We start from the raw sequence: 115343 nt of genomic DNA, 5'->3' as shown, positions 1-115343 counted from the left end.
TTTTTAACATCGATGGTCAGACGTCATTCGTTGGACGACCAATAACTCATGGAAAGTGGAGGATTCACATATGAAACTAGTGATGTTTCTAGTCGGTTTACTTGTTGTATTTGTACTAGGTTTCCTTGTAAGTTCAGATCGTAAGAAAATTAAGTATAAACCAATTGCAATTATGCTTGTTATTCAATTAGCATTGGCTTACTTCTTATTAAATACAAAGATTGGATTTGTATTAGTAAAAGGAATTTCAGATGGCTTTGGCGCCATTTTAAAATACGCAGAAGCTGGGGTTAACTTCGTATTTGGTGGTTTAGCGAATGATGGACAAGCACCGTTTTTCTTAACAGTATTACTACCAATTATTTTCTTAGCGGTATTGATTGGTATTCTGCAACATCTTAAAATTTTACCGATTATTATTCGTGCAGTCGGTTTCGTATTAAGTAAAATAAATGGTCTAGGAAAATTAGAATCATATAATGCAGTAGCAGCGGCAATCGTTGGTCAAGGTGAAGTATTTATCACAGTAAAAGATCAATTAAGTAAATTACCAAAAAATCGTTTATATACACTTTGTGCATCTTCTATGTCAACGGTATCGATGTCAATTGTCGGTTCTTATATGAAAATGATTGATCCAAAATATGTAGTAACAGCACTTGTATTAAACTTATTCAGTGGATTCATTATCGTTCATATCATTAATCCGTATGACATTAGTGAAGAAGAAGATATTTTAGAATTACAAGAAGATAAGAAGCAAACGTTCTTCGAAATGTTAGGCGAATACATTATGCTTGGATTCTCTATTGCAGTAACAGTAGCAGCAATGTTAATTGGATTCGTAGCATTAATTACAGCAATTAACGGTGTATTTGATTCTATTTTCGGCATTACGTTCCAAAGCATTTTAGGATATGTGTTCTCACCATTAGCATTTGTTATGGGTATCCCAACATCAGAGATGCTACAAGCAGGACAAATCATGGCAACCAAATTAGTAACAAACGAATTTGTTGCGATGCTTGATTTAGGAAAAGTAGCTGGCGATTTATCAGCTCGTACAGTAGGTATTTTATCAATCTTCCTTGTATCATTTGCAAACTTCTCATCTATTGGGATTATCGCAGGTGCAACGAAGAGTATCGATGGAAAACAAGCAAACGTTGTATCTTCTTTCGGATTAAAGCTTGTGTATGGTGCAACGTTAGTAAGTATATTATCAGCGGTTATCGTTGGGGTTATGCTATAAAAATAAGGAAAGCAACGGGCGCGTGAGCTCATTGCTTTTTTTATTTAACTTACTTTGTTTAACTTACGTTTAAAAGCAGGCCTTTTTAAATATGTGCCAAGACGCCATACGTATTCAACTGGCCCTATGCGATACCTTTTTAACCAACAGGTGCTAGCATATAATTGGATGACATAAATTACAATTGTTAATACAATGCCAAAGAAGTAGCCGATTTTCCCATATAAACCAAGTCCATACGCATAAAAAATGGTGGTAGCAATGATGGATTGCGCTAAATAGTTACTAACTGACATTTTTCCCATGTTAGCCATATATTCTAATAAGCGTGATGCTTTTTTGTAATGAAATAATAAAATGATAGAGCTTCCGTAAAAAATGGCCATGCTAAGCGGTGTAACACTGTCTTTTAACATAATGAGAAGAGGTTGTTTTGTTAATAGTTCTAAGATTTTTACTGTGAAAGAAAAAATACCGCTGATAAGCCAGATTTTTTTGAGGGAAGGTAAATGTTTATCTATTTCAAAAAGCCAGCCTTTTTTTCCAACATACATTCCTAGTAGGAATAGTGGAGTCATGAAAATCAGTGCGAAAAGTGTTATGAAAAATGTTCCGAAAAAGCCAGTGATCCCAATATACTTAAAAGGATCTTCATTAAGGCGGAAGCTTACATGTTCTATATAGCTACCAGTTTCATGAACCTGTTGTTCTTTTGCGATATAAGGTGCAAAGTCATCGGACATATTGGTGCTTGGTTCAAAGGGATAAGACATCAGCATAGTTAGTACTAGTATGATGGATGCCCAAATGATCAATGTTTTGGGCTTTCGATTGATAAACATCATTAATAAGATTCCTATAATTCCATAACCGAATAAAATATCTCCATCCCAAATAAAAGTACCATGGAGATATCCGAGGATGAGTAAAATACTAAGGCGGCGGATATAAACCGGAAAGAAACGTTTTTCTTTTTTATGATACTGTTTTGCAGCAAAGTAATACTAATCCCAAATAGAAAAGAAAATAGGGAAATGAAATTGTGGGTGCCAAAAAATTGAATAAACCAATTGGCACCTTCATCAACTTTTCCGAATACATAAGTAGGCTGTTCACCGCTAAACATTCCAAATTGAATTAATGTCATGTTAACAAGTAAAATACCGAATAAAGCAAAACCACGAACGGTATCGATTGCTTCTACACGTTGTTTCATAGAGATGTTCTCCTTCCCGTTTGTACTCTATATTGAAAATAATACCATTTATAATAGTAGTCCTATGTAGAATGAGCGAAGATTTAAGCTGATTTTAATCCGATGTTAAGGTGAAAAGTGATTTAAAGGAGAAAAAAATCACCTTAACGAATTCATTAAGGTGATAAGGATATTACTCAGAAGGAGGAGTAAACGTACGTTTTTCCAATTCCGCATCTAACATAAATAGAGCGTTAGAGTCGCTTGTAATACGTTTTAGTTTTTGGATGATGCTGTCGAAAGAAGCTTCTTCTTCAACCTGTTCGTCAACGAACCATTTTAAGAATGTAATTGTCGCGTGCTCACGCTCATCCCAAGCGATATCGGATAAGTTGTAAATACGCTTTGTTACTTCACGCTCATGCTCAAGTGCGATCTCAAATGCGCTTAAAACAGATTCATATTCATTGTTAGGGTTTTCGAATCCAGTAATAATGGCGCGCTCTCCGCGATCATTAATGTAATTGTAAAGTTTCATTGCGTGGAAACGCTCTTCTTCTGCTTGTACAAGGAAAAAGTTTGCAAATCCATCATAGCTTTCTGCTGTGCAGTAAGCAGCCATTGCCATGTAAACATGGGCAGAGTAAAATTCAAAATTCATTTGGTCGTTAAGCGCATCGTGTAATTTAGTAGATAACATAAATTCTCTCCTTTGTATGTTGTCGGAACCATTATATCATAATTGATAAATATTCTCATTTGTTTTCGAAACGATTAGAAAGCTTCTCGACATGTGCCTCCATAATATCTTGTAAGTCTAAATCATATTTTTGAGAAAGGATAATGAGGTTTGCAAGTACATCTCCAAGTTCTTCTTTTAATTCAATTTTCAATTCTTCCACTTGTTTTACTTGTTCATCTGGGCGATCGCGTCCAATTTCAATGGCGCGTACAACTCGTGAAACTTCTCCTACTTCTTCTGTTAAGAAATTCAAGCGAATAAAAGAGTTATATTGTGACCAGCTTCGTTTTTCGTAAAATTCCTCAACCCATCTCTGAAATTCGGCAATATTCAATTCTTTCCCATCCCCTCAATATGTTGTACAATATTCATTGTATCATAACAATATATAGTTTTGGGGTGTAGGTATGAGAAAGATTTGTGTGTTTGCAGGTTCTAATTTAGGAGAAAGACCTGAATTTAAAGAGCAAGCAATTAAGCTTGGAGAAGTGCTTGTCCAAAATAATTGTGAACTAGTATACGGCGGTTCATGTGTTGGTTTAATGGGGGAAGTAGCCAATGAAGTGTTGCGCTTAGGCGGACGTGTCACTGGTGTTATGCCTCGTGGTTTATTTCGCGGAGAGATTGTTCATAAAGGATTAACAGAACTAATTGAAGTAGAAACAATGCATGAGCGCAAAGCAAAAATGGGAGAGCTTGCGGATGCATTTATTGCGTTACCAGGTGGCTACGGAACATTTGAAGAGTTATTTGAGGTTGTATGTTGGTCACAAATTGGAATTCATGACAAGCCAGTTGGATTATTAAATATTAAAAATTTTTATAGTCCAATTTTACAAATGATCGATCGCGCGGCAGAAGAAGGGTTTATGAATCCATCGAATAAAGAGTTAATTGTTTCGGCGGATAATGCAGAAGAATTATTGCTCCACATGAAAAACTATAAGAGACCTGTTATGGGGAATAAGTGGAAGCAGTTGTCATAATAAGATGAATAAAAAGAGGCATTCCGTTCATTTCGGAATGCCTTTAGATTTGTCTTTCATAGATTTCTTATATAAATGCCAGCCACCCCAACCACCAAGTATCGCGATACAGATAAGGAAAGGATAGCTTCCTACATCTACGTTTATGCCTAAAATATTGGCTATCATGAAAGTAATTCCAACAGCTAATGAAGCGAAAAATACTCGAATCAAATAGTCTTTCAACTGAACCACTCCCGTCATTTGATAGTGATAGTACCTAAATGATGAATTTGGAAAAGTATTGTCTAGACGTAACTATTAGAAGGCCATTTTCTATATTTTAACATAAAAACGTTTGAGATATATCGATATAATAATAAATCCCCTCAAGTGAATTGAGGGGATTTATTGACCGAGTGGCTTCCGCTTTTAATAGTATCCAGCTCCAGCGGCTAGAACAGTCGGTCGTTTCACTCCTTTATCTGAGGCAAAAAGCGCCTCTGAATCAGGAGTTCCAACGCCCTCCTGTTCTAAGCGAGCTGCTTCCGCTTTTAATATGATTATTGATTCAAGAACGCACGTAGCATCCAAGCGTGTTTTTCTAGTTCTGTGTAGATGCCAAGTAGTAAGTCAGATGTCGTTTCGTCGTCAGCACCCTGCGCGATTTCCATACCTTTTTTCAGTTCGCCTAGCATCATTTGGTAGTCTTTCATAATTGCTTCGACCATCCCTTCTGCAGTCTCTCCGTAAGCCGCTTCTTGAACAGAAGATCGTTCTAAGTATTCTTTCATTGTCGCTACTGGTTTGCCACCAATTGCTAAAATGCGTTCTGCAATTTCATCGATGTGTCCAGCTGCTTCTGTGTAAAATTGTTCGAATTTCTCATGTAATGTAAAGAATTGAGGTCCTTTTACATACCAATGGAAATTGTGTAGTTTTGTAAATAATACGTTCCAGTCTGCTACCTGTTTGTTTAATACTTCGATTACTTGTGTGTTCATATGATCAATCTCCTTTTGAGTTATTTATATTATATCGGTTACTAACTTATAATTATTATAATCTAGTAATTGATATAAATCAACCATTTACAAACATTATTTTTGAACTATATAAATACAAATTGAAAAACGAGATAAAACCCTTCTTTTTAGGTGGGAGAGAGCATCTAGCCATGCATAGAAGCGGTCAGATCCTCTTCCTGCCCCATGCCAAGTAAAAACAAAGAGAGAAAACAAGTAGGGGTCACCTTTTGTTCTTCAAAGCAGCGACTTATATGTTGAAAAATCAAAATGGATTTATATAGATGTAATGTTGTATTGCAATATGTGTTTATTTTTTCTATATGGTGGCATACATATAGAAAAAGGGAATATAGAAAGGAGAATGGAGGGCAATGGAACTCCAGTTTCAAAACGTATATCAGCAAGCTGGAAATTGGTATGTGCTGGACTCAGAGTTTCCGTGGGATATTCAGCGGGTGAAAAATGATATATTTTCACTTATTGAGAAACGCGAAATTCCAGTTATTTTTTGCGATACGTGTGATACAAATAATGTGCTTGTAAACTTTGGAGAAGAGGAAGAAGAATTTTTATTTCCTTTAAGCGGTTTTTATCATAAAGAAAGAAAAATGATTTTTGTTTGTATGTGGGAACAGTATGAGCAAGTGCTCAAAACATTACTACATGAATTCAGGCATTCAATGCAACATGAGAAAAATGTATTATACATTGGAAAAGAAGCGTATGAAGCACGTTGGATTGAAAAGGATGCCCGAGCATTTGCAGAACGTAAAATGAATGAATATATAAGAAGAAACTTAAACTAAGGCATAGTGAGAGAAAGTGACTATGCTTTTGTTTGTCGCTTACTAAAATAAAGTAATTGACATTTTTAAAGTTTAGTTCTAAACTAAAGATATCAAGTAAGCGAGGTGATGGAATGAAAACAGAAGAAAGATTAGGATTATTGTTATGGTTTCGTTTATCACGCTTTTATAACAAAAGCATTCGTGAGACAAATCAACATTTGAAAGAATGGAGTTTATCTGCTGCCCAGTTTGATGTTCTAGCCCAAATTGGTGGGCACGATCGATTAACACAGCAAGAACTCGGGCGAAAGCTATTTGTTACAAAAGGGAACATCACGCAGCTTTTAAATAAGATGGAGCAGCTTGATTGGATTAAGCGAGAACAGGAAGGTACTACGAAATACCTTTCGTTAACTGAAAAGGGCAGAGTTTTGTATGAAGAGGTTGTTCCACCGCAAGAGACGTTTCAAGCAGAACAATTTGATAAGTTAAATCGTAATGAACAAAAACAACTACTAGAATTACTTCGAAAGTTACAATAAAAAATTTTAAATAAATATCTCGAATTCGAGATAATATGAGGTGAAGGATATGTTTAAAAAAGTTGATCATAAAAATATGGGAAGAGCAAATCACGGTTGGTTAAATACACATTTTCATTTTTCATTCGCAGATTATTATAATCCAGATAATATGAGATTTGGGGCGCTTCGCGTTATTAATGATGATTTAGTAGCAACGCAAACAGGATTTGATATGCATCCGCACCGTGATATGGAGATTATTTCTTACGTTGTAGATGGTGCATTAACACATCAAGATAGCATGGGGAACCGCGGTACAATTGAGCGTGGACATGTACAATATATGAGCGCTGGTACAGGTGTTTTTCATAGTGAACATAATTTAGGGAATGAGACATTACGTCTATTACAAATTTGGATTTTACCAGACCGCGCAGGGCACACACCCAACTACGGCGAGTTCAAGTTTGATTGGAATAAACGTGAAAACAATTGGTTCCATATGGTATCTCCAATTGATGGTGGTGCACCAATTGAAATTCATCAAGACGCAAATTTATATTCACTATCTTTAGAAGCAGGAAAAGAAATCACTTTCCCTGTTAGCGAAGATCGTCAAGTTTATCTTGTGCAAATTGAAGGAAGCGGTGTTGTAAATGGTGAGACACTTGTAATGCGCGATGCAGCAGAAGTAGTTGAAGAAGATATTCGTATTCAAGCAACAGAACAATCGCATTATTTAGCGATTGAGATGAAAAAGCAATAAGAGACACTATGAATAAAAAAGAAATAGCGCAGTGAAAATAATGCGCTATTTCTTTTTGTGCTTTTCTTAATTCCTCATACGAAACATCTTGAATACTTTTAAGATTAGAATGAAAAATAGATTTGTTAATGCTGTAACTATAAAGAAAGTGGCGAGAACAAATTCATTTAACCCGTTAGTGAATAAAAACTGAGCATAGCAGAGAACGCCTAATATTGCTGAAACGATAATAGGTAGAAAATATAAGATTGCTTTTTGCTGTAGTTTTATGAAAAGGAGGAAAGTCGCTACTAATGTTATCGGACAGAAGGAATACATAATAATTTGTGGTAACATTATATCATCACCTTTCAAAGATAAAGTATGATTCTAGTTAAGAAGGCTATGCAATTTTATCTTTATTTTTTATATGTAGATATTTTTAAGTGTAATATAATGGGAATGTTTTGTGAATTTAAAATAGGGATTTTTGGATGGAATTGTAAAAAAGTTTCTCAATATTTTTTGGTAGGATATATTTTCCTTTTCTCGAAATGTATAAGAGTGTCAAAAAATTTTTGGGGAATGGGGAGTGTTAGATTGAAAAAGCAAGTCGTTTCATCAGCATTAGCTTTATCCGTTATCGTTGGGGGTTTTGGGGCATTCGGAGCAACAAAAACACAAGCGGCAGAGCAGCAAATTCAGTATCACCAAGAATTTAAAACACCGGCTTACATAGGTGAGGAATGGAAAGCACCGCAAGGATTAGATAAAAAGGAAACAGTATTTCAGTATTTAGAGAGCAAGAAGGATATGTTTAAATTAGCAGGAAATATTGACAAACATTTTAATATTGTAGGGGAAGAAAAGGACGCTGAATCGGGTACAACACATGTGAAGTTAGTTGAGAAGCATAATAATATTCCTGTGTATGGATCAGATCAAACAGTTACACTTGATAAAGACAATAATGTAAAGGCGTTCTTCGGGCAAGTTATCCCGAATTTAGAAGATAAAAATATCCCAGCTGCAGCTAGCATTACTGATGAGAAGGCGGTAGAAGTTGCAAAGGCTGATATTGAGAAAGAAATTGGCAAAGTAGATAAATATGATGGTGTGAAAAAAGATTTATATGTGTATGAAAAAGATGGACAATACTATCTTGCATACCTTGTTAAAGCGTCTATTTCAAAACCAGCACCAGGATACTGGCATTACTTTGTTGATGCAACAAATGGAAATGTGATTGAGAAATATAATGCAATCGACCATATTACTGGTTTTGGCTATGGCGTTCTAGGAAACAAGCAATCATTTGAAATTGCTCAAGATGAAAAAACAGGAGCATTTAACTTGTTTGATGGAAAACGTGGAAATGGTGTTCATACGTTTGATGCACAAAATATGGATGAGAACTGGTTTAATCTCTTCTCACAATGGCTTGGATATACAGGTGAAGAAGTAGAAAGTAAATCAAAATTCTTTGAAGATAAAGCGGCTGTTGACGCACATGTAAATGCAGGAAAAGTATACGATTATTATAAAAAGACATTTAACCGTAATTCTTTCGATAATAAAGGTGCGAGGCTGATTTCTACTGTTCACGTAGGTGAAGGGTGGAATAACGCAGCTTGGAACGGTGTACAAATGATGTATGGAGATGGGGATGGAAAAACATTCATTCCATTATCTGCAGGTTTAGACGTTATTGGACATGAGCTAACACATGCTGTAACAGAGCATACGGCGAATCTTGTTTACAAAGATGAGTCAGGAGCATTAAATGAATCATTATCTGATATTATGGGTGTAATGGTTGAGAAGAAAAGCTGGGATTTAGGTGCTGATATTTATACACCTGGTGTTGAAGGGGATGCGCTTCGTTCTCTGAAAGATCCAGCATCTATTCCGAACCCATTAAAACCTGGTGAAGGTTACCCAGATCATTACAGTAAACGCTACACTGGAAAAGCTGATAATGGCGGCGTGCATATTAACAGTAGTATTAATAATAAAGCCGCATATTTAGTGTCTGAAGGTGGCACGCATTATGGTGTGAAAGTAAATGGCGTAGGCCGTGAAGCAACAGAAAAAATTTACTACCGCGCTCTTACAAAATATTTAACTGCAAACTCTAACTTTAAAATGATGCGCCAAGCGGCACTTCAAGCTGCGACAGACTTATATGGTCAAAACTCTAAAGAAGTACAAGCTGTAACGAAAGCTTATGACGCAGTTGGTGTGAAATAAGGTGAAAAAAGACCTGACTTGGTTGTCAGGTCTTTCTTTGTTATTTAATCGCGAATACCGAGAGCGATTTTTGCCATACGTGACATACGCTCTTTTGACCAAGGTGGATTCCAAACCACATTGACCTCTATTTCATTTACTTCCGGTACATTTGTCGATAATACTTTTTTGACATCTGATACGATCTGCCCAGCCATTGGACAACCGATCGAAGTCATCGTCATTGTTACAACAGCATTATTATTTTCATCTGCTGTTACGTCATATACTAATCCAAGATTGATAATATCAACGCCTAATTCAGGATCGATAACAGCCTCTAAATTGGCATATAATTTCTCTTCGAATTCTTGCGACATGCACAACACCCCTAATATTAATGATATCCATTCTCATTATAAAGGAAATAAGATAAAGATGCAGTGAAATAGCTCACAGTGTTTTTTTAGAATCTTTCCTATACTGATTATAAGTATGTAGGAAGGAGCAAGATTGAAAATGAACTATGATGAAAATCCTTTTATCGTGATATGGGAAGTTACACGAGCTTGTGAATTAAAATGTCTGCATTGCCGGGCTGAAGCGCAGTATAGGAGAGATCCGAGAGAATTAACTTTTCTTGAGGGGAAGAGATTAATTGATGAAATATATGAAATGAATCAGCCGATGCTAGTTTTTTCAGGCGGGGACCCGCTTATGAGAGAAGATATTTATGAGCTAGCAAATTATGCAGTGCAAAAAGGACTACGCGTTTCGATGACGCCTAGTGCGACTCCAAATGTGACGAAAGAGGCAATACAAAAAGCAAAAGGGGTTGGACTTGCACGCTGGGCCTTTAGTATCGATGGTGCTACAGCTGAGACACATGATCGTTTTCGCGGCGTGGCGGGGTCTTTTCAGCTTACGATGGATGCGATTCAGTATTTAAATGAGTTACAGATTCCTGTCCAAATCAATACAACTATTTCTGAGTACAATGTTCATGAAGTAGAGGAGATGGCGGCGCTTGTTGAAAAGTTAGGTGGGGTACTATGGAGCGTGTTTTTCCTTGTTCCAACTGGAAGGGGAAGTGTAGAGGATATGATTTCACCAGTAGAACATGAACTTGTATTTCGTAAATTATATGAAATAGGAAAAAGGGCTTCATTTGATATAAAGACGACAGCTGCTCAGCATTATCGCCGCGTTGTGATGCAGCAAAAGAATAAGGAAGGTAAAAGCAAGCAAAGAATGTGTTATGAAGATGCGCTGCAAAATGGGTTAACTGGAAAAATTGATGGTTTAGGACGAGCGCCAAAAGGAGTCAATGACGGTAACGGCTTTGTTTTCATTTCGCATATTGGTGATGTATATCCAAGCGGGCTACTACCGATTCAAGCTGGGAATGTGAGAGAAAAGCGTTTACGAGATATTTATCGTGATTCTCCAATTTTTCAAGCATTACGTAATCCAGATAGCTATAAAGGAAAATGTGGGAAGTGTGAATACCGTTATGTGTGTGGTGGTTCTCGCTCAAGAGCATATGCGATAACCGGTGATTATTTAGAGAGCGAGCCATATTGTGTATATGTACCGAAAGCTTTAAGAAGCTAGCTAATAAAAAATGTGAGATTTCTATTGTCTTTTTAGGATACATCATGTATACTTCTAATCAGTTGATAACGATTATCAGTATCAACTGAACATTGCTCTTCGTTATGTTGGTCATACCCCTTTTGACTGCGTAAGTCAGAGACAAAATGTTGAAATACCTTGTGTCCTATTCTACAGAATTATGGTAATCTCCAACCTCAACTTATATGCGTTAAGCATGCAAAAAGGATCCTATCCGTGAAGGGATCCTTTTTTGTGTTATGTTGTAGCAATTAATGTGTAAAGTCCAGGGACTCTATTTTCAATACCTTCTGGAGCAGAGGAAGGGAAGACCCAGCGCTGGTGTGGACCACGTTCCTCAATAAGTTCTTCAATTCGTAAGTTTGCTTTAGCAATCTCTGTAATAATTTCTCCTAACGTCCAGCGACGAATCTTCGTTTTTGGTAGTAGGTCTCGCTGCGTTTTATCCAGTAGACTGCTATAAGCAACGTTATCTTCAATAATCTCTTCATAAAAATAATTCCCGTTTGCCTGGAACATTTCATGATCTATCGCTACTAACTTTGTATAGAGAGGATGATAATCCCGAAGTATGAAAGTGCCACCGTCTTTTAGCAGCCCAGCGATTAATTTAAAGAGTGGCTTAAGATCTAAAAAATAGTGGAGTACACCTAGCTCCAATAAAACAACATCGAATGTTTTGGAAGGAGAAATGTCTAGTACATCAGAAACAATATATGTAATGGAGGTTCCTGCAGCATCCGCTAGCTCATTTGCATATTTGGCATTGCTTTCAGAAATATCTACAACTGTTACGTCAGCACCTAATAATGCGAATGCCACAGCTTTATTTCCTTTCGAACCAAGTAAATTTATGATGCGTTTTTCCTGTATATTCTCTATGTAAGGTAAGTAATAGGATACTTCATGGGCTGGATCTTGTAATAATTTCTTTGCATATTCCTTGGGTGTACCGTGCCGATTGGCCCACGCCTCATAGGCAGCAGCGTTCCAACTTTGCTTATTAATTGTGCTTAATTGTTTTTGATTCAATGAGATCGCTCCTTTCTTTAAATATGTATATATTCGGAAGGGATTATTTATTTCCTGTTTTCTTTTATAAAAAGTTTAATTTTTCTGTACTTTATCCATAAAATACGTGTTATATATGAAAAGCATTGAAAAGGAAAAGTAGAATGAAACCATTCTTTCCAGAGAGCTTCGGGAGCTGAGAAGAAGCAAGAATGTTCATTTGAACAATGGCCTTTGAGCTGCGTCCTGAACTTATCAGATGATAATAGTAGGCGGCGACGAGAGTTGGTTCTCGTTATCAAAACCACAGTATAAGAGCGTAATATTGCTCCGTACTTGACGAGGTCAGTTGTGTGAATAGCTGACGAAATAAGGTGGTACCGCGACTGTTTATACAGCCCCGCCCTTATCTTTTTAGAAGATAGGGGTGGGGCTTTTTATATTTAAAAGGAGGAATAGATGATGAGTACTTTTATTGGAGGAGCTTGGCCATATGCGAATGGCTCTTTACATCTTGGGCATGTTACGGGTTTATTACCTGGGGATATTTTAGCTCGCTATTATAGAACGAAAGGTGAAAATGTTCTTTACGTATCAGGAAGCGATTGTAATGGAACTCCGATTGCTATTCGGGCAAAACAAGAAGGGGTTACTGCAAAAGAAATTGCAGACTATTATCATGAGGAATTTGAGCGATGTTTTAAGGAGCTTGGTTTTACGTATGATTGTTATACACGTACAGATGCACAGCATCATCATGAAACGGTACAGAAAATTTTCTTACGTTTGTTAGAAGAAGGATTTATTTATAAAAAGACAGTTGAGCAAGCATATTGTGAAACGTGTACACAATTTTTACCGGATCGCTATGTGGAGGGGGTTTGTCCACATTGCCATGAACCAGCACGTGGGGATCAATGTGATGCATGCTCAGCTATTTTAGATCCACTCGATTTATTAGAAAAGAAATGTAAGCTGTGTGGAAATACGCCAGCAGTTAAGGAAACGGAGCATTTCTATTTTGCCTTGCATAAATTTCAGCCGCAGATTAAAGATGCCGTAGCAGTTGCAAAACGAGAAGGAGCATGGCGTGATAATGCAATCCAATTAACAGAGCGTTACTTAGAAGAAGGATTACAGGACCGGGCTGTATCACGTGATTTACCAATTGGAGTGCCAATTCCAGTTAAGGGATATGAGGATAAGAAAATTTATGTGTGGATTGAAGCTGTTGCTGGTTATTATTCAGCGAGTAAACGATGGGCTGAAGAAACAAGGCAAGATGATGGGGAGTTCTGGAGTAGCAGCGCGAGGACATACTATGTTCATGGGAAGGATAATATTCCGTTCCATTCTATTATTTGGCCAGCTGTATTACTTGGGATAGGAGAAAAGGCAATTCCGCGTCATATCGTTTCCAATGAATATTTAACTGTTGAGAAACGAAAGTTATCGACAAGCAAAAACTGGGCAGTATGGGTACCGGATATATTAGAGCGGTATGATCCAGATTCGATTCGTTATTTCTTAACGATTAATGCACCAGAAAATCGCGATACCGATTTTTCTTGGCGCGAATTTATTTATAGCCATAACAGTGAGTTACTAGGCGCATATGGGAACTTTGTAAATCGTACATTAAAGTTTATTGAGAAATATTATGACGGTGCGGTACCAAAAGGGCATATAAATCTAGAGCTAAAAGAAAGAATAGAGGAATTATATCGCAGTGTAGGAAATGCAATTGAGCAGGCTCATTTTAAAGTAGCAGTAGAAACAATCTTTGAAACGGTACGCTTTGCGAATAAATATTTTGATGAGCAGGCGCCCTGGAAGCAAAGGGAGGAAGAGCCTGTTGCTTGCGAAGAGACGATTTACACCTGTGTATATTTTATTGTGAATTTTGCGCAGTTACTGGAGCCGTTTTTACCGTTTTCAAGTGAAAGGGTGCGGAATATGCTAGCGATTACGAATACGGGCTGGAAATGTGAAAATATATTGCCAGAGCGGATAAGTCATGTACAGCCTTTATTTGAAAGAATTGATATAAAACAAATTGAAAAAGAGGTAGAAAGGTTATATGGAGCATGGAAGTAAAAAGAGCACATGATGTGCTCTTTTTTTAGGCGCTATGCTCTATGCTCTTTTTCTTCTCCTTCCGTGCAGTCAAAATTTGTGGTGTGAAAATACCAAGCAATATGCAAACAATGCCGAGCCATTGCATCGGTGATACGACTTCATGAACAAGAGTGATAGAAGCAATGATTGCTGTTGGTAGTTCTGCAGCACCTAAAATGGTTCCCAATCCTATACCGACCTTTGGTACACCGATGGAGAAGCAAATTACCGGTACAACAACACCGAAGAATCCAAGGAAGAAAGCGTACTTCCATAATCCAGCTTGCAAGGCACCATCCATTAAAAAGGTTGGTGGAAAGAATAAACACACAATAAGTGTAGCACTTGTTGTCATAAGGAAGCTTTTTGTATAGGGTGGTACATTTGTAGCAATGCGGCCACTTGCAAAGACATAAAAGGAAAAAGAGACAGCGGCTAATAGTCCAAAGATAATACCCTTTGTAGAGAAGTTTTGACCAAGCCCTTCAAACACACCGCCTGCAAATAATGTTCCGGCAAATAAAATAATAATAGATACTACCTTTTCGCGGCTTGGTAATGTCTTGTTAGCGACTGCTTCAATGACTACTCCAATCCAGGTAAATTGAAAGAGTAGAACAACAGCGATGGAAGCAGGTAATTCTTCTACAGAAATCGCGTAGAAAATCCCGGTCATGCTCATTGTTGTTCCGACAGCTAATAAGATCAATGCTTGTTTTTTCGAGACTTTATGACGCGAGAAGAAAAGAACGAGCAATAAAAGTCCCACCCAACCAAATACATATTGTCCACCTAGTAACTCATGTGCAGAAAACCCGTTCATAAAGCCAAGTTTGAAAATTGTAGAAAGTACGCCGTAGCTGCAGGCGCCAAATAAAACTAATAATGAAAACTTAAATTTCTCCATAAAAAATCCTCCTTCGACAAATAAAAAACGCCCGCTGTCCAATTCAGGACAGCGGGCGAACGAAACAGAGTGAAAACTCTACAAAATTCCGCCACTCACAATCGTGTGTGAGTTTGGATATAAAACATTTGATAATGACTATGACTCTAGTTTATAGCAATCTCTTTTACATTTTCAATATAAAGTAGATGTAATTCTTTTCGCAAGTTTTGTGTGTTTTTTTAGAAATCACATGTGAGAAGAGTTGCGCGTATCTTCTAAAATAAGGATAAGTGAATTTCTAAAAGTTAACTATACGAAAATGAGAGAAAAACGCAATTTTTTTGTATATAATAAAGGAGAAATGAAAAAATTTGAAAATATATAATAGATATTAGGAGAATTTGCATGAATATGGGGTATTTTAGTATTTCCCTTACAAAAATGTAATCTAAATGTAAGCTATTGTGATAGTTATTTCGACAATTTTTTTATACAATAATAGTAACAGTTTGAACGTGATAGATGCTGTAGATAAGAGAGAAAAGGAGAGATCGACATGGAATGGATTCATGAATTATTTCAGCAATACGGTTACTATGTAGTACTTGTAGGGTTGCTGTTAGAGTATATTGCGCTTCCGTTTCCGGGAGAGCCAACACTAGCATACGCGGGTTTTTTGGCGCATCAAGGGGATTTACAATTACCACTTTTAATTATCTTATCATGTATTGGAACGAGTGTTGGGATGACAATTCAGTACTTTTTAGGTAATAAACTTGGTATGCCGTTCGTACAGAAGTATGGGAAGTATGTGTTTTTAACGCAAAGAAAAATTGATTTAACGAGAATGTGGTTTGATAAATATGGATACTTCCTTATTTTTATCGGATTCTTTATTCCAGGTGTACGCCATTTTACTGGATACTTTGCAGGCATTATTAATTTACCATTCCGTCGCTTTGCTATAACGATTTACTCTGGTGCTCTATTCTGGGTATCTTTCTTCTTAATCGGTGGCTATTGGTTAGGTGGAAACTTACATGATATATTTGGAGTACTTGGACAACACATTGGGAAAATTATCTTTGGAGTGATTGTTATTGTAGCAATTACGTTAGGAGTTCGTTTCCGCAAACAATTAAAACGCGTATTTGTACAAAGTGCAAATTAATATGGAATCCATTCTATGTCGGAAATTGGAAGAGGTAGTGCTGATAGGCACTGCCTTTTTTATTTTCCTTTTAAGTTTCATGTAAAAGTTTGTTTTATAGAGTCATTTTGACATACATTAATGTCAAAATGACAATGATAATTGACAACTATGAGGATATTATTTACAATTTTAATTAAATAAACGAAAAAGAGGTCGAATATGAAGCTTCAAAATCGAGTGAGAGAATTTCGAGCAAAGCATCGAATGTCACAGGATGATTTAGGGAAAGTAATTGATTCATCGCGGCAGACGATTAGCTTAATTGAGCGCGGAGATTATGCGCCTTCAATTGTTTTGTCGCTGAAGATTGCGCATGTTTTTGGAGTACCGGTGGAGGAGATATTTACATTAGTAGAGGGGGAAAAGGACGATGAGAAGTAAAAAGAAAGGGAATTTGTTTACGATTTTGAAGATTTTAATGGCTATGATGGGTGGTTTTGGTGTTGGTTTTATATTAGCGGATGCTTTTGTACCAGGACGAAGAATAGTACCTGCGCCTAGTTATTTAGTAATCATTGCGCTTATTTTATTTGCCGTAGGGATTATGTATCGAATTTGGAAAACGACACGTTTCTTAAATAAATTACGTGATGAAGAGGAAAGCATTCTAGGTAGACGGTTAGGAGCACAATTAATTTATTTACGTGCAAGTGAAATCATTATACCGTCTTGGGGAGTTTATGCATACATATCTTGCTATCACTCTTATATAACAAATACAATGTCATTATTTGAAGTTGGAAATGTAATTGCATCTTCAGTAGGAATCATTGTCGTTATCTTATTAGGCGTTATTATGAAAAATCGATACAACGCACTGTATCCAGAACAGAGCGTAACATATTCACAATCACTTGAGATGTGGGCAAAAAATGCAGATGAAGGACAAACTCACATCGTTCATGAAGCAGGGTATCGAGCTTATCAATCTACAAATATTGTTCTTGTATGCGTATGGTTGGCTGCGATTATTTATACACTTTGGACGGGAGAAGGTTTCTTCTTTATTGGTATGATTTCATTTGTATGGGTATTGCATATTGGGAAATACATGTATGAAATGCATAAGAAAATGATTTATTAATGTTAAAGATTACTGAGGGGAGAAACAAGGTGGATATTTTGAAAAGGCCAGTTTTTTCTATAGTTATTGCTTTTGTTTGTTCAGTTATATATGGATGGATCAGACCAGAAAAAATGCAAGGATTTATGGAAATATGGGGAGTACTGCTTATTGGAGTACTTGTTCTTGCAATTCATGAACTTGGGCATGTTATTTTTGGTTTGCTAAATGGTTTGAAGTTTAAATTTATGGTAGCAGGCCCTATTACTATCCAAAAAGAGGGAGAGAAAATACGGATAAGAGAAAATAAATTGTGGTTGTATTTTGGAGGCGTAGCTATGTTGTTACCTCCGTCTATACATACACCAAATCTTTCAAAGAAATGGGCATGGATGACGCTAGGTGGACCGATAACAAGTTTGGTGTGCGGTTTGTTAGCTGGTTATGTATACATGGTGAGCTACTACCAATTTCTTTTATATTTTTCTGTATTACATTTAGCAATCTTTTTAGCTACAGTGATTCCAATGAAGGGAATTATGCTTAGTGATGGCAAACAATTTTTAATCTTAATTAAAGGTGATGAAAAGGCGCAGCAGCATTTACATAGTATTCAAGTATCTAGCGAGTTGTGGAGCTTCAAGCGGCCAAAAGATTGGGACGAAAAGTTAGTAGAAATAAGTGAAGAAAAAATAAAGGGCGATGAAGAGGTAAGAGAAGTACTGAGTGATCTTATGCTCACGTTTTATTCGCGATGTGATAGAGAAGGAATGGAAACAGGGATCGTTTGCCTAGAACAAGTTTTACAAATACCTGTTACAAAAGAAAATAAATATTTTGTTGGTGGTTTTCATAGCTGGTATTTGTTATATAAAGTGCTATATGATATGGACGATGTTTCTTTACAAGATATGAAGCAGCACGCGAAGGCTATAACAAAATTGGACCCGCATGGGTATTACCGTACACATGCAATCTTAAAATATTTAGAGAAGGATGCGGAATCCTTTCATACATATATGAAGAAGGCAGAAAGTGAGTTAAAGAATGCTGAAAAGAGTGGAGTCGGTTATTTACAATTAGAACGAGAATGGTTCCAGCTTTTGCAAAAGAAACTCGTAATCTAGAGGATATCTTACGCTGAGTAAGATATCCTCTTTTCTATATATAATTTTATATAGCTTGATATAGTGAATGGTGAGGATCAAGGCGTGTCGTATTTTGTGGAACGGTCGATATATTGCAAAAAGAGGCTGGAAGATTCATCTTCCAGCCTCTTTTGTATTAAGAGTTGCTCTCGATCCCTCGACCATTTTCTTCTTCAGGGTCTTGTAATAGGTTAAACACATCTGCTAAGCAAAATGCGATAAACCAAGTCCAAAGACCGTGGAAGAAAGCTGAGCTTAATTGTAATGGTAATGTGTAATTCGTCATTGAGAAGGAAATACATCCTCCAACGATTCCGATCATTGTTAATAACATTGTTTTTTGAGCATTTTCTTCTGGATTAAAGAGGAAGAAAATGTATCCGCCTAATATTGAAGCGCTTACAAGTGATTCGATTCCATTAAAAATGATATGTTCTCCAAGCTGAATGTTTGTCCAGAAGCAAATCATGCCACCGATAAGAGCAAACAGGACAGCTACCATGTACCGTATATGTTGATTCATATGTTCATCTCCTTATGTAATAAGATGATTTGGAAGTCAAAAAGGTAGGTATAGTAATAGAAGTAAATTTTAGTTGTACGTATCTTTTTTAGAGTAATGAAGAATAATTAAGATAATTGGTCACTTTGAACCGTTTCTTGTATGATGCGAAAATGATTCGTTATTACGTAAACTTGCACTTGAGATATACCCGACTTCTCGTTTCTTTTTGCTTATACAAGTAAGAGAAACTCCCAAGTCTATACATTCTTTTTTGTGAGTCTTATTGTATTATAACATATTTAGCTTAATAATAATAATAGAATTATCTGATTTTACAATGAGTGTAAAAATAAAAGCGCAAGGAATTCGAATTCCTTGCGCTTTCTTATATACGTTTGAAACGTCCAACGATTTCAACGGTTTCTGTAATATTCATAAACGCATGATTGTCTACATGACGAATGATACGCTTTATTTCTCCTAATTCGTAACGGGTTACGACAGTGTAAATCATTTTTTTCTTATGGTTGGTATAGCCGCCGACAGCGTCTACCATCGTTACACCACGTATGCCGTGATGCAGTAGTGCGCTTTTAATTTCCTCGCCTTTTTCTGTAATTGTCATTATCGTTAATTTAATGTGTTTTGTATGTACAGCATCAATTACTTTGCTGACAACAAAACGACTAATTAATGTGTACAGTGTAATATCCCATCCGAAAATAAAGCCAGCGACAACAAGTAAGATTAAGTTGAAGCCAAAAATAATAGCACCAATCGAAATGTCTTTATATTTCGCTACAATCAATCCAACAACATCAAAACCACCTGTTGAAGAAGCAAATCGGAATATAATCCCTGAGGCTGCACCACAGATGACACCACCAAATACAGAAGAAAGTAAAATATCATCTGATACTTGATGTACTGGGATAATGTTCATGGCAAGTGATGATACAGCCACGAAATACGCTGTTAAAAAGGTTGTCTTCTTTCCTAAGTAAAAGTGACTTAAAATGAGAAGAGGGATATTTAGTAAAAAGATAAGTGCACCGATATTATAATGCATTAAATAACCGATAATCATCCCAACTCCAGCGAAACCACCGCTAATCATATTATGCGGGATAAAAAACATATTCATTGAAATAGCATACAAAATGGAAGCTATAAAAATAACAATCAACTGTATTACAAATTCTAAATGAAATGTTCTAGCTGCTGGGAAGGATAAAAAGGCGGTGTCGGGAACGTAATCGGCGTCTCCTAATTGACCCATAGTATGTTTCATCTCCATATTCATTTTTGATTACAAGAAGAGAATAATGCTTTTTTCAAAAACTGGCAACCGTTTTATTATAATACAAAAATTTTATAAATTTCTAAAAAATCAAACCTATTCAGTTATATGTGTGAATATACTAAAGAAAACGAATACAATGGTTTTCTGTATCATTTTTGTGAGAAAATATGCAAAACATTTATTTGAAAATAAAAGGAAATAGAGAACGTTTGGAGAATGTGCTACAATGAGCTCATTAAGGATGTGAAGCAATGGAATTTTTATTGCAAGATGCAATTCTATATATAACTTTTGTAACGACAGCATTCTGTTTATTAGAAGTCTTTTTTCTCGCTAATGTTTCTCGCTTTGTACGCCAACAAACATCAAGCGGTAGACAAAAAGCTTTCGCGATAGTTGATACGTGTGAAGAGCGTATAGGGAATATCCCGCTTTTCTCTATCTTCTATAAATATGGAATGGTTCGTTCGGTTCGCAGACAAGAATCGAGCGGAGAGAGTGACGAGGTCGGTCCGTATACACCAATGTTTCGCTAACTAATTACGAAACATTGGAGGAATAAGCATGTTAAAATCATACCGAGCTGTGCTCGTTAGTTTATCATTATTACTTGTTTTTGTTTTATCTGGTTGTAGCAGTACGGCACCAATTGATGCACATAGTACGGGGGTTTGGGATCACTATTTTGTTTATCCAATTTCGCTTATGCTTCAATTTGTTGCTCATCATGTACCTGGTGGAAGCTTTGGGATTGCGATTATTATTATTACGCTTTTGGTTCGCTCAGCAATGATCCCATTAGCTGTTTCGCAATATCGTAGTCAAATGAAAATGAAAAAAATGCAGCCACAGATGCAAAAGTTGAAAGAAAAACATGGTGATGTAAGCAAAGATATTGAAAAACAAAAAAAATATCAAAAAGAAATGTCAGAACTAATGAAAACAGGCGGGTGGAATCCTTTGGCTGGTTGCTTGCCACTTCTAATACAAATGCCGATTTTTTCAGCATTGTATTATGCGATTAGCAGGACTGAAGAGATTCGTACATCTTCATTTTTATGGGTAAACTTAGGACATGCAGATCCGTATCATATTTTACCGATTCTTGCAGCGCTAGCAACATTTATTCAAATGAAGGTTATGCAGTCAAATGTGACACCTGGAGAGCAAGTTCAAATGCTGAAAGTGCAACAGTTCATGATGCCAGCAATGATTTTATTTATGGGATTTGCGGCGCCATCAGGACTTGTATTGTACTGGATTACAGGTAACATATTTACAATGCTACAAACAATTGTGCTTAGAAAAGTAATGGATCGTGAAGAAGGACAATTACAAAATGCATAAATAGAAGGAAGCCACTCTAATTTAGGAGTGGCTTTTTGGATTTATTGGGGTCCAAAGATATTAGGTCGATAGGTATGGGGCATCTACCATTCATTTTTAGTCAATTTGTAATGATTGTATAACTCACCATCGATATTCACATTACCTATAAAGCTAAATCCGCACTTTTCAATAACCTTATTTGAACTTTGATTTTCAGTAAGTGCAACTGTATTAAGGACCTCAACATTTGTTTTATTAAATAAATAACTGATAAGACCTTTCGCTGCTTTTGTTGCATAACCTTTATTTTGAAAGTGCTTTGATACAGCATACATAATTTCTCGGTTAGGAGAAGGTAATTCATCTTTTATACCAGTGCAGCACCAGCCAATAAATTCATCTGTATCCTTTAAGATAATGCCCAGTTTTAAAAAATGCTCTTCGATTTTCGGCGTACCAGAGGCAGCTTCTAAGAATTTTTTATTATCTGGTATTTCATAATTCGTTACCCAGTCTAACCTGTTCTCTCTCGTTGACTTCCAATCAGGCAAATACTTTGAAACTTCGGGTTGATTGGAAATGGAATAAATATCATCTACATCACCAATAGTAAATTCCCTTAAGTAAATATCATCACAATCTATCGTAAATACGTAGTTTAATTCATTTTGAAGTGCACTATCTCCATTTTTTGTCAATACAATTCCCTCCTAATCTAAAAATCTCTTTTTAATTTTATGTATCAGACTACCAGTATATAGTAAAATAATTTCTTGTTCAATGATGATTTTAAAAATTCAAAAATATCAACTTTTTATTTAGAGAGAAATTTACTTTCAAAATAATAGACGAGACTAGATATTTCGTAATTAATAGGTTTTTAGTAAAAGAAATATAGAATTACTTACTAAAAAACATTGAATAGCGCTCTTGGAATGGTAATTTTTAAAATTTGAACTAGGGGTTTATAGGAAGTGCATTCGATTATATACGTGTCTAATTATGTAAATATATCGGCCCATTTTGTTTTATGGTAGGTATTAAAAATCTTTGAATTATAATTAGCACCCAAAAAGGTCCAAATTTCCTGCAACTAGATTAACTAACCTGTTTTAATAGAAATAGATATTCTATGTTGGAGGTTAGATCATGCTAAGGCAAGGAAATAAAGACACTCAAAAAACAATCCTTGATCCAGACCAAACATTTCCAGATCATATTATGGATACGCTGAAAAAGTTGGGCAGATGATTTCTATCGCTTAATATTTACACAGATTAGTTAAGAGCGGTTTTCAGTTTTGTATAGTGATAAGGGAAGTTGTCCAAACAAGCCAGTCAACGTATTGGTTAGTTTACTTCTCTCAAACAAGAGAATTTACTCTTTGGTGAGGAATTGATTGGATCGCTTTACTTTGATCATCGATTTCAGTATGTTTTAAATCTGGAAGCAAACTCTACTAAAGGTCGTCTATGTATCAATACCCTATCTAACTTCAGATGTTACCTTGTTGAACATGAACTCCAAACTGGTGAAGATCTTCTCTAACAAGAAATGGAATCGATTGTGGAGTTTCTCTCTTTAAATAAGTCCATGGCACGAATGGATTCCAATATGACTGATAGTTCCTGCGAAAATATGACGCGTATCGAACTCGTATATACCATGATTCGCAATATGGTAAGAGAACTAAGTAAAATGATGGATTTGGAAATTCCCGAATCCTATTTGGGTACCTTGAAAAAGGACATCGACACAAAACCAAATCAAAAGAAGAAAGCTCTAAACTGGAATCCCTTATCCAGCAGGATCATGAATTATACCAGTTAGTAAAAACTATTTCGGTAGCTATAGATTCTATTAGTCTTGAACATCTTTCACGTCTTCACCAAGAACAATCTATTGAAATAGAAGATGTCGTCGTTGTTCCTATTGAAGGTGCAAAGTTATCTCCTCAAATTCCTCAAAACCCATCTAGCCTAGACGCAATCCTTCGAAGTAAGGCTGGCGAAAAGCACATAGGAAACAGCTTGAACTTTGTAGAAGTATAAACCCCTGAAAAAGAAATGGGCCTTATTATATATACATGCCGACTTGAAAGAAAACACACATAGTGGCGCCCTTGGGTGAGAATTTCGTCAAGAATCATCCTCTCGGAAACGAAGTAGACACATTAGCTGTTGATGGTGCTTACTACCGACAAGAGATCGTAAAATAGGTGGAAGAAAAAGTCCTTGAAATAAACTTTTCTCAAATAACAGGTCGAACGGTTTCGGATGATTATATTGGTATGGATCAATTTAAAATTGATCCTGAAACACGTAAGATAATAGAATGTTCACAAGGTTACAAGTCATCTTTGTCTATCTATGATTCAGAAAAAGAGATTTACTCAGCCAAGTTTTATAAAGAACATTTTCAGCAGTGCCCATTATTAAAACAATGCCAAGTGAAAGAACAGAAAAAGGCTTACCACATTTCCTTTAGTAAAAACAAACGACGAACAAACCAAATACTTGCCAAATTCGGTACAGAAAGACATCAAGAATTATCCAACTATCTTGCAGGTGTTGACGGCGTTCCATCTGTATTAAAATGGGTATATCAACTAGAGCATTTACTTGTCAGGGGACGAGTGCGCTCAAAAATTTGTATATTTGCCTAATTAATCGCTCAAAAATTAAAAAGATGTAGGAAATACATCAAAAAGACGGCCCCAGTTATCGTATAAGACGGAGGGGGGCAAAATTTCTTTGTGAAACAAAAATACACACTAAATTAATTTTAAAATGGTTTTTTCAAATTATTAAAACCCTAATTTTTGGGTGCTAATCTGAGTTGTGACTTTAGTTAAATATTATAAAGGTTACAAAAAAATTAATTTCATAGAAATTTTTGTTATTTTATGTCATTTTGTGTTATTATTTGTTATATAATCATAAAATGCTAATAAAAAAATTAATTGATGTTTCGGCTCATTAATTTTTTTTAGGCTAGATATTCAAATTTGTAGTGCAGGCTTTAATTAGCTGCATGAAAGGGCGGAGCTATGTCTAAATATGGAACTTTTCGCAGTCAGCCTTGTTGAAGATATTGTGTATTCAAAAAAACTAGAGGAACTTACAAAGAATGTATCTCAAGAAAGAAAAAACAAAATTTTCAGATATAAGAATGATAATGATAAGAGAAGAAGTTTAGTCTCTGAATTGCTAATTAGAAATATCTTGATTCAAAAAGGTATTCCTAATGAGGATATTTCTTTTAAATATAATCAGTATGGAAAACCATTTATTAACCACTATAATGATATTCATTTTAATATTTCTCACTCTGGTAAATGGATAGTGTGTGCTTTTGATTATCAACCGATTGGCATAGATGTAGAAAAGATTACACCTATCGACTTGACCATAGCAGAGCGTTTCTTTCATAAAAAAGAGGTAGATAAGTTGATGAAGCTTGATAAAGCAAGGAGGTTAAGGTATTTCTATAATATATGGACAGCTAAAGAAAGCTATGTAAAAGCGATAGGCAGGGGCCTCTCTATTCCTTTAGATTCCTTTTGTATAGAATTTGATGAATGTTATGAGAATTCTCGTGTGCTTTTTAAAGATGAAAAGTTCTTTTTAAAACTATATAATATTCATCCTTTATATAGTTTAACAGTATGTAGGAGAACTAAGGAGTTTCCTGAGAAATTTAATTTTTATACAGAAACAAGTGTAGTTAATAGATTTATACACAAAATCCAATGAGCAAATAGTCATTTTTGAGTCGTAAAAATATTTGATTTAAGAGGAGAAGATAATGAAACTGTTTTGTTTACCTCATGCAGGTGCTTCAGCTAATAGATATTATAGTTGGACAAAATATTTAACCATGAAAGATATAGATATTATTCCATTAGAACTTGCTGGTCGAGGAAAGCGGAATAACATAGAGCATTATGCAAGTTTAGAAGATGCTATTGAGGATATTTACATCAATATTCTTAACTTGCTAAACGATGAGCCATATATCATTGTGGGACACAGCTTTGGTAGTTTATTGGCTTTTAAATTAGCGGAAAGATTAACTAGTAATAATGATCGGCTACCAAGGGCTCTGATTCTTTCAGGGGGGTTACCTCCTCAAATTCCAAGAAAAGAAATCATTCATTCATTACCAGATTTTGAATTTATAATGAAGGTAAACGAATTTGGAGAAGTGCCTGAAGAACTGATTGAGGATAAACATTTAAGAGAAATATTCCTACCTATTTTAAGAAATGATATTCGATTACTTGAAACTTATCCGAGGGATAATATTAAACCTTTAAACATTGATTTATTTATTTTAAATGGATCATCAGATAACGAAATAAAGAAAGAGTACAATAACCTATTACTGTGGGAACAATTGACTTTAAAAAAGTGTAAGTTTCACTTTGTTTCCGGGGGGCACTTTTTCATTTTTGATAATACAAATGATGTAATTAGTTTTGTACAAAAAATTATACAAGAATATCGTGATGAAACTTCCAAAAATGTGTAAGGAGGATTTACATATTGGCTAAATTAATTACAAAAGAGAATGTTGAAGATATTTTAGCATTAACTCCCTTACAAAAAGGAATATTATTTCACCATCTTAGTTCTGGAGAAAACGGTTTATATCAAAATCTATTTACACTTAAATTATCAGGAGTATTTGATTTAGTAATTTTTAAGAAGGCTTGGGAGGAAGTAATTAGTACGAATGAAGTTTTACGAACAGTATATATGTGGGAGAATGTTAATACTCCCATACAAATCGTTTTGAAAAGTAAAGAACTAATTTTTGACTACTATGATTTCTCCGATAAGAACAAAGAAGAAGCTCTATTTTCTGTGGAAAAAACAAAAGAAACAAATAAAAACAGACAAATAGATTTAACGAAAGATCCATTTAAAGTGATTTTATGTAAAATTTCAAGCAATATATATGAAATGATTATTTCCAATCATCACATTCTATACGATGGTTGGAGTAACAGTTTGATTTTCAAAGAGTTTTTTGAAGCATATAATCATTTAATAAATGGAAAATCTTCTCCAAACTATAGAAATAGTAAAACGGATTACAAGGAATACATTAAGTGGGTTCAAGAACAAAATAAAGAGAGTAATTTAAATTACTGGGAAACATATTTAAAAGGGTTTCATGAGACTACAACTCTTGCAATTTCAGAAAAAAATGCTAATAGATATTCTGTAAATCAGCAGCTTACTCATACGCTATTATTACAGGAAGAATTTAAAAAAAAGTTAAATAACTTCTCAAAGTTAAATGATCTTACAATGGCTTCTCCCCTTTATCTAGCATGGGGGATACTACTACAGCGGTATAGTCAAAAAAATGATATAGTATTCGGCACAACAATCTCAGGACGTCCCCCTAGTATTAGAGGAATAGAAAATATGGTTGGTTTATTTATAAATACTGTTCCATTAAGAATCGACTTTGATTCATCTACTACTCTGTTAAGTAGCCTCAAATCAGTTAATAACATGATTATAGAAAGAAAAGATTATGAATGGGTTTCATTACTAGATATCAAAGAAGTTAGTGAGATTAATCATAAAGATTCTTTATTTAATTCGATTGTTGTAATTGAAAATTACCCTTTTGAAAGGAAGGGCATAGAAACTAACCTTTTATTGGATAGTAAAATCTTGTCTTACTCTAGTTATGAAACTACTAACTATGATTTAACCCTCAGAATCTCTTTATTAGAGGACGATATAGAATTAAATTTACTTTATAATAGTCATTTCTTTAATGATTATATGGCTAAACAACTGTTGAATCATTTTATGAATATATTAAATGAAATACTTTTGGATACGAACAAAAGTATAAATGATATTGAAATGCTTTCAACTAATGAAAGGAAATTAATTTTTCAAGATTTCAATCAGACAGATGAACAATACCCTGATATAACAATACATGATTGGTTCGAAGATCAAGTTTTAAACAGGCCAAATGAAATAGCGGTTACTTATCAAAATAAAAAAGTAACCTATAAAGAATTAAATAACATGGCGAATAGACTAGCTAGGGTAATCCTAGAAAAAAGTCAATCAAAGAATCCGGTAATTGGTATTATGGCTGAGAGATCAGTAGAATTAATAGTTGGAATCTTCGCGATATTGAAAACAGGGTCCGCTTATCTCCCTTTAAATGATTTAGATCCTATAGAAAGAAAGAAAGCTATACTTCATGATAGTAATATGGAATTACTTCTTGTTAGTGAAACCGTAAAACAGAACCTGCATGCTGACTTAAAAGCCATAAGTTTGCCAATAAAAGATGAGAGGTATTTAAACTATAGTAGTGAAAATTTAGGCTTATTGGTTGAGTCAACCAATTTAGCGTATATTTTATATACTTCTGGTTCCACGGGTAATCCTAAAGGTGTAATGATTGAACATAGATCTGTAATAAACAGAATTAATTGGATGCAAAAAGCATATCAACTAAATTCAGAGGATGTTATTCTACAGAAGACCCCAACTACTTTTGATGTGTCTGTATGGGAACTATTTTGGTGGTATTTTAATGGAGCAAGTGTTTGTATGTTACCTTCAGGAGAGGAAAGAAATCCTGAAAAAATTATAAATGCAATAGAAACGAATAAGGTTAGTCACATACATTTTGTACCTTCTATGTTTAATGAATTTTTAACTTTTGTTGAAAAAAATAAACAAATTAACCGACTAAAGTCTTTAAAGTATATTTATCTAAGTGGAGAGGCCATAAAGGTAAACCATGTGGAGAAATTTAATCGAGTTTTTAATACGTTAAATGAGGTTAATCTAGTTAATTTATATGGACCTACTGAAGCGACTATAGATGTTACATATTATAACTATTCGAGAAAAGATACGTTAGCTAGTATTCCAATCGGTAAACCCATTGATAATACAAAGCTATACATTTTGGATGATAGCATGAACGTTGTTCCGATCGGGGTTGTTGGAGAATTATATATTTCTGGGGCAGGAGTTTCAATAGGTTACATTAATCAACCTGAATTAACAAATGCTCAGTTTGTACCTAATCCATTTAGAGAAGAGGTAATGTATAAGACAGGAGATCTTGTCGAATGGATGCCAGATGGAAATATAAAGTATATAGGTAGGAAAGATTTCCAAGTCAAATTAAGAGGATACAGAATAGAACTTGGTGAAATTGAAAGTAAATTACTTTTAAATAAAGACATTCACGAAGCGGTGGTAGTATCGAAGCGGGATAAATCTGGCGATCTATTCTTATCTGCTTATGTAACCGGTGACATTCTCCTCAACCAAGCGGACATTAAATCAAAACTTAATCAGACACTTCCTAGCTATATGGTTCCAAGTAGTATCAATATTGTAGATCGTCTACCACTAAATTCTAATGGGAAAATAAATAGAGCTTTACTAAGAGATTTGCCTGAAAAAACTGACGGTTCCCACAATAAAGTATCTCCAGTAACTAAACTACAAAAGAGATTATTAGAAGTATGGGAAGAATTATTAGGGAAGAAAATAGGTATACATGATCATTTCTTTGATGTAGGTGGTAATTCACTGAAAATCATCAAATTACAAGCTATGATTGAGGAGAAACTACCTTATAAAGTATCCATAACAGATTTGTTCTCATATCCGACTATTGAAAGTTTGACAACCTATTTTGAAGCGAAGGAGAAAGAAAAGGGAATACCAACCATTACTCCAATAAAAGTCGAAAATGAATTCTTGGTAACGACACAGGAAAATAATGATAAGGTTTATTTTGAATATTATTTATCTGAAGATGTTACAAGAGTTCTCTTTGAATTAGCAAAGAGAGAAAGTATAGTTTGGGAGAAAATATTAGTATCCATATTTGGTTATAGTATCGACCAAATTTCTCCTTCTAACAACGTAAGTGTACAAGTACTTATGAACGATAATTTAATAGAAACTGTGGAAATAAATCTTACTAGATTAAGTGACTTTATTGAATTATTTAATATGGCGGACAAACAACTAAATGGAGACCCCAATAGTGCAACCTCTAATCAGTTAGAAAGGTTGAATAAACTTCAGGTTTCTAAAGAGTTTAATGAAATTTTACCTTTCATTTATAGAAAAAAATCGCGGGAATACATTCATCGGAATTTATTGGGGTTTTTTGACATAATTGTATCAATGGAACATAGTGGAGATGCCATAAAACTATTATGTGAATATAATGAAAACAAACTATTAACGGATAAAGTAGAAAGCTTCTTTAATGATTATGTTCAATTAATAGAAATTATATGCGAAAAGTTAATAATGGAAAGTTTAGGTGGACGATAATGAGTAATATTGGAGTAATTGGTGCAGGAATTATGGGTTCTGGAGTGGCTCATGCTCTAGCAAAAGCAGGATACAAGGTTATTTTAATCGATATATCTGAAGATATTTTAAACTTATCGAAAGAAAGAATTAGCAATACAGAACGTTTTCAAGGATTTATGAAAAATAGCAATAGTGATATTGATAGAATAATCGATAATATACAATTTGCTACTAATTATGAAGTAATAGAAAATGCAGAATATATTATTGAAAATGCTTCTGAAGTTTGGGACATTAAGAAAGAAATCTATCAAAAGCTTGATTCTATTTGTCAAGACGCAACTTTTTTAGCAAATACCTCATGTATATCAGTAACTCAGTTAGCTTCCTTAATGTCTGATCCTTCAAAAGTTATCGGTGTCCATTTTATGAACCCCGTTTCATTCAAACGAGCGGTGGAGGTAATAAAAGGATATCATACATCTGAAGAAACTATATTAAAAACAAAAAAGTTATTAGATAGATTAGATAAGGAAGCTATTTTAGTAAATGACTATCCTGGTTTTGTATCAAATAGAGTTTCTCATTTATTTATGAATGAGGCAGCTTTTATAGTCCAAGATCAAGTGGCATCTCCGAAAGAAGTAGATGATATCTTTAAGAAATGCTATGGTCACAAAATGGGTCCTCTTGAGACTGCCGACTTAATTGGTTTAGATACTGTAGTCAATTCATTAGATATTCTTGTAGAGTCTTACCAAGATCCTAAATTTAGATGTTGCCCTTTACTAAGAAAGATGGTATATGCAGGGCAATTAGGAAGAAAATCAGGGAAAGGTTTTTACGACTACTATACTGATACATTAATTACTGTGTAAAGAAAAGGGGATAATTTAATGGAAAGTAATAAAGATAAGATCAGATCGTTTTTAAGCCGCTTTTTTAGAGAATATGAACTTTCAGATGATGAAGATATCTTTGAAGCAGGCTTTATCAATTCCTTATTCGCTATGCAATTAGTGTTATTTTTAGAAAAAGAGTTTTCTATTCAAGTTGATAATACTGAATTGGACTTAAACAATTTCCGAACTATTAATAAAATCGCTTCACTAGTTGATAGAAAAAAAGTAAATAATCTCTAAAAAAGAGAAACGGCTTGTTAATCATGCCGTTTCTCTTTTAATTTGTAGGAAACAGAGTTTCCTACTATCATTTTCTATTTTTAATCAATGTGTATTACTTTAACAGAATACATAAAGGTTTATCCATAGGTATTCGTGAAAAATAACTGTAGAGGTGTAGATATGATTCTTGAATTAAGTGAGGAGCACAAGGAATATCAAAGAACAGTAAGAGATGAAATGAACCAAATAATTACAGAAAACATGGCTAAATCAATAGACGATGAACAAAGAGTACCACTAGAAATTTTTAGTAAGCTAGCAGAAAAGAACTTCTTAAATTCAATCATTCCATTAGAATATGGAGGTTTGGATCATGACTACATAAAAATTGGAATCTTAAATGAAGAAGTAGGTAAAACTTGCTCATCCATTCGAAGCCTATTAACAGTACATGGAATGGTTTCACAAGCTATACATAATTGGGGGAATTCGAAACAAAAAAACAAATGGCTCCCAGAGTTAGCAAATGGTGAGAAAATTGCTGCGTTTGCCTTAACAGAACCAAAAGCTGGTAGCAATGTAAATGAAATTGAAACAGAAGCTATTATTTTAGAAAATAAATCTGAACTCATGTTAACGGGTGTAAAAAATTGGATTACTTTCGGTCAAATCGCGGATGTGTTTTTAGTATTTGTAATGTTAAATGGAGAACCCACAGCACTGTTAGTTGAAAGAGAAACAGAAGGACTTGAAATTGAACCTATTAAAAATATGATTGGAACTAGAGGTTCTATGCTTGCTAAATTAATGTTTAATCAATGTAAAGTTAGTAAAGAGAATATTTTGGGTCCAATTGGCGCAGGGCTACGTTATATCGTACCTAATTGTTTAGATTTTGGTAGATACACAGTAGCTTGGGGTTGTATAGGTATTGGAGAATCATGTTTGAGTGATTCATTATTATATTCAAAAAAAAGAATGCAATTTAAAAAGCCAATATATGAGCATCAGTTAATTAAGAAAATGTTAACCGAGATGGCAGTTGAGATAAATGCTGCAAAACTACTTTGTTACCAAGCTGGATATTTACTAGATATGAAAGATCCGTCATCAATAATGGCGACTTGGCACGCAAAGTATGCTTCCTCTAAAATGGCAAGAAAAGCATCGGACTATGGTGTACAAATTCACGGTGCTAATGGATGTAATGGAGAAAATAGAGTTGAACGGTTTTTTAGAGACGCAAAAATAATGGAAATAATTGAAGGCTCTAATCAAATTCATGAAATTATCATTGCTGACTCTTTGTATTAAGAGAAAATTGAGCAAGGAATGCGAAAGGGTGGAATTTTAATGACACAAGAAAAGCTTTCTTCAAAAAAAATAAAATGTCTTGTATGGGATTTAGATAATACGCTCTGGAATGGAACACTTATAGAAGACTCACATGTTGAAATAAATCCTAAAGTGATTAGTATTATAAAAAAGTTAGATGAGAGAGGAATTCTGCAATCTATTGCGAGTAAAAATGATTATACAATGGCGATGGAAAAAATTGAGGAGTTAGGAATCAGTGAATACTTTTTATATCCTCAAATTCATTGGAATTCAAAATCTGAGTCGATAAACAAAATTGCAGAAGAATTAAATATTAATATTGATACAATAGCCTTCATTGATGATCAACAATTCGAATTAGATGAAGTTAAGTACAATATATCAGAAGTGACCTGCTTGAATGCTACGGAAATAGACAATATCCTTGAAAATCAGAAATTTATTCCTAGGTTTATAACAGAAGACTCTAAAAAAAGGCGTTTAATGTATAAGCAAGATAAGATTAGAAAGGAAGAAGAACGTAATTTTAAGGGCACAGAAGAAGAATTTTTAGCTGGACTTCAGATGAAATTAGCTATCGGTACAGTGGAAGAGGGAGATCTTCAAAGAGCAGAGGAATTAACGGTGAGGACTAATCAGTTAAACTCTACAGGCTATACCTATTCATATGAAGAACTTGATTATCTTAGAAAGTCGGATAATCACAAGTTATTTATAGTGGATTTAAGAGATAAATATGGTGATTATGGGAAAACTGGACTTGCTTTAATAAAGTGTAGTGAAACAAAATGGACAATTAAACTCCTATTAATGTCTTGTCGAGTAATGTCGAGAGGAATTGGTACGGTATTAATGACTTATATTATGAAGTTAGCAAAAGAAAATTCGGTCACTGTAGAAGCTGAGTTTGTAGAGAACAAGGTCAATAGAATGATGTTTATTACCTATAAATTCTCGGGTTTTAAAGAAGTAGCAAAAGAAGATAATAAAATAATACTCCATAATGATTTATCTTTTATTCAGCCTTTTCCTCAGTATATCGATATAAAGATAAGTGAAAAAGATACCGAAGAGGTGATGTAAATGAAAGTAGCAATACTATTTCCAGGTCAGGGTTCACAGTATATTGAAATGGGTAAAAGTCTGTATGAATCACACAAAATTGCCCAAGAAACGTTTGAAGAAGCTAACGATACATTAGGGTATGATTTGAATAGAATTTGTTTTGAAGGTCGTCTAAGTGAATTAAATAGTTTAGAAAATATGCTTCCAGGTATTCTTACTACAAGTGTTGCAGCGTTTAGAGTCTTCATGGAAAACTTTGAAGTTGAACCGTCATTACTCGCTGGTCATAGTTTAGGCGAATTTTCAGCACTTACATGTAGCGGAGCCATTGATTTCTCTGACACCTTAACCATTATAAAGAATAGGAGTAGATTAGCAGAAAAGATAGCGTTAAATGAAAAGGCAGGAATGACAATAGTTGATAATACTAATATTGACCTGGTGCAATCAGAGTGTGAAAAAATTTCTGGTGAGGGTCAAATAGTTCAAATAGCTTGTGTTAATTCAGCAAATCAAGTTGCAATATCGGGCCATCAAGAAGCTATTTTAAAGGTAGAGGATAATCTGTTAAAGGCAGGAGCATCAATTACCCCTATTTTAACAGGGGCTCCTTTTCATGGCCATATCATGAAAGAGGCAGCTGTAGAATTTAAATCACAATTAAAACAATATACATTTCACAATTTTAAATACCCAGTCCTCTCGAATGTGAATGTAGAATTATATGAGGGTCCTTCCCAAATAATCGATAACTTAACGAAACAATTAGTATTTCCTGTTCAGTGGAAACAAACAATGGACTATATTGAAACGGAAGATATAGATGCAGTAATTGAAATGGCGCCTCAAAGTATATTAACAAATCTTTACAAAAATGAGCAAAGAACTAAAAAAGTTCGAGCATTTTCCTTTAATCAAAATAAGGACAAACGGTTACTTAAAGAAGTGTTACTGGGTGATTTAAATAATGTGGAACATGTAGATGGAAAAAATAAAGTTTCTCTAGTCACAAGATGCTTAAGAGTTGCGATTACTACTCGTAATTCCAACTTTGATGAAGAAGCGTATTTTAAAGGTGTTATCACTCCTTACAATAGAATAAAAGAAATACAGTTCCAATTAGATGAAAGTGGTACTATGCCAACAATAGATGAAATGAATGAATGTTTAGAACTACTAGACACCATACTCACTACAAAAAAACTATCAGTTGAAAAAAGGTATGGGAAAGTTAGAAGTGTTATAGAACAATCAAATGTAAGTGATATTTTCCCAGAGTATTTAGAAAGAAGTGAAGTAAATGTCATTTTTAAAATTTGAGGATATTAAAACAACAAAAAAACATTCTCGTTTAAATTCTAAAAGGATAAATGTTTCTTCAAAAGACATTGCGATCATTGGGATAGGTTTAAATTTGCCCCAATCAAAAGACAGTACAGAATTTTGGTTGAACTTGCGAAAAGGAATGGATTTCGTTAGATCTATTCCACCAAACAGAAAAAAAGACATTATCAACTACTATAAAAAAATAGGGAAAGATTATCAAAATATAGATTTTGAAGAAGGAGCCTACTTAGAAAATATAGATTATTTTGATTATAATTTCTTTGGGATCTCTCCAAAAGAGGCAAGTTTAATGGATCCAAACCAAAGGTTATTTCTCCAAGTAGCCTGGGAAGCAATTGAAAGTGCAGGTTATGCCGATGGTAGAATTAAAGGGACTAGAACAGGTGTATATGTTGGCTATGGTAATGATGCAGATTACAAGAAGATGATAGAAGAAGTAGAACCTGAGTCATTATCTATTTCGGTACCAGGGAATCTTACTTCCATAATCGGTAGTAGGATATCCTATTTATTGGATTTGATAGGGCCAAGTATGCTAGTAAACACTGCTTGTTCTTCTTCTCTAGTAAGTGTGCATTTGGCTTGTCAAGCATTAAGAAATAATGAATGTGAGATGGCAATTGCCGGTGGAGTTCAAACCCATTTATTACCGATTAGAAAGATTAAACTTGGAATTGAATCGCTAGATAATAGGACAAAAACGTTTGATGATTCTTCAGATGGTACTGGTGGGGGTGAAGGAGTAGCAGCAATACTACTAAAACCTCTTAGCGAAGCGCTCAAATCAAATGATAATATATTTGCCGTTATTAAAGGTACTTCCATAAATCAGGATGGTGGTTCAGTGGGAATTACTGCACCTAGCCCATCATCTCAAGAAGATGTCATTTCTAAGGCATGGCAAGATGCTGATATAGATCCTTCTACAATAGGATATATAGAAGCACATGGAACTGGTACTAAACTTGGTGATCCTATAGAAGTAGAAGGATTATCTAATGCTTTTAAAAGATATACAAATAAAAATCAGTTTTGTGCAATTGGTTCAGTGAAGTCAAATATTGGACACTTAGATAGTGCAGCTGGAATTGCAGGATTAATCAAGACAATACTTTCAACTAAGTATAAAGAGATACCACCTAGTTTGCACTTCACTAGACCCAATCGGGAAATTAACTTTGAAAATACTGCGTTATATGTAAACGATGAGTTGAATTATTGGGAAAGTGATGATGTAAGAAGAGCAGGGGTCAGTTCGTTTGGGTTAAGTGGAACTAATTGTCATGTATTAATAGAGGAACATAAAGAAGAAATGAATATAAATCCAATTAACAAAGAAAAAGATTTGAGAGTTTTTACCATCTCGGCCAAAAATCAGGAGGACATAAAGGCGTATATCCAAAAGTATATTCAGTTTTTTGAAAATGTGGAAGTAAACGATTTAGACAGTCTTTGTTTTACCGCAAACGTAAGAAGAACCCATTATAGCAATCGGTTAGCAATAATCTTCTCTACGATGGGGGAACTTCTTTCCCAGCTAAAAGATCTTGAAAATAATGGCTTGCTTCAAGAAGGAACGAATGTTTTTTATGGTGAACATAACGTTAAACAGAAAGAAAATAACTTTAATAGAATTAATTCAACACAGGCAACAGAGAAGCTATCTATAGAAGAAATGGATCGTTCAATAACGAAAGAAAAACGGTTTGAAATATTAGGTGAGTTATGTAGTGATTATGTAAAGGGAAAGGAAGTAGATTGGAACCACTTATTATTTCATGCAAATGTTAAAACAGTACGACTACCTACCTATCCCTTCAAGAATAGTAGGTGTTGGTTAGCGTTGGAAGATAAAACAGACACTATTAATACGCAAGAGTTAACTAACAAATACTATAGTACTAAATGGGAGAATAAACCACTATCTAGCAAAAAATCTGAAAAACAAAATGTTATCGTTTTCAGACGTTCTACAAGTCATGATGTTATACAAAGCTTGAAGGAAAATGGTCATAATGTATATGAAATTGTGGTAGGGGATTACTTTGAAAAAGGGTCTAAAGGTAAGTATTTTATTAGAAATCTAGAAGAGGATTACAGGAGGTTATTTCTAGAATTATCTGATATAAATATCAATCGCATTGTTCATCTTTTAACAATATCAGCTGAGGAAATCAACGATTTAGATGACTTAAACTTTTCTCAAGAATATGGGGTTTACAGTTTGTTCTACTTATACAGAGCACTACAAACAAGTAGTGCTCTAGATGATGTATCTATTAGTCTTGTTGCTAAAAATGTGAATGAAGTAACAGGAAAAGAAGAACAGATTTGTCCTATTAATGCTACGATGTTTGGTTTAAGCAAATCACTATTATGGGAAGAACCTAAATTGAAAATTAAGTGCATTGATATTGAAGATAAAACACCAACTAATCTCATAGTTAAGGAAATGATGAGTTTTAATAAAGATACAGTTGTGGCTTACAGAAATAATCAAAGATTTATCGAGGAATTAGTTAATCAAGAAATTCAGGAAAAGGATTGTAAAGAAATCGAAATTAAAAAGACAGGGGCATACGTCATTACTGGTGGTTTAGGAAGGATCGGTAGAGAAATGGCGAAGTACCTAGTATCTAAAAACAAGGCAAATATTATATTACTTGGTCGTACAGTGATAAATCCTCAATTAACTTGGGAGAAAATACTTGAAGAAAAGTTAGAAAGTGAACATTTACAATCTATTGCTAAAGAGATTGTTGAAATAGAAAAAATGGGTATAAATATTAAATATATTAGTGTCGACATCACTAATCCAAGAGAGTTAAATTACACATTGAAAAATATAAGAAACGAATATGGAAAAATAAATGGTTTAATTCACAGTGCTGGTATCGGTGTAGGAATGGAAGGAAAAAGAGTAAAGGATGATTATAAAGATATTTTTAAACAGGTTATGAATCCTAAGGTACAAGGTACTTGGTTACTAGATAGATTAACTAGAGAAGATAATTTAGACTTTTTCGTAACATTCTCTTCGGTTATTACACTTGTTGGGGGAATTGGTAGTGGTAGTTATATTGCAGCCAATTCTTATTTAGATTCTTTTGGCCAATATAGAAGTAAGCGCGGACAACGAACTTTAACTATAAATTGGCCAGCATGGGACAAGGACGGTTTAGTAGAAAAAGCTAATATTGTCATGGATAAACAATTGTTTAATATTATCTCACCGTCTGCTGCTATAGCAGCTTTTGATGAGACATTAAATAGTACATTCTCCAAGGTAGTAATTGGGGAATTAAACTATAAGAGTTCAATTTTTAGGTTAAGCAATTATTTACCAATTAAATTATCGGATTCAATAAAGAAAAGGGTACAGGAAGTTATTTCTAATGGTGGGTTAAACGAACAGGCTGTTAACAACAGTTACTCCGTAAAACTGACTGGGAACAATGAAAATTGCTACACGGAAGTAGAAAAAGAAATTGCAGAGATATGGAGATCTGTCCTAGGTTTTGAGAAATTTGATATTTATGATAATTTTTTTGAAATCGGGGGAGACTCCATTTTATTAACAAAAGTTTTTGGAAAAATAGATGGGAAATACCCAGGCCAGTTAGAAATAGCCGATCTTTTTGCGCTTTCCAATATAGCGAGAATAGCTAAATATTTGACTGAAAAAAATTCTCCCTCTACCAATGAAAGTAACAATCAAACTGGGGCGAATATATCAGACTTAGTTACAAACCTTGAAAATGGGTCATTATCATTAAATGAGGCACTGGAAATTTTCCAAACAAAGAGGTGAGCGAATGAAAGAAAGTAAATTTACAGAGATGATCTTTAAAAATATTGTTTCTGGAAAGATTGAAAAAGAAGTTGGAATAAAATTACTTGAGGAATTAAGGGATTCTAATTTTTCTCACTCGGTTGATGATGATATTGCAATTATTGGAGTATCCATCAGAGTTCCGTTTGCTCATAATAAAGAAGAGTTTTGGGATAACTTAGTAAATGGTGTTGATGCAATTACCGATTTTCCGGAAAGTAGAAAGGTTGACACGGATCAATATACTGCCTTTATGAACATCAAGAATCCAAAATATATGAAAGGTGGATATTTACAAGAGATAGATAAATTTGACTATAACGTCTTTAAAATTTCACCCAAAGAGGCAAAGCTAATGAGTCCATCACAAAGGATTTTTCTTGAAACTGCTTGGGAGGCAATACAAGATGCAGGCTATGAAGGGGATCGGATCTACGGCTCCAATACAGGTTTATTCGTTGGTTATAGTGCAGATGAAATCTATGATTATAAGAAACTGATATTTGATACAAACCCTAATGCTTTATCGGAAGGAATGGTTGGTAATCTTACATCTATTATACCAAGTAGAATCTCGTATTTATTAAATCTTAAAGGCCCCTCACTATCTATTGATACAGCTTGTTCGTCATCTCTTGTTGCAGTACACTCGGCATGCCAGTCAATTAAAAATAATGAGTGTTCAATGGCTTTAGTCGGTGGGGTCAGAATAAATTTAATTCGATTGGAAGGCATGTTGGATTTAGGTATGAAGTCAAGTGATGGCAGAACTAGAACTTTTTGTGATTTTGCAGATGGAACAGGGGCAGGTGAAGGTGCTGCTGCGATTTTGTTAAAGCCTCTGAAGGAAGCTAAAAAAGATAAAGACCAAATTTATGGTGTAATAAAAGGAAGTGCGGTTAATCAAGATGGCGCTTCTGCTGGAATAACTGCTCCCAATGTACAGTCACAGGCACAAGTAATTAAAGATGCATTAACAAAGGCAAATGTATCACCTGAAACGATTTCTTATATTGAAGCTCATGGAACGGGTACCAATCTAGGAGATCCGATTGAAGTTGAAGGTATCCATAGAGCATTCAAAGAGAAAACAAGCAAAAAGCAATTTTGTGCAATCGGATCCATTAAATCTAACATAGGTCATTTAGATCATACATCAGGTATTGTTGGATTAATAAAAACTCTAATGATGTTGAAATATAAAATGATACCGCCTACATTACATTTTGAAAAACCAAATAAAAAAATTAACTTTATAAACAGTCCAGTATATGTTAATGATGAACTTTTAAAATGGGAAAAAGAAAGTAATCCCAGCAGAAGATGTGGGGTTAGTTCGTTTGGTATAAGTGGTACAAATTGTCATCTTGTACTTGAAGAAGCACCAGCTTTAGAGAATGAGCCCGTTAGGGAAAATGAAAGAGTAGAAGTGCTTACGATCACTGCAAAAAGTAAGAAATCATTAAAAGATTTAGTCGAAAGATACCAGCGGATGTTAGAAAATGATAGAAACTACAATTTAGAAGAAATCTGTTATACAGCAAATACAGGTCGGGAGCATCACCTATATCGAGTTGCAATTATTGCAAAGAGTATTGATGACTTAAAGCGTAAACTTAAGAAAATAGATTTTAATAAATTAAATAACTCAAGTGATGATATATACAGTGGATATCATAAAATCGTTTCTCCTAAGAAAAATGAGAGGGGGAAAAATGATTTTACATTTTTAGAAGTTAGACAATTTACCAACCTTGTTATTAAAAAAGTTAGAGGGTTAGCAAATCAAGATGTTAAAGATATAAATAAATTAAGGGAAATCCTTCAATTATATGTAATTGGTGGAGAGATTAATTGGAATGATTACTACAAAGATCAAGAATATCAAAAGGTAAATTTACCAACGTATCCTTTTGAAAAAAATAGATGTTGGGTCGATATTCCAACTGTACAAAAGAGTAATGCTGATCAGGAAAGCTATTTACATGAAAGGTTTTGGCAGGCGAAAGAACTGATTAGTAAAAAAGAGGGTATTCATGGAAATATATTAATAGTAGATAATTCCGATTACTTATCAGACTTGACGAAGTACTTGGAAAGTAAGGATTATAATATTATCGAGGTTAAGGTTGGAGAAACATACAGAAAAATAAATAGCCAACAATATTTAGTCGGGTTGGATTCTAGTAGTTTCAACAATTTAGCACAGGAACTTAGAGATAAAAATATATCTAAGATTATTTTCCCAGGAAACCTTAGTGAAGAACCGACAAAAAATATGGAAGACTTTGAAACATCGTTAACAACGGGAATTTACTCTTTCTTTGATTTCATAAGTTCTATTCTAAATAATTGGACAGAACAAGAGCTAGACCTTACTTTGTTAACGATGAACACAAGTAAAGTAAATTCAACTGAAACATTTATTCGACCTGAAAATGCACTATTACAAGGGTTTGGAAAGGTATTAAGTTTAGAGAACCCGAACATTCATTGTAAATTTATAGATGTTGACCCTATAACATTAAAGCAACCTAAAAAAATAGTTGATGAGATCGAATCAAATGATGGGTTTGCTAAGATATCATATAGATATGGTAACCGTTTTGTAGAAAGGGTTAAAGACATTAAGGAAGATGAAAATTCTCTTAATAAGTTTGATGTGGAGCAAAATGGAGTATATTTAATAACTGGAGGTATGGGGGCTATAGGTTTAAAAATAGCTAAAATGATTGCCTCTAAGAACAATGTCAATTTTATATTTATCAATCGTACTCCTGTTCCCGCCCGAGAAGAATGGGATTCAATAATACATGGAACTTCAAACCCTGGGTTAGGAAAGAAGTTAAGCAAGGTTGTAGAGATAGAAGAAATGGGCTCAAAAGTGTTCCTACACAGTGGAGATGTATCATCATTACATGATATGGAAAGAGTGTTCAATAAAATCAAAAAGGAGTTTAATCATATAAATGGGTTAATACATGCCGCTGGAACAGGTGGAGGAACATTAATAGGTATTGAAAACAAACAAAATATCACCAAAGTAATGAACCCTAAGGTTAAAGGTACATGGGTAATGGATCAGCTTACCAAATCGGAAAATCTAGACTTCTTTATCTCCTTTTCCTCGGTTATAACTCTTACAGGAGGATTAGGAGGCGGTAGCTATACAGCAGCTAACGCTTACTTAGATTCATACGCTTCTTTCATGATAAATGAAGGTAGAAATGCTAAAACGATACTTTGGCCGGTTTGGGAAAATACAGGCTTATCTGAAGGTGTGGGGAGTTTAGGAGATAAGCAATTGTTTGAAACGATAACTGCTCAGCAAGCATTAAAGTATTTTGAGAAAGCAGTTAAACTAAACAGAGATGCAGTAATGATAGGGGCACTAAACTTTAACACGACGTTAGATATAGAAAATGATCATGCTGTTCATTTTATTGAAGACATTCAACAGAGATTTATTAATTATGGAAAAAATAATGACAAATCAACAGAGGTAGCTATTTCTTCTATTGATAAGCAGAATGTCAAGTTAACTGGTCGAGAGAATAATGAATATACAATGCTGGAAAGAAAAATATCCACTATTTGGTGCACTGTTTTAGGATTTGAAGAAATTAATATATTCGATAACTTTTATGAACTTGGTGGAGACTCATTATCTGCAACTAGAATTATCAATTTAATAAATAAAAAAGTAGACATTAAAGTCGAAATATCAGACTTCTTTAGTAATTTAAGTATCATGGAGTTGTCTGAGTGTTTATCAGAAAAGTATATTGGTACTAAAGGTTCAAACAATAAGTCAATTTATCCAACTATTAAACAGGTTGAAAAAAGGGATAGTTACCCTTTATCTTCTTCCCAACAGAGGTTGTTAATACTAAATGAACTAAACAAAGAAGATGTACAATATAACGAACCGTCTGTAATGAAAATTGAAGGAACATTTGATAAGAAAAGACTTGAGGATACTATTCAACAGTTAATATCTAGACATGAACCTTTAAGAACTAAATTTGTTTTTAAAGATGGTGTTCCTTTCCAAATTATCGAGGATATGACGAATTTTAAAGTCGATTATATTAGTACAAAGGGAAATGATATTGATGAAGTAATAAAAAACTATATCAGACCTTTTGATTTAAGTATTGCTCCATTATTTCGAGTCGGTTTATTGACCTTACCGAACAAAGATAATTATCTTGTTTTTGATATGCATCATATTATCAGTGACGCAATTTCTATGCACATCTTAGTTGAAGATTTTGTAAAACTTTATAAAGGAGAAATACTCGAAGAACTTGAGATTCAATATAAAGACTTCACCGTTTGGCACAATGATCTAATTACATCAGAATTTACGGAATCACAGAAACAGTACTGGTTAGATGTATTCTCTGATGAAGTTCCTAAACTCACACTTCCTATAGATTATAGTAGAGGCATACAGGGACATTATAATGGAGAAATAGTAAGTACTCTGATTGATACGGAAATAACAAATAAAATAAGTCTATTAAACAAAAGTTTGGGTTTAACGTTGTTTATGTTTTTATTTGGGGCGTACAATCTCCTTCTCGTAAAATATCTAAAAGAAAAGGATATTGTTGTAGGAACGCCAATTGCAGGAAGGCCTGATGAAAAATTAGAGAAATTACTAGGGGTTTTTATAAACACGTTAGCGATAAGAAATCAAGTTGATCGTTCAAAGAGCATTAAAGACTTTTTAGAAAGTATTAAAGAAACTTGTTTGAATGCTTATAAACATCAAGATTATCCATTTGATAAGCTAGTAGATGAATTATCTATATCTAGAGATATAAACAGTAACCCTATCTTTGACACAATGTTCTCTATGCATGAATACAATATTTCTTCTATTGACCTAGGATCTGTTAAATTAAAGCCATACGATTTTGATATTCAAAGTTCAAAATTAGATATTGAAGTAAGTGCGATTAAGTATAATGATGCAATCAAAATTAACTTTAAATATTCAACGTCTCTATTTAAAAGAGAAACTATTGAAAAGCTAGTAGATGGTTATAGAAAAATAATTATTGGAATGGTTGAAAATATAGATTCTTCTATAAAAGAACTTATAATCTATGATAATGATGAAATAGAAAAATACGAACAACATAAAATGTCAATACTAGATGATTTTTAATATTTATATTACCTGGTTGGAGGATTATATATGAGTTTTAATATAATTGGAATTTCCGCTTTATATCATGATTCGGCATGCTGTCTTATTCAAGATGGAAAACTCGTTTCAGCAGTGCAAGAGGAAAGGTTCACAAGAATTAAAAATGATTCATCAATACCAGTCAATGCATTTAAATATTGTTTGGATAGTGCAAACTTAACAATAGCAGACATAGACTGTATTGCCTATTATGAAATTCCAGAAAAAAAATTAGCCAGACAAATTTGGTCTGGCTATGATATTGAAAAGGAAGAGCTTACTGGAAGAATGGATCCATTTAGACCAGAGAAAGAAATTAGAAATAAATTGGGGTTTTCAGGGAAGATAGAATATGTGAAACATCATTTATCCCATGCTGCTAGTAGTTTTTATTTTTCTGGATTTAATGAAGCAGCAATTATGACTATTGATGGGGTTGGTGAGTGGGATACTACAACATATGGTTTTGGAAATGAAGGTGGAATAACTCTCTTGGATAATGTGTCTTTTCCAGATTCGTTAGGGCTCCTTTATAGCACTATAACTAGTTATTTAGGTTTTAGTGTAAATAGTGGAGAATTCAAAGTAATGGGATTATCTCCATATGGTGAATCTAAATATGTCGATAAAATTAGAAAATTAATTAGGAGAGAAAGTAAAGGACAGTACAGTCTAGATATGAAATACTTTGAATTTATTTCTGGACAGAGAATGTATTCACAAGAATTAATAGATTTATTCGGTTATCCTCCTAGAGTGAAAGAGTCAAATATTACTCAATTCCATAAAGATATAGCAAAAAGTTTGCAATTAGTATTGGAGGAAGTATTACTTGAAAAAGTAAATTATTTATATTCTATAACAGATACGGAAAATCTATGCTTGGCAGGTGGAGTAGCATTAAATTGTGTTGCCAACGGAAAAATACTACAAAATGGACCGTTTAAAAATTTATTTGTTCAGCCTGCAGCTAATGATGCTGGATGCTGCCTAGGGGCAGCTGTAATAGCTCATAATAGGTTGTCAAATAACCAAATAAAACCAAAAGAATTAAAACATGTCTACTTAGGTCCCAAGTATGAATATAATGAAATCAAAAAATTGCTCGAAGCTACTTCTCTTAAATATGACGATTACTATGGGGATACAGAGAGTTTATTGAAAGAAACCGCTAAACTTATTTTTCAAGGGAAAGTTATTGGATGGTTCCAAGGTAGAATGGAATTTGGACCAAGGGCTCTAGGGTCTAGATCGATTTTAGCCGACCCGAGAAGTGAAATAATGAGAGACTTAATTAATTCGATGGTAAAGAAAAGAGAAGGATTCCGGCCATTTGCACCAGCTGTCATAGAATCAAAAGCACAAGATCATTTTGATTTAGAAGGTAATTCTCCTTTTATGTTAAGAACTTGTCAAGTTCAATCACCTATCAGCCTCCCGGCTATTACTCACGTAGATGGGTCTGCAAGAGTTCAAACTGTTGATGAAGAATCAAATCCTAGATTCTTAAGTTTAATAGAAGAATTTGAGAGACAAACTGATTGTCCTATTTTATTAAATACATCTTTTAATGTAAGGGGAGAACCAATTGTTATGTCTCCTTATGATGCAATCTCTTGCTTTATTAATACTAAAATAGATTGTTTAATTTTAGATGACTTTATTATCGAAAGGTCTAAAAACTCAATGTCCTTAATGAAATTAGTAATTAATAATTTAAGGGAAATAGAGAAGAATGTGAATGTTTCAGATAATGTATACACATTTATTTGATACGTTTATTAGGAGGTAGTACATTATGAAAAGGCCGTCTGAACAACTTAAAGAAGTAGCAGAAGAATATACTAATTATATTGTTGATAAAATACAGAGTAAAGAAGACAAAATAAAATTAAGAATGCAATTAGGATTAGAAGAGAAGAAGAGGGATGAAAAAAGCATATCCCAAAAGCAAAAAAGTGTTACTAGTAAGGAAACAGTAGGAATATGGAAAAAAGTCGTTGAGGGTGAAACGGAGTTCTTTAAAAGAGATTCAACATATAGTAGTGATTTTGTAAATTGGGCTAAAGTTAAGACCATACCACCTAAAGGAAACAAATACAGAATTGCTTTCCTAGGAGAATCTGTTGCTAGAGGGTATTTATATGATCCTTTTATTACACCAGCTAAAGTACTTAAGAAAATATTAAATAATAGTAATGCTCAAGAATTTGAAGTCATAGATTTAGCTAAAACAAGTATAGGTGCACAAGAACTAGAAAACCTCTGTAAATGTAGCATTAATTTAAAACCTGATGCTATCGTAGTGTTTGCAGGTAATAATTGGAGGGAATCCATTTTACCACTTAGTGATAAAGACATCCAAGAAATAATTAAGGCTGGAGAAACTAAGGAACACTTTGAAGATTTAAGAAGAATATTTGAAAAAAAATATAAAAGGATTGTAGATTCATTTATCGATACATTAAAAGAATTATCTATTTCCAATGATATACCGGTTTATTTTATTATCCCAGAATTTAATTTAAAAGATTGGAAAAGAAGTAAATATGAAAAAAGTCTAAAGTGGCCGAGAAGTAACATGTCCATCTGGTTTGACTTGAATGAAAAGGCAAAAGAAGCATTAAGAGAAAAAGATTACCATGAGTTGAAAGACATTGGTAAAAAATTAATAAAAATAAATGAAATAAATCCATTGGGATATGATTATGTTGCAATAAGTTTAATCAACTTAGGGCAGAAAGAAGAGGCAAGGAAGTATTTAGAGAGTGCAAGGGACTGTATGACATATGGATTTGGCCTAACACCAGGTATAGTGACATCTATACAAGATAGATTGAAAGAAAAATGTAATGAAGAGAATATACCTGTTTTAGATTTAAGACAAGTATTTAAAGAATATTTAAATGGAGAAATTCCGGGCAATGATTTGTTTATTGATTATTGTCATCTAAATTTGAGTGGAATAAAAGTCGCTATGGAAAGAGCGGCTGAATTCTTTTTTAAGATAGAGAGGAAGGATACAACTTCATCTTTTTATGATCAAGTAGATAATCTAGACGACGTTCAATCTAAAGCCCACTTTTATGCAGCTATACATTGTGCGCATCGTGGTGACCAACCATATGAAGTGTTGTTATATCATTGCCAAAAATCCCTTGAACACTCTAGAAATATTATCCCATTAATGAAAAAATACATGGATTTCGCAATAAGAAAAGCCCCATGGTCGATAAATAAAAATTATCTTAGTTTTTTCTTAGAGGGTCAAAATGAGCAGTATCCTTTTCTTATTCAGTCAAACGATTTGAGGATACTAGATGTAGAGATTATGAAAGCAATGACCGAATCCCTAGCTGATATTGGAATAGACTTGAAAAATGAGATAGATAAACTTATGCTCTCAGAACATAGTATTCGTAATGGTAAAGTTGATTTACTCCATACATTTTATTCTGAGTCTTCTTATATTAGTCAATACAGTGCTGAAGTTAAAGGAAAGAAAAGTTTTAAGGTTATTGATGATAAGGTGACATCGTTTTATTTAATTACAGAAGGTGAAAAATCGGTTCTATTAAATCTATCCTTGAGGTCCCCTTATAAACAAGACAATCAACAGGATGTAAAATTTTTCTGTAACAGTAAACTCATAGGGGAAATAAATGTATCTCATGATTGGCAAAACGCAACGATTGTAATTTCCGAAAATATACTAAAACGTGGAATTAATGATGTATTGATTGATTGGCCATCAGGTGAGTACTTTGAAAAAACACAAGATACTTCTTATACAAAGGGTATTGAACTATTGAATGTTAAAAGTAAACCTCCATATGGAGAAATCTTTAAACTTACTGCAGAGGAAATAATATAAATAAACTTTAATCAGGAGAATGTTAAATGAATAGTATATCAAAAACTGTAGAAGATAAGTTTATTGAAATGTCTGAATATTGGGGTGTGAAATTAGAAGGATCAACAAACAATTTAGAGTTTCAGACAATTAACAATAATAGTAAAGACATAGGGAAAGCACAAATTAATATAGAAATCGAATTAGATAAATCACCTAAACTAGTAGAGTTATCAGAAGGAAAAGATACAAAACTCTATATTAATTTACTGTCTTTATTTAAGGTGATATTATATAAATACTTTACTTGTTCTGAAATTATTGTTGGTTCCCCCCATTATAAAAGTGAATCAGATTTAGGGTATAGCAGAAACAAGTTATTGCCTCTAAGAGATTTTTTACGAGATAATGATTTGCTTATCGATACAATTTCAAAAGTCCGGCAGACTGCCATTGATGGTTATATAAATCAACAAGTTCCGGTAGAGGACATTTTTGGTAAAGATCAAAAGAAAATGCCGGTTTTTTCTAAAGTAATCCTTTTGTTAGAAGGGATACACGCTAAAGAATCAATTAGTGAAGTCATTCAGTCCGATGAAAATGAGTTGACGTATGTTTTTAATAAAAAAGATGATAGTATCTTTTGTACGATATATTATCACAAAAATATACATTTAAATTTAATTGAAAATATTAACCGTTGTTATTTATGGTTAATTCAGAATTTACCACAATTATTAAATGAAAAACTAAGCCAGATTAGTCTTAGCCCATTGGAAGAGTTGAAAGAACTACCAAAAGGTTTTAATGAGACAGCTTTCCCAATTTCATCATGGACAGGAATACATGAGTTAGTCGAAAAAACAACCAAAGAATATCCTAATCATATTGCTTTAAGAATGGAAAATGAGTTTTTGACCTATAAAGAATTAAATGAGAAAGCAAACCAGTTAGCCAGGACTCTAAGAAAAAAAGGTGTGGAGAGAAATAGTTTCATCGGTCTAATGTTACCAAACTCAATGGAATTAATTATTGGAATATTAGGAATAATCAAGGCAGGAGGCGCATATGTCCCGATAGATCCTCAATTACCTAAAAATAGAATTAAATATATACTTAACAATTGTGCCGCAAAACTACTGTTAACTGGAGAGAATATTCCTAAAGGCATAGACTTTACAGGTGAAATCATCAATTTATATGATAGGACTAATTTTCAAGGTGAAACGTCAAATTTAGATCATATAAATAAACCTACAGACTTGGTATATATGTATTATACATCTGGTACGACAGGGAACCCTAAAGGAGTAATGATAAGGCACGAATCATTAGTGAACTACATTCTATGGAGTAAGGAGACCTATGTAAGGGGACAGGAAGAGGTTTTTGCTATGTACTCTTCCATTTCATTCGATTTATCCGTTACTACATATTTTACTTCGCTTATAACTGGAAATGAAATTGTTGTTTATCAAGAGGATTCCAATGAATATGTAATAGACCGTATAATTCGAGAGAATCGATTTACCATTCTAAAGTTAACTCCTGCACATTTGTCATTAATTAAAGAAAAACCAAAGGAATCTGAGATGGATAAAATATTCATTGTCGGTGGAGAAAGCTTAAAAACTCGGTTAGCTAGAAATGTGTATGAAAAATTTTATGGGAAAATAAGAATATTTAATGAGTATGGACCAACTGAAGCGACAGTTGGTTGTATGAGTTATGAATATAAATATAATCATGAGTCAAACACTACGGTTCCGATTGGTAAGCCAATTCAGAATACCAAAATTCTTCTCTTAGATCGCAACCTACATAAAGTGCCCGTTGGGGTAGCTGGAGAGATATTTATTATTGGAAAGGGGATTTTCCAAGGGTATTTAAATAATAGTCAACTAACGGAAGAAAAGCTTATTAAATTGCCAGATGGAGAAGTTGCTTACAAAAGTGGTGATATTGGACGATTATCCTTTGATGGAGAATTAGAATACATTGGTAGGCAGGATCGTCAGGTAAAAATAAAAGGTGTGAGAATAGAGCTAGAGGAAATAGAAAATACAATCTTAGAAGATAATAGAATAGAAGAATGTTCTGTTTTAAAGCACTCTAATAAAGAGAGAGAAGATTTTCTCTGTGCATTTATCGTTACTAAAAAGGAGTTAGCTATAAATCAATTGAAGAATTATTTACTCAGTCGTTTACCACATTATATGATTCCAGCTAGCTTTATCCTAGTAGATGAAATCCCATTAAATATCAATGGAAAAGTCGATAAGGATAAGTTAATTGAAACATATGATAATCTAAATCATTACGTTCCTCCATCAAGTGAGATGGAAGTATTAGTAGCTAGGTTATGGAAAGATATATTGGGTGTCGAAAATATAGGAATAAACGATAACTTCTTTCAAATAGGTGGAGATTCAATTAAGGGTATAACCTTTAAAGCTAAGCTTCAGGACTTAGGTTTTAAAATTGAGTTAAGAGATATATTTGAGAATCCTTCAATTTTAGAGTTAAGTTCACAAATCAAAAAGCACTCTAAAAGCATTGACCAAAAAGAGATTAGAGGAACAGCTAATTTACTCCCCATTCAAAATTGGTACTTACGTCAGACAAAATCATTAAATAGTAACTATAACCAATGGGTGTTACTAGAAATGGAGAGAAAGATAGATATCGATAAAGTACAACATGTATTTGATAAAATAATGGAACATCATGACGTATTAAGAATGAGATTTAAGTATTATCATAATGAGATTATACAGGAAGACCTTCCTTACAAGAAACAAATGTATTTAATAGAAGAGATTCAAGTCAATGAGAATTATTCTTTAGAACGACAATTAGATTCTCATTTACAATATCGTTTTGATTTGGAAAACGGCCCGTTAGTAAAGTTAGTAGTTTTGAGGTCTTTAGACAGAGATTCCCTTTGCATAATCATTAATCATAGTGTTATCGATGTAGTGTCTTGGAGAATTATTTTAGAAGATTTTCATTCACTATACTTTGCGCAATGGGACAAAAAACTCCCAGACAAAACAAATTCTTATATGGACTGGGCAAAAATCTTGAAAAACTATGCAGTCTCTAAGGAACATAAAAATAATTACTCTTATTGGGGAAAATATGTAAATTACACTAAGGAAGACGCGACGGTTGAATTAGGAAAAGATACCGGAGACCAACATATCATCACAGATAAATTAACGATAACACAGACAGAAAAACTGTTAAGAACTGCGAATCGTGCTTTTCAAACTCAAGTAGAAGATATTCTTATGACAGCACTTGGGTTGTCCATAAAAAAATTCATTAATAATAATAAGGTTAAGATCTTCCTAGAAGGACATGGTAGAGAAGTTTTTCAGGATAAAATAGATATATCTCGCACAGTCGGATGGTTTACAACTATTTATCCAGTTTATCTTCATATGCCCAATAATGTTAATAGTTCTACTATGTTAAAAGAAGTGAAAGAGACGTTACGAAACATTCCTAATAAAGGCTTGGATTATGGTGTTATGAAATATTTAAACACAAACGGTGAAAATACAATAGATCGTATAGGAGGAACAGAAGGTCCTGAGTTTATTTTTAATTATTTAGGCCAAGTAGACTTACTAGATATAGGAGAAGCACTTCAAATTAAATCCTATGGTACAAATGTTGATAAAGTCCTAACTAAAAATGATGAAAATAAAATCAATTTTAGTGCTGAAATTATTGATAACATGCTAAATATTTCGGTTGCTTTTAATAGTAAATGGGATGGAATGAATACTTTATTAATAAATTTTATTAGTAGTTTAAATGAATTGATTAATATATGTTGTGAAAGAGTTGAACGTGGAATCATAGAGAATACTCCTTCAGATGTTAGCGAAGAAAAAATATCAATAGAAGAAATGGAAATGATAGGAGCAATGCTCGAAGATATAAAGAGAAAATAAAGAAAGTTGGGTGAATATGGATAAAGAGTTACCTTACTACCCTTTAACCCATCCGCAAAAACGGATTTGGTATACCGAACATTTAAATCCTGGAGTCCCTTTAAATAATTTAGGAGGATTAGTTAAAATCGAAGGGGCTATAAATTTCGACATGTTGGAAAAAGCAATTCAAATTTTTATCAAAAAAAATGAAGCCCTTAGGATAAGAATTTTTGAGAAGGATGGAAAGCCTAATCAATATATTCAAAAATATGAAGAAGAAGACATTGAATTTCTTGATTTTTGTACGCAGAAGGATTCTTTTACATCTGTTCAAAAGGTTTTGCAAAAAGAGTTTGTTAAACCAATAAATCTATTTGGAAAGTTATATGAATTTATGTTAGTGAAGATTAACAACAACCTAAGTGGATACTTCATTAAACTACACCATATTATCTCAGATGGTTGGACCTTTCAAATATTAACAGACCAAATTAATGGGATTTATAAAAAGTTAGTAAATAATGAGGCTGTTAATGAAGAAGTTGAATATTCTTACCTTGACTTTATTCAAAGAGAACAAAAATATTTGAACTCAAAAAGGTTTATAAAAGATAGGGATTATTGGAAGGAAAACATCGGGGAATTTAAAAATTATGAGAATACTGAAACAGATTTAGCTGGGAATAGATTATCCTTAAAACTTGATAGTAAACTAACTGATTTAGTAAAAGAGTTTTTATTAGAAACAGGATACTCAATGAATTCTTTGTTCATCTATTTAGTATCAATCTATTTACATAAATTTGAATCCTATTCAGAAATGGTTATTGGGATCCCCATCTTAAATAGAATCGGTTATAAAGAAAAACAAAGCGTTGGAATGTTTACTAGTACTATGCCATTAAGAATAATGGTAGATTCAAATGAGTCAATAGAAAATGGGATAAAGAAACTTTCAAACAAGCTATTTAAAAGCTATAAACATCAAAACTATCCATATAACATCTTGATTCAAGATATTAAATTAAGAGAAAAGAGTATCAACGACTTATTCAAAATTGCGGTAAATTACTACAATACTAAGTTTGAAAATTCCATAGATGGATTAAATATTTTGTATGAAGAGTTTTATAGCGGGTATCAGCTAAACTCATTACAAATAGCAGTTAAAGAATGGTCAGGGGAAAGACATATTGAATTACAGTACGACTATCATTTGAGCCATTATAATGAAGCTGATATCAAATTACTCCATAAACGGTTGCAATTGTTGCTAAATCAATTTATTAAGAATCCATTATCATATGTTTCACAACTTGAGCTTTTAGATAAGAATGATTTTGAGAAGATTATATATGAAAGAAACGATACTAAGGTTGATTATCCTATAGAAAAGACGGTTGTCCAATTATTTGAGGGAAAAGTTAATAGCAACCCATTAGCAATAGCTTTAGAACATGATCGAAAAAAACTAAGTTTCATAGAGTTGAACGATCAAGCAAATCAGCTTGCTCACTTTTTAATCCGAAATAATTTGGGTAAGAATTCAATTGTTGGTTTATATATGTCAAACTCAATAGAAATGATTGTTTCTATACTAGCTATTTTAAAAGTGGGAGGAGCATACTTACCATTAGATCCTTCAAATCCAGTAGAACGTAATGATTTTATATTAGAAGATAGTAATGCTGATTTTTTAATTGTTAAAGATGAAAAATACAACGGGAGTTTTAAAGGGCAGTACATTCAATATGACGATAATTTATTCAGCGGTGAGCGTAAGGGAAATCTTAATAATCTAAACATGTCTACTGATTTAGCGTATATAATCTATACCTCTGGAACGACTGGAAAACCTAAAGGATCGTTAATAGATCATAGAAGCCTTATGAACTACATATCATTTGCTCGTGACAAGTATTTAGAAACAGTCGATATATTTGCCTTTTATTCCTCGCTCTCATTCGACTTAACGGTTACATCAATTTTCGCTCCATTAGTTAATGGAAGTAAAATAATTATTTATCAAGAGGACGGAGGGGAATTTATTATTGATAAAATCCTTAAGGATAATAAGGTATCAATCATTAAATTAACCCCTTCACATTTATCACTAATACAGAATAAAACTTATAAGAACAGCTCGTTAAGGAAAATAATTGTTGGGGGAGAAGACTTAACTACATCTTTAGCTAGAAGAACTTATCATAATTTTGGTCAAAAGGTAGAAATATATAATGAGTATGGACCTACAGAGACAGTTGTAGGTTGTGTTGTTCATCAATATAATCCGTATAAAGATAAAAGTGGATCTGTCCCGATTGGAACTCCAATACAAAATACCCAAGTTTATGTACTAGATGAAGACATGAAACCTGTACCAAACAATGTAGTCGGTGAACTTTACATATCAGGTGACGGAGTAACAAAAGGGTATCTAAACTTGGCTGATATAACAAAAACTCGCTTTGTGGATAATCCATATATAAAAGGAAAGAAAATGTTTAAAACAGGTGATTATGCTAAATATACTATTGGTGGGAATCTAGTTTACGTCGGACGTAGAGATTCACAGGTTAAAATACAGGGTAATAGAATAGACATACTGGAAATAAAGCATCATTTATTGTCAATTAAAGGAATCTCTGAAGTAGTGGTTACAATTGATGAAGAAACTATTTTGGACAGCAAGTTACTAGTAGCGTATCTTGTAACAGATAAACATTTTACTCAACAGGATTTGTTTTTTGAATTATCTAAGAAAATGCCTAGTTATATGATACCTACTAAATTTGAGTTTATAAGTGAAATTCCTTTAACCAATAATGGTAAGGTTAACACACATAAGATAAAGGATTATATTATTGATAATACTGTTGACGATGAACACCATAGAAACCTTACCGATGTGGAGGGAAAATTACTGCTTATAATAAAGGAAGTTTTAGGTATTTCGAATATTGAATTAAATGATAATTTCTTCCATATAGGAGGGGATTCCATAAAAGCAATCCAAGTAGCATCCAGAGCTCATGCATGTGGAATAAACTTAGATGTGAAAGATATTCTAAGAAACCCAATTATTGAAATGATGTTAAATAAAGCTGAATATCTAGAAACTGGTATGGTAGAAAATACATTGGTGGATGGTTGTGTAAAGTCAACCCCAATTATGGAATGGTTTTTCGCTTTGAACCTATCAAATGAACATCATTATAATCAATCTGTGAACATGGATTTAAAAGTGGATATCCCTTATCAGACTTGGAAAGAAATCATGTATATTTTAGTAATAAGACATGATTCTTTACGGTTAAATTACAATGATAGCGATGCAAGATTGTCTTATATGCCTATAAAAGATAAGGATGATATAGAACTACAATATTATGATTTATCTGAGTATAGTGAGAAGGTACAATCAGAAATGATTGAGAGTTTGAGCATAAATCTTAAAGGTAGTTTTCGCTTAGGAAAAGGGATACTTATAAAAGGGATTATATTTAATAAAGGAAAAGGTAAACAAAAGGTTGTGTTAACTGCTCATCACCTAATTATAGATGGTGTGTCATGGAGAATATTATTGGAGGATATTTCTAGCTTAATTGAAGATTATCTCCAGGAGAGAAGTCTACAACTTAATTCACATAAAACAAGTTCGTATAAAAGCTGGGCGGAGTATATTGAGAATATTAGTAAAGAGATAACTCAAAACGAAACAGAATACTGGGATACTATCACAGAAAAAATTAAGAACATTCCGTTTGATTTTAACAAAGGAAAAGATACCCTTAAATATACAGAGACTATCTCGAAACAACTGACACCATCTGAGACAACTACATTATGTACTAAAGCAAATAATCCTTACAATACACGAGTTGAAGATTTGTTATTAGCATCTTTATCTCTTGCCATAAATAACATTTTTGATGAAAAAAGTATGACTATAGAACTTGAAGGCCATGGTCGTTTAACTTCTGTAGAAGACTATTACTTTGCAAGAACAGTAGGGTGGTTTACGGCGATATTCCCTTTTACTTTAGCTGAAAGTAGTGGGCTTATTTCTAATACAATAAAATCCACAAAAGAACGATTAAGGAATATTCCGAATGAGGGAATCGGTTATGGTATTTTAAGATTTATAAAGCAAGACCTATATGCTACAAGGACCCCGAGTATAAAATTTAATTATTTAGGAGAACTTGATGCTGGTATAAATAAAGATATATTTGATTTAGATATCAATCTGAATCAAAATGAGACATCACTAGAAAACGAGATGAGTAATCCTATAGAAATGAATATATTTATTGAAAATAAAATCATGAAATTTTTTATCACCTATAGTAAAAATAAATTTCATGATAAAAAGATTGCTCGATTTATGGACAACTACATACTAGTATTGCGTAATATCATTAAATATTGTTGTAATACGAAAGAAGTAGAATTCACACCTTCAGATTTTGACTCTGTGCAATTAACTCAAAAGGATCTTGATAATATTTTTAATTAACCTTCTTATTTAGGTATTTTTATATTTTTTGAGTTTTTAAAATAAAGTTTTAAATTGTAAAAGGAATCCAAAATATTGTGTTGTCGTAACAACAAATGACGATAGGTATTTTAACGTTTAAGATAACCTGATCCGTTTAAGAATGGGTGAGTTTATCAGCTAAAATTTATTTTCATGCAGGTGGTGTTCTTATGAATAGTGAACTAAGTATTGAAAAAATCCACAACTTATCACCATTACAAAAAGGTATGCTTTATCATGATAATTTAGATGAAAACTCCTTAGCTTATAGAGAACTATTCTCATTTAAAATAAAAGGAAATCTAAGTGTCTCGATCCTAGAGGAAGCATTTAGGAAATGTATTGAACGTCATTCTGTTTTGAGGTCATTTATTGCAGTAAAAGGTCTGGAAGAACCTAAACAGGTTGTCCTAAATAAAAGGGAAGTTGACATACACCATTATGATTTTTCTGGAAACAACGAAAGTGAGAAATTACAGAAGAAGGAAGAAGTTATTGTTACAGAAAAAAATAACAGGTTTGATTTATCAAGAGATATACTTATTAGATTGCGAACGATAAAATTATCAGATACTAGTTATGAAATCATATTGGTCTTTCATCATATTATTTTAGATGGTTGGTCCTTCGGATTAATAGTGGATGAAATATTTAAAAATTATAAATCTATTAAAACAGGTCAACCCATTATGTTAGATGCTCCAATTCCTTTTGAAAAGTATATTAACTGGATTAATAAACAAGACCATGAAGAAACTTTAGGATGTTGGAAGGAGTACCTAGATTATTATGATGGAAAAACAGACTTATTGTTACCAGATAGTCCTAAAGATAGTCTAACTTATAACCAAAAGGAATATAGTTGCTCCGTTCCAGAATGGAAGTTCAACAAATTAAAAGAAAAAGCAAACTCTAATTCCGTGACATTAAATTCTGTCATAAAAACATTATGGGGTATATTATTACAGAAATATAATAATTCAGATGATGTTGTTTTCGGTTCAGTAATTTCTGGGCGGTCTGTGGAGATTGATAATATACATAATATTGTTGGGATGATTGCAAACACTATTCCAATCAGAGTCAAGAAAGACAGTAATACAAAATTATCTGATCTGATTAAGGCAGTTCATCATGATAGTCGAAGAGGGGAAGAAAACGGATATATTTCACTCGCAGATATCCAAACAAGTACTAGTCTAAAAAATAGACCCATTGATCATATAATAATGTTTAATTATAACTTTACGGAAGATTCATTAGAAAATATCTCTGATTTAGAGTTCAAAATTCAAGATTTAAAAACACTTGAACAAACCAACTATGATTTTAATCTACTAATAAACGCAGGAAAAACACTTGAATTTACTATAAAATACAACTCCAATAAATACGATGTTGTAAAGATTAAAAGGATAGCATCTCATTTCAATCATATTATTGAACAAGTAATAACGAAAGATGACATGTTGGTTAAGGCTATAGAAGTTATAAATGAAGATGAAAAAAATAATCTATTAAAGAATTACCTAGAAAATAAAAAGGTTCCAGAAAGGGATACAATAATTGATTTATTTCAGAATGAGGTTAGTAAAAGTCCTAATAAAATAGCAGTCGATGATTCTGCTTCGCAAATAACATATAGTGAGTTAGAGCGAAAATCTAATACTATCGCTCATTTTCTTATTTCTAGAGGAGTAACTTCTGGCTCCATAGTTTCAATTTCTTGTAAACGATCAGTGGAATTGGTAATAGGGATAGTTGGAATCCTTAAATCAGGTGCAGCCTTTCTACCAATTGACCCTGATCATCCTTCTGATAGAATTGACTTTATCCTTAAGGATAGTCAGACTAAAGTGCTATTAACCGATGAAAATTACAACATGGGGGATGATTTTGGTGGAGATGCCTATAATATCATAAGTATATTAATGGATGAGCAGAAAGAAGATTCATTAAATAAAATATATACTGCTTCAGACCTTGCATATGTAATATATACATCTGGTTCTACAGGGAATCCGAAGGGAGTAATGATTCAACATTACGCCCTCCTGAGTTTTTGTAAAGGTTTTACGGAGAAAATAGATTTTGTTAGGGGGGAAACTATTTTAGCTGCTACAACTGTTTCATTTGATATTTTCATTGTAGAAAGTATTCTACCCTTATTGAAGGGGTTATCAATCATTCTAGCAACAGAAAGGCAGCAAAATGACCCAATACAATTAGCGGAACTGTTGAGTTCGAAAAATGTCTGTATTGCACAATTTACACCTTCAAAGCTACAGTATTTATTAGAAAATAACCAGAACAAACATTTCCTAAAAAACATTAAACACTTGATAGTTGGTGGTGAACCTTTTCCGGAACAGTTGTTAAGTAAATTGGAAAAATTAACCAAATCTAGAATTTATAATGTATATGGTCCAACAGAAGGAACAATTTGGACTATGATAAAAGAATTAACTTCAGACGAACCTGTTACGTTAGGTACAAATATAGGAAATTCTCAATCCATTATCGTTGATAAATACGAACAACTCCTTCCAGTTGGTGCCGTTGGGGAACTATGTCTTACAGGAGACCTACTAGCGAAAGGATATTTAGGAAATGAAGATTTAACGAAAGAAAAATTTATTCATAACCCTTTTCTAAAAGGGACGAAGATGTATAAAACAGGAGATTTAGCTAGGCGTTTGCCAAATGGAGAAATAGAGTTTTGTGGAAGAGCTGATCATCAAATGAAAATAAGGGGTGTTAGGATTGAACCTTATGAAATCGAATCTGCTTTATTAAAGGTTGGTAATATGAAGCATGCTCTAGTTACGAGTAAGGACTTTAAGAATGGTAGTAAATATTTATGCGCTTATTACACTTCCAATGAGAAAGTTGATGAAGAAAAGGTGAAAAAAGAACTTCTTAGGAAGTTACCTATTTATTTAGTTCCTTCCATATTTTACAGAATTGATCAATTTCCTGTATCAGTAAATGGAAAAATTGATAGAGAACAGTTACCAGAGCCAATTATTCGTAACGAACATATTAAATCTCTTCCACAGAATGAAACTGAAGAAATTATTTCTGGTATGCTATTGGAAATTTTAGATATTCAATCGGAGCAAGAAATTGGTAGGGAGGAGAACTTCTTTGAGTTAGGAGGTCATTCGTTAAAAGCAATGAACTTCCTAACAAAAGTTAACCATGAGTTTAAAGCTGACATTAAGCTCACCGATTTTTTTGAAAACCCTACTATTAGAGGTACTTCTGATCTTATTATTAAAAAAAATGAATTACCAAACGAGAAGATACAACATGCTCCTATTAATAAGGAACATGTTGTATCTTCAGCGCAAAAGAGAATAATGGTAATGTATGCACAAATTGAACATGATACGCTAAGTTTTAATCTACCAATGGGGATTAGGATAAAAGGTAAGCTAGATATAGAACATTTAAGAAATGTTTTAAAACAGGTTATCCAAAGGCATGAAGCATTAAGAACGTCATTCGGATGGAGAGATTCTCAAGCAGTACAAAAGATACATAAAGAAGTAAGTTTTGAATTAGAACATTATAAAATGAATTTTGGGAATGTTTATGATATTTACAAAGACTTTGTAAAACCATTTAACCTAGAAAAGGCGCCCCTTTTTAGAGCGGGATTATTTAAAGTAAATCAAGAAGATTTTATTGTTATGATGGACATGCACCACATTATTTCCGATGAAACCTCTATGAGCATTATTGTAGAAGAAATAATACAATTATATGAGGGACATACACTACCTAAACTAGAAATTCATTATAAAGATTATTGTCATTGGCAAACAAATAATCTTTATTCAGAAGATACTAGGGAATCGGAAGAATTTTGGTTATCACAATTTAAAGGGAAGATTGAAAAACTAAACTTACCTTTGGATTATAAGCGTCCATCATCCCGGCACTTTTTAGGTGAGATAATTGAAGTAAGTATTAGTAACAAGTTAAGTGAAGATATTCGTAGATTTATAAAAAATCATAGGGTTACATTATATATTTTTGCTATGGCAGTATACTCAATAACTTTATCAAAAATAGCAGACCAAGAAGAAATAACGGTCGGTTCACCTGTTTCTGGAAGGAGTCATCATACCATATTGCGCTTGGTTGGTAATTTTACGAATACAATAGCAATAAGAAATTTTCCTAAGAAAAATAAAGAGTTTACGGAGTATTTATATGAGACAAAAAATACTATTTTGAAAGCTCTAGACCACCAATCATATCAATTTGATGATCTTGTAAGAAAACTAAATATAGAGAGAGAGAATAATAGAAATCCTTTATTTGATACGATGTTAGCAGTTAAAAATGTCGACTACCCAGAAATTAAAGTAAATGGTTTAGCTATTTCTCCAATTCCATTAAAAACTGATTACTCACGGTTTGACCTTACTCTGAACATCAATGAAAAAGAAGAAGGAATTAATGTCGAATTAGAATTTGATACAGAGATATTGAAACATAGTACTGCTAAATTTATAGTAGAATCTTTTGTAGATATTTTGAAACAAATCATTCAAAGTCCACATCGTAGTATTAGAGAAATTGAGATAGCGGATACAGACACAATTACGGAAATTAAAAATAACTTTAAACAAAAAGAAATGGATATGAACGTAACTTTTGATTTTTAAAAACTATTAAGTATGCAAAAGGGGCCTATGCTAATGGAGAATAATATAGAAGAGTCTTTACGAAATATTTTAAGTGAAATAAGTGATAATCAAAACACTTTTTCAATAGATGATAATGAGGAAATAAATCTAAATTCAATTGAGTTTATTAAACTTATTGTTGAACTAGAGAATTATTTCGGAATTGAATTTGATGCAGAACAATTGATAGATTCAAATTACAACACAATTCGGAAGCTTGTTACATTTATTAAAGAAAAATTATAGTAATTTGATTATTTAACATAAGGGGAAGGTGCTATTCTTGAAGTTACATTTTTCGTTAAATAAAAAAGATGAGGAATTTATAAGGTCTTTTAATGAGACTACAGAAGAAATACAGCTAGTAACACTAGACAATCTATTCAAAAATAATGTCAAAGCTTTTCCGAATAAAATAGCTATTGAATACTTAGATGAAAAAATCACATATAAAAAATTAGATGAAGAATCAAATAGAGTGGCTCATTTTCTAATAGAAAGAGAGATAACTCATAATGATTTTATAGGTATATTAGGTGAGCGATCAATAAAGACAATAATAATGATTCTTGGTGTATTAAAGGCTGGAGCAGCATACGTCCCAATCGAATCCGATTATCCAGAAGAACGCCGGAATTATATCCTTTTAAATAGTAATTGTAAGCTATTGTTATCTAATGACTTTTATGAAAGAAAGAAAATATTTTCATACCCTATAGAAGATGTTAATGTTACTCCACTATTAGAGAACATAGCGTATGTTATTTACACTTCAGGGAGTACAGGGAGACCAAAGGGAGTCGTTATAACTCATAAAGCTGTATCTAATACAATATTAGATATAAATAGAAAATTTACAGTAAATGAAAACGATAAGATCTTAGGGGTCTCTTCGATGAGTTTTGATTTATCTGTCTATGATATATTCGGTGCTTTTGCAGCGGGTGCGACTTTAGTTTTAGCTACTAGCCAAAAAGATGTTAAGACTTTATACCAAACTTTAATTGATAAGAAAATTACAATATGGAATTCGGTTCCTGCTATTATGGATTTAGTCGTAGATTATGCAAAAAGTTCAAAGAACGAATTAGATCTTCGGGAAGTTTCAATAGAGAAAAGCATAAATAAGCAAAGTAAAATAGATAAGAATGAAACCACTTATTGTTGGTCACCCTCTGCACATTGGGAAGTGACAAATGAATATTTAAAGGTAGATAAATACACATTTACAGGAGATGAAAAGTTACTTTTTCCTAAGTTATACTATGTCACCCAAAAGGGGATGACAATGACGGAAATTGTAGAAGCGTTCCCAATTGTAGATCATTACAAACTTATTACGTTTCTAAAAGAATTAATAGATAAGCATATTCTTGTTTCCAGTTTACTACCTTTTAAAGAAGTATTTTATCCACAGCAGCAGTTGTATACTAAAATAAACCAAAAACCAAACAATTATCCTGAAAATTCTAGTACACATAAAACTCCGATCAATGATATTGGGACTATTCAGATTAGTAGTAATTTAAAAGAATATCCTAAAGAAATTATGGAGAGAAAAAGCCATAGGAAATTTAGTAAGTCTGTTATTCCATTTCATAAAATTGCGCATATACTATCTGTTCTCAAGAAAAGAGAGAATAATAATCGAGAGTCACATTACTATCCCAGTGCAGGGAGTTTGTATCCTGTAGAAATCTATTTAAATATTAAAGAAGGAAGAATTGAAGGGATTCCAGTCGGGGTTTACTACTTTAATAGTGAAGAAGGTTTTTTACAGCTTATCGATAACAATAGCATTAGTAAAAATATTTATGAGCAAGTGAACCAACAAATATTTCAATCTTCAGCTATTTCTATTTATTTCGTATATAATTCTCATAAAAATTTTACTAAATATGGTTCGCAAGGGTATCTATATGCAGCAATTGAAGCAGGGATCCTAACTTCTACTGTCAATTTTATTGCCGAGGCAGTTGATGTTGGAACCTGTTCAATTGGAGACCTTCATGTAAATGAACTTGAGAATATTCTTCACTTACAACCCAATCAAACATTTATTCATGCAATGGAGCTAGGGTTGAAAGTAAATGATAAGGAAATAGAGTCTTATGAAGAGTATAACCAAATAAGTGAAACCGAAAATAATCTAAAAGAATTTAGAAATGATTTTAATAATCTTCGTCTCGTCCTTCTCAGCGGTGATTGGATTCCATTAAAATTACCTGAAAAGATTAAAAAGAAATTTCCAAGTTCTCAAGTGATTAGTTTGGGAGGAGCAACGGAAGCTGCGATATGGTCGATTTATTACCCAATTAAGGAAATTAATAATGAATGGAAATCAATTCCATACGGAATACCGTTAGCTAATCACCAATTTTATGTGATGAATTATGAAAGAGAATTATGTCCAGTGGGTATTAAAGGTGATTTATATATTGGTGGAATAGGTCTAGCAGAAGGTTACTACAATGATGAAGAAAAAACTCAAAATGCTTTTATTAACCACCCTGAATTTGGAAAAGTGTATCGTACCGGTGACCAAGGAATATTAAACAAAAACGGATATATTGAATTTTTAGGGCGTAACGATTATCAAGTGAAAATAAGAGGGCATCGTATCGAACTTGGTGAAATAGAACATAACATACTTGAATTTGGAAATATTAATAGGGCGATTGTAATTGATTCAAAAGAAAAAGAAGGTAGAAAACATCTAAATGCATATTACAGTTCAAACTTAGATATTAGTCCAATAGAGTTGAGAAAGTATTTAGAGCAAAAAATACCTTCCTATATGATTCCTAGCTTCTTTGTACCAATCAAGGATATTCCACTAACTCCTAATGGAAAAGTGGATTACAAGGCATTGCCTGAACCAAAAGAGAATAATGGAGTAATTCATGATACTAGTTACACTCCACCTAAAACTAAATTGCATAAAACACTGATAGAAATATGGTCAGATTTACTAGAAGTGCAATCTATTGGAATTAAAGATGACTTCTTTGAATTAGGTGGTCATTCCTTGATTGCTATTAAAATGCAACTTGCAATAGAATCTGCCCTTGGAATAGAGATAGAGATACATGACGTTATTAATCAATATCCAACTATTGAACAACTAGCCTTATACTTAGAGAATTATATTGATTAATAGTATCAACTTGACACCTTTTTGGAGGGGAAATTAATGATAAAGGAAATCCCTAACATGGAGCCATTTAACGATGTCTTCTATAGGACTTGTTTTTATAATTCACTCATTCCGATCATCAAGAGCTTTAATAGAGATATAATTCCTTATTTTATATGGGAATTTCCCTATTATCGTTTAACTAATAAGGGGAAAATGCCGCTATTAGTTGATTATCATACTGAAAAATCTATAATTGAAATTTTACAGTCACAAAACATAAAGTTAATAACAAAAGAAGTTAGTGATGATATCTGTAATGATATTATTAGGGCAATAGATAATAATCATCCAGTTATCATATGGGTTGATACTTTTCATACTCCTTATAGAACTGACACATATGAAAAAGTTCATTGGCCACACAGTCTATTAATATATGGATATAATTTATTGGAGGAGACTTTCAGTATTATTGAACATCATCATGCAGATAGTTTGACCTATAATAAAGTTAAAATTGACTCTGAAGATTTAGTAAGGGCTTACAAAGGGTATATTGATACGATAAAGCAATCAAACGAGAATACATTTTTTGAATTTGAAAACAATGGTAGTGAATGTCCTTCATTTATAAATAGTCAAAATTACTTAATAGACTATGTAAACTTAATAAAAAAAAATCAAAAAAAATTGGTAGAGGGATTGGGTAAAGTTTGGCATTTTAAGGAATATATAGAACATGTTTCTAAAGATAAAAATAAGGCTATAGCCTATTCCTCAATGATATTGGAAAGTTTAATCGATATTGTGAATGCAAAAAAAGCTGAAATGTACAAGTTTGAAATCTTAGGTTTGGATTTGGATAAAATGAGGTTAATGAAACAGATTATTGATAGCTGGAGTTTAATACGAGCAATTATTGCAAAAATCCATTTCTCCGGGAAAATTAATAGCGACCATATTAAAGAATTACTACACAGATTAGATAAGGTTGTAGAGAAGGAAGAAGAATTCCATATCAATTTATAAATGGTTTATAACATTATATGTTAACATAAATGGAGGAAAGTATGATAGATAAGAAGATCAAGTCAATATTAATAACAAGTGAAACCTTTAAAGAAGAGAGAAGATTTTGGAAAGAAAAGGTAGAAGGAGGGTTGTCTGTTAGTAAGTTTCCTTCTACAACGATAACCAAGACAGGTTCTACTTCTAATAGAGTTCGTTTGAATAAACTTTTCGATAAATCATTAACAGATAGACTAATTAAATTGAGTAAAGGAGATGACATTGGCCTATATATAATTTTGCTTTCTTCAATACAATATCTCTTACGCTACTATAATAGTCAATCCCATGTGGTACTTTCAATACCAAGACTAGATAACGGTATTCAAGAAAATGGTTATAGCAATACATTCTTAATATCAGATATTGAAAAGTGCTCTACCTATAAAGAATTGTTACTACTTACTCAAAAGGAATTTCAAGAAGTAATGAAATTTGGGAAATTCCCGGTTCAAATACTGTTGGATGAAGAAATACGAGAACATACACATGTTTCATTAAGTAATACTCATCAGAAATGTAATGCTGACCTGTCTGATATTAGTTTTATCTTCTCAAGGGAAGAAAAAGGTCTATCTGTAGAAATTAATTCTAATCCTGAAATTTATGATAAACAATATTTAGAACAAGTTTTCTTTCATTTAAATAATTTCTTAGAAACTGTTTCAAACAACACTAGTATAAAATTAGAAGATATCCAAATCATTACAGGTCATGAGGAAGATTTTTTGCTCAATGTTTTCAATGACACATATGTAGATTATTCTAGTAAACAAACAACGATAAAGTCCGCATTTGAGAAAATAGTCAAACAACACCCTAATAAAATTGCTATAGAATATAAAGGAAGACAATATACTTTCCAGGAATTAAATAAAACGTCCAATCAATTGGCCAATTATTTAACAACAACTTTTGAATTAAAGCCAAATGACTTAGTTGGTATACATATGAGTAGAACTGAGAATGTGATTGTAAGTATGCTTGCTGTATTAAAAGTTGGTGCAGCATATGTACCACTTGACCCGAACCATCCTAAGAAGAGAAATACGTTTATTTATTCGGATAGTAAAATGAAATTAGTATTAAGTGAAGGAAAGTATATGGGATTTTTTAATAATGAAGTTTTAATCGATCGTATAGAAAATTCATTAAATACTTTTTCTCTAGAAAATCTAAATATAGACATTGGCATTAATGATATTGCGTATGTAATCTATACTTCTGGTTCAACAGGAGCCCCTAAAGGTGTGATGATATCACATGGAAATGTTACTAATTTTTTCAATGCAATGGATGATAAATTGGAACCATTAGATGATGAAGTTATGTTAGCAGTAACAACCGTATCTTTTGATATTTCTGTGCTAGAGCTTTTGTGGACTCTTACTAGGGGAATAAGTATAGTCATTAAACCATCAGATGTTCTGAATGATTATGACTCGAAATTTTTGTCTGCTTCAGAACAACAGACGAAAATGGATATGAGTCTCTTCTTTTTCTCGAGTTATAATAGTGTAGAATCTGGGTCAAATAATAAATATCAATTGATGCTAGATACGGTGAAATTTGCAGATGAAAATGGTTTTAATGCCGTTTGGACTCCCGAGCGTCATTTTCATGAATTTGGAGGTCTTTATGCCAACCCTTCTGTAACATCGACTGCAATAGCGATGATAACAAAGAACATTCAAATTAGATCCGGTTCTGTAGTTGCATCTCTTCATGATCCACTAAGGATTACTGAGGAATGGTCAATGGTCGATAACTTATCTAATGGACGTGTTGGACTATCATTTGCATCTGGATGGCATGCCGATGATTTCGTACTAGGAGGTAACAATTTTAACAATCGCCATGAAACGATGTATAGGCATATTGATGAAGTCCAAAGATTATGGAGAGGGGAAAGTGTAAGTCGTACCAATGGATTAGGCAAAACTATTGATATTAAAACTTACCCAAGGCCTATTCAAAAAGAACTCTCGGTTTGGATAACAACGGGTGGGAGTAAAGAGACTTTTATTAGTGCGGGTAAAATAGGGGCGAATGTATTAACACATTTACTAGGACAGGACCTAGAGACACTTGAAGAAAATATTAAAGTTTATAAAAAAGCATTATATGAATCTGGCTTTAATCCAGATGATGGAAAAGTTACTTTAATGATGCATACTTATATGGATAATGATATCCAAGCTGTGAAAAAGGTAGTAAAGGAACCTTTTTGTGAATATTTGCGTTCAAGTGTTAGTTTGCTCAAAAATCTGGCCAAAAGTTCAGACATTGATATTACAAATATAACAAGTGAAGAAAACGTAAATGAATTAACTGAAATTGTTTTTGAGAAATATTGGGATTCGTTGTCATTAATGGGTACACCTGAAACTTTCACAAAAATGATTAAGAAGTTAGAGCGGATTGGAGTATCGGAAATTGCTTGTCTAATTGATTTTGGTGTAGATGAAATAAAAGTTAAAGAAAGCCTTAAAAAAATTAGTGAATGGAAATTAAATTTAAACATTGATGCTGATGCTGATGTTCAAATAGGCCGTCAACAGAAAACTCATAACAAAGTTACGATGATGCAAACGACACCATCTTTATTAAAGGCACTTATTAACGATCCATTTTCATATAAATTTATCAATTCACTTCGAAAAATTCTAATCGGTGGTGAAGCGTTACCACTTACCTTAATGAAAGATATTCAGGGCATGACTGATGCAGAAATATTTAATATGTATGGACCAACAGAAACAACAGTTTGGTCTTCCGTTAAGAAGATTTCAAAGAATGATAAAGTGGTCTCAGTAGGTAGAGGCATTACTAATACACAAATTTATATTCTGAATGACTTGAAAAAATTAGTCCCCGTTGGAGTAAGTGGAGAGGTATGTATTGCAGGAGCAGGGGTATCAAAGGGATACTTAAATAATGATAAACTCACAAACGAGAACTTTATTTTTAATCCATTCTCTTATAAGAAAGGTGATTTGTTATATAGGACGGGTGATATCGGATTCATTAGTCAAGATGGAAGTCTACACATTATTGGTAGGAAAGATAATCAAGTTAAATTGCGTGGACATAGAATAGAGTTAGGAGAGATAGAAGAACTATTACGGAAAATAAAAGGGGTTAACGAAGCGGTCGTCATCTTAGATAATGACTCATCTCAATTAGTAGCATATGTCGAGAGCACAATTGAGCTTGATCAAAATCAACTTAAAGAGAAAATGTCACAGATGGTACCTGAATACATGATTCCAAGTAATTTTATTAAATTAAAACAGATCCCTTTATCAGCAAATGGTAAAATTGATAGAAAGAAACTGACTAGCATCAAAAATATAACGACGATAGACGAGGGTAAACGGCCAACTAATAAGACTGAAGATTTACTTTTACAGTCTTGGAAAAAGGTTTTGAAAGTAGATAATATAGGAACAAATGATAACTTTTTTCATTTAGGTGGAGATTCTATAAAGGCAATTCAAGTAGCATCTCAATTACAATCTTTTGGCCTTTTAATGCAAATAAAAGATTTATTTAATAATCCAACCATTAAAAATCTCAGCAAAAAAGTTACTACAATAAAGAAAAATGATTCATCTAACCAGTTAATAGGAGGTAGAACTGATCTGTCTCCAATCCAGCATTGGTTCTTTGGACAAAATTTAACTAATGAACACCATTATAATCACTCTGTGATGCTTTATAATCAGGATGGTTGGGATGAAAAAATAGTAGAGAAGGTGTTCAGTAAAATCGTAGAACATCATGATGTATTGAGATCTCAATTTTGTGAGAATACTGAAAAAAAATATTCGGATATAAGTAAAAGTGGTGAAGGACACTTCCGTATTGAAACCTTTAACTTAAAAGGAATAAAAAATTATAAGAACGAAATGAACAAAGAAGCAAATCTGCTTCAAAAAAGTCTAGATATTTATAATGGTCCACTAATTAGCTTAGGTGTTTTTCAGACAGATGAAGGGGATCATTTACTGATAATAATTCATCACCTTGTAGTAGATGGTGTTTCTTGGAGAATACTTTTGGAAGATTTTTCGGTCGGATATAAACAAGCGTTAGATCATCATGACATACAGTTTCAAAATAAAACCGACTCTTTTCAGCAATGGGTTAAAATATTATCTAAGTATGCCCAAAGTGATAACATCCTAAAAGATCGCGCTTACTGGGAAAAAGAAATTAAAAATAGTAATAATTATTTACTGAGAGACTTTGAAACGAGTACACAAGTGAACAATAAAAATAAAGATAAAAAAGTAGCGTTCACATTAAATAACAAGGAAACACAAAACTTAATAAAGAAAGTTAATAAGGCATATGATACAGAAATAAATGATATTTTACTATCTTCCTTATCTTTGACATTATCTAAGTGGACAGATGGAAAGCAAGATTCTTTTATTATAGATTTAGAGGGGCATGGTAGGGAATATTTAGAAGACAAGAAGATAAATATTAATAGAACAGTAGGGTGGTTTACTTCACTATTTCCAGTCAACTTACCTGTGGAAGATAATAGTTTGAAGGAACATATTCTATCTACTAAAAATAAGCTTAGAGAAATACCAAATAAGGGTCTAAGTTATGGTGTTTTGAGATATTTGAACGATACTACTAACCGATCTTTTATGGATTTGAAATCAAATTCAGACATTATTTTTAATTACCTTGGTCAATTTGATCAAGATGCGGACACTGACTTATTCGAATTTTCTAAAGGATTTTACACTAGAAATATTGGCACAGAAAATAGCAGACCTTATTCTCTTGAAATTAATGGCATGGTGAAGGAAGATCAGTTAGTGATTGAAATCGATTATGATGCTATGAGATTTAGTAACACCACGATTGATAGTTTTGTGGATTTATTCAAAGAGACCTTACAGACAATAGTGAATCATTGTGTTGATATTGTAGGATCTGTAAATGAAATTGATGAAATAAACGAACCATTTCCTCTAACGGATGTACAAATGGCATATTACTTAGGAAGAAGAGATAAATATGGATTGGGTGGAATATCGCCACATAACTATTCAGAAGCAAAGATGATAATAGATATAGACAGATTCAATGATAGCCTTAATAAAACAATTGAACGACATCCAATGTTAAGAGCTGTCTTTAAAGGTGGACAGCAGGTTATTTTAAATAATGTTCCAAAGTATAAAATTGAAGTGGTTGATATAACCAATCTAGATGAAAATATCCGAAATTCGTATATTGTCTCAGAGAGAAAGAGGATGTCTCATAAAAGTTATAATCCTGAAGTATGGCCACTGTTTGAAATTAAAGCTCTTGATTTAGGAAATAACAAATATTATATGTTCATTAGTTATGATTTACTTATTACAGATGCTGTAAGTACTAATATTATTAATCATGATTTAATGATGTTTTATGATGGCTTAGATAATCAATTACCGAAATTAGAATATACTTTTAGGGATTACATTCTGGAATATGAAGAATTTAAAAAATCTGATATATATAAAGAACATAAAAGTTATTGGATTAATAAACTACTATCTTTTCCTACCTCACCAGAATTAAAGTATGCGAAAAAACCAACCGATATTAAAAAAGGACATTTTACTAGGAAACGTATTGTATTTGATCAAGACGATTGGAATGCATTTTTAAATGTTGCGTTAGAAAATGAAATAACACCGACAGCATTATTGTGTACTGCTTATGCTGAGGTATTAGCATTCTGGAGTAATCAGCCTGAAATGGCACTAAACATTCCAATCACTAATCGATACCCTTTCCATGAGCAGGTTAACCAAATAGTTGGGGAATTTACATCCTTGGCACTTTTAGATATCTATTTAGAAGGAGATTCATTATTCGAGGATGCTAAACATGTCCAAAGTAGACTTGCTGAGGTTTTAGAACATAGACATTTTGATGGAGTAGAATTTATTAGGGAAATAGGGCGTTATTATGACTTACCTAGTTCTCAAGCTATTATGCCAATCGTTTTTACTAGCCTTATTTTTAATAACAATCTGACAAATGATGATGATCCGAAGGATATTGAGGAGGGTATAGGAGTCAATCTTACTTCCCAAACCTATTTGGATTGTCAAGTTCTTGATAAAAATGGGCAATTAACAATATGGTGGGATTATGTTCAGGAGTTATTTGAAGAGGAGGTTATTGATACTATGTTCGAGCAATTTATCGGAATTATTAAAAAGGTAATAAATATGAGCAAAGTCAGCAACTAACTAATTATGCTCAGATAACAGGAGGAATTTATTTTCCTCCTGTTTCTGATTAAATTTGCACGACATGTTTGAACCCTAACTTCTATATCTTGACCTACTGTTAAATATTAGTTAGAATGAAATTATTCTGAAAATTCATTCGCGTCAAGAAGTTTTAGGGGGTTCATCATGAATTGGTATGCCTTATATGTAAAAACTGGGAAGGAAGCATATGTTGAAAATTATATTAACCAAAACTATAAAAAAGTCAAATGTTTTGTGCCAAAACGTAAAATACCAGAAAGGAAATATGGTGAATTTGTTGATACTAACCATTTAATGGTACCAGGATATGTATTTATAAAAGCAGAGATAACTTTTGCATTATATTATAGTATCACTAAAATTCCCAATGTTTATTATTTTGTAAATTGTGGAAGGAAGAAATTAAACTTTTCAGATGGGTATTTTTCAGAAGTTCCTGATAGTGAAATTAATGAATTGATTTATCTGAATAGGGATGGAATATTAGGGTATTCTGATATAGAAATTATTAATAAGAAAGTAGAAGTGGTTTCTGGTCCACTTTTAGGTTGTAATGCAAAAATAATAAAAGTAAATCGCAGAAAGAAACGAGTTAAAATACAAATCATACTGTTTGGAGAATTAAGAAATATAGATGTAGGAGTAAACATTATACGAATACAAAATATAGAAGAGGATGTATGTTAAGAATTAATTTATAGAGTAAAGTGATATATAAATTGACAACCGATCCCAAATAACTTTTTGGAATTTTTTTTATAGAGATTCATTGCCCAATTAAAACGTCACAAATACCTTTTAATATATTTTTATAATTACTAAATCATTCTATATAGATAAATGCATAAAAATATAAATGTTACTATAAAAATATGAGTCACAAATAAAGGTAAAATAGAAAAAATAATAGCAAAAATGAATTGAAGGAGTATATATGCGGAAACTTTGGAAAGTGCTAAGTCTTATATTACTATTATTTCTTATGTTATCTCAAATATCTATCGTTAGTGCAGCATCTAAAGATCACAATGATAAATTAAAGGATATTGAACAATACATAAAAGAAACTATGGAAAAAGAAAAAATTCCTGGTCTAGAAGTAGTTGTTATTGATAACGGTAATACTATTCTGAAAAGTGGGTATGGATATGAAAATATTAAGACAGAAAAACCTGTAACAAATTCCACATTATTTGAAATCGGTTCTAATAGTAAAGCCTTTACTGCATTGGCAATTCTTCAATTGGAAGAACAAGGATTCCTGTCTTTAGATGATGAAATTATAAAGTATATTCCCTGGCTTAAGATGTACTACAACCATCAGGAAGTCACAGATCTTACATTAAGAAATTTACTACATCACACATCGGGCATTCCATTTAAAACAATTGGAGATATCCCCATTGATGATAGTAAAAAAGCACTAGAAAATACTGTTCGAAATTTAGTCGGGGTTGAACTGAATAATAGTCCTGGACAGAGTTTTGAATATGCTACAATCAATTATGATATTTTAGGATTGATTATTGAAAATATAACGGGCCAATCTTATGAGTCCTATATATATTCAAATATTTTAGAGCCGTTAGGTTTAAAAAATACTTATTTAAATTACGAACATTTACCTACATCAATAGCAACAGGATACAAGATTAATTTTGCGACTCCAAGTGAGTATAATGCTCCTATCTACAGAGGAAATACTCCTGCTGGTTATTTCATTAGTAATATTGATGATATAGAAAGGTGGACAAAAATAAACTTAGGCCTAATACACTCAGAAAAAATTAGTAGTAAGACAATTGAGATGTTACATAATCCCAACAGGAGTATACCTCCAAATATAGATGGTTCTTCTTATGCGCTAGGTTGGAATGTATATCAAAAAGGAAGTGGTGAGGTTTCTCATGGAGGGAATAATCCTAATTACTCGTCGTATATATTAATGAGACCTGAAGAAAAAACTGCAGTAGCAGTATTATCGAATATTAATTCAGATAATACAGAAATCGTAGCGAGAAATATTTTTAATTTGTTACAAAACGATGAACTACTTCCTACAAGAAGTGAACTAAATAAAAATATTGATAGTTTGTCAATAGTTATAATGGCCATATGTATCCCGCTAATTTTATATATAACCATAAGTATAATCAATAGAATCCTTGGTATTATCAGAGGTCTTGTTAATTTCAAAGGCTTGAACAGAAAAAATGCTGTATACTGCCTTGTATCATTTATTGCACTAGGTATTTTCATTTATAGTATATATTTTATTCCAAGTGCATTTTTTAAAGAACTACCTTGGTCATTTCTTGATGTTTGGTTTCCAGAAAGTTTTGAACTTGCAATTCAAACTTTATATATTACTGGGGTGTTATTCTTTTTATCAGCTGTTTTTTCAATTTTTTTCTCAAAGCAAAATGAAAAAGAATACCTTAATTTAATTGTACTGAGCTTAATTAGCGGTTTTGGAAATACCTTCATTATTTTTATTCTAAATGAATCATTGTTTATGAAAAGAGAAGGTATTTCGAATCTATTTTACTACTTTTTACTCGGTGTCCTCTTATATGTTATTGCACAGTTAGTTAGTAGGAGAAAGTTGATAGCTATTACTAATAATCTTGTTTATGAAAAGAGAATGGATATTATCTCCAAAGTCCTTCGATCATCTTATTTTAAGTTTGAAAATATCGAAAATTCAAAGATCTATTCTTCTTTAAATCAAGATACCGTTATGGTGAGTACTTTTGCTAATAGTTTAATAACAGTTATAACTAATGCAATAACATTAACCTTTTGTTTTATTTATCTGGGATTGGTGAATTTATATGGGTTTTTATTGTCAGTGTTCATTATCTTTTTTACTGTTTCAATTTATTTTTTATTAGGGAGAAAAGCAAATAAACTTTTTGAAGAAACAAGGAACTTGCAAAATGTATATTATACATTTATACAAAACATGTTAAATGGTTTTAAAGAACTTTTCCTCCATAATTCCAAAAGAAACGAGTTTGAACAGGATTTTAAAGAACATTGTGATATTTATCGGGAAAAGAAAGTAAAGGGAGACCAAAGATATGCAAGTTTGTTTATTTTTGGCGAACTACTATTTGTATCTGTTATTGGTTTTGTTACCTTTATATTTCCGGTAATTTTTAAAGACTTTAGTAGTCTAAATCTCAATAGTTATGTTTTTGTATTTCTATATATGACTGGTCCTGTAAACGTTATCCTTAACTCAGTACCTAATCTTTTTAGAATAAGAATAAGTTGGAATAGGATAAATAATTTATTAAAAGATTTGCGGGAAACTAAATCTGAACATAATCATGATAATAGCAGTGAAATCACTGGGAACTATGAACTTATTCTTCAAAACGTAAAGTTCAACTATAAGAATGAAAATCAAAATGAAAACTTTGGTATTGGTCCTATTAATCTTCGTTTTTATCCAGGAGAGGTTACATTTATAACAGGCGGAAATGGAAGTGGTAAGTCAACACTAGCAAAAATATTATCTGGATTATACTCGCCTCAAAATGGTGAAATTTATATAAAAAGTAATAATAAGAAGTACGGTATAAATCAATCTACATCTACAGTATTTACAGACTTCCATTTATTCAATAAATTATACGGTGTATACCCCAAAATTGAAGTAGTTAATGAGTATTTGAAACTTTTAAAATTAGAAGATAAGGTAAATATTAAAAATCGGAAGCTTAGTACTGTAAACTTATCTACAGGACAGAGAAAAAGGTTGGCACTATTAATTAGCTTAGTTGAAGAAAGATCAATATTAATTTTTGATGAATGGGCTGCAGAACAAGATCCAGATTTTCGTGAATTTTTCTATACAGAGATTCTACCTATGCTCAAAAAGAAGAATCATTGTGTGATAGTTATTACTCACGATGATGGTTATTACCACTTTGCAGATAAACTTATAAAGATGGAGTTAGGGAAAATTTCGAATATTGAAGTCGAGAATGACCACGGAAATATTCAGAACGTTCAAGTTTATAGAAATTATTGAAAAAATTAAATAATTAAATGTTTAAGAAAATTCAATATTATGATATACTGATAATATTAGGTTATGAAAGGGGGATACTAGAATGAAAGATTATCAAGTCGAGGAAATTCTTGAGGTTAAAGTAAATGCTTGTCAGAACCAATAATATTCACTTATGCTGAAAAAAGTGAGTATTAGGGAGGAATATTAAGTAGAGGAACTAATAGATTTCAATATCCAATGCTAAGTATTCCATGATGAATGAGTCTAGGTACCTAGGCTCATTTTTTTTAAGTTAAATCTTGATTGACTATTACCCTTTGATAGAAAAATACTTTGCAATTTCAGTAGGTAGATAATCTATTAAACTTTTTTTGTTAATAAGAGGGAGATATTTATGAATACTAATCAATATTCAATGGAAAATTGCTTGTTTGAAATGATTAAACTTTGGTTGAAAAAAGAAGTTAATCTAGAAGTAAATGATTCTTTCCTATATCTAGCATGCTGTAACATAGGATTTGAATATGAATCACAAAAAGTACAAACAGGAAGTTCGTTTCCTAAAATCAATATATTGCAAAAAATGGATAAAGATATGCTTTCAAAACACTTACGAATTCATATTACTGAAAATAATTCAAGCGATACTGAGAAAGTATGGTATGAAATTGAAAAAGAATTGTTAGCGAATGAAATGATAGTTGTTCGGGGGGGGGTATCTTTGCTTCCTGAACTTGAGAATAAAAGAACGGTTACATATTTTGCTATACAAGATTATGATCAAGAAAAAGGAATTGTGTATATTTCAAGTGTGTATTTTAGTGGGCCAATAACAGTAGACCTACTAAAAAAAATCATGTATGAAACTATAGAATTTGAAGAGTCACCTAATAACTGGTTGAAATTTCAATTGAACGGCATTCCGAAATTTGGCAACAAGAAGTTATATAATTTACTTCTTAAGAATTTGGAAGATCCCAATTTGATTGAAAAGTCTATGAATAATATGAAAAACTTTATAGATGATTTTGCTACTATTAAAAATCTAAAGTATAGTCTATCAAAAATTATTATTACCTATATTAATGATATAATGTTTAACCCTCTTGCTCCCCCTTCTACGAGAAAACAATTGTATATGACTATTGATGAATTATACCATGCAGGATATTTGAACAAAGCATGTCTTAATAAATGTGAGAAATTAGCGATGGAATGGAAAAAAGTTAAACTTAATTTCGCTAAAGAAGCTATGAAACCTTCGGATAATTTCATCCAATGGGTCTCGAACAAATTAGTGGAAATATCTGAACTAGAATATGATACATTGAATGAAATTATTCTTTCCACGAAAGGAGCAAAAGTATGAGTTTTAGATTAACGAACTATGTTGATATTATAGAGGAAGAAGGAGACGTTTATATTATTCATCATTCAAATGGTAAGGTATTGAAAATAACCGATAAGATGAAAGATCTTCTTTATTTTTTACAAGAAAATAAATCTGAACTAGCTATAAAGGAATTTTTAGTTAGTACAGGAACAGAAAATAAAGAGGTACAAGAGATATATGAACAAATTATATTAACATTAACTAAATATTCCATAATAAAGACTGTTTAACAAAGTGGATCTTAGGGAAGTTTCTATACCTCCTACTGTAGAACAATAACCCAACGTGTATCTATGAATTCTATAATAAGGAGATTATTAGGAATAATGAAATTAGTAAATATCTATTTATAATTTGTTTATATTTATATCTGTAATAACAGGCTAATTGCTAATCAACACGTTAAACACATTTGCTGACATAATGATATCTTTAGCTTAAATTAAAAAACTAAAATGAATCGTTGTTGACTAAAATCATTAAATAGAGCACTTAAACAGACTTATTTTAACTGAATCAATGTCATAATTGATCCTTTTTCCTAGAAAGAGTGGCAGAATTTTAGAAGTATGTTTTTTAAAAATACTAAGTGGCTTAATTAATTTCATCCTCGTCTATTTTAAGATAGGACAATATACTAGTGAACATACGGATTTGATTGAAAAACAATTAATAAGAATTTATAAACCTTTGATTAATACACAATATATTAATCCTTTTCAGGAGAAAAGAAGGGGGATGAAATAGTAAAAAGCTTTACTGAAAGACTTGCAAAGCTTTTGTATTGACCGGGCTGCTATGCTCTTAAAAACGTTTTTCAATTTTAAATATTTATGATGTTTTAACTCTCCAGTATTGTAGTAGGGCATTAACTCGCTATTTTTTTATCGAAATTACTAATTTTTTTATGTGAATGTAAACACTATTATGGAACTCTAATTAGTAAATCAATTTTGGGGCTATTTTCATTAAATTAGTATTCTACGCCACTAATTTTAACTACTGGTTTATTTGTGCCTCGTTGCTCCATTATCAGGGCGGCAGTAGCAGAAAAAAGGTCGCAAAAGGTCTTTGGAAATTTCTTTATCTCCACCGGTAACTGGGCCGAATGACTCGCCAGTTCTTAAAGCTGGGGTACTATATAGACCTATAGCAATCTAAGTTACTCCCGCTTTTTCGATACGCCCATCACTATCAGTAATTATCACTCCGACTTTGGCGTTAAGTATTTTTTGCACTTAAATCGGGGTTCTTCTGTAAGTGCATAACGTGTTCGAAATCGATTTTGTCTATACCGGCACTCGTTAAACGCATTCCATTTGGCAGCCAAGCTCCGATATAGTTATTGTATATTTCTAGCCTATGACCAAACGGATACCCTATTTCATCTATCATTTTTTGAATGATTCTAGAGTCTTTTCGTGGAACTGTTTCATGTGTTTGATTAGCTAATTTACTTGACTTTACATTACTAATAGCTATATTTCGACCCTCTGCTGCTGAGATTTCTTTTGAATTTACACACAGTATATCTCCATTTTTTTATTTCAAAACTCGATTTTACGGCTGACATAGCAATATCTCACCAATATTATCGCCCTTATTAATTCTCGGTATGTTTGGAATCGCTTCATTATTAATTTTCATAATTTACCTCCTTTAGTTTTTCACGCAATGCAACAGTAGACTTCTTTGAATAACTATGTTTTTCTTCTGCTAGCTGTACCCCATGTCCATAAATCTAAGAAATTAGTCTTCCAAAAAATGAAAAAAATGAGTTGAATTTTCATAAATAACTATAAAGAGTGAAAATTTCTTTAAAGGTTTGAAAAGACGAATTAAACTCCATATTTTCCCTAATACAAATGGATTTTTTCAGCTTCATTTTTTGCTTTGCCCCTGATCATCCATTCATGAGCCCTTCTTCTCCTCTAATAGATTAAGGAAAGATCGTAAACACAGGAGATACCCATCTAAATTTATGATAAATGGCATGACTCTTTATAGATAGTGGTACTTCGATAGGCTTAAACACTAATTGGTTTTTGTTACAATTTCCTTGTACAACAATGCGTATATTTTCGTTACAATGTGGACGGTACGCCTTATTGAAGTTTGGTACCACAATAGAATCGCCCATTACAGTCGCTAAGTCTTTTAAAAATGGTTAAGGAAAAATTAAGAAAACCAATTTACTATGTGAATTGTATACGAAGGTGTACAAGTTTTAGAAAGTTATTTGATATGAAATGAAGGAGGAATTTTCATATGAAGAAGAAAACAATTGGGTATGTAGTAGCTGCAGGAGCTTTATCACTAGGAATTATGGGAGGGGCAGGTATCCCTGCTTTTGCTGCAGCTAGCACAGACAATTCTACACAAGCCACAGAACAAACTAAGAAAGGGACTTCGTATCAAAACTTGGATGAAGCAACGAAACAAAAAGTGCAAACGATCATGCAGGAAGCGAAAAAGCAATTAGCAGAACTAGGTGTGAAACTTCCTGAAAAAGGGAAACGAGGAGAAATGTTTGCTAACATGGATGATCAGGCAAAAGAAAAGGTAAAAGCAATCATGGAGCAGAAAAAGTCTGGTACATTAACACATGAACAAGTAAAAGAGAAATTGGCTGAGCTAGGTGTGAAGCTTCCTGAAAAAGGGAAACGAGAAGAGATGTTTGCAAACCTGGATGATCAGGCGAAAGAAAAAGCGAAAGCGATCATGAAGAAAGAAAAAGCAGGAACATTAACTCATGAACAAGCAAAAGAGCAATTAGCAGAACTAGGTGCGAAACTTCCTGAAAAAGGGAAACGAGGAGAAATGTTCGCTAACCTGGATGAGGCGACGAAAGAAAAAGCGAAAGCGATTATAGAGCAGAAAAAAGCAGGAACATTAACTCATGAACAAGCAAAAGAGAAATTGGCAGAACTAGGTGTGAAGCTTCCTGAAAAAGGGAAACGAGAAGAAATGTTTGCAAACCTTGATGATGCGACAAAGGAAAAAGCGAAAGCTATCATGAAAAAGGCAAAAGAGCAATTAGCGGAGCTTAACGTTAAATCTCCAATCAAGGATTAATGGGAGCAAGCGAATAATTGATTAAAATACAGAAGATACGAAGACTTTTAATAGAACGGTCTTTCGGATGGTGAAATGAAAGAGACTGTGTATAGGATTTATTTGAGGCCAAACTTCTCCCACTGGAGAAGTTTGGCCTTTTTCATTATGCAAATGATTTCTATACCAGAAAGAATTTATCATTTTAACCGAGAAGACCCCCTCCTCTAAACGAAGTGAAGGTGGGGGATGAATCGGCTTTGTCTTTTTTAAAGAAAATGTCTCTTTTTTAATTCGGCATTGGGCAGTAGGGCACCATACGAGGAAGATAGATGGGGATTATTATATTAGGATTAAAAAAGTTTTAAAATAATTATGAAATGAGCGTTTATGAAGCTTGTAGAAAATTTTAAGAAAAAAATTGTTCATATGATATATATATAAACACTCTTGATTTTTTTGAAAAATTCAATATAATGAACATTAACTACAAAATTCGACATCAAGAAGTGATGATGAGGACACGATCGATTTTTTACGATTCTCAGAGAGGGAAGTCTTTGGCTGTGAGCTTCCTAATACGGAAAAATAGATTACCACCTCTGAACTGCAGCAGTGAACGAACAATTAGTAATTGCTTGCCGGCAAACACCGTTATCTAGACTTGAGGAATTGGTGAAGTATGTTATTTTACTGATGAAACAAGGGTGGAACCACGAATACAACACTCGTCCCTTTTTTAGGGAGGAGTGTTTTTTTATTTTATTTTTGCATCACACTAGAATTGGAAGGAGGATACGCAGCATGCATCATGATGAGAAAAACAAAATTGGTTTAACTGTAGCACTATCTATCGTTGTGGGGACTATTATTGGGTCTGGTGTATTTATGAAGCCAGGAAGCGTATTAGATTACTCAGGGAGTTCGAATATGGCAATTCTCGCTTGGGTAGTAGGTGGCTTGTTAACGCTAGCTAGCGGTTTAACTGTAGCTGAAATTGGAGCGCAAATTCCGAAAAACGGTGGATTGTACACGTATTTAGAGGAGATTTATGGGAGCTTTTGGGGGTATTTATCCGGCTGGATGCAAACAATTGTATACGGCCCAGCTATTATTGGAACATTAGGTTTATATTTTAGCTCTTTAATGATTAACTTTTTCTATTTAGATAAAGTATGGAATTTACCAATTGCAATTGGAACAGTTGTGTTCCTTGGTGTTGTTAATAGTATGGGAACGAAGTATGGGGGGATTGTCCAAACAATTACGACATTCGGAAAGATGATTCCAATTGTATTAATTGTTGTGTTAGGTTTTTGGAAAGGGAATAGCGATATCTTTAATGTAGTTGTACCATTATCAGAAAACCAAAGTATTGGAATGGCAATTTTAGCAACGTTATTTGCTTACGATGGCTGGATTTTACTTGCTTCTATTGGCGGTGAAATGAAGAATCCAACAAAGTTATTACCAAAGGCAATGACAGTGGGGATTTTAATTGTAACAGTTGCTTACGTATTAATTAACTTAGCTCTACTGAAAGTATTACCAGCTGCGAAAATCGTGGATCTTGGTGAAAATGCGACAGCGACAGCAGCAAGTATGTTGCTTGGAGAATATGGCGGGAAAATCATTAGTATCGGTATTATCATTTCTATTTTTGGATGCTTAAACGGAAAGATTTTAACATTCCCGCGTATTCCAATGTCAATGGCGGAACGTGGACAACTTCCATTTTCTAAGTTTATTGCAAAGGCACATGAAAAATTTAAAACACCAGCAAATGCGATTACTTTTGAAATTATATTAGGGATTATTTTAATGATTATGAGTGATCCAAATAAGCTTTCCGAGATTTCCGTATTTATTATTTATATTTTCTATGTGATGACATTTATCGGCGTCTTTATTTTACGAAAACGTAATGAAGGGAAAGAACGTGCATACAGTGTACCACTATTCCCGATCGTACCAATCGTGGCGATTTTAGGATCACTATTCGTAATTGGAAGTGCGATTATTAATGATTGGAAAAGCTGTTTCTTATCGATTGGAATGGTATTTACAGGTCTTCCGGTTTATTGGTATTTAAATAAGAAAAAAGAAACGCAGTCTTAAAGAATAGGGATAGTGAAAAGAGCGGGCATATGATATGTCTGCTCTTTTGTTTGTAAAAAATTTCCGGGTGTGTGCAGGAGAATTTACACTTGATTGCAAATGTCATTTTGGTTACTATGATTGTAGTAACCAAAAGTGAACGAGAGAAAGTGTGGGGAAAAACTTGAATTTTCGTGTATATATTTTAGCTATTGCGGCATTCGTAGTCGGGACGGTTGAATTAATTATTGGGGGTACGCTGGATTTAGTAGCAAATGATTTAGGCGTATCTATTAGTGTAGCTGGGCAATTAATTACAATATTCTCTGTTGTATTTGCTCTTTCAGGGCCAATTTTATTAGCGATGACAGGGAAAATTGAGCGTAAAACATTATATATCAGGGCATTATCTATTTTTTTAATTGGTAATATCATTTCAGCATTTAGTTTGAATTACGGGATGCTCATGTTCTCAAGGGTCATTTGTGCAGCAAGTGGGTCGTTGATTATCGCATTGTCAGTAACGTTAGCTTCTAGTGTGGTGGCACCGCATTTTCGTGCGCGTGCAATCGGAATTATTTTTATGGGGATTAGCGGGTCGCTTGTACTTGGTGTACCACTCGGTCTTGTCCTTGGGAATGCATACGGATGGCGTGCTCCATTTGTTTTAATTTCAGTATTAACGGTTATAGCAATTGCGAGTATTTCTTTATTCTTAACAAAAGTTCCACCAGTAGCTGTATTGTCGATAAGAGAACAAGTTGCTACTTTGAAAGATAAAAAGATCGTTAGTGCGCAGTTAACATCATTCTTATTTTTAACAGGACATTTAACACTGTACGCATATTTAACACCCTTTTTAAAAGATGTGATGCATGTGGAAGCAAACTGGATTAGCGTATTTTACTTTATTTTCGGCATTGCAGCAGTAATCGGCGGCGGATTTGGTGGTTGGCTTGCAGATAAGTGGGGCTCGAAGAAAAGTATTATCTCCATTATTATCATCTTTGCATGTGCCATCTTTATCTTACCGATGATGACATTTTCATTTCCGCTATTTATTATCATGATGGGGCTTTGGAGTATGTTAAGCTGGGCAATTTCACCAGCGCAGCAAAATTATTTAATTGAAATTGCACCGGAATCAGCTGGTATTCAGCAAAGCTTAAACAACTCAGCGCTTCATTTAGGAATTGCACTTGGTTCAACGGTAGGCGGAGCTGTTATTGAACAATCGTCGGTTATATATAATGCATGGGTAGGCGGAGGCTTTGTGATTTTAGCACTGCTTTGCGCGGTCTTCTCGATTACGAGAGGGCAATCTACTCATGTGGCAAAGAAGGAATCTATCGTTTGATAGATTCTTTTTTGTTTGAAGTGAATTGAAGGATTTACCATTATGATATAGAAGGGTACAGGGAGAGGAGTGATGGTATATGGATTTGGAATCGGCGATTGGCTTTTTTGCGATGGTGTTACCAGTTTTTCTGATTGCTTTTGTACTACGATGGATTCGCTTCCTCTACCATAATTCTGAGAAACAGGTTCAGCAAAATGAGAAGATTATTGAGTTATTAACTGAAATAAAAAAGCAAAATTAAAAATAGCAAAGAGAGCTCCTTTGCTATTTTTAATATCGTAACTTTATTAAAATGCTGCGTATTTCCTCATCATTCATAAAGAGATCGTGATGTTTCTGTGTAATTTTTGCAAGTGCAACATCATGATAGAAGAACTCCGTAAAGAATTTTACGAATGGCGGAGACATTGTTTTCATCGCTTGCCACGATTCTTGCTCTACCCCAGCAAATAAAATTTCACGATCATCAACAATAAGAAGTAAGTAACGTTCTAATGCGTTAGGTTCTTCAGTTGGAATGAGAAAATGAACATTTGACAGTTCTGTTTTCACATCTCCAACTACAAGTGCTTCAATATCAATGCCTTGCTTTGCTTGTTTCTCAAGTAAGGGAAGATATTCTAAAAAGGTATCATTCCAAGCGGAAATACGGATAGATTGTTTCGCTTCTTCTACTAACTGCTTACTTTGTACTTGAATAGAAGACTGCATTTTTAAGCTCCAAACGCGGTCATCTGTAAAGGATCGTTTTGAAATATTTGTTTGAAGTTCTGTAATATTCGATTGAAATTCTGTCGTTAATTTTTGAATGGCAAGATCCAGTGGCAGGGCGGTATATAGCTTTTTCTTTTCTGAGACGGAATCCATAACCATTCCTTTATCGATGAGGCGCGCTAATACTTCATATATTTTTGCTTTTGGAACACCCGAATGTTTTACAATCGTTGTTGCATCTAGTGGTTCATCGCTTGAAACTACGACTTCATATGCCTGGCTTTCGTATTGTGAGAAACCGAATTTTTGTAACATAATGCCCTCCGAACAAGTTAGATTCTATACTAAGATTGAACTACTCCCATCTACCTCTACACGAGCTTGAGGTGGAGGATTCTCCTGTTTCTGCCCTAGCAAAAACAGTTCCCCTCGTTCAACAAAGAGGATACAACGATATAGAAGTTCAGTAGTGTCCTTATGTAAGACAACCCATTCTATCTTCCAAGGAAAGGAAAACAAAACAGGTACAGCTACCTTCTTCTTATATCGAGAGTAGAACACCTTGTCATGCATCCAGTTCCTAGACTTGTTATCTGCTCTGGTAATAAGCGTAAGAGACTGGGACAAGGCGTTCTTTTTTATGATGCAAATAGTTTTGCTAGTTTTTTCTTTTCATTTTCAAATAAGTGTAATCGTTCGGTTTGTAATGCTTCTTTCGGCAAATCCACATCGTATAGCTGATAGAAATGATGCGTGCGAATATCCTATCGATTATTTAGTTGATGCCAATGACTCCAGTGATGTGCGTCTTTCTTTGGAATATAAGAATGCAGTACCTGGGGCACTTTTTCTTTATATCCTAACCCCCGGCGACCGATCGTAAAAGCCGCAGATTGATGAATAGAGATACCGAATTTCCGCATATATTTCATCTTTCCTGCAATCGAAGTGTAAGCGGGATTGACTTGAAAGACAGCCACGCCCCTTTTATCCGCGCGACTGAGGAGCGCACTTGTCATCTTCTCGTAAGCGAACATACTTTTCATTCGATTCACCCGCTTATTTCCGTATCGATCCCCTGTTTTCGATTGAGTCGTATCTAACTTCTCTATTACGATCGGCTTCCGCTTCGATTATCTTTGTGATTTGTCCGGTAGATTTACCCATGATAGAAAAGCGAAGGGAACCACTTCCTTTGTAATTCCCATCCTTCGTTACATTTACCCAAGCAAAATGCTCGAGATTGCAATCCACACCAATTACAACATCCGATTTACTATAATTTATGTGGGGATTTTCCGGTACATCGACTAAGCATTTCACAATATAATACGCCCCATAGTCTTCCACAGACCACGCAATCGGTTTGCCATGTTTTTTCTTATTCTTACACTGTAATTGGGTTGTAATGATTTTCTCAATAATTTTTTGTCCATATGGGAATGTAACAACTGGAAACATAATCGGTTTCCCTGTACTTGTCGTCATCCATAATTCCTGCTTCGCAAGCACATAATGAAACACAAAATTTCCATGTTTGGCATCTTTACGACCAGATAGAATAAGTTGTTTATTTCGAGCACGAGAAAATAATATTTTCCATTTGTCATGGTTACGTACAAACCCATCGATGGTAAATTGAGAGCGAAACAGTTTTTTACTTCCAAATACTGCGCTTGGAATATGCGTTTTATATGATGCAAGTTTCTGTGTTAAACGGAATTGTCTGTGGGTTAAAAGGCCGATTTTCGCCTGGATTCTTTTGATTTGAACATCTAAGTACTGGTGCTCAAACAGATATTCATTCAGCCAAATCAATGTGTCTTCTTTACGAGACAAAAAGATAATATTGTTGTGCTTCGCAAAGCGGGTGTTTTTCGGAAACGTTAACTTTCCTTTCACACAACTTTGTTTGATTTTACGAAAGTTTGTCAGTTTTGTCCGTTCTTGTTTCAACTTTTTCTTGAGTTTCTTGATTTTCTCTTGTGTTTGTTTCTCATATGTTTTTTGTAACTCCATTAAACCTGTAAACAACGCCTTTGCTTCTTGTACCGCACTGTTTGCATAGTAATCATTTAATTGATAGTTCCGCTTGAGAACCAGATGAAGACTGTCTGTATGCCTCTTACGGTTCCAACGTTTTTCTCGGACGATCGTTTGAAACGCAAAGCGTTCACCTGATTAAATGTTTCGATTGTCTCTGTCAGTGCATCTACCATTTCATGCGGTAAATCTATCTTATAGATCCGTTTCGAAAAATACGCTTTCTTCACCTGTTCTCACCTCGTTTTATTTGATAAGATCATTATACACCGAAACAAACGTACGTTCTGCAAAAAGAGACGTTTTCTTTAAAAAAGAAAAAAACGATTCATCCCCCACCTTCACCTCGTTTAGAGGAGGGGGGTCTTCTCAGTTAAAATGATAAAGAAGTATAAGCATTTACACAAGTACTTCACTTTTTAATCAGGAAAAAGAAAAAATAGAGTCATCATACATAGACTCTATTCTTTGTTGTATGTTTAATTATGAACCGCCTTGAACATAAGTGCGCCATTGTTTTCAGTAACAGTTAATGTACCGTTAATTGCTCGAGTTGAGAATTGCTTTGTTTGAAAATAATCTTTCGAACCGAGTTGTTCTAGAATAGTGTTCATGTCTTGCTCACTTAGAGCTGAGTCAATAGAACGAATGACAGTCTTTATTGTGGAATAAAAGGCGTCAATTTGTTCTTTAGATGTACCGGATCCAGCGATAGCAACAGCAGCGATACCGCCAGTTGCTTTATAAATGGAAACGCCTAATCCAAATTTAGTATTAAAGATTCCGTTATATGTTGCGATTTGTGCTGTTTCAGTAAAGAGTTTAATGCTGCTTACGTTAATGCCATTTGAATTTCCAACTGAGTTAATTGAATTTACCAGTTTTTGCATGACTTGAGCCGTATCTACTGAAGCTGGAGGCGGAATTGGAGTTGGAGTTGGATTAGGTGGTGGAGTCGGAGTTGGAGTCGGTGCTGGATCGGGTTTCGGCTTTGGATCAGGCTTTTCTACTGGTTTTGGATCCTTCTGCCATAAGTCACAAGCTGTTGTTCCAAATAAGAGGGGAATGGCTAATAAAGTGAGAAGTAACTTTTTCAATTGTCCACTTCCTTTCAAAAGGATAAGTTGATTATGGTGGTTCTTAAAAGGATAACACCAATATATGCACAACCAGTGGAAAAGGATTACAGAGGATAAGTATATTATGAAAAATAAATTAAAAGTATAGTTATGGTTAGTAAAGTAGGGGAGAGTTTTGTACAATAGAAATGAAACAAACATAGGAGGGAACTACCATGGCAATTGTTGATGTATCGATTATTCCAGTTGGAACAGGTAATCCAAGCGTAAGTGAATATGTAGCAGAAGTACAAAAAGTGTTAGAGAAAAACGCGGATCGCGTGAAGTACCAATTAACACCGATGAATACAGTAATTGAAGGAGATCTCCCTGTATTACTTGAAGTAATTCAACAAATGCATGAAGTGCCATATGCAAAAGGTGCAAAGCGTGTAGCGACAACAATTCGTATTGATGATCGCCGAGATAAAGAAAGCACAATGGAGAAAAAATTAAATTCTGTTCGTTCGAAATTATAGGAGAAAGCAGCGATTTTTGCTGCTTTTTTGTATGGGTAAATTAGGTAAGAAAAGTGTATCCATGGTACACTTTTTTATTATTGATTGTAGTACCTAGGGAAGGAGGAAAGGGAAATGAGTGACGAATTTAATGAGCAGTTTGATGGCTTACTTGAAAAGTATACAGAATTGTTACTAGGGGAAGGCAGTGAAGAGAGAAAAGAACAAGTGCAAAAGTGGGCACTGTACTCTTACATTGCTAAAACAATGCCAGCTTTAGTCAAGCATTGGAATGAGACATATCCAGAGGCAAAAGAAGAGATGGTAAAGTTAATCTCTGATATTAAAAGGTTAAATGAGGAACATCGTAATCAGAAATAAGAATAAGAAACCATTTTGTGATTTTTTACAAAAAAAGCTTGGGGATCAATAGGCCCCAAGCTTTTAAGTCATATAGAGGAATTGTTTGATGGTTTCGTAGTTATCTCTAAACACCAATTATTGCATCGTATGACACTCCCTGGCGGATATTCGAAGTCACACTCACTAATAAATAAGAAGTCGAGCTTTTGGCAAATAGCGTTTGAAGCAGGATTATTGATGGCGGGAAAAGCATGAATGAATCTGTACCTTTGTTCCGTTTTAGCATGAGCGATAGCTTTTTCGACGGCCTTTGTTGCTATTCCTCTTCCTTGAAATGGTGGTAGGACGCTCCAGCCAATTTCGTAAACGTTCTCTTCTTTCCAGTAGCTGTCCCAATATCCTACACTACCAATAATTTCGAGTTGCGGAAGAAGGACGATGCTAAACATACGTCCAGTTCCTAACTCACTAATCTTAAGGTACCGCTCATGACGAGCAAGGAGTTGTTCTTCAGTCTCAGGCCCTCCTAAGTATTCTAGCATCTCAGGTACATTCATAAGACGAAGTAAAGTAAGATTAGCATTGTTCCAAGGTTCAATTCGAATTTGTTGTACATTCATTCTTTCTGGCATTTTCCACACTCCAATACGTGTTTTCCACCCGAGTGAAGTTTTATATACTATGTAGGGATAGTACCTTTCAATGAAATCGGGATTCTATGTTTTTACACTTTCTATACTTATTTCAACAGAAATCCCCCCTACCTTTTGCACTTGATTTTCTATGGGAGAGAACTAAGTACCTCAGTATTTTATATTTGTATTCATTTTTAGTCGTATTAATATCTTTGTATAACTTATAAAGAGAAGTAAGAGGTATGACGAGTATTGTCGAATTTTTATTTTAGGCTAGTTGTTCACCTGTTTTTCTAGTTTTATTTTAAATGTCGAAAAATTTTTATGGATATTTAAAAGCGAGAATATGGGCTTTTGAATATTTTTATAGTATTTTATAAATTATCTAAATAATTATTTGTATCAAATAATTTTAAAGAATGATATAATTTTGAAGAGGGGCAAAAAACAGACAAAGTACAGTCATAGGGGTGAATTACATGGAACAATTAATGCGAAATTCGTTTCTTTTCTTGTCAAAAAATAAAGCGCTAACAAAACTGGCTAAGAAGTACGGTTTACGCTTTGGTGCAGGGCGCTTTGTCGCAGGGGAGACAATTGATTTAGCTGCTGCAGCTATTAAACAATTAAATCAACAAGGACTTTGTGTGACAATCGATTATTTAGGTGAGTTCGTTGATAATGAAGCAGAAGCAAATGAAATGGCAAGCCAATCGATTGAAGCAATCCGTGCAATTGGATGCGAAAAACTTGATTCACAGCTTTCTTTAAAAATGACTTCTATGGGGTTAGACATCTCAGATGAAATCGTAATGAATAATATGCGCCGCATTTTAGAGGCCGCAAAAGAAAACGGTGTGTTTGTTACGATTGATATGGAAGACTATACACGCTGTGGAAAAACAATTGAGATCTTTAAGCAATTAAAATCTGAATACGATAATATCGGTACTGTTATTCAAGCTTACCTATATCGTACAGAAAAAGACATCGAAGATTTAAATGCATATAGTCCTAATTTACGTCTTGTAAAAGGGGCTTATAAAGAACCAGAAGAAGTGGCGTTCCCGGACAAAAAAGATGTAGATGAAAATTATAAAAAAATTATTAAAATGCACTTATTAAATGGAAATTATACTGCTATTGCTTCACACGATGAGGCAATTATTGAATATACGAAGAAACTTGCCGAAGAATATAATATTTCACGTGATCAATTTGAATTCCAAATGTTATATGGTATTCGTACGGAACGTCAACTTGAACTTGTTAAAGAAGGCTACAAAATGCGTGTTTATGTACCATATGGAAATGACTGGTATGGTTATTTCATGCGCCGCTTAGCTGAACGTCCAGCAAACGTTGCGTTCGTTTTAAAAGGAATGGTAAAAAAATAACCAAGGAGCTAAATACTCCTTGGTTATTTTAATTGTTTAAATGCGTAATGTGCCATTTTTTTTGTGTCTGGATATAACTGAGTGCGAGTAGAAGAAAGTACAACGTTAATAACACGCTTTCCATCTTTTTCATCGACTGTTACGACAGTATATTGTCCTAAAGCGGATAAACCACTTTTACTTCCAATTGCATATGGATCATTGTAAAGTTCTTCACGACCATAGTTTGCAATTTTGGGAGCGCGCTGTGAAGTATGCAATGTTGTACGCGTTGTGTTCATATATTCTAGCACAATCGGATATTTTAATGCTTCTTTTGTAATGATTGCGATGTCATACGGAGAAACCTTATTGCCGAGTGCGTCAGCCCCGCTCGCATTTTTGAAAGTCGCATGTTTTGTTCCGAGTTCTTTCGCTCTTGCATTCATCATTTTTACAAACTTCTCTTTTGATCCTGCAATATGCTCTGCGATAGACTCAGCAATTGGATCGGCGCTGATGATAAGCATCAGTTTTAATGCCTCGTCTCTTTTTAATTTTTCACCAGCACGAAGCTTAATTTTCGCACTCTGACTTTCCGTTTTTATCGCATTTTCTGTGATAGTAATTTCCTCATCTTCTTTTACATTCTCTAGTAACAGAATGGTTGTCATCATTTTGGCTACACTTGCTGGATAAGAACGTTCTTCTTCCCGTTTTCCGTACAAAACTTCCCCCGTATTTGCATCGATTGTAACACCATATTTTCCTGTGATATCAGGCTGATTACTTCTTACGTCTTTTTGTCTTTTTGTGTAAGAAAAGAAAATCATACTTGTAAATAGTGTAGCAATCATCACAATCATGATTATTGTTCGTTTCATTATGTAGTCCCTCTTTTGTCTTTCCTTATGTACAAATAAATTGGGCAGAAAAGCAGCCCAATACTCATTATGCCACGTTTTCTGCCCAAAAATATAGAGGAAGTTCAAAAAGCCCGGTAAAGATAGCTGTCGCATTTCTTCGTTACGTCGCCAGTCCGGTACTCATGTAGTTCCACCTACACTCCGTATCCTCCCGGCTTCCGCGCCTCGAACTGCTCGGCTCTCTTTATCCTCCTTTTTGAACAAGCACATATAGCGTTATTTTTCGCCCATGTTGTGCTTTTTGTATTGCTGGTTATTACCTTGGCGTCCTTTTTCGATGCCGCGATCAACTGGACCTGCATTTCCTGTTACACTCGCTGCACTAACACCTGCTTTTGAAGGGTCTTTCTTAAGTCTAGCCATATATATTCCTCCATTTTTGTCAAATTCTAAAAAGGGAAAAGTGTATTTTATCAAGAAAATACACAATTATAGAGTACCCAAACAAAAGAAAAGTATTTATTTCAGAAAATTTTATCAATAAATATATTGCGAAAATTTAAACAGTATCATATATTTATTAGTAGAGGCTCACTCATTGATTGCGACGCATGTCGAAAAATTGAATGAGCATTCATTCAAGAATAGGGGGAGAAATGGATGTTCCAAATTAAAAAGGCTGCTGTTCTCGGTTCTGGCGTAATGGGTTCAGGGATTGCTGCACATTTAGCCAATATCGGTATACCAACATTATTGCTTGATATTGTACCACAGGCGCTTACGAAAGAAGAGGAAGCGAAGGGGCTTACATTAGAACATAAAAGTGTGAGAAATCGTTTTAGTAACGGGGCACTGCAAAAATTAGTAAAGCAAAAGCCAGCTCCTCTTACAGTGAAAGGCAATCTGGCATTGATTGAGGCAGGAAACTTAGAGGATGACATTGAGCGCCTTGCTGATGTAGATTGGATTATCGAAGTTGTTGTTGAAAACTTAGATGTTAAAAAGAAACTATTTGAAAAAGTAGATGCTGTTCGTAAAGCTGGCTCTATTGTGAGCTCAAATACATCAGGTATTTCCGTTGAGAAAATGGCAGAAGGGCGTTCAGATGACTTTCAAAAACATTTCCTAGGAACGCATTTCTTTAACCCACCACGATATTTAAAACTTCTAGAGATTATACCGACAAAAGAAACAGATCCACAAGTGTTAAACTTCATGAAATTATTTGGCGAAGACGTTCTTGGAAAAGGCGTTGTTATTGCGAAAGATACGCCAAACTTTATTGGGAACCGCATCGGTACGTACGGTTTACTTGTAACGTTGCAAGAAATGATCAAGCGCGGCTATAGCGTTGGGGAAGTTGATTCTGTAACAGGCCCATTAATCGGTCGTCCAAAGAGTGCAACGTTCCGTACGTTAGATGTTGTTGGGTTAGATACATTTGTTCATGTTGCGAACAATGTATATGAAAACGTGCAGGAAGAAGAAAGAGATGTATTTAAAGTACCAGCTTTCATGCATGACATGCTAGATAAAAAATGGCTTGGAAGTAAAACAGGTCAAGGTTTCTTCTTAAAACAAGGAAAAGAAATTTTAGAGTTAAATCCTGAGACGATGGAATATGAAGCGCGTAAGAAATTAAAAGCCGCATCCGTAGAGTTAAGTAAACAAGAAAAAGGATTAACGAACAAATTGAAAGCGCTTGTATATGCGAAGGATCGTGCAGGAGAGCTATTATGGAATATTATCACGCCAACTCTTTTATATTCTGCGAAGCTTCATAAAGAAATCGCAGATGATATTGTCGCAATTGATCAAGCGATGAAATGGGGATTTGGCTGGGAGCAAGGTCCATTTGAAGTTTGGGATGCAATTGGCGTAGAAAAATCCATTCAAAAGATGGAAGAGAACGGCCAAGTTGTTCCTGTGTGGGTAAAAGACATGTTAGAGAAAGGCTTTGGTTCTTTCTATAAACATGATAATGGTGAAAGCTATTACTACGATAACGGTGAATATAAGCTTATCCGACGTAATAAAAAAGCAATTTCTCTTAAGCAATTAAAAGAGAAAAATGGCGTGTTAAAGAAAAACAGCGGAGCGAGCTTAATTGATTTAGGCGATGGCATCCTTTGCTTAGAATTCCATTCGAAGAGCAATGCGATTGGTATGGATATTACGCAAATGATTAATTACGCTGTTGACGAAGTGGAAAAGAATTATAAAGGACTTGTTATCGGAAACCAATCGAAGAACTTCTGCGTTGGTGCAAACCTTGCGATGATCTTAATGGAAGCGCAAGATGACAACTACTTTGAAATTGAGTGGGTCGTGAAAAACTTCCAAGACGCAATGATGAAAATTAAGTACAGCTCTAAGCCAGTCGTTGCAGCGCCATATGGTATGACGCTTGGTGGCGGTACAGAAGTTTGCTTACCAGCAGCTAGCATTCAAGCTTCTAGCGAAACGTACATGGGATTAGTAGAAGTCGGCGTTGGTTTAATCCCTGGCGGTGGCGGTAACAAAGAACTATATATTAAACATTTAAACAAAATGGCAAACGGTGTGGAGTTTGACCTGCAAAAGGTTGCGAATAAAGTGTTCGAATCAGTTGCGATGGCAAAAGTATCTACATCAGCGCAAGAGGCTGTTTCTCGCAACTTCTTAGGCGATAAAGATGGTATTAGTGTGAATGGTGATCACTTACTATATGATGCAAAACAAAAAGCACTGGCTTTATATGAAGCGGGTTACAAAGCACCGATTCGTAAAAAGATACCGGTTGTTGGTGAGACAGGATATGCAACGCTTTTACTTGGAGCTGAAGCAATGCATTTATCTGGTTATATTTCCGAGTATGATTTACACATTGCGAAAAAGCTCGCATATGTCATTGCCGGCGGAAAAGTACCGTATGGAACAGAAGTTGATGAGCAGTATTTATTAGATGTGGAACGTGAAGCATTTATCAGTTTAGTAAGTGAGATGAAATCACAAGCAAGAATGCAGCACATGCTTGTAAAAGGAAAGCCATTACGTAACTAATAACGAGGGGAGATATCGTTCATGAGAGAAGCTGTCATTGTTGCGGGAGCAAGAACACCAATTGGTAAGGCAAAGAGAGGTTCATTAAAAACAGTTCGACCTGATGATTTAGGGGCATTAGTAGTAAAAGAAACGTTAAAACGTGCGAATAATTATGAAGGGCCAATTGATGATTTAATTTTCGGTTGTGCGATGCCAGAAGCAGAGCAAGGCTTAAATATGGCTCGTAATATCGGCGGATTAGCAGGACTTTCTTATGATGTTCCAGCTATTACAATTAACCGTTACTGTTCTTCAGGACTGCAAAGTATTGCTTACGGTGCAGAGCGCATTATGTTAGGACATTCAGAAGCAGTATTATCTGGCGGAGCAGAGTCTATGAGCTTAGTTCCAATGATGGGGCATGTTGTTCGCCCAAATAGCCGACTTGTAGAAGCGGCTCCAGAATATTATATGGGCATGGGACACACAGCGGAGCAAGTTGCTGTAAAATATGGAATTTCCCGTGAAGAGCAAGATGCATTCGCAGTAAGAAGTCATCAGCGTGCAGCGAAAGCGTTAGCTGATGGGAAGTTTGCTGACGAAACAGTAGCTGTGGATGTAATGCTACGCACTATTGCAGCGAATAACAAAATTCAAGAAGAAAAAATTATCTTCTCACAAGATGAAGGCGTAAGAGCGGACACAACATTAGATATCTTAGGAAAATTGCGTCCAGCATTTAACGTTCGCGGTTCTGTCACTGCTGGTAATTCTTCACAAATGAGTGATGGAGCAGCGTCAGTACTTCTGATGGATCGTGAAAAAGCAGTGAGCGATGGCATGAAGCCACTTGCGAAATTCCGTTCCTTTGCAGTAGCTGGTGTACCACCAGAAGTAATGGGAATTGGACCAATCGCAGCGATTCCGAAAGCGTTAAAATTAGCAGGATTAGAGCTATCTGATATCGGCTTATTTGAACTAAATGAAGCATTTGCTTCTCAATCGATCCAAGTTATTCGTGAGCTTGGTCTAGATGAAGAAAAAGTCAATGTCAACGGCGGTGCAATCGCACTTGGTCATCCGCTTGGCTGTACAGGAGCAAAATTAACATTATCTCTTATTCATGAAATGAAACGCCGCAATGAGCAATTCGGTATTGTAACAATGTGTATCGGTGGCGGTATGGGAGCTGCTGGGGTGTTTGAACTACTATAAAAAAGTGCAGGCGGCTCGCTCAGAACAAGAGGACGTTGGAGGCCCTGACGAAGAGGCGTTTTTTGCCTCACAGGAAGGGGTGAAATGGCCGATTGTTCCAGCCGCTGGAACTGGATTATATAACGAAGAGTGGAAACGACTAAAGGGTATAAAAAATAAAGGAAGAGCCAGCTTCTCTCAAAGTGAGAGAAGTGGCTTATGAAAATATGAAGGAGGAAATTTTCATGGAAAAAACAGTGGGAAATGCAGTTAAAGGCGGTAGCTTTTTAGTTGATGAGATTACGATTGATCAAGTATTTACACCGGAAGATTATAGCGATGAGCATAAAATGATAGCGAAAACGACAGAGGACTTTATCGTAAATGAAGTTCTACCAGAGCTTGAATATTTAGAGCAACATGAGTTTGATCGCTCTGTTCGTTTATTAAAAGAGGCTGGCGAGCTTGGATTATTAGGCGCTGACGTACCAGAAGAATATGGCGGAATCGGTCTTGATAAAATCAGCTCAGCATTAATTGCAGAAAAATTTTCTCGCGCTGGCGGCTTTGCAATTACACACGGTGCCCACGTTGGTATCGGATCTTTACCAATCGTTTTATTCGGTAATGAAGAGCAAAAGAAACAATATTTACCGCCACTTGCAACAGGTGAAAAATTAGCTGCATACGCATTAACTGAGCCAGGATCCGGATCTGATGCATTAGGTGCGAAAACAACAGCACGCTTAAATGCAGAAGGAACGCATTACGTGTTAAATGGTGAAAAACAATGGATTACAAACTCTGCTTTCGCTGATGTATTCGTTGTATACGCAAAAGTTGATGGTGAGCACTTCACAGCGTTTATCGTAGAGAAAGAATATCCAGGCGTATCTACAAGCCCTGAAGAAAAGAAAATGGGTATCAAATGTTCTTCTACTCGTACATTAATTTTAGAAGATGCATTAGTACCAAAAGAAAATGTACTTGGTGAAATTGGTAAAGGTCATATTATCGCTTTCAACATTTTAAATATTGGCCGCTACAAATTAGGTGTTGGTACAGTTGGTTCTTCAAAACGTGCGTTAGAAATTTCAGCACAATATGCAAATCAGCGTCAACAGTTCAAACAACCAATCGCTCGCTTCCCATTAATTCAAGAAAAACTTGCAAATATGGCAGCGAAAATTTATGCAGCAGAAAGCTCTGTATATCGTACAGTTGGTTTATTTGAAAGCCATATGAGCACATTAACAGAAGAGCAAGTAAAAGATGGTAAGGCTGTAGCAGCTTCTATTGCTGAATATGCAATTGAGTGCTCGTTGAATAAAGTATTCGGTTCTGAAGTATTAGACTATGTAGTAGATGAAGGCGTGCAAATTCATGGTGGTTACGGATTTATGGCAGAGTATGAGATTGAAAGAATGTACCGCGATTCTCGTATTAACCGTATTTTCGAAGGCACGAACGAAATCAACCGCTTAATCGTACCAGGTACGTTCTTACGTAAAGCGATGAAAGGTGAATTACCACTTCTTCAAAAAGCGCAAAAATTACAAGAAGAGTTAATGATGATGATGCCTGAAGAAGTAGGCGATGAGCCATTAGCGCTTCAAAAATATTTAGTAAATAACGCGAAGAAAATCGGCTTAATGGTAGCTGGATTAGCTGTTCAAAAATACGGTAAAGCATTAGATAAAGAGCAAGAAGTTCTTGTTAACATTGCAGATATCGTAAGCAACTTATACGCAATGGAATCAGCTGTTCTTCGTACAGAAAAAGCAATCAAAGCAACTGGTCTTGAAAAGAATAAACAAAAAGTATTGTACACTGAAGTATTCTGCCAAGAAGCGTTCAACCAAATCGAAGCAGATGCGAAAGAAACAATTATCGCAGTTGAAAATGGTGATATGCTGCGCATGATGTTATCAGCGCTTCGCAAATTCACACGTCACACGCCGCTTAACGTAATTCCGAAGAAACGTGAAATTGCTGCGAAAGTGTTAGAGGATGAGCGTTATACAGTTTAATGAGTAATTAAAAACAGTAGTCACGTTTGTGGCTACTGTTTTTCTTAGTTTTGTTAAAAGAACGGCGAGCATAGTAAAAATAACAGTTTAAATTAATCTTCACTAATTACTCCGTATCTCATTTTATCTCCCATCCACGAACTGACATCTCTCCATTTTACACTTTTCGCAGAAATCCAGCTTACTTCATATGGTGTGACCTCGTTAGGTTGCCAGCCGATATCATCTGCCCAATAAAATAAATTGTTTTGTAATAGAAGAGATGCGCCGAAAATGATTGAATCATGATTTTCAGGTGGCGGAGTTAAATGAAATTGTGTAACACCTTCAAAGAGTAACTCTATTGCGGAGGGGTTTTCATACTGTCTTTGAAAAAGTATCCTTACATTTGTACCAGATGACATGCCCATAGCAAGATTCTCATCTACACAGCTATCTGTCCACAAATATAATTCTTTCAAACAACTATCGTGAAAGCCTCCAAATAAATGAAGGAGGTTTTCAATATTTTCTTTTGTTTTGATTGTATTCCAACTCATATAGCACCTACTTTACAGATATTTTAGTTCGGTTTTACTTTATTTCTATTGTACTAAATTGCTATTACTTTAACTGACGAATTTTTGTATTATGAAAATGTTAAAAATAATTTACAAAATGTTAAAAATAAATTACAATCAATATATAGAAAATAATGTGAAATGGAGGGCTTATGAATCAGAGAGGAATGTTACAAAACAACCTGATTGCACTTCGAGCAGAGAAGCGATGGTCACAAACGGAATTAGCAAATCGCGTGGGCGTTAGTAGGCAAACAATAGCTTCTATTGAAGCAAATCGATACAATCCATCTCTTATTTTAGCTTTTGAAATTGCTCATGTTCTTGGTAAGGAGTTTCATGAAGTCTTTCAATATACGATAGAGGGGGAAATGGAATGATAATAGCAATAGGAATGGTCGCATCAATCGCAGGGTTAATTGGGGTGTTATATTCAACACGTTTTGAAAAGAAAGAGGGAAATGATGAGAGAGGGGATCAAATTACAGGAAATGCTGCAAAAATCTCGTTATTTGTATTCTTACTTTCGTATTTAATTATTTTTCTAATCGGTAACCTATATTCATTAACGAATGAACAGTATAAATTAGCAAATGCATGTTTATTGGCAGGAGTATTATGCTCCTATTCATTATCTATTTTAGTTTTGAGAAAAAGATATTAGATGAGAAAGAGCTGTTTTACATATTAATTTGTAAACAGCTCTTTTTGTTATGTTTGATTAGAAAGGATGAATGAGATGCGAATCGTACATAAAAGTACAATTTATCAATTAGCATTTTTTCCAAATCTATTTCCAATCAATTGCTATTTCGTTGAAGAAGAAAAAGGATTAACTTTAATTGATGCAGCATTGTCGTTTAGTGCAAAGAAGATTTTAGAATCAGCTCGAACAATCGGAAAACCAATTACGAACATTGTTATAACACATGTACATGATGATCATGTAGGTGCAATTGATGCGTTGAAGCAGGTACTTCCTGATGTTCCTGTTCATATTTCAAAAAGAGATTCCCGCTTGCTTGAAGGAGACATGTCATTGCAGCAAGGGGAAGCGAACGTTCCAATAAAAGTTGGAGTATCTAAAAAAATACAGACGATCCCAGATGTGCTTCTGCAGGAGGGAAATCAAGTTGGTTCTCTTTTAGCAATTATGGCACCAGGACATACACCGGGTTCGATGGCCTTTTTGGATACAAGAAATGATGCACTGATTGCTGGAGACGCATTTCAAACCAGGGGAGGGGTTGCGGTGGCAGGCCAGATTAAGTGGCTCTTTCCGTTTCCTGTGTTTGGAACGTGGCATGCAGAAACAGCATTAAAGAGCGCTCAGAAACTGCTACGATATAAACCGTCTGTATTGGCGACAGGGCACGGAAAGATGATTGAGGATCCGATGTTACGTATGCAACGAGCGATTGAAGAAGCTGAGCGAAATTTAGCGAGAAAGGTGTAAAGAAATGGGGAGATGAAGTGATGTGGGGGGAGTTTTAATTGAAAAGGTCCCTCAATAATTTAGAGGATTCTTTACTAAGAATGAACCTTTTATTTTTTAGTGAATCATCATCTTATACCCTCACTTTACATGCATACAATCCGAAAAAGAATAAATACTAAATGTTGAATGACTAAAGAAAGGAAGGTTTTTATTATGCCAAACTTAACAGAGCTTGAGCTTGAAAATTTACGTCATCTTATTGGAGGGCATGCGACAGTTGCAAATAAACTAGATCAGTATGCGCAGCAGTGTACAGATCCTCAATTGAAACAAATGCTACAACAAGATGCACAAGCTGCAAGAAATACAAAACAACAATTAATGTCCTTTTTAGGCTAGGAGGGTATCGATTATGAATGAAAAAGATATGGTTAACGATTATTTATCGGAATTAAATGCTAGTTTGACTAGTTATGCGAATTACATAGCAGAGTCAAATAACGAACAGTTACATCAAACGCTGATTCACATTCGAAATCAGGATGAAATGAGACAACGTAATGTATATAAATATGCATTACAAAAAGGACATTATAAGCCAGCTGCTCCTGCGAATCCAACGGTTGTTCAGCAGCTGAAAAGTCAATTAAGCGCACAGTAATGAATAAAAAAAGCGAGTGAATATCAGATGATAATTCACTCGCTTTTTTATTTATATATATGTCAATAAAGATGTATAAAACATTTTTCCAGTTGTAACAAATATGACGAAAACAGAGTAGAGTGTTTCACAAAATATACACAAACTTTGTTCAATGTTTCACAAAGTATCCATGGTTTCTATAGTGAGAATCTCTATAATGAAGAGTGTAAAGAACAAAAACATTACATGATTACATAGGAGAGGTTCTTATGAATAGAAACACAAGAAAAATCGCAATTATTGGTACTGGATTAGTTGGATCAAGCTGTGGGTATTCAATTGTGAATCAAGGTATCTGTGAAGAGTTGGTATTAATTGATATAAATCATGAACGTGCAGTTGGAGAAGCGATGGATTTATCACACTGCATTAACTTTACAAATACAAGAACAAAAGTGTATGCAGGCGATTATGAGGACTGCAAAGATATGGACATTGTTATTATTACAGCGGGTCCAGCTCCAAAACCAGGACAAAGTCGTTTGGATACTTTAGGAGCAAGCGCGAAAGTTATGGAAAGTGTTGTAGCAGGTGTAATGGAAAGCGGATTTGACGGTATCTTCTTAATTGCATCGAATCCAGTTGATATTATTACTTATCAAGTTTGGAAGTTATCTGGTTTACCAAGAAATCGTGTGCTTGGTACAGGTACATCATTAGACTCTTCACGCTTAAGAACAATTTTATCTGAAATGCTTGAAGTAGACCCTCGTAGCATCCATGGTTACTCATTAGGTGAGCATGGTGATTCACAAATGGTTGCTTGGTCTCACGTAACAGTTGGTGGAAAACCAATTTTGCAAATTTTAGAAGAGCAAAAAGAACGTTTCGGTGAAATCGATTTAGATGAAATTGTTGAGAAAACTGCTAAAGCTGGTTGGGAAATTTATAAACGTAAGGGTACTACTTATTATGGAATTGGTAACTCACTCGCTTATATTGCAAGTTCTATCTTTAATGATGATCACCGCGTGATTGCTGTTTCAGCAATTTTAGATGGTGAATATGGCGAATATAATATTTGTACAGGTGTACCAGCAATTATTACAAGAGATGGTGTAAAAGAAGTTGTAGAACTAAACTTAACAGAAGCTGAAGAAGACCGATTTGCACAATCAAATGATGTTTTACGTGACTATATGAAAACAATTGGTTACTAAACTAGGAGAAGGTGAAATAGATGAAGGAATATATAATGTCTCGTGTATTTAAAGGTTCTGCCGGAATTGCACAAGGTATTTTCGTATCCCTTGGAATTGGTTTACTTATCGAAAACATAGGAAGAATTGTTGATATTCCGATGTTAATTACAATTGGAGTTGTTGCGAAATCACTGATGGCACCAGCAATTGGAGCAGGGATTGCTTTCATGCTTGGGGCAAACGGACTTGTCATTTTCTCAGCGATGGTTGCCGGAGCGATTGGAGCAGGGTCGATTTCGATGACTGAAGCCGGCTTAATTATTAAAACTGGTGAACCAATTGGTGCGTTATTAACAGCAACTCTAGCGGTTTATATCGGTAAAAGATTAAGCGGAAAAACTGCTTTAGATATGATGCTCGTTCCATTTGCAGCAATATTAGGGTCTGGTATAGTTGGTATTTGGTTATCTCAAAATATTAGTCCTGTATTAAATACAGTTGGCGCATTTATTAAAGACAGCTCAGCTGGTAGCCCATTTATTGCTTCGATCGTGCTTGCGGTTGTTTGGGGGCTATTACTTATCTCTCCAGCTTCATCAGCAGCTCTAGCAATTGCACTTAGCCTAGACGGTGTTGCAGGCGGCGCAGCACTTGCAGGATGTGTCGCTCAATTTATCGGATTCGCTGTTATCTCCGCAAAAGAAAACAATTTAGGTGGTATTTTAGCACAAGCACTTTGTACTCCGAAAGTACAGTTGCCAAACATTACTAAAAATCCAATGATTCTCGTCCCAACTGTCGTTGCTAGCGCCATTGTGGGTCCTGTTTCTGCACTGATTTTCCACTTGGAAGCAGGTAAAGAAATTGCAGGTCTTGGATTAAGCTCTCTTATTGCACCAATTAACTTAATTTCCAGCCAAGGATTCGGTGTTGTACCAGCAATGGTCATCACTTATATCGTAATCCCAGTAGCTGTTTCTTATATACTTTACAGCGCGTTAAAAAAAGCCGGCCGTATTCATTCTGGCGATATGACTGTGCCACAATCTTAAGTTACAATTGAAAATCTCCTTTATATAGATAAAAGCAGACTGAAGAAGCCACAGTCTGCTTTTTTGTTTACATTTTATAGGTTTGTCTCGCAGGAATTGTAATCGTGTCTTTTCGGTTTACTAGTAAAAGCTGCACACCGAAGTATAGTGTACTCGCAACTGCCATACCGGAAACGGCATCTAAGAAGGCATGCTGCTTTGTAAATAGCGTTGATAAAACAATGAGTGTACCAAAGAAAGTAAGGATCAAATATTCCCATCTATGCTGCTCTCTTCGCTTATAAGCAGCTAACATAATTACAAATGTTGTGAGAACGTGGATGCTAGGAAAACAGTTTACAGGTTGATCAATGCTATAAATATAGCGAACTAAGTCAGAAAATACATCTGTCCCTACTACTGTTGGACGTGGTACGGTTGTTTGCCAAAAGTAGTAAATCGAAAAGCACGTAAGCTTTCCTAGGATAACGCTGCTTAATGTTACATAATATTGTTTTCGATCTTTAAAGCAATAATAAATGAGTGCGCCGTATAAGTATGGGAACCAAATTAAATACGGAATAATAAATGCCTTCACAAATGGAATCCAATCATCAACTACTGTTGTAACATCAACAGCATGAACACCAGATTTATTCAGTACATCGTAAAGGGGACTTACGAGTACGAGTAGAAGTATATAACTTAATGGAAGAAAAGATGAAAGTTTATATTTTTTCATGACTATCTCCTAGTGTTTAGTAATGTAAGTAAATCCAGTTGATTATAATATAGAAAATCAAAATGGGCTATTGATTTTACTTACATTTTTTTGCATTAACCTTACATTTTTGTCACTTGACTTTTAATGGGAGGATGAGATATGAAACGTTTGCTTATTTTGTTGGTTCTTATATTGTTATGTCTCGTGGGAGCTGGATGTGCAAAGAATAAGGATGTGCCATCTGCTTTAGAGTATAGCGGGAGAGCGCTTGTAATTGGAGTTATCGGTGAGGCGCCAAAGGATACATTTAGAAACATAAAGTTTGTGAAGGTGCATTTAGATCAGATAAAAGAGAAATCAGAGAAAGTCGACGGATTTCTCGTTATGAAAGAATATTTTCAAGAAGCATCAGAAGAAAAATATACAGAGCTATTTTTAGGGTTAAAAAAGCCAGTGTTTTTTATCGGTTTAAAGGATAAGCCATATTTGATTTTTATAGAAAAAGATTTGGATTATAACAATGCACCAACAGATAAAGCAATGATGTATACACAAGGATTTGTAAATCTAGGAAGTAGTGAAGGGCAGTATTGGGGCACTGGTTTATACAATGATACGATTTCGGAGCAAAGTATTCATAATATGTATATATACGTATTTCAAACGATTGCAGATTATTTGAGCAGGCATTGAGAAGCTCCGGACTAGGGGCTTTTTATTTTTTAGTTATTTAAATAAACGTTTGTTTAAGATGTATGTTCGGTCTAAATGATACATAATGAATGAAGAGGGGAAATTTTTATATTTATTTTTTTATATATTATTTTTCTTTAAATGGCGGAAAATAAGGAAAATTTGCAGGATAAAAGAAAATTGTCGCGAAATAAGTTAAAGTTTGGAGAAGAATCGTTTGAAATAATAAAACGTTTTCTATATGATAAAGGTAAAGGTTAGTAAAAAGTAGGTGAATTTATGGCAGTAACATTTTATTCATATCCAAAGTGTGGCACATGTCAAAAAGCAAAAAAATGGTTTGAGGCAAACGATGTAGCATATGAAATGATTCATATTGTTGAAAATCCACCATCAAAAGAAGATTTGCGTAATTTACATGCGAAAAGTGAATTGCCATTAAAAAAATTCTTTAATACAAGTGGAATGCGTTACCGTGAACTTGGCTTAAAAGATAAGTTAAAAGATGCAAGTGAAGACGAAATGTTTGAGCTATTAGTATCTGATGGCATGTTGATTAAACGTCCAATCGTAACAGATGGCACGAATGTAACACTTGGTTTTAACGAAGAGCAGTTTGGAAGTGTGTGGAAAAAGTACCAATAAGGTATTTTTACATAATTAATACATTCACTGGAGGTACAGTCATGAGCATTCCAAATCATTTACGTTACTCTGAAGAACACGAATGGGTAAAAACTGAAGGCAACGAAGTTGTTATCGGTATTACTCATTTTGCACAAAGTGAGTTAGGCGATATCGTATTCGTTGAACTTCCTGAAGTAGGTGCGACACTTGAAGCTGATGAGCCATTCGGAAGCGTAGAATCTGTTAAAACAGTTTCTGAATTATACGCACCTGTAAGTGGTAAAGTTGTGGCAGTAAACGAAGAATTAAGCGACCAACCAGAACTTGTTAACGAATCTCCGTACGAAGGTGCATGGATGGTTAAGATTGAACTTTCTGATGCAAGTGAAGTAGAGAAGTTATTATCTGCAGAACAATACGCAGAAATGACAAACCAAGACTAATTTTAGTTGAGATAAAAAGGACAGCCTATGTGCTGTCCTTTTTATTTTTCATTGCGTAAAAGGACACCTTCTGTGCTAGAAGCTCCATCCCCCTCACATTCTGAGCGAGCCACCTGCGCTTTTCTTTTAATCCAGCTCCAGCGGTAAGGATGCTCGGTGGATTCCCTTCTTCCTGCGAGGCAAAAAAGCGTCTTTACGTCAGGAATTCCAACGTCCTTCTGTTCTGAGCGAGCCGCTTCCACTTTTCTTTGTCCAGCTCCGCCTCCTAGCCCTTCATGTCTAAGAACCTTCCGCACAAGAAGACAAAAAACGCCTTCTGTGCGAAAGAGCCTTAGCCAACAGGGCTAAACAGTTTCACAAAAATAAACAGGAAACAACATGAAAAGAACGAATATACTATATACTAAAGTAAGGTTGTTTTATAGTATATGGTGATCGGGTGATGACATATGGTCTATGTAGAGAAAGTCATTATTGTCGAAGGAAAATCAGATAGAAGAAAGATTGAATCTATTATTCGCGAACCAGTGGAAATTGTTTGTACAAATGGTACAATTGGTTTGTCGAAAATGGATGAACTCATTGATCAGTTTTTTGATAAAGAAGTATATGTGCTAGTGGATGCTGATGCTGCAGGTGAAAAGCTCAGAAAACAATTTCGTAAAGAATTTCCGCAAGCTGAGCATATTTACATTGATCGTTCGTATCGTGAAGTGGCAACTGCTCCTTCTAATCATTTAGCGAACGTATTATGGGGAGCTGACATTGACGTTTATACAGAATATTTACGGTAAGGAATGATAGAAGTGATTGACTGGACAGGTGCTGAAGCTACAGCTTTAATAGCAGACCAAGAAAAAACAGTGTTATATGTATATACACCGATGTGTGGAACATGCCAATTAGCAAAGAAGATGTTAACAGTTGTAGAAGCTACTATATCTAATTTGGAAATAGGAATGCTAGATTTAAATTACGCTCCGCATTTAGCGCGAGAATATGAGGTAGAAAGTGTACCTTGTTTACTCGTATTTGAGCGGGGAACACTTATGAAGAAAATATATGCATTTCATTCAGTTGAATATTTATATACGGAATTACAGTAGGCGGCAATGTTTTTGCCGCCTCGACATATTTCTTGGGAAATATGCCTGAAAGATAGAAGTGATACGTTATTTGTCGAGAGAAAGTAACAGGATTGCCCTTTAAGAAGATGGAATGGTATTTAGTAGAAAGTGATATGAAGGATGTGATTAGAATGGGATTATATTCGTTGCTTCAATCATTTGTAACGTATGCCAATAGCCAATATCATTTAGAGCCACTTCTACGGCAAGGAGAAAAAATAATTAATATCCGTTTGGGAGGTGAGTGTTATTCACTTCAAATCTCAAGAGAGTATATACAAATTTTGAAAGGAACCGAGGGAACAGAACAAATTGTTTGTTTTGGGGAGGAAGACCTACAGCGATTAGTTACTGGGAATATTCGGTTACAAACTTTAATTAATAATGGGCGTGTACACTATTCTGGAACGTATCGCACGATGCTATTATTTGAATCAGTGTTTCATATATGTAAACCAATGCCGGTAGGTGCTTAATATTCCGAAGTTTCGTTTTTTGTGAAAATTCCTGTTGACATAGTGGGTGTATATTGATAGAATTCAATTCATAAAATATAGACAATTTCATAAAATTCAAATCAGACGAAAATTGAATCTGATTTCTCTTATCAAGAGAGGTGGAGGGACTGAGCCCTATGAAACCCGGCAACCGTCAACTTTTATGTTGAAATGGTGCCAATTCCTGCAAAGCAAATGCTTTGAGAGATGAGAGGAAGGGATAATGTTGATATACGCATATAAACCTTTCTGCTCATTCTAGAGGCAGAAAGGTTTTTTTGTTGTTTGAATGAGGAGGACGTTCGAATAATAAAAAGAGCCGCTTATGCGTTTTAAGAAATCTAGCTCCAGCGGCTAGAACATTCGGTCGTTTCACCCCTTCCTGCGAGGTGAAAAGCGCCTCTATGTCAGGGGTTCCAACGCCCTCTTGTTCTGAGCAAGCCGCTTGCGCTTTTTAAATCAAAAAGGGGTGATACACCATGATTCTATTAGAGAACGTAAAGAAAATATATAAGTCAAAAAGCGGTGATGTCACTGCTGTGGATAACGCCAATTTAAAAATAGAGAAAGGTGAGATATTTGGTGTTATCGGATATAGTGGTGCTGGGAAAAGTTCTTTAATTCGATTGTTTAATCAATTAGAGAAACCAACTTCCGGACAGATTACGATAGCTAATCGAGTTATTTCCACAATTACAGGGAGTGAACTTCGAAAGGCAAGACAAGAAATCGGAATGATTTTCCAGCATTTTAACTTACTGTGGTCACGAACTGTACGTGAAAATATCGCTTTTCCACTTGAAATTGCAGGTGTAGATAAAGTGCAGCGAAGAAAGCGTGTGGATGAGTTGATTCATCTTGTTGGATTGGAAGGTAGAGGTGATGCGTATCCATCTCAATTGAGCGGCGGGCAAAAGCAACGCGTTGGGATTGCAAGAGCATTAGCGAATAATCCAAAGGTGCTCTTGTGTGATGAAGCGACATCAGCACTTGATCCAGAAACCACAGATCAAATTTTAGATTTACTATTAGATATTAATAAACGTCTTGGATTAACAATTGTACTGATTACACATGAAATGCATGTGATTCAAAAAATTTGTAATCGTGTTGCGGTAATGGAAAAAGGAAAAATTGTGGAGACTGGTCCTGTACTAGATGTATTCCGTAATCCACAGCAGGAGATTACAAAGCGTTTTGTTAAGCAAATAACAGATTCTGAAGATGCGGATGAAGCAATTGAACATTTAGTAGAGAAGTATCCGGAAGGCAAGGTTGTAAAGCTGCAATTTATTGGTGAAGTAGTAGAAAGACCTGTCTTGCAGGAACTCATGAAGCAAGATGGCGTGGAAGTAAGCATTCTGCAAGGGAACATTGCACAAACGGCAAACGGGGCGTATGGAAGTTTAATTGTCCACTTAAATGGTGCTGAAGATGTGGTTGCAAAAGCAATTGCGACGATTCAACAAGAGCAAGTCGAGCTGGAGGTGATTGCACATGGATAATTTGTTTCAAAATGTCGATTGGGACAAAATGCTAGAGGCTACGGGAGAAACGTTATACATGACGGCAGTTGCCGCGCTTGCAACGTTTGTCTTAGGTCTTATTTTGGGATTGCTACTGTTTCTGACAGGAAAAGATAATCTCTGGGAAAACAAGCCAGTTAATATTGTAATTGGTGCGTTTGTAAATATTTTTCGTTCGATCCCGTTTATTATTTTAATCATTTTACTTATTCCATTTACGAAGCTTCTTCTAAACACGATTCTAGGTGCAAGTGCCGCATTACCAGCATTAATTGTTGGGGCAGCACCGTTCTATGCGAGAATGGTCGAAATCGCACTTCGTGAAATTGATAAAGGTGTCATTGAAGCATCAAAGGCGATGGGAGCAAAGACAAGTACAATTATTTTAAAAGTACTTATACCAGAATCTTTGCCAGCGCTTGTTTCCGGGATTACGGTAACAGCTATTGCGCTTGTCGGTTACACAGCAATGGCTGGAGTGGTCGGAGCAGGTGGACTTGGTACACTTGCTTATTTAGAAGGGTTTCAGCGCAATAATAGTGATGTAACGCTTATGGCAACAATTCTTGTACTTGTGATTGTATTTATCATTCAAATGCTTGGTGACTTGCTCACGAAGCGTCTTGATAAAAGATAAAGAGAAGTCTTCGTGTAAGACGAAGACTTCCTACAGCTTTTTAATTTTGAATATTGAAAAAAAGAAAGGGTGTCATAACATGAAAAAGGTATTACTTTCAGCACTTCTTGCTGTATTTGTGTTTGCATTAGCTGCTTGTAGCGGCGGAAAAGACGAAAAGAAACTTGTAGTTGGTGCTTCTAACGTACCGCATGCAGTTATTCTAGAAAAAGCGAAACCAATCTTAGAGAAAAAAGGGATTAAATTAGATATTAAGCCATTCCAAGATTACGTATTGCCAAATAAAGCACTAGCTGATAAAGATCTTGATGCAAACTATTTCCAACATATTCCGTATTTAGATAAAGAGATTCAAGAAAAAGGATACAAATTTGTAAACGCAGGGAAAATTCATTTAGAGCCGATGGGGATTTACTCAAAGAAATATAAAAACTTAAAAGATCTTCCAAACGGCGGAACAGTGATTATGAGTAATAACGTATCAGAGCGTGGACGTATGTTAGGACTTCTGCAAAAAGGCGGCGTTATTAAACTGAAAGATGGCGTAGATATCGTCAAAGCGACAGAAAAAGATATTGTGGAAAATCCGAAAAACTTGAAGTTTAAAACAGATGTGGAGCCAGGTCTTACACCAAAATTATATGAGAACAACGAAGGTGACGCATTATTCATTAACTCAAACTATGCAATTGATGCAAAATTAAACCCAACAAAAGATGCAATTGCTCTTGAAGGATCAGAGTCTCCTTATGCAAATATTATTGCGGTTCGTAAAGGTGACGAAAATAGAAAAGAAATTAAAGAGCTTGTAGAAGTGTTACACTCAAAAGAAATTCAAGATTTTATTAAGAAAGAATATAAGGGCGCTGTACTTCCAGTAAGTGAATAGGCGTAGGAAAGGGCTAGGAAATTTCTAGCCCTTTTTTCTTTATATATAAGAAGAAAAGTGTATCATAAGAGGATGTGAGGGAAGTACTTATATACATTTGTGAAAAAATTGTTACATTTTCTCAGCGTTTGCGATAACATTTTATTTGATATAAAATGAGAATGAGAATAAAATGAGAATGTGAATGTTTTAGGAATTTTTAAAATGTATATAGAGGATTAATGGAGGTATTGAGATGGCTGGTTCTACATTAACGGTTAAAGACTTACATGTATCAATCGATGGTAAAGAAATTTTAAAAGGTGTAAACCTTGAAGTAAAAGGTGGAGAAATCCACGCAATTATGGGACCTAATGGAACAGGTAAATCAACTTTATCTTCTGCAATTATGGGTCACCCAAAATATGAAGTAACAGAAGGAAGCATCATCATCGACGGTGAAGATGTATTAGAAATGGAAGTAGATGAGCGCGCACAAGCAGGTCTATTCCTAGCAATGCAATATCCAAGTGAAATTAGTGGAGTAACAAACGCTGACTTCTTACGTTCTGCAATTAATGCACGACGCGAGGAAGGCGATGAAATTTCTCTTATGAAATTTATCCGTACATTAGATAAAAACATGGAATTCCTAGAAATGGATCCAGAAATGGCACAACGTTACTTAAACGAAGGTTTCTCTGGCGGTGAGAAAAAACGTAACGAAATTCTTCAATTAATGATGATTGAGCCAAAAATCGCAATCTTAGACGAAATCGACTCTGGTCTTGATATCGATGCATTAAAAGTTGTATCTAAAGGTATTAACGAAATGCGCGGCGAAGAGTTCGGCTGCCTAATGATTACGCATTACCAACGTTTATTAAACTACATTACTCCAGACTTCGTTCACGTTATGATGAACGGTCGCATCGTTAAATCTGGTGGCCCTGAGCTTGCACAACGTCTAGAAGCTGAAGGTTACGACTGGATCAAAAAAGAATTAGGTATTGAAGACGAAACAGCAGAGCAAGAAGCGTAAGAGAGGAGCATAAATATGACAATCGGTACATTACCTTTCGATCAAGAAACAATCCGTCAGCGCGCAAGCGAAGTAAACGAAGCTGCTTGGTTGACTGAGTTCCGCTTACAAGCTCTTGCACAAGCAACTGAACTTCCAATGCCAACGCCTGATAAAACAAAAATCGATAAATGGGACTTTATCGGAAAAGGCCACACTGCTAAGCAAGAGCCTGTAAGTTCTTTAACGGAACTTCCAGAAGCAGTGAAAAATTTAATCGATGAAAATAACAGCGTACTAGTACAACGTACAGGTACAACTGCATTTGTTTCTTTAGCTGATGAAGCAAAAGAAAAAGGTGTTATTTTCACAGATATCGTAACAGCTGCAACTGAGCATGCTGAATTAATACAAAAGTATTTAATGAAAGACGGCGTGAAAGTGGATGAGCATCGTTTAACAGCACTTCATGCAGCATTAATCAACGGCGGTGCATTTGTATATGTTCCGAAAAACGTTGTTCTTGAAACACCACTTCAAGCTGTATTCTTAGTAGACGGCGAAGAAGCAAATGTATATAACCATGTATTATTTGTAGCTGACGCGAACAGTTCTGCAACATATGTAGAAAACTACGTAGCAAATGAAACTGTTACAGGTATTGCAAACATCGTGGCAGAAGTAATCGTAGAACAAGGTGCACAAGTGAAATTTGGTGCAGTTGATCTATTAGCGAAAGATGTAACAACTTACGTAAACCGCCGCGGCGTTGTAGGACGTGACGGCCGTATTGAGTGGGCATTAGGTCTTATGAATGACGGAAATACAATTTCAGAGAATGTAACGAACTTAATGGGCGACGGATCATTTGCTGATACAAAAACAGTAACAATTGGCCGTGGTAACCAAACACAAAACTTTACAACTAAAGTTGTTCACTTCGGTAAACACTCTGAAGGATTCATTTTAAAACACGGTGTACAAACAGATAGCGCAACATCTATCTTTAACGGAATTGGTAAAATTGAACACGGTGCATCTAAATCAAATGCACAACAATCTTCTCGCGTTCTTATGTTAAATGAGAAAGCTCGCGGCGATGCAAACCCAATTCTTCTAATTGACGAAGACGATGTAATGGCAGGTCACGCAGCTTCTGTAGGCCGCGTAGATCCAGTACAACTATACTACTTAATGAGTCGTGGTATTCCGAAGAAAGAAGCAGAACGTTTAGTCATCCATGGATTCTTAGCACCTGTAGTGAATGAGCTTCCAATTGAAGGAGTAAAAGCACAGCTTGTTGAGGTAATTGAAAGGAAAGTTCGCTAATGGATATTCATGAAATACGCAAACAGTTTCCAATTCTTGATCAAAAAGTGAACGGCAAACAACTTGTTTATTTCGATAGTGCAGCAACTTCTCAAAAGCCAATTCAAGTCATTGAAACGTTAGAACGTTACTATAAAGAATACAATTCTAACGTGCATCGCGGTGTTCATACGCTCGGTACGAAAGCTACCGATGCGTATGAAGGTGCACGTGAGAAGGTTCGCAAGTTTATTAACGCGAAATCAATGGAAGAAGTTATTTTCACGCGAGGAACAACAACTGCATTAAATACAGTAGCAGCAAGCTATGGCCGTGAAAATGTAAAAGAGGGCGATGAAATCGTCATCTCTTACATGGAGCATCATAGTAATATTATTCCGTGGCAACAAGTTGCGAAGAAAACAGGCGCAACTTTAAAATATCTTCCGCTTCAGCCAGACGGAACAATCTCATTAGAAGATGCACGTCAAACAATTACACAGAATACAAAAATCGTTTCTATTATGTATGTGTCTAACGTACTTGGAACGATTAACCCTGTAAAAGAAATCGCAGAAATCGCTCATCAAAATGGTGCAATCATGGTCGTTGACGGTGCACAAAGTACACCTCATATGAAAGTGGATGTACAAGATTTAAACTGTGATTTCTACGCATTATCCGCTCATAAAATGTGCGGGCCTACAGGTGTCGGCGTATTATATGGTAAGAAAGAATTGCTAGACAATATGGAGCCAATTGAATTTGGCGGCGAAATGATTGATTTCGTAGACTTACAAGATTCTACGTGGAAAGAGCTTCCGTGGAAGTTTGAAGCAGGTACACCGATTATCGGTAATGCGATCGGACTTGGAGCGGCAATTGATTTCCTAGAAGAAATCGGTCTTGATAATATTGAAAAGCATGAACATGAATTAGCGCAGTACGCTTTAGAAAGACTATCAGAAGTAGATGGCGTTACAATTTATGGACCAAAGCATCGCGCTGGTCTTGTTACATTTAATATTGATGAAGTACATCCGCATGATGTAGCAACAGTATTAGATGTAGAAGGCATTGCGGTTCGCGCAGGACACCACTGTGCACAGCCGCTTATGAAGTGGTTAAAAGCTTCTTCTACAGCACGTGCAAGCTTCTATTTATATAATACAAAAGAAGAAATTGATACATTTGTTGAAGCGCTAACGAAAACAAAGGAGTATTTCACAAATGTCTTTTAATAATTTAGATACGTTATATCGTCAAGTTATTATGGATCATTATAAGAATCCTCGTAACCATGGCGTGTTAGAAGATAGTGTTACAGTTAACTTAAACAATCCAACTTGCGGCGATCGTATTCAACTTACGATGAAAGTAGAAGATGGAATTGTGAAAGAGGCGAAGTTTGAAGGAGAAGGTTGTTCCATCTCCATGTCTTCAGCTTCGATGATGACGCAAGCAGTAAAAGGAAAGAAGATTGAAGGGGCACTTAAGCTTTCTAAAATTTTCTCTGACATGATGCTAGGAAAAGAGTATGATGACAGCGTAGATTTAGGAGATATTGAAGCATTACAAGGCGTATGCAAGTTTCCAGCACGTATTAAATGTGCAACATTAGCTTGGAAAGCGTTAGAAAAAGGCTTAAACGAAGATAAGTAATGTTACAGGTTCCTAAACACGAGGTTATCTAAGGAGGGACATACCAACATGGCGAAGAAACTGCCAGATATCGGCGATTATAAATATGGTTTCAAGGATAAAGACGTTTCGATTTTCCGTGCAGGACGCGGCTTAACAAAAGAAATCGTTGAAGAGATTTCACGTATGAAAGAAGAACCACAGTGGATGTTAGACTTCCGTTTAAAATCACTGGATAAATTCTACGAAATGCCAATGCCACAATGGGGCGGCGACTTAAACGACTTAGATTTCGATGAAATTACGTACTACGTAAAACCATCTGAGAAATCTGAGAAGTCTTGGGATGAAGTACCTGATGAAATTAAAGCGACATTTGATAAATTAGGTATTCCAGAAGCTGAGCAAAAATATTTAGCTGGTGTATCTGCACAGTACGAATCTGAAGTTGTATACCACAACATGAAAGAGGACCTAGAAGCTCTAGGAATCGTCTTCAAAGATACAGATAGCGCATTAAAAGAGAACGAAGATATTTTCCGTGAGCATTTCGGAAAAGTAATCCCACCAACTGACAACAAATTCGCAGCATTAAACTCTGCAGTTTGGTCTGGTGGATCGTTCATCTACGTTCCAAAAGGTATCAAAGTTGATACACCACTTCAAGCGTATTTCCGTATTAACTCTGAAAATATGGGACAATTCGAGCGTACGCTTATTATTGTAGACGAAGGCGCACATGTACACTACGTAGAAGGTTGTACAGCTCCTGTTTACACAACAAATTCACTGCACAGTGCGGTAGTAGAAATCATCATTAAGAAAGATGCATATTGCCGTTACACTACAATCCAAAACTGGGCAAACAACGTATACAACCTAGTTACAAAACGTGCTGTTTGTGAAGCAAACGCAACGATGGAATGGATTGATGGTAACATCGGATCTAAATTAACGATGAAATACCCAGCAGTTATCTTAAAAGGCGAAGGCGCTCGTGGTTTAACATTATCTATCGCGATTGCTGGTAAAGGCCAACACCAAGATGCTGGTGCGAAAATGATTCACTTAGCACCAAACACATCTTCAACAATCGTTTCTAAATCGATTGCGAAACATGGTGGTAAAGTAACGTACCGTGGTATCGTACACTTCGGACCAAAAGCGACAAACTCTCGCTCTAACATCGAATGTGATACGTTAATCATGGATAACCAATCAACATCTGATACAATTCCTTACAACGAGATCAAAAACGATCACGTTTCACTTGAGCACGAAGCGAAAGTATCAAAAGTATCAGAAGAACAATTATTCTACCTAATGAGCCGCGGTATCTCTGAGCAAGAAGCTACAGAAATGATCGTAATGGGCTTCATTGAGCCATTCACTCGCGAACTTCCAATGGAATACGCAGTTGAAATGAACCGTCTAATCAAGTTTGAGATGGAAGGTAGTATCGGTTAATTTAAAAGTAGAAGCGCCCTGTTTACAGGGCGCTTTTTTAATTGGATGAAAATATATCAATCGTTTCTCCCGATATATCGGTGTTATTTTTGAAATAACGGTGCTTTGACACGATATAAAGACCTTGCGACGATGTTGGACATGTGAAAAGCCGCTGAAAAACTATCTAGTTTGAGTAAGTGAAAAAATTTTATCAATATACAAAAATTAAGATTTTATGATATAATTTTTAAAAAAGGAGGTGAATATTTTAAGAGTTCTAAACCATGTTGAAGGAATAAAATTACTAGTGTGTTTATTAGTTGGTTTATGTACTATTAATTATTCGTTTATTTCCTTCGCTGAAACATAAACAAGTAATTTAGCTGATGTAACAAAATTATTCTAAAAAAGGAGTTGAGTTTTTTGAAAATTACAAAAAATATTAAAGGAATAAAATTACTAGCATGTTTATCAATTGGCTTATGCACTATTAATTATTCTTCTATTTCCTTCGCTGAAACAAAAACAAGTAATGCAGCTGATGCAACAAAAAAAGCTATTAACATTGATACTGGCATAGCAAATCTTAAGTATAATAATCAAGAGGTTTTAGCAGTAAATGGTGATAAAGTAGAGAGTTTTGTTCCGAAAGAAAGTACAAATTCAAATGGTAAATTTGTAGTAGTTGA

At 34.3% G+C, this 115343-nt stretch carries 93 protein-coding genes, 2 pseudogenes, 1 riboswitch and 2 other annotated features; of the genes and pseudogenes, 71 read left to right on the top strand and 24 right to left on the bottom strand.

Features of this window, described 5'->3' with window-relative positions; genetic code table 11:
• Positions 1-70 precede the first annotated feature (70 nt).
• Positions 71-1252 carry a NupC/NupG family nucleoside CNT transporter gene (locus C564_RS0108810; RefSeq protein WP_018765065.1) on the top strand — a complete coding sequence of 394 codons (1182 nt, stop codon included), beginning with the start codon at positions 71-73 and terminating at the stop codon, positions 1250-1252.
• A 44-nt stretch (positions 1253-1296) separates the two neighbouring features.
• On the opposite strand, the pseudogene C564_RS33365 reads toward C564_RS0108810, so the two are convergent.
• From C564_RS33365 to C564_RS0108795, 3 genes and pseudogenes are all read right to left on the bottom strand, one after another.
• A pseudogene (locus tag C564_RS33365) lies at positions 1297-2468 on the bottom strand (DUF418 domain-containing protein).
• 172 nt (positions 2469-2640) lie between these two features.
• Positions 2641-3147: a ferritin gene (locus C564_RS0108800; protein WP_018765064.1), complete on the bottom strand. Its 507-nt coding sequence runs from the start codon at positions 3145-3147 to the stop codon at positions 2641-2643.
• Between the two features lie 55 nt (positions 3148-3202).
• Entirely contained in the window at positions 3203-3523 is a 321-nt protein-coding gene (locus tag C564_RS0108795; protein WP_016112448.1) for a MazG nucleotide pyrophosphohydrolase domain-containing protein, read from the bottom strand.
• Positions 3524-3596: 73 nt separating this feature from the next.
• Here C564_RS0108795 and C564_RS0108790 point away from each other — a divergent pair, with 73 nt between their 5' ends.
• Entirely contained in the window at positions 3597-4175 is a 579-nt protein-coding gene (locus C564_RS0108790; RefSeq protein ID WP_018765063.1) for a TIGR00730 family Rossman fold protein, read from the top strand.
• Positions 4176-4202: 27 nt separating this feature from the next.
• On the opposite strand, the gene C564_RS0108785 is transcribed toward C564_RS0108790, so the two are convergent.
• The 3 genes from C564_RS0108785 to C564_RS0108780 form a co-directional block, all read right to left on the bottom strand.
• Positions 4203-4400 carry a hypothetical protein gene (locus C564_RS0108785; RefSeq protein ID WP_018765062.1) on the bottom strand — a complete coding sequence of 66 codons (198 nt, stop codon included), beginning with the start codon at positions 4398-4400 and terminating at the stop codon, positions 4203-4205.
• A gap of 186 nt (positions 4401-4586) precedes the next feature.
• Positions 4587-4748 carry an NADH dehydrogenase gene (locus tag C564_RS36700; RefSeq protein WP_081621459.1) on the bottom strand — a complete coding sequence of 54 codons (162 nt, stop codon included), beginning with the start codon at positions 4746-4748 and terminating at the stop codon, positions 4587-4589.
• On the bottom strand, positions 4718-5158 hold the full coding sequence (locus C564_RS0108780; protein ID WP_018765061.1) for a Dps family protein: 441 nt from the start codon (positions 5156-5158) through the stop codon (positions 4718-4720). The genes C564_RS36700 and C564_RS0108780 overlap by 31 nt, the downstream gene beginning before the upstream one ends.
• A 395-nt stretch (positions 5159-5553) precedes the next feature.
• On the opposite strand from C564_RS0108780, the gene C564_RS0108775 reads away from it, so the two are divergent.
• The 4 genes from C564_RS0108775 to C564_RS0108755 all read left to right on the top strand — a co-directional run bounded on the left by C564_RS0108775 (position 5554) and on the right by C564_RS0108755 (position 9489).
• Complete coding sequence (locus C564_RS0108775) at positions 5554-5988, top strand: DUF3920 family protein (protein WP_018765060.1); 435 nt, start codon at positions 5554-5556, stop codon at positions 5986-5988.
• A gap of 113 nt (positions 5989-6101) precedes the next feature.
• The gene (locus C564_RS0108770; RefSeq protein WP_018765059.1) at positions 6102-6512 is read left to right on the top strand and encodes a MarR family winged helix-turn-helix transcriptional regulator; all 411 of its coding nucleotides are present in this window, start codon (positions 6102-6104) and stop codon (positions 6510-6512) included.
• 49 nt (positions 6513-6561) lie between these two features.
• Positions 6562-7260 carry a pirin family protein gene (locus tag C564_RS0108765; protein ID WP_018765058.1) on the top strand — a complete coding sequence of 233 codons (699 nt, stop codon included), beginning with the start codon at positions 6562-6564 and terminating at the stop codon, positions 7258-7260.
• A gap of 579 nt (positions 7261-7839) precedes the next feature.
• On the top strand, positions 7840-9489 hold the full coding sequence (locus tag C564_RS0108755) for a M4 family metallopeptidase (protein ID WP_131202326.1): 1650 nt from the start codon (positions 7840-7842) through the stop codon (positions 9487-9489).
• Positions 9490-9533: 44 nt separating this feature from the next.
• On the opposite strand, the gene C564_RS0108750 is transcribed toward C564_RS0108755, so the two are convergent.
• Complete coding sequence (locus tag C564_RS0108750; protein ID WP_003201771.1) at positions 9534-9848, bottom strand: metal-sulfur cluster assembly factor; 315 nt, start codon at positions 9846-9848, stop codon at positions 9534-9536.
• A 139-nt stretch (positions 9849-9987) separates the two neighbouring features.
• Here C564_RS0108750 and C564_RS0108745 point away from each other — a divergent pair, with 139 nt between their 5' ends.
• Entirely contained in the window at positions 9988-11082 is a 1095-nt protein-coding gene (locus C564_RS0108745) for a TIGR04053 family radical SAM/SPASM domain-containing protein (RefSeq protein ID WP_018765056.1), read from the top strand.
• Positions 11083-11340: 258 nt separating this feature from the next.
• Here the strand turns inward: C564_RS0108745 and C564_RS0108740 are convergent, their stop codons facing one another.
• On the bottom strand, positions 11341-12135 hold the full coding sequence (locus C564_RS0108740; RefSeq protein ID WP_018765055.1) for a class I SAM-dependent methyltransferase: 795 nt from the start codon (positions 12133-12135) through the stop codon (positions 11341-11343).
• 116 nt (positions 12136-12251) lie between these two features.
• Positions 12252-12525 (top strand) — a binding site (T-box leader).
• Between the two features lie 51 nt (positions 12526-12576).
• Between C564_RS0108740 and metG the strand changes: the two genes are divergently transcribed.
• Positions 12577-14211, top strand: a complete 1635-nt coding sequence (gene metG / locus C564_RS0108735) for a methionine--tRNA ligase (RefSeq protein WP_018765054.1) — start codon at positions 12577-12579, stop codon at positions 14209-14211.
• 25 nt (positions 14212-14236) lie between these two features.
• On the opposite strand, the gene C564_RS0108730 is transcribed toward metG, so the two are convergent.
• Positions 14237-15139 (bottom strand): EamA family transporter, encoded by a 903-nt coding sequence (locus C564_RS0108730; protein WP_018765053.1) that lies wholly within the window; start codon positions 15137-15139, stop codon positions 14237-14239.
• 538 nt (positions 15140-15677) lie between these two features.
• On the opposite strand from C564_RS0108730, the gene C564_RS0108725 reads away from it, so the two are divergent.
• The 4 genes from C564_RS0108725 (at position 15678) to C564_RS0108710 (ending at position 18524) form a co-directional block, all read left to right on the top strand.
• Entirely contained in the window at positions 15678-16292 is a 615-nt protein-coding gene (locus tag C564_RS0108725) for a DedA family protein (RefSeq protein ID WP_003201786.1), read from the top strand.
• Positions 16293-16493: 201 nt separating this feature from the next.
• Positions 16494-16715, top strand: a complete 222-nt coding sequence (locus tag C564_RS0108720) for a helix-turn-helix transcriptional regulator (RefSeq protein WP_018765052.1) — start codon at positions 16494-16496, stop codon at positions 16713-16715.
• The gene (locus tag C564_RS0108715) at positions 16705-17418 is read left to right on the top strand and encodes a DUF3169 family protein (RefSeq protein ID WP_018765051.1); all 714 of its coding nucleotides are present in this window, start codon (positions 16705-16707) and stop codon (positions 17416-17418) included. The genes C564_RS0108720 and C564_RS0108715 overlap by 11 nt, the downstream gene beginning before the upstream one ends.
• The gene (locus C564_RS0108710; RefSeq protein ID WP_003201792.1) at positions 17418-18524 is read left to right on the top strand and encodes a M50 family metallopeptidase; all 1107 of its coding nucleotides are present in this window, start codon (positions 17418-17420) and stop codon (positions 18522-18524) included. Before C564_RS0108715 ends, C564_RS0108710 begins: the two co-directional genes overlap by 1 nt.
• A 157-nt stretch (positions 18525-18681) precedes the next feature.
• Here C564_RS0108710 and C564_RS0108705 read toward each other — a convergent pair whose 3' ends face one another.
• Complete coding sequence (locus C564_RS0108705) at positions 18682-19068, bottom strand: DUF3938 domain-containing protein (RefSeq protein WP_018765049.1); 387 nt, start codon at positions 19066-19068, stop codon at positions 18682-18684.
• 367 nt (positions 19069-19435) lie between these two features.
• Entirely contained in the window at positions 19436-20329 is an 894-nt protein-coding gene (locus tag C564_RS0108700; protein WP_018765048.1) for a YitT family protein, read from the bottom strand.
• A gap of 275 nt (positions 20330-20604) precedes the next feature.
• Here C564_RS0108700 and C564_RS0108690 point away from each other — a divergent pair, with 275 nt between their 5' ends.
• Complete coding sequence (locus C564_RS0108690) at positions 20605-20889, top strand: hypothetical protein (protein WP_018765046.1); 285 nt, start codon at positions 20605-20607, stop codon at positions 20887-20889.
• 28 nt (positions 20890-20917) lie between these two features.
• A complete protein-coding gene (locus C564_RS0108685; protein ID WP_018765045.1) occupies positions 20918-21700 on the top strand; it encodes a membrane protein insertase YidC in 783 nt (260 codons plus the stop codon).
• Positions 21701-21783: 83 nt separating this feature from the next.
• Here C564_RS0108685 and C564_RS0108680 read toward each other — a convergent pair whose 3' ends face one another.
• Positions 21784-22380 (bottom strand): GNAT family N-acetyltransferase, encoded by a 597-nt coding sequence (locus C564_RS0108680; protein WP_018765044.1) that lies wholly within the window; start codon positions 22378-22380, stop codon positions 21784-21786.
• A gap of 1520 nt (positions 22381-23900) precedes the next feature.
• On the opposite strand from C564_RS0108680, the gene C564_RS0108665 reads away from it, so the two are divergent.
• The 24 genes from C564_RS0108665 to C564_RS0108545 all read left to right on the top strand — a co-directional run bounded on the left by C564_RS0108665 (position 23901) and on the right by C564_RS0108545 (position 77117).
• Positions 23901-24347, top strand: a complete 447-nt coding sequence (locus C564_RS0108665) for a transposase (RefSeq protein ID WP_018765041.1) — start codon at positions 23901-23903, stop codon at positions 24345-24347.
• Positions 24348-24741: 394 nt separating this feature from the next.
• A complete protein-coding gene (locus tag C564_RS0108660; protein ID WP_018765040.1) occupies positions 24742-25437 on the top strand; it encodes a 4'-phosphopantetheinyl transferase family protein in 696 nt (231 codons plus the stop codon).
• A 52-nt stretch (positions 25438-25489) separates the two neighbouring features.
• Positions 25490-26215 carry a thioesterase II family protein gene (locus C564_RS0108655; RefSeq protein ID WP_018765039.1) on the top strand — a complete coding sequence of 242 codons (726 nt, stop codon included), beginning with the start codon at positions 25490-25492 and terminating at the stop codon, positions 26213-26215.
• 14 nt (positions 26216-26229) lie between these two features.
• On the top strand, positions 26230-30039 hold the full coding sequence (locus tag C564_RS31840; protein ID WP_018765038.1) for a non-ribosomal peptide synthetase: 3810 nt from the start codon (positions 26230-26232) through the stop codon (positions 30037-30039).
• Positions 30039-30899 (top strand): 3-hydroxyacyl-CoA dehydrogenase family protein, encoded by an 861-nt coding sequence (locus C564_RS0108645; RefSeq protein WP_018765037.1) that lies wholly within the window; start codon positions 30039-30041, stop codon positions 30897-30899. The genes C564_RS31840 and C564_RS0108645 overlap by 1 nt, the downstream gene beginning before the upstream one ends.
• Positions 30900-30917: 18 nt before the next feature.
• Complete coding sequence (locus tag C564_RS0108640; protein ID WP_018765036.1) at positions 30918-31163, top strand: acyl carrier protein; 246 nt, start codon at positions 30918-30920, stop codon at positions 31161-31163.
• 162 nt (positions 31164-31325) lie between these two features.
• Positions 31326-32459, top strand: coding sequence for an acyl-CoA dehydrogenase family protein (locus C564_RS0108635; RefSeq protein ID WP_018765035.1), 1134 nt, complete (start codon positions 31326-31328; stop codon positions 32457-32459).
• Between the two features lie 39 nt (positions 32460-32498).
• Positions 32499-33566, top strand: a complete 1068-nt coding sequence (locus C564_RS0108630; RefSeq protein WP_018765034.1) for an HAD-IIIC family phosphatase — start codon at positions 32499-32501, stop codon at positions 33564-33566.
• The gene (locus C564_RS31835) at positions 33567-34868 is read left to right on the top strand and encodes an ACP S-malonyltransferase (protein WP_018765033.1); all 1302 of its coding nucleotides are present in this window, start codon (positions 33567-33569) and stop codon (positions 34866-34868) included.
• On the top strand, positions 34849-38706 hold the full coding sequence (locus C564_RS34100; protein ID WP_018765032.1) for a type I polyketide synthase: 3858 nt from the start codon (positions 34849-34851) through the stop codon (positions 38704-38706). The genes C564_RS31835 and C564_RS34100 overlap by 20 nt, the downstream gene beginning before the upstream one ends.
• Positions 38707-38710: 4 nt before the next feature.
• A complete protein-coding gene (locus tag C564_RS34095) occupies positions 38711-43906 on the top strand; it encodes an SDR family NAD(P)-dependent oxidoreductase (RefSeq protein WP_018765031.1) in 5196 nt (1731 codons plus the stop codon).
• Positions 43907-43936: 30 nt separating this feature from the next.
• Positions 43937-45700, top strand: a complete 1764-nt coding sequence (locus tag C564_RS0108605; RefSeq protein ID WP_018765030.1) for a carbamoyltransferase family protein — start codon at positions 43937-43939, stop codon at positions 45698-45700.
• Positions 45701-45725: 25 nt separating this feature from the next.
• On the top strand, positions 45726-47801 hold the full coding sequence (locus C564_RS0108600) for a hypothetical protein (protein ID WP_018765029.1): 2076 nt from the start codon (positions 45726-45728) through the stop codon (positions 47799-47801).
• A gap of 26 nt (positions 47802-47827) precedes the next feature.
• The gene (locus C564_RS0108595) at positions 47828-51745 is read left to right on the top strand and encodes a non-ribosomal peptide synthetase (RefSeq protein ID WP_018765028.1); all 3918 of its coding nucleotides are present in this window, start codon (positions 47828-47830) and stop codon (positions 51743-51745) included.
• A 16-nt stretch (positions 51746-51761) separates the two neighbouring features.
• Positions 51762-56246, top strand: coding sequence for a non-ribosomal peptide synthetase (locus C564_RS0108590; protein WP_018765027.1), 4485 nt, complete (start codon positions 51762-51764; stop codon positions 56244-56246).
• A 191-nt stretch (positions 56247-56437) separates the two neighbouring features.
• Positions 56438-60946 carry a non-ribosomal peptide synthetase gene (locus tag C564_RS0108585; RefSeq protein WP_018765026.1) on the top strand — a complete coding sequence of 1503 codons (4509 nt, stop codon included), beginning with the start codon at positions 56438-56440 and terminating at the stop codon, positions 60944-60946.
• A 33-nt stretch (positions 60947-60979) separates the two neighbouring features.
• Entirely contained in the window at positions 60980-61213 is a 234-nt protein-coding gene (locus tag C564_RS0108580; protein ID WP_018765025.1) for an acyl carrier protein, read from the top strand.
• Positions 61214-61250: 37 nt separating this feature from the next.
• Complete coding sequence (locus tag C564_RS0108575) at positions 61251-64124, top strand: AMP-binding protein (protein ID WP_018765024.1); 2874 nt, start codon at positions 61251-61253, stop codon at positions 64122-64124.
• Between the two features lie 36 nt (positions 64125-64160).
• Complete coding sequence (locus C564_RS0108570; RefSeq protein ID WP_018765023.1) at positions 64161-65135, top strand: BtrH N-terminal domain-containing protein; 975 nt, start codon at positions 64161-64163, stop codon at positions 65133-65135.
• Positions 65136-65176: 41 nt separating this feature from the next.
• Positions 65177-71446 (top strand): MupA/Atu3671 family FMN-dependent luciferase-like monooxygenase, encoded by a 6270-nt coding sequence (locus tag C564_RS31820; RefSeq protein WP_018765022.1) that lies wholly within the window; start codon positions 65177-65179, stop codon positions 71444-71446.
• A 168-nt stretch (positions 71447-71614) separates the two neighbouring features.
• A complete protein-coding gene (gene loaP / locus C564_RS0108560; RefSeq protein WP_018765021.1) occupies positions 71615-72157 on the top strand; it encodes an antiterminator LoaP in 543 nt (180 codons plus the stop codon).
• A gap of 247 nt (positions 72158-72404) precedes the next feature.
• Complete coding sequence (locus tag C564_RS31815) at positions 72405-75512, top strand: cyclic peptide export ABC transporter (RefSeq protein WP_018765020.1); 3108 nt, start codon at positions 72405-72407, stop codon at positions 75510-75512.
• Positions 75513-75888: 376 nt separating this feature from the next.
• Complete coding sequence (locus tag C564_RS0108550) at positions 75889-76863, top strand: hypothetical protein (protein WP_018765019.1); 975 nt, start codon at positions 75889-75891, stop codon at positions 76861-76863.
• A complete protein-coding gene (locus tag C564_RS0108545; protein WP_018765018.1) occupies positions 76860-77117 on the top strand; it encodes a hypothetical protein in 258 nt (85 codons plus the stop codon). Before C564_RS0108550 ends, C564_RS0108545 begins: the two co-directional genes overlap by 4 nt.
• 991 nt (positions 77118-78108) lie before the next feature.
• Here the strand turns inward: C564_RS0108545 and C564_RS38190 are convergent.
• Together C564_RS38190 and C564_RS37325 are read right to left on the bottom strand one after the other, a co-directional pair.
• Positions 78109-78369, bottom strand: a complete 261-nt coding sequence (locus C564_RS38190; RefSeq protein WP_331273754.1) for a hypothetical protein — start codon at positions 78367-78369, stop codon at positions 78109-78111.
• Positions 78370-78798: 429 nt separating this feature from the next.
• Positions 78799-78958, bottom strand: a pseudogene (locus tag C564_RS37325) (LysR family transcriptional regulator); the annotation flags it as partial.
• 197 nt (positions 78959-79155) lie between these two features.
• Between C564_RS37325 and C564_RS0108535 the strand changes: the two are divergent.
• From C564_RS0108535 to C564_RS36695, 4 genes are all read left to right on the top strand, one after another.
• Positions 79156-79962 carry a hypothetical protein gene (locus C564_RS0108535; RefSeq protein WP_018765017.1) on the top strand — a complete coding sequence of 269 codons (807 nt, stop codon included), beginning with the start codon at positions 79156-79158 and terminating at the stop codon, positions 79960-79962.
• Positions 79963-80444: 482 nt separating this feature from the next.
• Positions 80445-80680: a binding site (T-box leader), on the top strand.
• A 65-nt stretch (positions 80681-80745) separates the two neighbouring features.
• Positions 80746-82059 (top strand): APC family permease, encoded by a 1314-nt coding sequence (locus C564_RS0108530; RefSeq protein ID WP_003209004.1) that lies wholly within the window; start codon positions 80746-80748, stop codon positions 82057-82059.
• Between the two features lie 163 nt (positions 82060-82222).
• On the top strand, positions 82223-83395 hold the full coding sequence (locus C564_RS0108525) for an MFS transporter (RefSeq protein WP_026008503.1): 1173 nt from the start codon (positions 82223-82225) through the stop codon (positions 83393-83395).
• Between the two features lie 79 nt (positions 83396-83474).
• Positions 83475-83639 carry a hypothetical protein gene (locus tag C564_RS36695; protein WP_018765016.1) on the top strand — a complete coding sequence of 55 codons (165 nt, stop codon included), beginning with the start codon at positions 83475-83477 and terminating at the stop codon, positions 83637-83639.
• 29 nt (positions 83640-83668) lie between these two features.
• Here C564_RS36695 and C564_RS0108515 read toward each other — a convergent pair whose 3' ends face one another.
• The 4 genes from C564_RS0108515 to C564_RS0108495 all read right to left on the bottom strand — a co-directional run bounded on the left by C564_RS0108515 (position 83669) and on the right by C564_RS0108495 (position 87252).
• A complete protein-coding gene (locus C564_RS0108515) occupies positions 83669-84427 on the bottom strand; it encodes a TrmB family transcriptional regulator (protein WP_003209009.1) in 759 nt (252 codons plus the stop codon).
• 449 nt (positions 84428-84876) lie between these two features.
• The gene (locus C564_RS36690) at positions 84877-85224 is read right to left on the bottom strand and encodes a hypothetical protein (protein ID WP_231382310.1); all 348 of its coding nucleotides are present in this window, start codon (positions 85222-85224) and stop codon (positions 84877-84879) included.
• Positions 85172-86146 carry a transposase gene (locus C564_RS33355; RefSeq protein WP_231382309.1) on the bottom strand — a complete coding sequence of 325 codons (975 nt, stop codon included), beginning with the start codon at positions 86144-86146 and terminating at the stop codon, positions 85172-85174. The genes C564_RS36690 and C564_RS33355 overlap by 53 nt, the downstream gene beginning before the upstream one ends.
• 488 nt (positions 86147-86634) lie before the next feature.
• Positions 86635-87252 (bottom strand): hypothetical protein, encoded by a 618-nt coding sequence (locus C564_RS0108495; RefSeq protein WP_018765014.1) that lies wholly within the window; start codon positions 87250-87252, stop codon positions 86635-86637.
• A gap of 197 nt (positions 87253-87449) precedes the next feature.
• On the opposite strand from C564_RS0108495, the gene C564_RS0108490 reads away from it, so the two are divergent.
• Positions 87450-87752, top strand: coding sequence for an MTH1187 family thiamine-binding protein (locus tag C564_RS0108490; RefSeq protein WP_003201674.1), 303 nt, complete (start codon positions 87450-87452; stop codon positions 87750-87752).
• 114 nt (positions 87753-87866) lie between these two features.
• Positions 87867-88112 carry a YusU family protein gene (locus tag C564_RS0108485; protein ID WP_003201675.1) on the top strand — a complete coding sequence of 82 codons (246 nt, stop codon included), beginning with the start codon at positions 87867-87869 and terminating at the stop codon, positions 88110-88112.
• Between the two features lie 68 nt (positions 88113-88180).
• Here C564_RS0108485 and C564_RS0108480 read toward each other — a convergent pair whose 3' ends face one another.
• Positions 88181-88726 (bottom strand): GNAT family N-acetyltransferase, encoded by a 546-nt coding sequence (locus tag C564_RS0108480; protein WP_003201677.1) that lies wholly within the window; start codon positions 88724-88726, stop codon positions 88181-88183.
• A gap of 482 nt (positions 88727-89208) precedes the next feature.
• Between C564_RS0108480 and C564_RS0108475 the strand changes: the two genes are divergently transcribed.
• On the top strand, positions 89209-90126 hold the full coding sequence (locus C564_RS0108475) for a proline dehydrogenase family protein (protein ID WP_018765013.1): 918 nt from the start codon (positions 89209-89211) through the stop codon (positions 90124-90126).
• A 23-nt stretch (positions 90127-90149) separates the two neighbouring features.
• Here the strand turns inward: C564_RS0108475 and C564_RS0108470 are convergent, their stop codons facing one another.
• Together C564_RS0108470 and C564_RS34515 are read right to left on the bottom strand one after the other, a co-directional pair.
• Positions 90150-90989, bottom strand: a complete 840-nt coding sequence (locus tag C564_RS0108470; protein WP_006096493.1) for a D-alanyl-D-alanine carboxypeptidase family protein — start codon at positions 90987-90989, stop codon at positions 90150-90152.
• A gap of 258 nt (positions 90990-91247) precedes the next feature.
• Positions 91248-91394: a YuzL family protein gene (locus C564_RS34515; protein ID WP_003201682.1), complete on the bottom strand. Its 147-nt coding sequence runs from the start codon at positions 91392-91394 to the stop codon at positions 91248-91250.
• A gap of 237 nt (positions 91395-91631) precedes the next feature.
• On the opposite strand from C564_RS34515, the gene C564_RS0108460 reads away from it, so the two are divergent.
• The 4 genes from C564_RS0108460 to C564_RS0108445 are packed head-to-tail and all read left to right on the top strand — an operon-like array spanning position 91632 to position 97219.
• Entirely contained in the window at positions 91632-94013 is a 2382-nt protein-coding gene (locus C564_RS0108460) for a 3-hydroxyacyl-CoA dehydrogenase/enoyl-CoA hydratase family protein (RefSeq protein WP_003201684.1), read from the top strand.
• 21 nt (positions 94014-94034) lie between these two features.
• On the top strand, positions 94035-95210 hold the full coding sequence (locus tag C564_RS0108455) for an acetyl-CoA C-acetyltransferase (protein ID WP_003201686.1): 1176 nt from the start codon (positions 94035-94037) through the stop codon (positions 95208-95210).
• Positions 95197-95412 (top strand): hypothetical protein, encoded by a 216-nt coding sequence (locus tag C564_RS31800; RefSeq protein WP_018765012.1) that lies wholly within the window; start codon positions 95197-95199, stop codon positions 95410-95412. Before C564_RS0108455 ends, C564_RS31800 begins: the two co-directional genes overlap by 14 nt.
• Positions 95413-95434: 22 nt before the next feature.
• Positions 95435-97219, top strand: a complete 1785-nt coding sequence (locus C564_RS0108445) for an acyl-CoA dehydrogenase family protein (protein ID WP_018765011.1) — start codon at positions 95435-95437, stop codon at positions 97217-97219.
• Positions 97220-97311: 92 nt separating this feature from the next.
• Here the strand turns inward: C564_RS0108445 and C564_RS0108440 are convergent, their stop codons facing one another.
• Positions 97312-97758 carry a hypothetical protein gene (locus tag C564_RS0108440; RefSeq protein ID WP_003201694.1) on the bottom strand — a complete coding sequence of 149 codons (447 nt, stop codon included), beginning with the start codon at positions 97756-97758 and terminating at the stop codon, positions 97312-97314.
• 173 nt (positions 97759-97931) lie between these two features.
• On the opposite strand from C564_RS0108440, the gene C564_RS0108435 reads away from it, so the two are divergent.
• The 7 genes from C564_RS0108435 to C564_RS0108405 all read left to right on the top strand — a co-directional run bounded on the left by C564_RS0108435 (position 97932) and on the right by C564_RS0108405 (position 102114).
• Positions 97932-98159, top strand: coding sequence for a helix-turn-helix transcriptional regulator (locus C564_RS0108435; protein ID WP_018765010.1), 228 nt, complete (start codon positions 97932-97934; stop codon positions 98157-98159).
• Positions 98156-98443 carry a hypothetical protein gene (locus C564_RS0108430; RefSeq protein ID WP_018765009.1) on the top strand — a complete coding sequence of 96 codons (288 nt, stop codon included), beginning with the start codon at positions 98156-98158 and terminating at the stop codon, positions 98441-98443. The genes C564_RS0108435 and C564_RS0108430 overlap by 4 nt, the downstream gene beginning before the upstream one ends.
• Positions 98444-98518: 75 nt before the next feature.
• Positions 98519-99235 (top strand): MBL fold metallo-hydrolase, encoded by a 717-nt coding sequence (locus C564_RS0108425; RefSeq protein WP_003201700.1) that lies wholly within the window; start codon positions 98519-98521, stop codon positions 99233-99235.
• Between the two features lie 195 nt (positions 99236-99430).
• Entirely contained in the window at positions 99431-99616 is a 186-nt protein-coding gene (locus tag C564_RS0108420; RefSeq protein WP_006096499.1) for a hypothetical protein, read from the top strand.
• A gap of 13 nt (positions 99617-99629) precedes the next feature.
• A complete protein-coding gene (locus C564_RS0108415) occupies positions 99630-99878 on the top strand; it encodes a spore coat protein (protein WP_003201703.1) in 249 nt (82 codons plus the stop codon).
• Between the two features lie 251 nt (positions 99879-100129).
• Positions 100130-101080 carry an L-lactate dehydrogenase gene (locus C564_RS0108410; protein ID WP_018765008.1) on the top strand — a complete coding sequence of 317 codons (951 nt, stop codon included), beginning with the start codon at positions 100130-100132 and terminating at the stop codon, positions 101078-101080.
• 20 nt (positions 101081-101100) lie between these two features.
• The gene (locus C564_RS0108405) at positions 101101-102114 is read left to right on the top strand and encodes a PTS transporter subunit IIC (RefSeq protein WP_018765007.1); all 1014 of its coding nucleotides are present in this window, start codon (positions 101101-101103) and stop codon (positions 102112-102114) included.
• Between the two features lie 67 nt (positions 102115-102181).
• Here the strand turns inward: C564_RS0108405 and C564_RS0108400 are convergent, their stop codons facing one another.
• A complete protein-coding gene (locus C564_RS0108400; protein WP_003201709.1) occupies positions 102182-102835 on the bottom strand; it encodes a phosphatase PAP2 family protein in 654 nt (217 codons plus the stop codon).
• 141 nt (positions 102836-102976) lie between these two features.
• Here C564_RS0108400 and C564_RS0108395 point away from each other — a divergent pair, with 141 nt between their 5' ends.
• The 3 genes from C564_RS0108395 (at position 102977) to gcvH (ending at position 104580) form a co-directional block, all read left to right on the top strand.
• A complete protein-coding gene (locus C564_RS0108395; protein WP_018765006.1) occupies positions 102977-103510 on the top strand; it encodes a hypothetical protein in 534 nt (177 codons plus the stop codon).
• A 279-nt stretch (positions 103511-103789) separates the two neighbouring features.
• On the top strand, positions 103790-104155 hold the full coding sequence (locus C564_RS0108390; RefSeq protein WP_018765005.1) for an arsenate reductase family protein: 366 nt from the start codon (positions 103790-103792) through the stop codon (positions 104153-104155).
• A 41-nt stretch (positions 104156-104196) separates the two neighbouring features.
• Entirely contained in the window at positions 104197-104580 is a 384-nt protein-coding gene (gene gcvH / locus C564_RS0108385; RefSeq protein ID WP_003201716.1) for a glycine cleavage system protein GcvH, read from the top strand.
• Positions 104581-104621: 41 nt separating this feature from the next.
• On the opposite strand, the gene C564_RS0108380 is transcribed toward gcvH, so the two are convergent.
• Entirely contained in the window at positions 104622-104876 is a 255-nt protein-coding gene (locus tag C564_RS0108380; RefSeq protein ID WP_003201718.1) for a hypothetical protein, read from the bottom strand.
• 153 nt (positions 104877-105029) lie between these two features.
• On the opposite strand from C564_RS0108380, the gene C564_RS0108375 reads away from it, so the two are divergent.
• The 12 genes from C564_RS0108375 to C564_RS31795 form a co-directional block, all read left to right on the top strand.
• Positions 105030-105374, top strand: coding sequence for a toprim domain-containing protein (locus tag C564_RS0108375; protein ID WP_000263236.1), 345 nt, complete (start codon positions 105030-105032; stop codon positions 105372-105374).
• Positions 105375-105377: 3 nt separating this feature from the next.
• Positions 105378-105686, top strand: coding sequence for a thioredoxin family protein (locus C564_RS0108370; protein WP_003201723.1), 309 nt, complete (start codon positions 105378-105380; stop codon positions 105684-105686).
• Positions 105687-105838: 152 nt separating this feature from the next.
• Entirely contained in the window at positions 105839-106183 is a 345-nt protein-coding gene (locus C564_RS0108365) for a hypothetical protein (RefSeq protein WP_018765003.1), read from the top strand.
• 125 nt (positions 106184-106308) lie between these two features.
• A riboswitch (SAM riboswitch) is annotated at positions 106309-106418 on the top strand.
• A gap of 265 nt (positions 106419-106683) precedes the next feature.
• Entirely contained in the window at positions 106684-107709 is a 1026-nt protein-coding gene (locus C564_RS0108360; protein WP_018765002.1) for a methionine ABC transporter ATP-binding protein, read from the top strand.
• Positions 107702-108367 carry a methionine ABC transporter permease gene (locus C564_RS0108355; RefSeq protein WP_018765001.1) on the top strand — a complete coding sequence of 222 codons (666 nt, stop codon included), beginning with the start codon at positions 107702-107704 and terminating at the stop codon, positions 108365-108367. The genes C564_RS0108360 and C564_RS0108355 overlap by 8 nt, the downstream gene beginning before the upstream one ends.
• Before the next feature lie 79 nt (positions 108368-108446).
• A complete protein-coding gene (gene metQ / locus C564_RS0108350) occupies positions 108447-109256 on the top strand; it encodes a methionine ABC transporter substrate-binding lipoprotein MetQ (protein ID WP_018765000.1) in 810 nt (269 codons plus the stop codon).
• 235 nt (positions 109257-109491) lie between these two features.
• Entirely contained in the window at positions 109492-110277 is a 786-nt protein-coding gene (sufC, locus tag C564_RS0108345; RefSeq protein ID WP_000929159.1) for a Fe-S cluster assembly ATPase SufC, read from the top strand.
• A 15-nt stretch (positions 110278-110292) separates the two neighbouring features.
• Entirely contained in the window at positions 110293-111585 is a 1293-nt protein-coding gene (sufD, locus tag C564_RS0108340) for a Fe-S cluster assembly protein SufD (RefSeq protein WP_003208989.1), read from the top strand.
• Positions 111585-112805, top strand: a complete 1221-nt coding sequence (sufS, locus tag C564_RS0108335; RefSeq protein WP_003201736.1) for a cysteine desulfurase SufS — start codon at positions 111585-111587, stop codon at positions 112803-112805. Before sufD ends, sufS begins: the two co-directional genes overlap by 1 nt.
• Positions 112795-113226, top strand: a complete 432-nt coding sequence (gene sufU, locus C564_RS0108330; RefSeq protein ID WP_018764999.1) for a Fe-S cluster assembly sulfur transfer protein SufU — start codon at positions 112795-112797, stop codon at positions 113224-113226. The genes sufS and sufU overlap by 11 nt, the downstream gene beginning before the upstream one ends.
• Before the next feature lie 48 nt (positions 113227-113274).
• On the top strand, positions 113275-114672 hold the full coding sequence (gene sufB / locus C564_RS0108325) for a Fe-S cluster assembly protein SufB (RefSeq protein ID WP_003201740.1): 1398 nt from the start codon (positions 113275-113277) through the stop codon (positions 114670-114672).
• Between the two features lie 396 nt (positions 114673-115068).
• On the top strand, positions 115069-115343 hold a 275-nt coding region (locus C564_RS31795), incomplete at its 3' end, for a thiol-activated cytolysin family protein (RefSeq protein ID WP_231382308.1).

Source organism: Bacillus sp. 105MF, from assembly GCF_000374885.1.
Lineage (GTDB): Bacteria > Bacillota > Bacilli > Bacillales > Bacillaceae_G > Bacillus_A > Bacillus_A pseudomycoides.
The sequence above is the reverse complement of the archived record's forward strand: the minus strand, read 5'-3'. Positions and strand labels throughout refer to the sequence as shown.

Coding starts and splice junctions, on each gene's coding strand:
- C564_RS0108810 (WP_018765065.1), top strand. CDS start 71: ATGAAACTAGTGATGTTTCTAGTCGGTTTACTTGTTGTATTTGTACTA.
- C564_RS0108800 (WP_018765064.1), bottom strand. CDS start 3,147: ATGTTATCTACTAAATTACACGATGCGCTTAACGACCAAATGAATTTT.
- C564_RS0108790 (WP_018765063.1), top strand. CDS start 3,597: ATGAGAAAGATTTGTGTGTTTGCAGGTTCTAATTTAGGAGAAAGACCT.
- C564_RS0108780 (WP_018765061.1), bottom strand. CDS start 5,158: ATGAACACACAAGTAATCGAAGTATTAAACAAACAGGTAGCAGACTGG.
- C564_RS0108775 (WP_018765060.1), top strand. CDS start 5,554: ATGGAACTCCAGTTTCAAAACGTATATCAGCAAGCTGGAAATTGGTAT.
- C564_RS0108770 (WP_018765059.1), top strand. CDS start 6,102: ATGAAAACAGAAGAAAGATTAGGATTATTGTTATGGTTTCGTTTATCA.
- C564_RS0108765 (WP_018765058.1), top strand. CDS start 6,562: ATGTTTAAAAAAGTTGATCATAAAAATATGGGAAGAGCAAATCACGGT.
- C564_RS0108750 (WP_003201771.1), bottom strand. CDS start 9,848: ATGTCGCAAGAATTCGAAGAGAAATTATATGCCAATTTAGAGGCTGTT.
- C564_RS0108745 (WP_018765056.1), top strand. CDS start 9,988: ATGAACTATGATGAAAATCCTTTTATCGTGATATGGGAAGTTACACGA.
- metG (WP_018765054.1), top strand. CDS start 12,577: ATGAGTACTTTTATTGGAGGAGCTTGGCCATATGCGAATGGCTCTTTA.
- C564_RS0108730 (WP_018765053.1), bottom strand. CDS start 15,139: ATGGAGAAATTTAAGTTTTCATTATTAGTTTTATTTGGCGCCTGCAGC.
- C564_RS0108725 (WP_003201786.1), top strand. CDS start 15,678: ATGGAATGGATTCATGAATTATTTCAGCAATACGGTTACTATGTAGTA.
- C564_RS0108720 (WP_018765052.1), top strand. CDS start 16,494: ATGAAGCTTCAAAATCGAGTGAGAGAATTTCGAGCAAAGCATCGAATG.
- C564_RS0108715 (WP_018765051.1), top strand. CDS start 16,705: ATGAGAAGTAAAAAGAAAGGGAATTTGTTTACGATTTTGAAGATTTTA.
- C564_RS0108710 (WP_003201792.1), top strand. CDS start 17,418: ATGTTAAAGATTACTGAGGGGAGAAACAAGGTGGATATTTTGAAAAGG.
- C564_RS0108705 (WP_018765049.1), bottom strand. CDS start 19,068: ATGAATCAACATATACGGTACATGGTAGCTGTCCTGTTTGCTCTTATC.
- C564_RS0108700 (WP_018765048.1), bottom strand. CDS start 20,329: ATGGGTCAATTAGGAGACGCCGATTACGTTCCCGACACCGCCTTTTTA.
- C564_RS0108690 (WP_018765046.1), top strand. CDS start 20,605: ATGGAATTTTTATTGCAAGATGCAATTCTATATATAACTTTTGTAACG.
- C564_RS0108685 (WP_018765045.1), top strand. CDS start 20,918: ATGTTAAAATCATACCGAGCTGTGCTCGTTAGTTTATCATTATTACTT.
- C564_RS0108660 (WP_018765040.1), top strand. CDS start 24,742: ATGGAACTTTTCGCAGTCAGCCTTGTTGAAGATATTGTGTATTCAAAA.
- C564_RS0108655 (WP_018765039.1), top strand. CDS start 25,490: ATGAAACTGTTTTGTTTACCTCATGCAGGTGCTTCAGCTAATAGATAT.
- C564_RS0108645 (WP_018765037.1), top strand. CDS start 30,039: ATGAGTAATATTGGAGTAATTGGTGCAGGAATTATGGGTTCTGGAGTG.
- C564_RS0108640 (WP_018765036.1), top strand. CDS start 30,918: ATGGAAAGTAATAAAGATAAGATCAGATCGTTTTTAAGCCGCTTTTTT.
- C564_RS0108635 (WP_018765035.1), top strand. CDS start 31,326: ATGATTCTTGAATTAAGTGAGGAGCACAAGGAATATCAAAGAACAGTA.
- C564_RS0108630 (WP_018765034.1), top strand. CDS start 32,499: ATGACACAAGAAAAGCTTTCTTCAAAAAAAATAAAATGTCTTGTATGG.
- C564_RS31835 (WP_018765033.1), top strand. CDS start 33,567: ATGAAAGTAGCAATACTATTTCCAGGTCAGGGTTCACAGTATATTGAA.
- C564_RS34100 (WP_018765032.1), top strand. CDS start 34,849: ATGTCATTTTTAAAATTTGAGGATATTAAAACAACAAAAAAACATTCT.
- C564_RS34095 (WP_018765031.1), top strand. CDS start 38,711: ATGAAAGAAAGTAAATTTACAGAGATGATCTTTAAAAATATTGTTTCT.
- C564_RS0108605 (WP_018765030.1), top strand. CDS start 43,937: ATGAGTTTTAATATAATTGGAATTTCCGCTTTATATCATGATTCGGCA.
- C564_RS0108600 (WP_018765029.1), top strand. CDS start 45,726: ATGAAAAGGCCGTCTGAACAACTTAAAGAAGTAGCAGAAGAATATACT.
- C564_RS0108595 (WP_018765028.1), top strand. CDS start 47,828: ATGAATAGTATATCAAAAACTGTAGAAGATAAGTTTATTGAAATGTCT.
- C564_RS0108590 (WP_018765027.1), top strand. CDS start 51,762: ATGGATAAAGAGTTACCTTACTACCCTTTAACCCATCCGCAAAAACGG.
- C564_RS0108585 (WP_018765026.1), top strand. CDS start 56,438: ATGAATAGTGAACTAAGTATTGAAAAAATCCACAACTTATCACCATTA.
- C564_RS0108580 (WP_018765025.1), top strand. CDS start 60,980: ATGGAGAATAATATAGAAGAGTCTTTACGAAATATTTTAAGTGAAATA.
- C564_RS0108570 (WP_018765023.1), top strand. CDS start 64,161: ATGATAAAGGAAATCCCTAACATGGAGCCATTTAACGATGTCTTCTAT.
- C564_RS31820 (WP_018765022.1), top strand. CDS start 65,177: ATGATAGATAAGAAGATCAAGTCAATATTAATAACAAGTGAAACCTTT.
- loaP (WP_018765021.1), top strand. CDS start 71,615: ATGAATTGGTATGCCTTATATGTAAAAACTGGGAAGGAAGCATATGTT.
- C564_RS31815 (WP_018765020.1), top strand. CDS start 72,405: ATGCGGAAACTTTGGAAAGTGCTAAGTCTTATATTACTATTATTTCTT.
- C564_RS0108550 (WP_018765019.1), top strand. CDS start 75,889: ATGAATACTAATCAATATTCAATGGAAAATTGCTTGTTTGAAATGATT.
- C564_RS0108545 (WP_018765018.1), top strand. CDS start 76,860: ATGAGTTTTAGATTAACGAACTATGTTGATATTATAGAGGAAGAAGGA.
- C564_RS0108535 (WP_018765017.1), top strand. CDS start 79,156: ATGAAGAAGAAAACAATTGGGTATGTAGTAGCTGCAGGAGCTTTATCA.
- C564_RS0108530 (WP_003209004.1), top strand. CDS start 80,746: ATGCATCATGATGAGAAAAACAAAATTGGTTTAACTGTAGCACTATCT.
- C564_RS36695 (WP_018765016.1), top strand. CDS start 83,475: ATGGATTTGGAATCGGCGATTGGCTTTTTTGCGATGGTGTTACCAGTT.
- C564_RS0108515 (WP_003209009.1), bottom strand. CDS start 84,427: ATGTTACAAAAATTCGGTTTCTCACAATACGAAAGCCAGGCATATGAA.
- C564_RS0108490 (WP_003201674.1), top strand. CDS start 87,450: ATGGCAATTGTTGATGTATCGATTATTCCAGTTGGAACAGGTAATCCA.
- C564_RS0108485 (WP_003201675.1), top strand. CDS start 87,867: ATGAGTGACGAATTTAATGAGCAGTTTGATGGCTTACTTGAAAAGTAT.
- C564_RS0108480 (WP_003201677.1), bottom strand. CDS start 88,726: ATGCCAGAAAGAATGAATGTACAACAAATTCGAATTGAACCTTGGAAC.
- C564_RS0108475 (WP_018765013.1), top strand. CDS start 89,209: ATGGAACAATTAATGCGAAATTCGTTTCTTTTCTTGTCAAAAAATAAA.
- C564_RS0108470 (WP_006096493.1), bottom strand. CDS start 90,989: ATGAAACGAACAATAATCATGATTGTGATGATTGCTACACTATTTACA.
- C564_RS34515 (WP_003201682.1), bottom strand. CDS start 91,394: ATGGCTAGACTTAAGAAAGACCCTTCAAAAGCAGGTGTTAGTGCAGCG.
- C564_RS0108460 (WP_003201684.1), top strand. CDS start 91,632: ATGTTCCAAATTAAAAAGGCTGCTGTTCTCGGTTCTGGCGTAATGGGT.
- C564_RS0108455 (WP_003201686.1), top strand. CDS start 94,035: ATGAGAGAAGCTGTCATTGTTGCGGGAGCAAGAACACCAATTGGTAAG.
- C564_RS0108445 (WP_018765011.1), top strand. CDS start 95,435: ATGGAAAAAACAGTGGGAAATGCAGTTAAAGGCGGTAGCTTTTTAGTT.
- C564_RS0108440 (WP_003201694.1), bottom strand. CDS start 97,758: ATGAGTTGGAATACAATCAAAACAAAAGAAAATATTGAAAACCTCCTT.
- C564_RS0108435 (WP_018765010.1), top strand. CDS start 97,932: ATGAATCAGAGAGGAATGTTACAAAACAACCTGATTGCACTTCGAGCA.
- C564_RS0108430 (WP_018765009.1), top strand. CDS start 98,156: ATGATAATAGCAATAGGAATGGTCGCATCAATCGCAGGGTTAATTGGG.
- C564_RS0108425 (WP_003201700.1), top strand. CDS start 98,519: ATGCGAATCGTACATAAAAGTACAATTTATCAATTAGCATTTTTTCCA.
- C564_RS0108420 (WP_006096499.1), top strand. CDS start 99,431: ATGCCAAACTTAACAGAGCTTGAGCTTGAAAATTTACGTCATCTTATT.
- C564_RS0108415 (WP_003201703.1), top strand. CDS start 99,630: ATGAATGAAAAAGATATGGTTAACGATTATTTATCGGAATTAAATGCT.
- C564_RS0108410 (WP_018765008.1), top strand. CDS start 100,130: ATGAATAGAAACACAAGAAAAATCGCAATTATTGGTACTGGATTAGTT.
- C564_RS0108405 (WP_018765007.1), top strand. CDS start 101,101: ATGAAGGAATATATAATGTCTCGTGTATTTAAAGGTTCTGCCGGAATT.
- C564_RS0108400 (WP_003201709.1), bottom strand. CDS start 102,835: ATGAAAAAATATAAACTTTCATCTTTTCTTCCATTAAGTTATATACTT.
- C564_RS0108395 (WP_018765006.1), top strand. CDS start 102,977: ATGAAACGTTTGCTTATTTTGTTGGTTCTTATATTGTTATGTCTCGTG.
- C564_RS0108390 (WP_018765005.1), top strand. CDS start 103,790: ATGGCAGTAACATTTTATTCATATCCAAAGTGTGGCACATGTCAAAAA.
- gcvH (WP_003201716.1), top strand. CDS start 104,197: ATGAGCATTCCAAATCATTTACGTTACTCTGAAGAACACGAATGGGTA.
- C564_RS0108375 (WP_000263236.1), top strand. CDS start 105,030: ATGGTCTATGTAGAGAAAGTCATTATTGTCGAAGGAAAATCAGATAGA.
- C564_RS0108370 (WP_003201723.1), top strand. CDS start 105,378: ATGATAGAAGTGATTGACTGGACAGGTGCTGAAGCTACAGCTTTAATA.
- C564_RS0108365 (WP_018765003.1), top strand. CDS start 105,839: ATGGGATTATATTCGTTGCTTCAATCATTTGTAACGTATGCCAATAGC.
- C564_RS0108360 (WP_018765002.1), top strand. CDS start 106,684: ATGATTCTATTAGAGAACGTAAAGAAAATATATAAGTCAAAAAGCGGT.
- C564_RS0108355 (WP_018765001.1), top strand. CDS start 107,702: ATGGATAATTTGTTTCAAAATGTCGATTGGGACAAAATGCTAGAGGCT.
- metQ (WP_018765000.1), top strand. CDS start 108,447: ATGAAAAAGGTATTACTTTCAGCACTTCTTGCTGTATTTGTGTTTGCA.
- sufC (WP_000929159.1), top strand. CDS start 109,492: ATGGCTGGTTCTACATTAACGGTTAAAGACTTACATGTATCAATCGAT.
- sufD (WP_003208989.1), top strand. CDS start 110,293: ATGACAATCGGTACATTACCTTTCGATCAAGAAACAATCCGTCAGCGC.
- sufS (WP_003201736.1), top strand. CDS start 111,585: ATGGATATTCATGAAATACGCAAACAGTTTCCAATTCTTGATCAAAAA.
- sufU (WP_018764999.1), top strand. CDS start 112,795: ATGTCTTTTAATAATTTAGATACGTTATATCGTCAAGTTATTATGGAT.
- sufB (WP_003201740.1), top strand. CDS start 113,275: ATGGCGAAGAAACTGCCAGATATCGGCGATTATAAATATGGTTTCAAG.